The organism is Streptomyces sp. NPDC050625 (genome assembly GCF_040654755.1).
GTDB lineage: Bacteria > Actinomycetota > Actinomycetes > Streptomycetales > Streptomycetaceae > Streptomyces.
Genome location: NZ_JBFAIQ010000013.1, coordinates 1 through 115,343, shown reverse-complemented (window position 1 = coordinate 115,343; position 115,343 = coordinate 1). Strand labels below are relative to the sequence as shown.

The 115,343-nt window shown below is 70.3% G+C and carries 92 protein-coding genes, 1 rRNA gene, 1 pseudogene and 1 riboswitch (1 of these 95 running past the window's edge); of the genes and pseudogenes, 64 read left to right on the top strand and 30 right to left on the bottom strand.

Annotated elements, in window-relative coordinates; translation table 11 throughout:
• A protein-coding gene (locus AB0I54_RS26800; RefSeq protein ID WP_363298710.1) for an ATP-binding protein crosses the window boundary here: on the top strand, positions 1 to 29 show its final stretch. It extends 1,279 nt beyond the left edge of the window; the window shows 29 of its 1,308 coding nt (coding positions 1,280-1,308); its start codon lies beyond the left edge, outside the window; its stop codon occupies positions 27 to 29.
• Between the two features lie 841 nt (positions 30 to 870).
• Here the strand turns inward: AB0I54_RS26800 and AB0I54_RS26795 are convergent.
• The 3 genes from AB0I54_RS26795 to AB0I54_RS26785 are packed head-to-tail and all read right to left on the bottom strand — an operon-like array spanning position 871 to position 3,266.
• Complete coding sequence (locus AB0I54_RS26795) at positions 871 to 1,662, bottom strand: hypothetical protein (protein ID WP_363298709.1); 792 nt, start codon at positions 1,660 to 1,662, stop codon at positions 871 to 873.
• A gap of 28 nt (positions 1,663 to 1,690) precedes the next feature.
• Positions 1,691 to 2,563, bottom strand: a complete 873-nt coding sequence (locus tag AB0I54_RS26790) for a PfkB family carbohydrate kinase (protein ID WP_363298708.1) — start codon at positions 2,561 to 2,563, stop codon at positions 1,691 to 1,693.
• On the bottom strand, positions 2,556 to 3,266 hold the full coding sequence (locus AB0I54_RS26785; protein WP_363298707.1) for a methyltransferase domain-containing protein: 711 nt from the start codon (positions 3,264 to 3,266) through the stop codon (positions 2,556 to 2,558). Before AB0I54_RS26785 ends, AB0I54_RS26790 begins: the two co-directional genes overlap by 8 nt.
• Before the next feature lie 1,394 nt (positions 3,267 to 4,660).
• Between AB0I54_RS26785 and AB0I54_RS26780 the strand changes: the two genes are divergently transcribed.
• From AB0I54_RS26780 to AB0I54_RS26765, 4 genes and pseudogenes are all read left to right on the top strand, one after another.
• Positions 4,661 to 4,819 carry a hypothetical protein gene (locus AB0I54_RS26780; protein ID WP_363298706.1) on the top strand — a complete coding sequence of 53 codons (159 nt, stop codon included), beginning with the start codon at positions 4,661 to 4,663 and terminating at the stop codon, positions 4,817 to 4,819.
• A gap of 593 nt (positions 4,820 to 5,412) precedes the next feature.
• Positions 5,413 to 6,300 (top strand): annotated as a pseudogene (dprA, locus tag AB0I54_RS26775) (DNA-processing protein DprA); the annotation flags it as partial.
• 301 nt (positions 6,301 to 6,601) lie between these two features.
• A complete protein-coding gene (gene whiG, locus AB0I54_RS26770; protein ID WP_263213204.1) occupies positions 6,602 to 7,444 on the top strand; it encodes an RNA polymerase sigma factor WhiG in 843 nt (280 codons plus the stop codon).
• Positions 7,445 to 7,537: 93 nt separating this feature from the next.
• Entirely contained in the window at positions 7,538 to 8,095 is a 558-nt protein-coding gene (locus AB0I54_RS26765) for a helix-turn-helix domain-containing protein (protein WP_363298788.1), read from the top strand.
• On the opposite strand, the gene AB0I54_RS26760 is transcribed toward AB0I54_RS26765, so the two are convergent.
• Entirely contained in the window at positions 8,049 to 8,633 is a 585-nt protein-coding gene (locus AB0I54_RS26760) for a M23 family metallopeptidase (RefSeq protein ID WP_363298705.1), read from the bottom strand. The two genes, AB0I54_RS26765 and AB0I54_RS26760, sit on opposite strands and share 47 nt — an antisense overlap.
• A 321-nt stretch (positions 8,634 to 8,954) precedes the next feature.
• On the opposite strand from AB0I54_RS26760, the gene rpsB reads away from it, so the two are divergent.
• The 5 genes from rpsB to AB0I54_RS26735 all read left to right on the top strand — a co-directional run bounded on the left by rpsB (position 8,955) and on the right by AB0I54_RS26735 (position 13,678).
• The gene (gene rpsB / locus AB0I54_RS26755) at positions 8,955 to 9,851 is read left to right on the top strand and encodes a 30S ribosomal protein S2 (RefSeq protein WP_363298704.1); all 897 of its coding nucleotides are present in this window, start codon (positions 8,955 to 8,957) and stop codon (positions 9,849 to 9,851) included.
• 179 nt (positions 9,852 to 10,030) lie between these two features.
• Complete coding sequence (gene tsf / locus AB0I54_RS26750) at positions 10,031 to 10,867, top strand: translation elongation factor Ts (protein ID WP_363298703.1); 837 nt, start codon at positions 10,031 to 10,033, stop codon at positions 10,865 to 10,867.
• Positions 10,868 to 11,067: 200 nt separating this feature from the next.
• The gene (gene pyrH, locus AB0I54_RS26745) at positions 11,068 to 11,826 is read left to right on the top strand and encodes a UMP kinase (RefSeq protein ID WP_363298702.1); all 759 of its coding nucleotides are present in this window, start codon (positions 11,068 to 11,070) and stop codon (positions 11,824 to 11,826) included.
• A gap of 143 nt (positions 11,827 to 11,969) precedes the next feature.
• Positions 11,970 to 12,527, top strand: coding sequence for a ribosome recycling factor (frr, locus tag AB0I54_RS26740; RefSeq protein ID WP_037781101.1), 558 nt, complete (start codon positions 11,970 to 11,972; stop codon positions 12,525 to 12,527).
• Positions 12,527 to 13,678, top strand: a complete 1,152-nt coding sequence (locus tag AB0I54_RS26735) for a phosphatidate cytidylyltransferase (RefSeq protein WP_363298701.1) — start codon at positions 12,527 to 12,529, stop codon at positions 13,676 to 13,678. The genes frr and AB0I54_RS26735 overlap by 1 nt, the downstream gene beginning before the upstream one ends.
• Positions 13,679 to 13,784: 106 nt before the next feature.
• Here the strand turns inward: AB0I54_RS26735 and AB0I54_RS26730 are convergent, their stop codons facing one another.
• Positions 13,785 to 14,285 carry a hypothetical protein gene (locus AB0I54_RS26730; RefSeq protein ID WP_363298700.1) on the bottom strand — a complete coding sequence of 167 codons (501 nt, stop codon included), beginning with the start codon at positions 14,283 to 14,285 and terminating at the stop codon, positions 13,785 to 13,787.
• 220 nt (positions 14,286 to 14,505) lie between these two features.
• Here AB0I54_RS26730 and rlmN point away from each other — a divergent pair, with 220 nt between their 5' ends.
• From rlmN to AB0I54_RS26710, 4 genes are all read left to right on the top strand, one after another.
• Positions 14,506 to 15,612, top strand: a complete 1,107-nt coding sequence (rlmN, locus tag AB0I54_RS26725; RefSeq protein ID WP_363298699.1) for a 23S rRNA (adenine(2503)-C(2))-methyltransferase RlmN — start codon at positions 14,506 to 14,508, stop codon at positions 15,610 to 15,612.
• 35 nt (positions 15,613 to 15,647) lie between these two features.
• A riboswitch (TPP riboswitch) is annotated at positions 15,648 to 15,755 on the top strand.
• A gap of 69 nt (positions 15,756 to 15,824) precedes the next feature.
• Positions 15,825 to 16,904 (top strand): thiamine ABC transporter substrate-binding protein, encoded by a 1,080-nt coding sequence (locus AB0I54_RS26720; protein ID WP_363298698.1) that lies wholly within the window; start codon positions 15,825 to 15,827, stop codon positions 16,902 to 16,904.
• 38 nt (positions 16,905 to 16,942) lie between these two features.
• Positions 16,943 to 18,544, top strand: a complete 1,602-nt coding sequence (locus AB0I54_RS26715; protein ID WP_363298787.1) for an iron ABC transporter permease — start codon at positions 16,943 to 16,945, stop codon at positions 18,542 to 18,544.
• Positions 18,544 to 19,566 carry an ABC transporter ATP-binding protein gene (locus tag AB0I54_RS26710; RefSeq protein ID WP_363298697.1) on the top strand — a complete coding sequence of 341 codons (1,023 nt, stop codon included), beginning with the start codon at positions 18,544 to 18,546 and terminating at the stop codon, positions 19,564 to 19,566. The genes AB0I54_RS26715 and AB0I54_RS26710 overlap by 1 nt, the downstream gene beginning before the upstream one ends.
• 126 nt (positions 19,567 to 19,692) lie before the next feature.
• On the opposite strand, the gene AB0I54_RS26705 is transcribed toward AB0I54_RS26710, so the two are convergent.
• From AB0I54_RS26705 to AB0I54_RS26675, 7 genes are all read right to left on the bottom strand, one after another.
• On the bottom strand, positions 19,693 to 20,379 hold the full coding sequence (locus AB0I54_RS26705) for an LAETG motif-containing sortase-dependent surface protein (RefSeq protein WP_363298696.1): 687 nt from the start codon (positions 20,377 to 20,379) through the stop codon (positions 19,693 to 19,695).
• A 159-nt stretch (positions 20,380 to 20,538) separates the two neighbouring features.
• Positions 20,539 to 21,663: a Rossmann fold nucleotide-binding protein gene (locus tag AB0I54_RS26700; RefSeq protein WP_363298695.1), complete on the bottom strand. Its 1,125-nt coding sequence runs from the start codon at positions 21,661 to 21,663 to the stop codon at positions 20,539 to 20,541.
• Between the two features lie 46 nt (positions 21,664 to 21,709).
• Entirely contained in the window at positions 21,710 to 22,117 is a 408-nt protein-coding gene (locus tag AB0I54_RS26695; RefSeq protein WP_363298694.1) for a VOC family protein, read from the bottom strand.
• A gap of 96 nt (positions 22,118 to 22,213) precedes the next feature.
• The gene (locus AB0I54_RS26690) at positions 22,214 to 23,647 is read right to left on the bottom strand and encodes a hypothetical protein (RefSeq protein WP_363298693.1); all 1,434 of its coding nucleotides are present in this window, start codon (positions 23,645 to 23,647) and stop codon (positions 22,214 to 22,216) included.
• A complete protein-coding gene (locus tag AB0I54_RS26685) occupies positions 23,629 to 24,369 on the bottom strand; it encodes an ATP-binding cassette domain-containing protein (RefSeq protein ID WP_363298692.1) in 741 nt (246 codons plus the stop codon). The genes AB0I54_RS26690 and AB0I54_RS26685 overlap by 19 nt, the downstream gene beginning before the upstream one ends.
• Positions 24,370 to 24,624: 255 nt before the next feature.
• Positions 24,625 to 26,007, bottom strand: coding sequence for an aspartate aminotransferase family protein (locus tag AB0I54_RS26680; RefSeq protein ID WP_363298691.1), 1,383 nt, complete (start codon positions 26,005 to 26,007; stop codon positions 24,625 to 24,627).
• On the bottom strand, positions 25,992 to 26,513 hold the full coding sequence (locus tag AB0I54_RS26675) for an Lrp/AsnC family transcriptional regulator (RefSeq protein ID WP_363298690.1): 522 nt from the start codon (positions 26,511 to 26,513) through the stop codon (positions 25,992 to 25,994). Before AB0I54_RS26675 ends, AB0I54_RS26680 begins: the two co-directional genes overlap by 16 nt.
• A gap of 170 nt (positions 26,514 to 26,683) precedes the next feature.
• Here AB0I54_RS26675 and AB0I54_RS26670 point away from each other — a divergent pair, with 170 nt between their 5' ends.
• The gene (locus AB0I54_RS26670; protein WP_363298689.1) at positions 26,684 to 28,132 is read left to right on the top strand and encodes a gamma-aminobutyraldehyde dehydrogenase; all 1,449 of its coding nucleotides are present in this window, start codon (positions 26,684 to 26,686) and stop codon (positions 28,130 to 28,132) included.
• Positions 28,133 to 28,659: 527 nt separating this feature from the next.
• A complete protein-coding gene (locus tag AB0I54_RS26665) occupies positions 28,660 to 29,853 on the top strand; it encodes an extracellular solute-binding protein (protein ID WP_363298688.1) in 1,194 nt (397 codons plus the stop codon).
• Positions 29,854 to 29,878: 25 nt separating this feature from the next.
• Here the strand turns inward: AB0I54_RS26665 and AB0I54_RS26660 are convergent, their stop codons facing one another.
• Complete coding sequence (locus tag AB0I54_RS26660; protein ID WP_363298687.1) at positions 29,879 to 30,577, bottom strand: response regulator transcription factor; 699 nt, start codon at positions 30,575 to 30,577, stop codon at positions 29,879 to 29,881.
• A 94-nt stretch (positions 30,578 to 30,671) separates the two neighbouring features.
• Here AB0I54_RS26660 and AB0I54_RS26655 point away from each other — a divergent pair, with 94 nt between their 5' ends.
• Positions 30,672 to 31,193, top strand: a complete 522-nt coding sequence (locus AB0I54_RS26655; protein WP_363298686.1) for a hypothetical protein — start codon at positions 30,672 to 30,674, stop codon at positions 31,191 to 31,193.
• On the opposite strand, the gene AB0I54_RS26650 is transcribed toward AB0I54_RS26655, so the two are convergent.
• The gene (locus tag AB0I54_RS26650; RefSeq protein ID WP_363298685.1) at positions 31,186 to 32,484 is read right to left on the bottom strand and encodes a serine hydrolase domain-containing protein; all 1,299 of its coding nucleotides are present in this window, start codon (positions 32,482 to 32,484) and stop codon (positions 31,186 to 31,188) included. The genes AB0I54_RS26655 and AB0I54_RS26650 overlap by 8 nt on opposite strands.
• Positions 32,485 to 32,664: 180 nt before the next feature.
• Here AB0I54_RS26650 and AB0I54_RS26645 point away from each other — a divergent pair, with 180 nt between their 5' ends.
• Positions 32,665 to 34,335 (top strand): sigma-70 family RNA polymerase sigma factor, encoded by a 1,671-nt coding sequence (locus tag AB0I54_RS26645; protein ID WP_363298684.1) that lies wholly within the window; start codon positions 32,665 to 32,667, stop codon positions 34,333 to 34,335.
• On the opposite strand, the gene AB0I54_RS26640 is transcribed toward AB0I54_RS26645, so the two are convergent.
• The gene (locus AB0I54_RS26640) at positions 34,317 to 35,024 is read right to left on the bottom strand and encodes a glycerophosphodiester phosphodiesterase (protein ID WP_363298683.1); all 708 of its coding nucleotides are present in this window, start codon (positions 35,022 to 35,024) and stop codon (positions 34,317 to 34,319) included. The two genes, AB0I54_RS26645 and AB0I54_RS26640, sit on opposite strands and share 19 nt — an antisense overlap.
• A 19-nt stretch (positions 35,025 to 35,043) precedes the next feature.
• A complete protein-coding gene (locus AB0I54_RS26635) occupies positions 35,044 to 36,225 on the bottom strand; it encodes an adenosine deaminase (RefSeq protein ID WP_363298786.1) in 1,182 nt (393 codons plus the stop codon).
• A gap of 15 nt (positions 36,226 to 36,240) precedes the next feature.
• Here AB0I54_RS26635 and AB0I54_RS26630 point away from each other — a divergent pair, with 15 nt between their 5' ends.
• Entirely contained in the window at positions 36,241 to 37,257 is a 1,017-nt protein-coding gene (locus tag AB0I54_RS26630; RefSeq protein WP_363298682.1) for a hypothetical protein, read from the top strand.
• 47 nt (positions 37,258 to 37,304) lie between these two features.
• Here AB0I54_RS26630 and AB0I54_RS26625 read toward each other — a convergent pair whose 3' ends face one another.
• Positions 37,305 to 37,865 (bottom strand): NADAR family protein, encoded by a 561-nt coding sequence (locus AB0I54_RS26625; RefSeq protein ID WP_363298681.1) that lies wholly within the window; start codon positions 37,863 to 37,865, stop codon positions 37,305 to 37,307.
• Between the two features lie 208 nt (positions 37,866 to 38,073).
• Here AB0I54_RS26625 and AB0I54_RS26620 point away from each other — a divergent pair, with 208 nt between their 5' ends.
• The 9 genes from AB0I54_RS26620 to AB0I54_RS26580 all read left to right on the top strand — a co-directional run bounded on the left by AB0I54_RS26620 (position 38,074) and on the right by AB0I54_RS26580 (position 48,120).
• Positions 38,074 to 39,609 (top strand): gamma-aminobutyraldehyde dehydrogenase, encoded by a 1,536-nt coding sequence (locus AB0I54_RS26620; protein WP_363298680.1) that lies wholly within the window; start codon positions 38,074 to 38,076, stop codon positions 39,607 to 39,609.
• 55 nt (positions 39,610 to 39,664) lie between these two features.
• A complete protein-coding gene (locus tag AB0I54_RS26615) occupies positions 39,665 to 40,912 on the top strand; it encodes a spermidine/putrescine ABC transporter substrate-binding protein (RefSeq protein ID WP_363298679.1) in 1,248 nt (415 codons plus the stop codon).
• Between the two features lie 5 nt (positions 40,913 to 40,917).
• Positions 40,918 to 42,069: an ABC transporter ATP-binding protein gene (locus AB0I54_RS26610; RefSeq protein WP_363298678.1), complete on the top strand. Its 1,152-nt coding sequence runs from the start codon at positions 40,918 to 40,920 to the stop codon at positions 42,067 to 42,069.
• A gap of 1 nt (position 42,070) precedes the next feature.
• Positions 42,071 to 42,994, top strand: a complete 924-nt coding sequence (locus AB0I54_RS26605) for an ABC transporter permease (RefSeq protein ID WP_363298677.1) — start codon at positions 42,071 to 42,073, stop codon at positions 42,992 to 42,994.
• Positions 42,994 to 43,794: an ABC transporter permease gene (locus AB0I54_RS26600; protein ID WP_363298676.1), complete on the top strand. Its 801-nt coding sequence runs from the start codon at positions 42,994 to 42,996 to the stop codon at positions 43,792 to 43,794. Before AB0I54_RS26605 ends, AB0I54_RS26600 begins: the two co-directional genes overlap by 1 nt.
• 39 nt (positions 43,795 to 43,833) lie before the next feature.
• The gene (locus AB0I54_RS26595) at positions 43,834 to 45,252 is read left to right on the top strand and encodes an FAD-dependent oxidoreductase (protein ID WP_363298675.1); all 1,419 of its coding nucleotides are present in this window, start codon (positions 43,834 to 43,836) and stop codon (positions 45,250 to 45,252) included.
• A 122-nt stretch (positions 45,253 to 45,374) separates the two neighbouring features.
• Positions 45,375 to 45,827: a hypothetical protein gene (locus tag AB0I54_RS26590; protein WP_363298674.1), complete on the top strand. Its 453-nt coding sequence runs from the start codon at positions 45,375 to 45,377 to the stop codon at positions 45,825 to 45,827.
• A complete protein-coding gene (locus AB0I54_RS26585; RefSeq protein WP_363298673.1) occupies positions 45,820 to 46,233 on the top strand; it encodes a hypothetical protein in 414 nt (137 codons plus the stop codon). The genes AB0I54_RS26590 and AB0I54_RS26585 overlap by 8 nt, the downstream gene beginning before the upstream one ends.
• 75 nt (positions 46,234 to 46,308) lie before the next feature.
• Positions 46,309 to 48,120: a glycoside hydrolase family 18 protein gene (locus AB0I54_RS26580; RefSeq protein ID WP_363298672.1), complete on the top strand. Its 1,812-nt coding sequence runs from the start codon at positions 46,309 to 46,311 to the stop codon at positions 48,118 to 48,120.
• On the opposite strand, the gene AB0I54_RS26575 is transcribed toward AB0I54_RS26580, so the two are convergent.
• Together AB0I54_RS26575 and gabT are read right to left on the bottom strand one after the other, a co-directional pair.
• Complete coding sequence (locus tag AB0I54_RS26575; protein ID WP_363298671.1) at positions 48,059 to 48,718, bottom strand: phosphatase PAP2 family protein; 660 nt, start codon at positions 48,716 to 48,718, stop codon at positions 48,059 to 48,061. The two genes, AB0I54_RS26580 and AB0I54_RS26575, sit on opposite strands and share 62 nt — an antisense overlap.
• Positions 48,719 to 49,197: 479 nt before the next feature.
• Complete coding sequence (gene gabT, locus AB0I54_RS26570; RefSeq protein ID WP_363298670.1) at positions 49,198 to 50,532, bottom strand: 4-aminobutyrate--2-oxoglutarate transaminase; 1,335 nt, start codon at positions 50,530 to 50,532, stop codon at positions 49,198 to 49,200.
• 254 nt (positions 50,533 to 50,786) lie between these two features.
• Here gabT and AB0I54_RS26565 point away from each other — a divergent pair, with 254 nt between their 5' ends.
• From AB0I54_RS26565 to AB0I54_RS26555, 3 genes are all read left to right on the top strand, one after another.
• Positions 50,787 to 52,910 carry an ATP-binding protein gene (locus tag AB0I54_RS26565; RefSeq protein ID WP_363298669.1) on the top strand — a complete coding sequence of 708 codons (2,124 nt, stop codon included), beginning with the start codon at positions 50,787 to 50,789 and terminating at the stop codon, positions 52,908 to 52,910.
• Between the two features lie 122 nt (positions 52,911 to 53,032).
• Positions 53,033 to 54,646, top strand: a complete 1,614-nt coding sequence (locus tag AB0I54_RS26560) for a PucR family transcriptional regulator (RefSeq protein WP_363298668.1) — start codon at positions 53,033 to 53,035, stop codon at positions 54,644 to 54,646.
• A 320-nt stretch (positions 54,647 to 54,966) separates the two neighbouring features.
• Complete coding sequence (locus AB0I54_RS26555) at positions 54,967 to 56,412, top strand: aldehyde dehydrogenase family protein (RefSeq protein WP_363298667.1); 1,446 nt, start codon at positions 54,967 to 54,969, stop codon at positions 56,410 to 56,412.
• A 106-nt stretch (positions 56,413 to 56,518) separates the two neighbouring features.
• Here the strand turns inward: AB0I54_RS26555 and AB0I54_RS26550 are convergent, their stop codons facing one another.
• Entirely contained in the window at positions 56,519 to 59,350 is a 2,832-nt protein-coding gene (locus tag AB0I54_RS26550) for a glycoside hydrolase family 3 C-terminal domain-containing protein (protein ID WP_363298666.1), read from the bottom strand.
• 342 nt (positions 59,351 to 59,692) lie between these two features.
• Here AB0I54_RS26550 and AB0I54_RS26545 point away from each other — a divergent pair, with 342 nt between their 5' ends.
• The 6 genes from AB0I54_RS26545 (at position 59,693) to AB0I54_RS26520 (ending at position 68,490) form a co-directional block, all read left to right on the top strand.
• A complete protein-coding gene (locus AB0I54_RS26545) occupies positions 59,693 to 61,396 on the top strand; it encodes an extracellular solute-binding protein (RefSeq protein WP_363298665.1) in 1,704 nt (567 codons plus the stop codon).
• A gap of 27 nt (positions 61,397 to 61,423) precedes the next feature.
• Positions 61,424 to 62,458, top strand: a complete 1,035-nt coding sequence (locus AB0I54_RS26540) for an ABC transporter permease subunit (protein ID WP_363298664.1) — start codon at positions 61,424 to 61,426, stop codon at positions 62,456 to 62,458.
• A complete protein-coding gene (locus AB0I54_RS26535) occupies positions 62,455 to 63,408 on the top strand; it encodes a carbohydrate ABC transporter permease (protein WP_363298663.1) in 954 nt (317 codons plus the stop codon). Before AB0I54_RS26540 ends, AB0I54_RS26535 begins: the two co-directional genes overlap by 4 nt.
• Positions 63,409 to 63,572: 164 nt before the next feature.
• On the top strand, positions 63,573 to 65,540 hold the full coding sequence (locus AB0I54_RS26530; protein WP_363298662.1) for a beta-galactosidase: 1,968 nt from the start codon (positions 63,573 to 63,575) through the stop codon (positions 65,538 to 65,540).
• Positions 65,537 to 67,741, top strand: a complete 2,205-nt coding sequence (locus AB0I54_RS26525) for a glycoside hydrolase N-terminal domain-containing protein (RefSeq protein ID WP_363298661.1) — start codon at positions 65,537 to 65,539, stop codon at positions 67,739 to 67,741. The genes AB0I54_RS26530 and AB0I54_RS26525 overlap by 4 nt, the downstream gene beginning before the upstream one ends.
• 35 nt (positions 67,742 to 67,776) lie before the next feature.
• Positions 67,777 to 68,490, top strand: coding sequence for a hypothetical protein (locus AB0I54_RS26520; protein WP_363298660.1), 714 nt, complete (start codon positions 67,777 to 67,779; stop codon positions 68,488 to 68,490).
• 52 nt (positions 68,491 to 68,542) lie between these two features.
• Here the strand turns inward: AB0I54_RS26520 and AB0I54_RS26515 are convergent, their stop codons facing one another.
• Together AB0I54_RS26515 and AB0I54_RS26510 are read right to left on the bottom strand one after the other, a co-directional pair.
• The gene (locus AB0I54_RS26515; protein WP_363298659.1) at positions 68,543 to 70,585 is read right to left on the bottom strand and encodes a glycoside hydrolase family 31 protein; all 2,043 of its coding nucleotides are present in this window, start codon (positions 70,583 to 70,585) and stop codon (positions 68,543 to 68,545) included.
• Between the two features lie 52 nt (positions 70,586 to 70,637).
• Positions 70,638 to 71,660: a LacI family DNA-binding transcriptional regulator gene (locus AB0I54_RS26510; protein ID WP_363298658.1), complete on the bottom strand. Its 1,023-nt coding sequence runs from the start codon at positions 71,658 to 71,660 to the stop codon at positions 70,638 to 70,640.
• A 245-nt stretch (positions 71,661 to 71,905) separates the two neighbouring features.
• On the opposite strand from AB0I54_RS26510, the gene AB0I54_RS26505 reads away from it, so the two are divergent.
• Together AB0I54_RS26505 and AB0I54_RS26500 are read left to right on the top strand one after the other, a co-directional pair.
• On the top strand, positions 71,906 to 72,715 hold the full coding sequence (locus AB0I54_RS26505) for an endo-1,4-beta-glucanase (RefSeq protein ID WP_363298657.1): 810 nt from the start codon (positions 71,906 to 71,908) through the stop codon (positions 72,713 to 72,715).
• Positions 72,716 to 72,838: 123 nt separating this feature from the next.
• Positions 72,839 to 74,770, top strand: coding sequence for an acyl-CoA dehydrogenase family protein (locus AB0I54_RS26500; protein ID WP_363298656.1), 1,932 nt, complete (start codon positions 72,839 to 72,841; stop codon positions 74,768 to 74,770).
• 1 nt (position 74,771) lies between these two features.
• Here AB0I54_RS26500 and AB0I54_RS26495 read toward each other — a convergent pair whose 3' ends face one another.
• Positions 74,772 to 75,230 carry a lamin tail domain-containing protein gene (locus tag AB0I54_RS26495; protein ID WP_363298655.1) on the bottom strand — a complete coding sequence of 153 codons (459 nt, stop codon included), beginning with the start codon at positions 75,228 to 75,230 and terminating at the stop codon, positions 74,772 to 74,774.
• 189 nt (positions 75,231 to 75,419) lie between these two features.
• On the opposite strand from AB0I54_RS26495, the gene dxr reads away from it, so the two are divergent.
• From dxr to AB0I54_RS26465, 6 genes are all read left to right on the top strand, one after another.
• The gene (dxr, locus tag AB0I54_RS26490; RefSeq protein ID WP_363298654.1) at positions 75,420 to 76,682 is read left to right on the top strand and encodes a 1-deoxy-D-xylulose-5-phosphate reductoisomerase; all 1,263 of its coding nucleotides are present in this window, start codon (positions 75,420 to 75,422) and stop codon (positions 76,680 to 76,682) included.
• Positions 76,683 to 76,690: 8 nt separating this feature from the next.
• Positions 76,691 to 77,980, top strand: coding sequence for a site-2 protease family protein (locus AB0I54_RS26485; protein WP_363298785.1), 1,290 nt, complete (start codon positions 76,691 to 76,693; stop codon positions 77,978 to 77,980).
• Between the two features lie 170 nt (positions 77,981 to 78,150).
• Positions 78,151 to 79,308 carry a flavodoxin-dependent (E)-4-hydroxy-3-methylbut-2-enyl-diphosphate synthase gene (gene ispG / locus AB0I54_RS26480; RefSeq protein WP_363298653.1) on the top strand — a complete coding sequence of 386 codons (1,158 nt, stop codon included), beginning with the start codon at positions 78,151 to 78,153 and terminating at the stop codon, positions 79,306 to 79,308.
• Between the two features lie 172 nt (positions 79,309 to 79,480).
• Positions 79,481 to 80,329, top strand: a complete 849-nt coding sequence (locus AB0I54_RS26475) for a GNAT family N-acetyltransferase (protein ID WP_363298652.1) — start codon at positions 79,481 to 79,483, stop codon at positions 80,327 to 80,329.
• A gap of 87 nt (positions 80,330 to 80,416) precedes the next feature.
• Positions 80,417 to 80,986 carry a GNAT family N-acetyltransferase gene (locus AB0I54_RS26470; protein WP_363298651.1) on the top strand — a complete coding sequence of 190 codons (570 nt, stop codon included), beginning with the start codon at positions 80,417 to 80,419 and terminating at the stop codon, positions 80,984 to 80,986.
• Positions 80,987 to 81,059: 73 nt separating this feature from the next.
• On the top strand, positions 81,060 to 82,763 hold the full coding sequence (locus AB0I54_RS26465) for a proline--tRNA ligase (protein ID WP_363298650.1): 1,704 nt from the start codon (positions 81,060 to 81,062) through the stop codon (positions 82,761 to 82,763).
• 76 nt (positions 82,764 to 82,839) lie between these two features.
• Here AB0I54_RS26465 and AB0I54_RS26460 read toward each other — a convergent pair whose 3' ends face one another.
• Genes AB0I54_RS26460 through AB0I54_RS26450 form a run of 3 tightly spaced genes read right to left on the bottom strand, consistent with a single transcriptional unit; the run spans position 82,840 to position 84,825 of the window.
• Entirely contained in the window at positions 82,840 to 83,748 is a 909-nt protein-coding gene (locus AB0I54_RS26460; RefSeq protein WP_363298649.1) for an aminoglycoside phosphotransferase family protein, read from the bottom strand.
• A gap of 43 nt (positions 83,749 to 83,791) precedes the next feature.
• Positions 83,792 to 84,289, bottom strand: a complete 498-nt coding sequence (locus AB0I54_RS26455; protein ID WP_363298648.1) for a ferritin-like domain-containing protein — start codon at positions 84,287 to 84,289, stop codon at positions 83,792 to 83,794.
• Positions 84,286 to 84,825 (bottom strand): hypothetical protein, encoded by a 540-nt coding sequence (locus AB0I54_RS26450; RefSeq protein ID WP_363298647.1) that lies wholly within the window; start codon positions 84,823 to 84,825, stop codon positions 84,286 to 84,288. Before AB0I54_RS26450 ends, AB0I54_RS26455 begins: the two co-directional genes overlap by 4 nt.
• A gap of 221 nt (positions 84,826 to 85,046) precedes the next feature.
• Here AB0I54_RS26450 and rimP point away from each other — a divergent pair, with 221 nt between their 5' ends.
• The 9 genes from rimP to AB0I54_RS26405 all read left to right on the top strand — a co-directional run bounded on the left by rimP (position 85,047) and on the right by AB0I54_RS26405 (position 97,547).
• Positions 85,047 to 85,550 (top strand): ribosome maturation factor RimP, encoded by a 504-nt coding sequence (gene rimP, locus AB0I54_RS26445; RefSeq protein ID WP_363298646.1) that lies wholly within the window; start codon positions 85,047 to 85,049, stop codon positions 85,548 to 85,550.
• Between the two features lie 2 nt (positions 85,551 to 85,552).
• Positions 85,553 to 86,539 carry a transcription termination factor NusA gene (gene nusA, locus AB0I54_RS26440; RefSeq protein ID WP_363298645.1) on the top strand — a complete coding sequence of 329 codons (987 nt, stop codon included), beginning with the start codon at positions 85,553 to 85,555 and terminating at the stop codon, positions 86,537 to 86,539.
• Positions 86,540 to 86,641: 102 nt separating this feature from the next.
• Positions 86,642 to 86,938, top strand: a complete 297-nt coding sequence (locus AB0I54_RS26435; RefSeq protein WP_363298644.1) for a YlxR family protein — start codon at positions 86,642 to 86,644, stop codon at positions 86,936 to 86,938.
• Positions 86,939 to 87,084: 146 nt separating this feature from the next.
• On the top strand, positions 87,085 to 90,168 hold the full coding sequence (gene infB, locus AB0I54_RS26430) for a translation initiation factor IF-2 (protein ID WP_363298643.1): 3,084 nt from the start codon (positions 87,085 to 87,087) through the stop codon (positions 90,166 to 90,168).
• A 669-nt stretch (positions 90,169 to 90,837) separates the two neighbouring features.
• On the top strand, positions 90,838 to 91,131 hold the full coding sequence (locus AB0I54_RS26425; protein ID WP_363298642.1) for a DUF503 domain-containing protein: 294 nt from the start codon (positions 90,838 to 90,840) through the stop codon (positions 91,129 to 91,131).
• A 59-nt stretch (positions 91,132 to 91,190) separates the two neighbouring features.
• Positions 91,191 to 91,652 (top strand): 30S ribosome-binding factor RbfA, encoded by a 462-nt coding sequence (gene rbfA, locus AB0I54_RS26420; RefSeq protein WP_363298641.1) that lies wholly within the window; start codon positions 91,191 to 91,193, stop codon positions 91,650 to 91,652.
• On the top strand, positions 91,649 to 92,554 hold the full coding sequence (gene truB / locus AB0I54_RS26415) for a tRNA pseudouridine(55) synthase TruB (protein ID WP_363298640.1): 906 nt from the start codon (positions 91,649 to 91,651) through the stop codon (positions 92,552 to 92,554). Before rbfA ends, truB begins: the two co-directional genes overlap by 4 nt.
• Positions 92,555 to 92,944: 390 nt before the next feature.
• Positions 92,945 to 96,472 (top strand): serine protease, encoded by a 3,528-nt coding sequence (locus AB0I54_RS26410; protein WP_363298639.1) that lies wholly within the window; start codon positions 92,945 to 92,947, stop codon positions 96,470 to 96,472.
• 127 nt (positions 96,473 to 96,599) lie between these two features.
• Positions 96,600 to 97,547, top strand: a complete 948-nt coding sequence (locus AB0I54_RS26405) for a bifunctional riboflavin kinase/FAD synthetase (RefSeq protein WP_363298638.1) — start codon at positions 96,600 to 96,602, stop codon at positions 97,545 to 97,547.
• An 83-nt stretch (positions 97,548 to 97,630) separates the two neighbouring features.
• Here the strand turns inward: AB0I54_RS26405 and AB0I54_RS26400 are convergent, their stop codons facing one another.
• On the bottom strand, positions 97,631 to 101,062 hold the full coding sequence (locus tag AB0I54_RS26400; RefSeq protein WP_363298637.1) for an SCO5717 family growth-regulating ATPase: 3,432 nt from the start codon (positions 101,060 to 101,062) through the stop codon (positions 97,631 to 97,633).
• A gap of 776 nt (positions 101,063 to 101,838) precedes the next feature.
• On the opposite strand from AB0I54_RS26400, the gene AB0I54_RS26395 reads away from it, so the two are divergent.
• Positions 101,839 to 103,326 carry a PQQ-binding-like beta-propeller repeat protein gene (locus AB0I54_RS26395; protein WP_363298636.1) on the top strand — a complete coding sequence of 496 codons (1,488 nt, stop codon included), beginning with the start codon at positions 101,839 to 101,841 and terminating at the stop codon, positions 103,324 to 103,326.
• Between the two features lie 51 nt (positions 103,327 to 103,377).
• Here the strand turns inward: AB0I54_RS26395 and AB0I54_RS26390 are convergent, their stop codons facing one another.
• Positions 103,378 to 103,674, bottom strand: a complete 297-nt coding sequence (locus tag AB0I54_RS26390) for a DUF397 domain-containing protein (protein WP_363298635.1) — start codon at positions 103,672 to 103,674, stop codon at positions 103,378 to 103,380.
• A gap of 482 nt (positions 103,675 to 104,156) precedes the next feature.
• On the opposite strand from AB0I54_RS26390, the gene rpsO reads away from it, so the two are divergent.
• From rpsO to AB0I54_RS26365, 5 genes are all read left to right on the top strand, one after another.
• On the top strand, positions 104,157 to 104,444 hold the full coding sequence (gene rpsO, locus AB0I54_RS26385; RefSeq protein WP_020138875.1) for a 30S ribosomal protein S15: 288 nt from the start codon (positions 104,157 to 104,159) through the stop codon (positions 104,442 to 104,444).
• A gap of 310 nt (positions 104,445 to 104,754) precedes the next feature.
• Positions 104,755 to 107,001 carry a polyribonucleotide nucleotidyltransferase gene (locus AB0I54_RS26380; protein ID WP_363298634.1) on the top strand — a complete coding sequence of 749 codons (2,247 nt, stop codon included), beginning with the start codon at positions 104,755 to 104,757 and terminating at the stop codon, positions 106,999 to 107,001.
• The gene (locus AB0I54_RS26375) at positions 106,998 to 108,377 is read left to right on the top strand and encodes a pitrilysin family protein (protein WP_363298633.1); all 1,380 of its coding nucleotides are present in this window, start codon (positions 106,998 to 107,000) and stop codon (positions 108,375 to 108,377) included. Before AB0I54_RS26380 ends, AB0I54_RS26375 begins: the two co-directional genes overlap by 4 nt.
• Positions 108,378 to 108,430: 53 nt before the next feature.
• Positions 108,431 to 109,183 (top strand): 4-hydroxy-tetrahydrodipicolinate reductase, encoded by a 753-nt coding sequence (dapB, locus tag AB0I54_RS26370; protein WP_363298632.1) that lies wholly within the window; start codon positions 108,431 to 108,433, stop codon positions 109,181 to 109,183.
• A gap of 17 nt (positions 109,184 to 109,200) precedes the next feature.
• Positions 109,201 to 109,653, top strand: coding sequence for a hypothetical protein (locus tag AB0I54_RS26365; protein ID WP_363298631.1), 453 nt, complete (start codon positions 109,201 to 109,203; stop codon positions 109,651 to 109,653).
• A 377-nt stretch (positions 109,654 to 110,030) separates the two neighbouring features.
• On the opposite strand, the gene AB0I54_RS26360 is transcribed toward AB0I54_RS26365, so the two are convergent.
• Both AB0I54_RS26360 and AB0I54_RS26355 read right to left on the bottom strand, forming a co-directional pair.
• Entirely contained in the window at positions 110,031 to 110,585 is a 555-nt protein-coding gene (locus AB0I54_RS26360) for a hypothetical protein (protein WP_363298630.1), read from the bottom strand.
• 90 nt (positions 110,586 to 110,675) lie between these two features.
• Complete coding sequence (locus AB0I54_RS26355; protein WP_363298629.1) at positions 110,676 to 110,912, bottom strand: hypothetical protein; 237 nt, start codon at positions 110,910 to 110,912, stop codon at positions 110,676 to 110,678.
• 210 nt (positions 110,913 to 111,122) lie between these two features.
• Here AB0I54_RS26355 and thyX point away from each other — a divergent pair, with 210 nt between their 5' ends.
• The 4 genes from thyX to AB0I54_RS26335 all read left to right on the top strand — a co-directional run.
• On the top strand, positions 111,123 to 111,863 hold the full coding sequence (gene thyX, locus AB0I54_RS26350) for an FAD-dependent thymidylate synthase (protein WP_363298628.1): 741 nt from the start codon (positions 111,123 to 111,125) through the stop codon (positions 111,861 to 111,863).
• 192 nt (positions 111,864 to 112,055) lie between these two features.
• Positions 112,056 to 112,955, top strand: coding sequence for a 4-hydroxy-tetrahydrodipicolinate synthase (gene dapA / locus AB0I54_RS26345; protein ID WP_363298627.1), 900 nt, complete (start codon positions 112,056 to 112,058; stop codon positions 112,953 to 112,955).
• Between the two features lie 128 nt (positions 112,956 to 113,083).
• Positions 113,084 to 114,769, top strand: a complete 1,686-nt coding sequence (locus AB0I54_RS26340; RefSeq protein WP_363298626.1) for a ribonuclease J — start codon at positions 113,084 to 113,086, stop codon at positions 114,767 to 114,769.
• Between the two features lie 505 nt (positions 114,770 to 115,274).
• A 16S ribosomal RNA gene (locus tag AB0I54_RS26335) occupies positions 115,275 to 115,343 on the top strand; the annotation flags it as partial.

Here is a 115,343-nt window from a genome sequence, read left to right as displayed (position 1 = left end):
AGTTCGGCATGAACATTCTCGGGGACTAGCCTCGGAGGATGCGTACGTCCCCCGCGGCCTTCGATCGCGTGCCCCGAGTGCGATGTGCAGTCGTGGCACCCCAAGGACGTCGAGGCGGGCTACAGCGGACGGGCGACCCGCGGCTGTACGCCGCGTGGAAGGCCGAGCAGGAGTCGGACGGTCCGGCGGAGTGGTGATTGTGGGGCATTCGCCACTCGCTGTGATGTCAGACAAGTCCATAGGACCGCGACTTTGCCGAGGATGACGACGTCGTCGCCTGGAGTGGGGTCGAAGGCCGGGTTAGAGGCTTCGGAGACCGCCATAGAGCCGCCAGCAGCTTTTCGACCTTCGTGAGCGGGCGCTGCGTCGAGCCGCCCGGGCAGACGCACGAACCAACCGAACCTGAACGAAGAGAGCCCGTGAGCCACGGCGTCCTGCAAGTGGTCGGCGGATGCGGTCCGGTCGCCTCCTCGACCATCCTCGCTTCGACCGGCGACCCGGTCCCAGTCGATAAGGAGGTCGCCGACGGCATCGCCCCCGAGACCTTCCTGTGGATCACCTTCCACCGGCCGGACGGCGGTGCTCGCCTCGGTACGCGTGGACCGCCGGCGGGGTCCACTCGGCGATCGCGTCGACCGGCTGGCCACGGCCGTCGGGTGCGACGCGGTCGACTGGCTGCAGATCTCTGATCGCCACGAACTCGCCAGCACCCGGGGGTCCGCGTGACGATCTGGGCGTACCCGCTGCGATCGGTACTCGCCGACGCCCAGGGCGGCGTCCGGGCGCCCGAAGACTGGTGCGAGGGCATCGGGATACGCCTGTCCTGGCCCAGCCAACCAGTCACTTCTTACTTGATCGTGTTACAGGCTCTTACGGTGCGAAAGAGCCCGGATCATACGAGTCGGGCGGAGACTCGAGAAGAGTCCACTTCTGCTCATTCAAATGCTTGAGCACGTCACCATTTCTCTCACGCGTGGTCGGGTGCGCCCTCAGTTCTGCAACAGTGAGCCATGAGTAATCAAACCCTCCATGACTGAACGAGCTTCCCGCGAGAGTTGATGAGATTGAGCCCGACACAGCCACGTGATAGAACTCGAACTTGTAACTCGTCTCGCGGCGATAGGTCGGCGAGTACTTAGATGAACGCAATACCGATTGCTCCGGGTAAGGCGAGAGCGTCAAGCGCTCCTCAGGGATTCCGATCATACTTGACAAGCCTCGCACCATCGCCATAGAGGAGAAAATACCCTCGTTGAGATTAATGTTAGGCAGAAGGAAGCAGTCCCAGGCGGGCTGCCAATAGGCCAGAACCCGGTAGGCGCCATCACTGTCACGCCTTTTGACTATAAAGATTGCCCTGCGCTCAAGCACAGCTCCCGCTTCACCAGCAACCTCGTCCATCAGGTCGTCTATCGAGGGAGCACGGCGATTAGCATAAGCGACGCGCGCCGTCTGAAACAGTGCGAGCAGCGTGAGCGCGCCCGTAATTGCCTGCCACTGAGAGCCTTCGAGGAACAGCTTTTTTCCGTCATAGGAATAGCTGGCAGTGGTTAGAGGCAGGCCTAAGGCAAGGGCGACTCCAGCCCATGCCTTCCAATCGCCTGTCTGCCTCAAACTGGAGACATGCCTGCGGAATATTAGTTCAAGGCCTTCAAACGTCACAGTGAGAGAAGTAGGTCGTTCTGCGCGCCTACGCAAAGCCATTTCTCCCCCTCATTGCATCGACAGTTGAGAGCAGCTCATCGGCATGCTCCTGTTCGAGCTGACACGCCACTTGTTGCACGACCTTCCGAGCAGCCATGTGGCCCAAGTCGATTGCATTCTCCATGGACAGCCCCTCGTATCTGGCGAACACAAACGCGGCCGCCAGAGCGTCACCTCCCCCCAGAGCAACGACTGGAGCAACCGGGTCTACCTGATATCGGATAGAAATTCCAGACTGCCAGCAGATAGTATCCTTGGACTCATCGGTCACAATCCACGTGGTTTTCGTCTGCTTCGAGAGCTCACCTACAGTACTACCCATCAGATTTTCGAGTTCGCCTCGCTCACGCGAATTGACGAAAACCGCACGCCAAGGCAGCAGTGCCGCCCTAGGCTCCCGCAGTGGAGACCGTAGCCACAACTGCGGGACCCAGTAAGAGGCCTCCGGCAACACAACATCTTTACCAGGAGCGCAATCCGAAAAGATCGCAACTTCAGCTCCGGCTAGTGCCCCCGTAAGATCACTAGCGGTCACACTCGGAAAAGCAATGACATCGTCGAGCCATTCGTAGGAGACCCCCGGAATTATGCGACAGACGGCAGTTCGATGATAGCCCGTCTGGAGATAATCGACGTTGACCCCCAGCTCAATCAGCCTATCCCGATAATGAACGCCTACATCGTCGCACCCAATTTTCGCCACCAAGCCGACGTCCATACCTAGCCTTGCCAGCAAGGTCGCCATGTTCGCACCTGACCCACCGTATGTATCGGTCGGCGTGCGAGCGCTTTGCTGCTCCCTTTCGCTTAGCACCCACTCATCGATGGCAATCCGCCCGACGATGACCACATCAGTCATGCGTATCCTCCTTAGCAGCAACCAAGAAGTACCCACTCCACTGACGCTGGACCGGACCATCACCGAACAAGCGCACTAGCTCATTGCGCCGCACCTCGTGGAACTCCTTCCGCTCAGCCTCGCTAAGCTGAAGCCAATATGTGGGGCCCCCGCCACTCGACACCAGAGCAGCGGAGCGCTCAAGTGCGGAGTCGACGTTGGTATAGGGATCACGCGTTTGAGTGGTCTCGGCGAATGTAATGATTCGGAAACCAGCTTGGCGCAGCAGGGCGGTAAGGCTTTCAATGGAAGGGTACATTGACGCTATGATGCGCTTCAGTTTCGGATAGATCTGTACATCATGGTGCCTGCCCGCCAAATCTGGCGTCGTGGACTCTATGAGCAAGTGCCCATCATGACGCAAAGATCTGTGGATCTTCTCAATCACGTCGTAGAGTTGCCCCTTCGCAATATGATGAAGAATATATCTAGCATAGATCAGATCAAACGAGGAAGAGGCAACAGGCATATCTGTTACGTTCGAGTGAATCACGCCACGATAGCGTCTTGATGCTGCCGCGGTCACAAATTCCGGCTGGTGGTCAAGTCCATAGACCTCCGCACCTGCGCAAGCCAGCAAATCTCCGTAGTACCCCATACCGCAGCCGACGTCCAGGACTCGACGATCGGTGATTATCAGGCCCAGTCTTTGGAACTCAGACATCCAATTGCTACTCGGGACTCTTGCTTTCCAGTCTTCTATTTGTAGGGGATGAGGCCGCCGCTGGGTCATGTTGCCCTCTCAGTGGGACTCTTTAGCGAAGCCGCGAGCATCCGCGCTTAGAAGCACTGCCGTCACATTGACAACACCGGCTCGCCGAACTGCGCGGGCGGCGGCGGAGATGGTTGTGCCACTCGCCGCGACGTCATCTATCAGGATGGCCGAGCGCGCGCATATATCGCGCTCAAGGCGACATATCCGCCAGGAGTTAAGTCGGCGCACACTCCAAGGCAGCTGCTTCATCTCGTGAGCAAAAGTTTTACTCAATGCGCTTACGTAGTGCGCATTGCGATCGACAAGTTCATCGGTGATGATTTTGGCTAGGGTTGCGGATAACCCGTTGCGCCCCGGAACTGGAACTATCGCCGTTTCCTCGGCGAACGGTCCAGATTCCCGTAGTGCATGCAAGGCTGGAGCCAAGAGATTACACAAGATCTCTCGTGCACGCCCGGGGAGATCGCCAACTTCTCTTCTTTTCAGTTCGCGAAATAAGCGGGCCATCCCTTCGCCGCTTACATACTCTCGAACTATATCCACTTGGTCGAGTAGGTCCGATCTGATGTATTTCAGATATCGGTGCCCTGTAGCGGATTTACCATCGAAACGCAGTGCAAGGTCCGAGTACACGCGGCAGGCGCTGTCGGATGAGATTGAGTAGTTCCGCACCATAGACTCCAGGACGCGCGCTTTGGCGGATTCGGCCACGTAACATGCAGCGCTCGTAGAACCTGAGCGATATGTTGCGTGCTGGGGAAAATGAAGAGAGCGTGCCATGTCGACGATGCAGTGACTGTGATCAACAGCCAGCGGATGGCACGCGGTAGGGTCTAGGTGGCGACTCCAACGGCAGTGAAGCAGCGTGTCCTGGGTCGTCGTGGCCTCAAGGGTCCGCACCATCCACCTGCCCCACCCCAATGGCTAACCGTGTGCAATTCCCGATCGGCACCCACCCCTGGTGCGGCTGTACGAACCGTCCTACACCGCAGTGCCCGCGACCACCATCGGCCGTCAGCTTAGGTCTTATCTGACGCTCCCAACAGACCACATCCGTACAGAAACACTGGACACCACTCGCATGAGTGATTCCACAAACCTGTTGCGGTGGCTCCAGTTCGGTAGGATATCGCTGACCTGCACTGATTGAAATCTGCACGCCTTCGAAGCTGACGGGTGTAGCGGCGGCTAGCCGTGCACGATGTGCGGGGCGAGGGGGCTGGAGCGACGCTGCAGGCGTTGCGGCCCTGCGCGAGCGCTTCACCTCCTCACCGGATCTGCTGATCTGGGGAGCCCACGACGAGCAACTGCTGTACGAGACACGTCTCGGCAGGTCCCGAGTTGTGGCGTACGCGGTGCACAAGGACGCGATGGCCTGCCTGGGCGCGAATCTGTGCGGCGAGAAACTGCCCGAAGTCGCGGAGACCTGGAACACCGCGGAAGGCGATTTGCAGTGGCTGTTCGAGAAGGCGCGGCGGGACGAGGAAGGAAAGGAGAAGTGACGCGCCGGCGGTGACGACTCACTCGGGCTGGGCGTCGACGGACTCCTGCGTTGTCGCACCCTCGTGCCCCTCGCACCGTGTGGCTGCGGGGACGGCATCTGCCCATGACCTCGTCCAGGGCGTCGAGGGCGACTCCAGCTTCCTCCATCGGCGCCGGTCCTCGTCATTCAGCGCACCGGTGCCGGCCACGGGCCGTTCGGGGCTGCACTGGGCTGACGCGAGCGCAGAATCACCAACCGAGGCGCGGGCCCGCGCCCGCTCGACCAGCAGTACTTGCCACTGGGTGCCGTGCTCGGTCTCCTCGTCACCCGAAGCGGCACCTGCACGTCCTTGACCGCCGCTTCCCGGCGTCGGTGCGCCGCCGACCGAGCCGTCGACGCCCGGCTGACGTCCGCCTCCAGGGACCGCAGTGTCCTGACCAGCTCGGCCGGCCACGGGTCGGCGGCGTCCTCGTCAGCATCTCTCTTCCGGAACCGCGTGTGCTGGTGCCTGGCCCCGTCGACATCATCAATGGAGCCACGGCATCACCAGTTGGTCTCTGTTAGGGTCCAGGCTCAAGCTGAGGCAACACGCTCCAACTGTCCCTAGAAGGCGAGTGGCCCGCGCAGCTCGACGACCTGGGGGATGCCAGGCCCACGGGGCTGTGGGTGCGTGGCAGCCCCAGCCTGCGGATGTGGGCGCTCCGATCGGTCGCCGTCGTCGGGGCCAGGGCCTGCACGGAGTACGGCGCCCACATGGCGTCAACGCTGGCCGCGGGGCTCGCCGAGCACGGGTGGGTGGTGGTGTCCGGCGGCGCCTACGGGGTCGACGGCGCCGCTCACCGGGGCGCCCTCGGCGCGAGCGGCGCCACGGTCGCCGTGCTGGCCTGCGGGGTCGACCGGCCCTATCCGCGCGGGCACACCGAGCTGATCGCGAGGATCGCGGAACAGGGCCTGGTGGTCGGGGAGTTGCCGCCCGGTGACCATCCGACGCCGAGCCGGTTCGTGCTGCGGAACAGAGTGATCGCGGCGCTCACCAGGGGCACGGTGGTCGTGGAGGCCGCCTACCGCAGCGGCTCGCTGGTCACGGCGCGGGCGGCACAGCGCCTGGGGCGGTTCACCATGGGGGTGCCCGGACCCGTCACCAGCGGACTCTCCGCGGGCGTGCACGAGCTGCTGCGCGGGGAGGCGGCCCTGGTCACCGATGCCGCGGAAGTCGTCGAGCTGATCGGTGACATGGGTGAGCTGGCCCCGGCCCGGCGCGGCCCGGTGCTGCCCCGCGACCTGCTGGAACCGGCCGCGGGGCAGGTCCTGGCCGCCGTGCCCGGGGGCCGCGCCGCACGGCCCGGGGAGATCGCGCGCGGCGCGCAGACGACGGAGGACGAGGCGATCGCGAGGCTGTACGAACTCCGATCACTTGGCTATGTCGAACGACACGGCGTTGGCTGGAAGTTGACACGCCAGGCCCTGATCTCGGTCCGGGGTGGTCACAGTCGGTGCTGACCGAATGGGTTCGGCCGTCCGGGGGAATCCCCGACGCCCTTGGGATTTCCCCCAGTTGACACCTCCGCTCCGTCACGCAGAGCGACGTGCGGAGCTCGGTGGGGCGCCCCTCGGAGGGGGTTCGCGCAGGGGTGGTGCCTCGTTGTTCGCACACCGCGACTCCCCAGTCACGCTACGCTCACAAAGACCCCGACGCAGACCGCGCCAACTCGACACCAGACCGACAGCTCACGCAGGCACTCTCCCTCGCTCCTTTTCACTCTTTCCCGGCACTTCACTGCAGAACGGCACAAGGCGACGAATGCCCCAGCACACCTCCGGGTCCGACCGGGCGGCGATCCCCCCAGCCGCCCGCGACGGTGGCAGCGTGCGGCCGCCCGCTCCGTCGACGCTCGACGAGCTGTGGCGGTCCTACAAGGCGACGGGGGACGACCGGCTGCGGGAACAGCTGATCCTGCACTACTCACCGCTGGTGAAGTACGTGGCGGGACGGGTGAGCGTCGGTCTGCCGCCGAACGTGGAGCAGGCCGACTTCGTGTCCTCGGGGGTGTTCGGGCTGATCGACGCGATCGAGAAGTTCGACATCGAGCGGGAGATCAAGTTCGAGACGTACGCGATCACCCGGATCCGTGGCGCCATGATCGACGAGCTGCGGGCGCTGGACTGGATCCCCCGGTCGGTGCGGCAGAAGGCGCGGAACGTGGAGCGGGCGTACGCCACGCTGGAGGCACGGCTCAGACGCACCCCTTCGGAGTACGAGGTGGCGTCGGAGCTGGGCATCGAGGTCGACGAACTCCACGCGGTGTTCAGCCAGTTGTCGCTGGCGAACGTGGTGGCCCTGGAGGAGCTGCTGCACGTCGGGGGCGAGGGCGGCGACCGGCTGAGCCTGATGGACACGCTGGAGGACACCGCCGCCGACGATCCCGTGGAGGTCGCCGAGGACCGGGAACTGCGTCGGTTCCTGGCGCGGGCGATCAACACGCTGCCGGAGCGGGAGAAGACCGTCGTCACCCTCTACTACTACGAGGGGCTCACACTCGCCGAGATCGGGAACGTGCTGGGGGTCACCGAGAGCCGGGTGAGCCAGATCCACACCAAGTCGGTGCTGCAGCTGCGGGCGAAGCTGGCGAGCTTCGGCCGGTGAGCCGGCGGAAACGCCGTGTGAGGCCGGAGTGCCTCCCGTCCGGGGTGATACATCCGTAAAGTGGTTGACGTGCCAAGGATTCGAGCGGCCTCCGTGGCCGAGCACCGGTCGATGCAGCGAGCCGCCCTGCTGGACGCGGCACGCTCCCTGTTGTCCGAGGGCGGGACGGAGGCGCTGACCTTCCCGGCCCTCGCCGAGCGGACCGGTCTCGCGCGGTCGTCCGTGTACGAGTACTTCCGGTCGCGGGCCGCCGTGGTCGAGGAGCTGTGCGAGGTCGACTTCCCGGTGTGGGCGGCCGAGGTCGCGGCGGCGATGGAGCGGACGGGGTCGGCCGAGGGCAAGGTCGAGGCGTATGTGCGCACGCAGCTGGCGCTGGTGGGGGACCGCCGGCACCGGGCCGTCGTGGCGATCTCGGCGAGCGAGCTGGACGCCGGGGCACGCGAGAAGATCCGGGCCGCGCACGGCGGGCTGGTCGCGATGATCGTCGAGGCGCTGGGGGAGATGGGACACGCGCAGCCCCGGCTGGCGGCGATGCTGCTGCAGGGGGTCGTGGACGCGGCGGTGCGCCGCATCGAACTGGGTGCGGCCGAGGACCCCGCCGACATCACGGACACGGCCGTGACGATGGCGCTGCGGGGTGTGCGGGGCTGAGCCCCGCACAGGCGGGCAGCGGCACGCCCAGCACCGGCAGCAGTCTCGACGGCCCGCGGTTCAGCAGCCACGGCGGCAGCAGGGACAGCGGGTCCACGTAGGTCTCGCCCCTGATGAGGCCCCAGTGCAGGCAGGCGCTCCCGCAGTGCGACCGGGTCGGCTCCAGCACCCCCACCACCTCCCCGGCCGCCACCTCGTCGCCCTTGTTCACCGACGGGCGCACCGGCTCGTACGTCGTCCGCAGGTCCGTTCCCGCCAGCCGCACGGCGACGACGCCCCTCCCCGCCACCCGGCCCGCGAAGGACACCCGGCCCGCCGCCACCGAGCGGACCGGTGTCCCGGGTGCCGCCGCCAGGTCCACCCCGCGATGGCCGGGACCGTACGGTGTCGCCGGGGGCTCCCAGCCCCGTATCACCGCGGGGCGCGTACCCACCGGCCAGGCGCGGCCGATCGCGGGTACCGGCGGTCGCGGAGCCGGTGGCGGTACGTCCGCACGGGCGAACGGTGCGAGCAGCACCGCCGCCAGTCCCAGCGGCAACGCCGCCCACGTCCACCCGCGAGGCCTCGCTCGTCGCATCACTCGTCGCATGTCAGAACGGTCCCGCAGCCCCGTCGATCATGGCCGGGAACTGTGGGCAACTCACCGGTTGTGGACAGCGGCGTCACCCGGTGCCTCGCGGGTCCCGTACACTTCTTTTGGCGATCCGGGCCACCGGGTCGACTTCGCACGCCCCGACACCTGATGATCACAAACAGGTGTCAGCGCCTCTCGGTCCCTCGCGGCAAGGCGCACTCGGGCGTCAGGCGCGGGTGCCGGCCGGTACCCGCGGCACAACCGAGAAACTCAAGGAGAGCGGCCATGGCCGTCGTCACGATGCGGGAGCTGCTGGAGAGCGGCGTCCACTTCGGTCACCAGACCCGTCGCTGGAACCCGAAGATGAAGCGCTTCATCTTCACCGAGCGCAACGGCATCTACATCATCGACCTGCTCCAGTCGCTGTCGTACATCGACCGCGCCTACGAGTTCGTCAAGGAGACCGTCGCCCACGGCGGCACGGTCATGTTCGTCGGTACGAAGAAGCAGGCGCAGGAGGCCATCGCCGAGCAGGCCACCCGCGTCGGCATGCCCTACGTCAACCAGCGCTGGCTGGGCGGCATGCTCACCAACTTCTCCACCGTCTACAAGCGTCTGCAGCGCCTCAAGGAGCTCGAGCAGATCGACTTCGAGGACGTCGCCGCGTCCGGTCTGACCAAGAAGGAGCTTCTCGTGCTCTCGCGCGAGAAGGCCAAGCTGGAGAAGACCCTCGGTGGTATCCGCGAGATGCAGAAGGTGCCCAGCGCCGTCTGGATCGTGGACACCAAGAAGGAGCACATCGCGGTCGGTGAGGCCCGGAAGCTCAACATCCCGGTCGTCGCCATCCTCGACACCAACTGCGACCCCGACGAGGTCGACTACAAGATCCCGGGCAACGACGACGCGATCCGCTCCGTCACCCTGCTCACCCGTGTGATCGCCGACGCCGTCGCCGAGGGCCTCATCGCCCGTTCCGGCGTCGCCACCGGCGAGAAGGGCGAGAAGGCCGCGGGCGAGCCGCTCGCCGAGTGGGAGCGCGACCTGCTCGAGGGCGAGAAGAAGGACGAGGCTCCGGCCGCCGAGGCTGCCGAGGCCCCCGCCGCCGAGGCTCCTGCTGCCGAGGCCCCCGCCGCCGAGGCTCCCGCCGCCGAGGCCCCGGCCGCCGAGGGCGAGCAGGCCTGACCCCGTCAGCGTCAGTGTTGACGGCGGGGGCGGCGCATTCATCAGCGCCTCCGGCGCGGTGAAGTCCGCCCCCGCCGTTCACCCGCGGATCAGCGGCGCGTCAGCAGCCCCCGGCTACATGGGAACTGCAGATCCCCTGATCTTCGATCCTCCAGACTTCGAGAAAGATTCACAGACTCATGGCGAACTACACCGCCGCCGACGTCAAGAAGCTTCGTGAGCTCACTGGCGCCGGCATGATGGACTGCAAGAAGGCGCTGGACGAGGCCGAGGGCAACGTCGAGAAGGCCGTCGAGGCGCTGCGCATCAAGGGCCAGAAGGGCGTCGCCAAGCGCGAGGGCCGCTCCGCCGAGAACGGCGCCGTGGTCTCCATCATCGCCGACGACAACTCCTCCGGCGTTCTCGTCGAGCTGAAGTGCGAGACGGACTTCGTCGCCAAGGGTGACAAGTTCCAGGCCGTGGCCAACACCATCGCCGAGCACGTCGCCAAGACCTCCCCGGCCGACCTGGAGGCCCTGCTCGCCTCCGAGATCGAGCCCGGCAAGACCGTCCAGGCGTTCGTGGACGAGGCCAACGCCAACCTCGGCGAGAAGATCGTCCTGGACCGCTTCGCGCAGTTCTCCAACGGCTTCGTCACCGCCTACATGCACCGCACGATGCCCGACCTGCCCCCGCAGATCGGTGTGCTCGTCGAGCTCGACAAGCCCAACGCCGAGGTCGCCAAGGGCGTCGCCCAGCACATCGCCGCCTTCGCGCCGAAGTACCTCTCCAAGGAGGACGTCCCGGCCGAGGTCGTCGAGTCCGAGCGCCGCATCGCCGAGGAGACCACCCGCGCCGAGGGCAAGCCCGAGGCCGCGATCGCCAAGATCGTCGAGGGTCGTGTCAACGGCTTCTTCAAGGACGCCACGCTGTTCGGCCAGCCGTACGCGCTGGACAACAAGAAGTCGGTCCAGAAGGTGCTGGACGAGGCCGGTGTCACCCTGAAGCGCTTCACGCGCATCAAGGTCGGCATCTGAGTCCGTACCGCGATCGACGCGCGACCCCGATAGGGTCGACAGCAGTCGGCCGTTCCGTTCGCGTATGCCGCCCCGCACACGCGCGTGACGGACGACAGCAGATCTGACGAGGAGGCCATTGCCGCGCATGGGAGCGAAAAACGACCCCATCGGCAATGGCCTTCTTTGTATGTGCAACACGTGAAAGAGGCGGGATCTCCATGACCACCAAGCCCCAGAAGAGCGACGACGGCAAAGTACGCGGCCGGTTTCTGCTGAAGCTGTCCGGTGAGGCATTCTCCGGCGGCGGGGGCCTGGGCGTGGACCCCGACGTGGTGCACAAGATCGCCCGCGAGATCGCGGCCGTCGTGCGGGACGGCGCGGAGATCGCCGTCGTCATCGGCGGCGGCAACTTCTTCCGCGGCGCCGAACTCCAGCAGCGCGGCATGGACCGGGCCCGCTCGGACTACATGGGCATGCTCGGCACCGTGATGAACTGCCTCGCCCTCCAGGACTTCCTGGAGAAGGAGGGCATCGACAGCCGGGTGCAGACCGCCATCACCATGGGCCAGGTCGCCGAGCCGTACATCCCCCTGCGCGCCGTGCGCCACCTGGAGAAGGGCCGTGTGGTCATCTTCGGCGCCGGTATGGGCATGCCGTACTTCTCCACCGACACCACCGCCGCCCAGCGCGCCCTGGAGATCGACGCCGAGGCGCTGCTGATGGGCAAGAACGGGGTGGACGGGGTCTACGACTCCGACCCCAAGACCAACCCGGACGCCGTCAAGTTCGACTCCCTCGGCTACGGCGAGGTCATCACGCGCGACCTCAAGGTCGCCGACGCCACCGCCATCACGCTGTGCCGCGACAACAAGCTCCCGATCCTCGTGTTCGAGCTCCTCGCGGAGGGCAATATCGCGCGGGCCGTCAAGGGTGAGAAGATCGGCACGCTGGTGGGTGACCAGGGCACCCGGGACTGACCGTAGATGCACCCGGTCCCTGACCGGGGGATGGACAATGTCCTGCCGGTCGGGAACCGTGCAGGAAGAAGACGCGACGCAGCCGGCCGCCGCCACCGCCAAGGAACGCAGCCGGGCCTACTCAAGACACGCAGGAGCAAGTGGTGATCGAAGAGACCCTCCTCGAAGCCGAGGAGAAGATGGAGAAGGCCGTCGTGGTCGCCAAGGAGGACTTCGCCGCGATCCGCACCGGCCGTGCGCACCCGGCGATGTTCAACAAGATCGTGGCCGACTACTACGGCGCGCCGACGCCGATCAACCAGCTGGCTTCGTTCTCCGTGCCGGAGCCGCGCATGGCGGTCGTGACCCCGTTCGACAAGAGCGCCCTGCGCAACATCGAGCAGGCGATCCGCGACTCCGACCTGGGCGTCAACCCGAGCAACGACGGCAACATCATCCGCGTGGTGTTCCCCGAGCTTACCGAGGAGCGCCGGCGCGACTACATCAAGGTCGCCAAGGGCAAGGCCGAGGACGCGCGCGTGTCCATCCGCTCCGTCCGCCGCAAGGCCAAGGACGCGATCGACAAGCTGATCAAGGACGGCGAGACCGGCGAGGACGAGGGTCGCCGCGCCGAGAAGGAACTCGACGACACCACGCACAAGTACGTGGCCCAGGTGGACGAGCTCCTGAAGCACAAGGAAGCGGAGCTGCTCGAGGTCTGATGAACGACTCTTCCTGGGGGGCGCCGCCACAGACCGGGTACTGGGGGCCCACCGACCAGGGGCATGGCCACGGCTACGGCCAGGGCCATGCCCAGGGAGCCGCCCCGGCGGGTCCCGCGTACGATGCGCTTGACGCGCAGCACACTCGCCCCATGCCCATCGTGCCCGACGACGTACCCGCGTACGGCGGAGACCAGGATGAGGACCGGGGGGCCGCCCGGCTGAGCGGCCCCTTGTTCCGAGACGAGACCCCGACGGCGCAGCCCTACCCGGTGGCGCCGCAGAATCCGGAGCCCATGCCCGACGCACCGCAGCCGGCGCCCGCACCGCAGAAAAAGAGTGCGGGCCGCGATCTGAGTGCTGCCATAGGCGTCGGCATCGGGCTCGGTGTGGTGATCGTCGCCTCTCTGTTCATCGTCAAGGCCGTGTTCGTCGGCGTCATAGCGGTCGCCGTCGTGGTGGGTCTGTGGGAGCTGACCAGCCGTCTCCAGGAGCGCAAGGGCATCAAGGCGCCCCTGGTGCCGCTGGCGCTCGGCGGCGCCGCGATGGTCGTCGCCGGGTACGTCCGGGGTGTCGAGGGCGCCTGGGTGGCGATGGCGCTGACCGCGCTCGCGGTGCTGGTCTGGCGCATGACGGAGCCGCCCGAGGGCTATCTCAAGGACGTCACGGCCGGTGTCTTCGCTGCGTTCTACGTGCCGTTCCTGGCCACGTTCGTCTCGCTGATGCTGACGGCCGACGACGGCCCGTTCCGCGTCCTGACCTTCCTCCTGCTGACGGTCGTCAGCGACACCGGCGCGTACGCCGTCGGCTGGCGCTTCGGCAGGACGAAGCTCGCCCCGCGCATCAGCCCCGGCAAGACCCGCGAGGGCCTGCTCGGCGCGGTCGCCTTCGCGATGGTGGCCGGCGCCCTGTGCATGCAGTTCCTGATCGACGGCGGCAGCTGGTGGCAGGGCCTCCTGCTGGGCCTCGCGGTCGCGGCCAGCGCCACGCTCGGCGACCTCGGCGAATCCATGATCAAGCGGGACCTGGGCATCAAGGACATGGGCACCTTGCTCCCCGGCCACGGCGGCATCATGGACCGCCTGGACTCACTCCTGCCGACGGCACCGGTGGTATGGCTGCTGCTGGTCCTGTTCGTCGGCTCGGCATAGCCACGGCTTCGTGGGCTCGGCCACGGCCCACCATCGCGAGCGAGCCCCCGCCCTCACCGAGGACGGGGGCTCGCCTGTGTGTGCGTGCGTCGTGGAGCGGTCGGTGTCAGTAGTGCGTGCCGTACCAGGTCCAGCGTGAGGTCTCGATGCCGTCCTGGCCCCAGGGGGTGGAGTAGACGGCGTCACCGTTGGCCGAGGTGCGCAGAAGGTTTCCGTCGAGGTTGCGCAGGTCGTCGTAGTCGGCGTTCCAGAACTGATCGGGACCGTTCCCGCAGGCGGACATCCACAGGGCGTTGGTGGCGGACTTGGTGTCCGTGGTGAGGCACTGGCCGGTGGCCGCGCTCACCAGCCGGCGGTACGTCCGCCCGGAGGGGTAGTCCTGCCACGTTTCGCCGCCCCAGTTCCAGTAGGTGCCCGGCGACTGGTTGCAGGAGCCCGACCATACCTTGTCGGTCACGGTCGACGCGGTGAGGCAGTTGCCCTCGTAGGCGTTCTTGTACGTCCAGTCGGTCGCCGCGGACGCGGTGGACAGCGAGCCCGCCACGGTGAGCATGAGGGCGGCGAGTCCCATGGGCACGGTCAGGCGCAGGGTCTTCAGCGGTTTCATGATCGCGAGAATTGAGGGCAGGGGAGGTGTCCATGCAAATCAAACGTGAACACGTCATGTCTCTTCGGTCATGTTCGCGCCAAGCTCGGCGACGGTGATCCATCCACGGCGACACGGTGGGCCCCGGGCCATCCACGGCGACACGGTGGGCCCCGGGCCACCCATGGCGAAACGGCGGGGCCCCGGGCCACCCAAGTGGATCTGCGACACTGGTACCGCCATGCCTAAGCCCGGAGAACTCACTTTCGTCGCCCCCCGCGGAGCCAAGCTGCCGCCGCGGCATCTTGCCGACCTCTCGCCCGCCGAGCGGAAGGAAGCCGTTGCCGCCGTCGGGGAGAAGCCGTTTCGTGCCAAGCAGCTGTCTCAGCACTACTTTGCGCGCTACGCGCACGACCCGGCCGAGTGGACCGACATCCCGGCCGCGTCTCGCGGCAAGCTGCAGGAAGCGCTGCTTCCCGAGCTGATGACCGTCGTGCGGCATCTGTCGACCGATCAGGGGACCACGCGCAAGACGCTGTGGCGGCTGTTCGACGGGACGCTCGTCGAGTCGGTGCTGATGCGGTACCCGGACCGGGTGACGATGTGCATCAGCTCGCAGGCGGGGTGCGGGATGAACTGCCCGTTCTGCGCGACCGGGCAGGCGGGGCTCGACCGGAATCTGTCCACCGCCGAGATCGTGCACCAGATCGTGGACGGGATGCGGGCGCTCAGGGACGGCGAGGTGCCCGGCGGCCCGGCCCGGCTGTCCAACATCGTGTTCATGGGCATGGGCGAGCCGCTCGCCAACTACAAGCGGGTCGTGGCGGCGATCCGTGCGCTCACCGATCCCGAGCCGGACGGGCTCGGGCTGTCGCAGCGCGGGATCACCGTGTCGACCGTCGGGCTCGTCCCGGCCATCCACCGCTTCGCCGACGAGGGCTTCAAGTGCCGGCTGGCGATCTCCCTGCACGCTCCCGACGACGAACTGCGCGACACCCTCGTCCCCGTGAACACGCGGTGGAAGGTGCGCGAGGTGCTCGACGCCGGATTCGAGTACGTCGCCAGGTCCGGCCGCCGGCTGTCCATCGAGTACGCGCTGATCCGGGACATCAACGACCAGGCCTGGCGCGGCGACCGGCTCGGCCGGCTGCTCAAGGGCAAGCCCGTGCACGTCAACCTCATCCCGCTGAACCCGACGCCGGGTTCCAAGTGGACCGCGTCGCGGCCGGAGGACGAGAAGGCGTTCGTCGAGGCCATCGCGGCTCATGGGGTGCCGGTCACCATCCGGGACACCCGTGGCCAGGAGATCGACGGAGCGTGTGGTCAGCTCGCGGCCACCGAGAGGTAATCTGGCTGAGTTCCATTGCGTCTCACCACATCTTCATATTCCGACAGGGGAGCGCCACAGCGCTGAGAGTGCGGCAATCGGGCCGCAGACCCTCTGAACCTCGCCCAGGTCATTCTGGGTAGGAAGTTCGGTCACTACTCAAGCTGTTGCGCCCTGCCCGGACAATCCGGGTAGGGCCGCGTCTCTTCCTGGTCAACCCCAGGAGGAATCCAGTGCACAACAAGACCTTCGTCGCCGTCGCCGTCGCCGTCGGGCTCGGTCTCGTCACGCTGTCCGCGTGCGGGTCGTCCGACGGCAAGGGGTCGGCCGACTCCAAGACCGTCACCCTCGTCAGCCACGACTCGTGGGCCGTCTCGAAGAACGTGCTCAAGGACTTCGAGAAGCAGTCCGGGTACAAGGTCAAGGTCCTCAACGACGGCGACGCGGGCCAGGCCGTCAACAAGGCGATCCTCACCAAGGACAACCCCCAGGGCGACGTCTTCTTCGGCGTCGACAACACCCTGCTCTCCCGCGCCCTCGACAACGGGCTGTTCCAGTCGTACGAGGCCAAGGGCTCCGACCTGATCCTGCCCCAGTACCGGGTCGACCAGGACAAGCACCGGGTCACGCCCATCGACACCGGCGACATCTGTGTCAACTACGACAAGGCCTACTTCGACAAGCACAAGCTGACCCCGCCGTCGTCCTTCGACGACCTGGTCAAGCCGGAGTACAAGAACCTCCTCGTCACGGAGAACGCGGCGACCTCCTCGCCCGGCCTCGGCTTCCTGCTCGGCAGCGCCGCGAAGTTCGGCGACGGCAACTGGCCGGACTACTGGAAGAAGCTGAAGGCCAACGGCGTCAAGGTGGTCGACGGCTGGGAGCAGGCCTACAACGAGGAGTTCTCCGGTTCGGCCGGCGGCAAGAAGGCGGGCGGCGACCGTCCGCTCGTCGTCTCGTACGCCTCCTCGCCGCCCGCCGAGGTCATCTTCGCCAAGCCGAAGCCCAGCACCGCCCCCACCGGCGTGGCCACCGGCACCTGCTTCCGGCAGACCGAGTACGCGGGCCTGCTGAGCAACGCCCGCAACACCAAGGGCGCCAAGGCGTTCCTCGACTTCCTGGTCGGCAAGGAGTTCCAGGAGGACATGCCGCTCAACATGTTCGTCTACCCGGTGCGCGAGGGCGCCCAGGTGCCCGCCGAGTTCGTGAAGTACGGCCCGCAGGCCAAGGACCCGGAGACCATGGCCCCCGAAAAGATCGCCGCCAACCGTGACCAGTGGGTCAAGTCGTGGACGTCGCTCGTACTGAAGTAGCCAAGGGCCGTACGGGGAACGCGGCGCGGCTCGGACTGATGGCCGGGCCGGTCGCGTTCTTCGCGCTGTTCTTCGCCTACCCCGTCGCCGCGATCGTCGCCCGCGGTCTGAAGGCCGACGGCGTCTGGCGGTTCGGGCGGATCACGGACGTACTCGCGCAGTCCGACATCCGGCACGTGCTGTGGTTCACCACCTGGCAGGCGCTCGCCTCCACCGCGCTCACCCTGCTGGTCGCGCTGCCCGCCGCGTATGTCTTCGCGCGCCTCGACTTTCCGGGCAAGCAGGTCCTGCGGGCCGTCGTCACCGTCCCGTTCGTGCTGCCCACCGTCGTCGTCGGTACGGCGTTCCTCGCGCTGGTCGGCCGGGGCGGGCTGCTCGACGACCTGTGGGGCGTACGGCTGGACACGACCGTGTGGGCGATCCTGCTGGCGCACGTCTTCTTCAACTACGCGGTCGTCGTCCGCACGGTGGGCGGTCTGTGGTCGCAGCTCGACCCGCGCCAGGAGGAGGCCGCCCGGATGCTGGGCACCTCGCCCCTGGCGGCCTGGCGCAAGGTGACCCTCCTGGCGCTGGCGCCCGCCGTGGCCGCCGCCGCGCTGATGGTGTTCCTGTTCACCTTCACCTCCTTCGGTGTGGTGCAGATCCTCGGCGGTCCGACCTTCTCGACCCTCGAAGTCGAGATCTACCGGCAGACCTCCGAGATCTTCGACCTCTCCACGGCCGCCGTCCTCACGATCGTCCAGTTCGTCGCGGTGGGCGCCATCCTCGCCGTGCACGCGTGGACCGTACGGCGCCGGGAGACGGCGCTGCGGCTGGTGGACGCGTCGGTGACGGCGCGCCGGCCGCGCGGGGCGGGGCAGTGGGCGCTGCTGGCCGGTGTCCTCGCCACGGTCGCCGTGCTCCTCGTCCTGCCGCTCGCGGTCCTGGTGCAGCGTTCCTTCGACACCCCCGGCTTCAGCTACTACCGGGCGCTGACCCGCGACGACGGCGGTACGTTCCTGGTGGCGCCGATCAGCGCGATCGGGAACTCGCTCCAGTACGCCGTCGCCGCCACCGCCATCGCCGTGGTCATCGGCGCCCTCGCCGCCGCCGCGCTCGCCCGCCGTGACGCCGGCCGGATCGTCCGCGGCTTCGACGCGCTGCTGATGCTGCCGCTGGGCGTGTCCGCGGTGACCGTCGGCTTCGGATTCCTCATCGCCCTCGACAAGCCGCCGCTGGATCTGCGTCAGTCCTGGATCCTCGTGCCGCTCGCGCAGGCGCTGGTCGGTGTGCCCTTCGTCGTACGGACCATGCTGCCCGTGCTGCGAGCGGTGGACGGGCGGCTTCGGGAGGCGGCGGCCGTGCTCGGGGCGTCGCCGTGGCGGGTGTGGCGGGAGGTCGATCTGCCGATGGTGCGGCGGGCGCTGCTGATCGCTGCCGGGTTCGCCTTCGCCGTGTCGCTGGGGGAGTTCGGCGCGACCGTGTTCATCGCGCGGCCCGACAACCCGACGCTGCCCGTCGCGGTGGCGCGGCTCCTCGGCCGGCCCGGTGATCTCAACTACGGGCAGGCGATGGCCCTGTCGACGATTCTGATGGTGGTGTGCGCGGTGGCGCTGCTGGTGCTCGAACGGCTGCGGACCGACCGGACGGGGGAGTTCTGATGCTGCTGAGCCTTGAGTCCGCGACCGTGCGCTTCGGCGGGCGGGCCGTGCTCGACGCCGTCGATCTCGATGTCTGCGAGCACGAGATCGTGTGTGTGCTCGGGCCCAGCGGCAGCGGCAAGTCGACGCTGCTGCGGGCGGTGGCCGGGCTCCAGCCGCTGGACCTCGGACGGGTGTCGCTCGACGGGCGCGACCAGGGCCGGGTCCCCGCGCACAAGCGGGGGGTCGGGCTGATGTTCCAGGACCATCAGCTGTTCCCGCAGCGTGACGTGGGCGGCAACGTGGCGTTCGGGCTGCGGATGCGCGGGGAGGCCAAGGGGGAACAGGACGCCCAGGTACGGGAGTTGCTGGAGCTCGTGGGGCTTCCGGGCGCCGCCCGCCGGGCCGTCGCCGGGCTGTCCGGCGGTGAGCAGCAGCGGGTGGCGCTGGCCCGGGCCCTCGCGCCCCGGCCCCGGCTGCTGATGCTGGACGAGCCGCTCGGCCAGCTGGACCGTTCGCTGCGGGAACGGCTGGTCGTCGAACTCCGGGAGCTGTTCGGCCGGTTGGGCACCACCGTGCTGGCCGTGACGCACGACCAGGGCGAGGCGTTCGCGCTCGCCGACCGGGTGGTGGTGATGCGGGACGGGCGCATCGCCCAGTCCGGAACGCCCCTCGATGTGTGGCAGCGCCCGGCGGACGAGTTCGTGGCCCGCTTCCTCGGCTTCGACAACGTGGTGCCGGCGACGGTCGCGGGGACGGCCGCGGTCACGCCGTGGGGCAAGCTCCCGGTACCGGAGGACGCGCCGCAGGGTGCGTGCTCGCTGCTCGTACGACCCGCCGGGGTGCGGCTCGTCGCGGCCGACGAGGGCCTGCGCTGCACGGTGACCGCCCGCACCTTCAAGGGCACCCATGTCGCACTCCACCTCCGCCCCGAGGACGGCACCCCACGCCTGGAGGCGGCGTGCGCACTGCGGGAGGCCCCGGAGGTCGGAGCAGCGGTCGGCGTGGAGTTCGACCCGACCGAAATCGTCGTACTCGACTGATCGCGGGAAGGCCACCGTCGCCCTGCCCGGCCTGCTGACCAGGCCACATCACGGCTGAACGGTCGTGGCCCGTCCCCCGGGGATGCGGGGACGGGCCACGACGGTGTACGGGAGTGAAGTGAGGCCTCAGCGGCCGTTGTTCGTTCCGCGGCGGCGCATGCCGAAGAACACGGCTCCGCCGCCGATGACGACCAGGGCGGCCGCGATGCCGGCGATCAGGCCGGTGTTGGAGTTCGCACCGGTCTCGGCGAGGTTCGAGTCACCGGCCGCCGGGGACGGCGCGTTGCTCGGGGTCGCCGCCGGGGCGGTGCTGGTGCTCTCCGAGGCCGACGGGGTCGGGGAGTCGGACTCGGCCGGGGTGGACTTCGACGGCGACGGGGTGGCCGACGGGGTCGGGGTCGGGCTGTCCTCGGCCTTGCAGGCCGTGGACGGGGTGGTCAGGTTCGGCGTGATGTCCGCGTTGACCTGGTTGCCGGCCTTGACGTGGATGCGGTACGTCGCGTTCGGCTTCCAGTCCTCGGCGAAGGTGACCGTGGTGCCGTCCTTGGAGCCCTTGATGTTTTCCGGCTTGCCGACCTTCTTCGCGTCGGCGCCGTTGTTCTCCAGGAACACGGTGATGACGGCCGGGGTGCCGAAGGGGTCCTTGTCGGTGACGACGATGACGCCCTTGGAGCCGTCACAGGTGGCTTCGGCGGAGAACTCCTTGATGTCGCACGCGAGCGCGGTGTTGGCGACGCCCAGCACCAGCGCGGCGGAAGCGGAGGCAACACCCAGGATGCGCACGGAACGTGCACTGCGGCGGGTCATGGACACGTTTGTCCTTTTCGGATTGCACAACTGCGGGGGGCTGAGGGGCAGATGAAGCAATGACCAGGCGAGGCTCCACCGCCCCAGGTGACTCACAGGTTTATAAGCGCTTCATCGGCAGTGTCAATGCATATGCCGCCTACAGGTGTTGACTTTGCCCGCTCATTAACCGCCGAGACGTTTCAACGCCTCCGGAGCCTCCTCGATCCGGTCAACCAGGGCGATTCTGGCCTCCATCCGCCGTTCCCTGGCGAGCGCCCGCAACAACGGCCAGGCCGGCAGCCGCTCCGTCCAGTGCGCCCGGTCCACCAGCACCATCGGCGTGGGCTCACCGCGCGACTCGTAGTAGTTGGGAGTCGCGTTGTCGAATATCTCCTGCACGGTCCCGGCGGCGCCCGGCAGGAACACCACGCCCCCGGTGGAGCGGGCCAGCAGGCCGTCCTCGCGCACGGAGTTGGCGAAGTACTTGGCGATGTGCGCGGCGAAGGCGTTGGGCGGTTCGTGGCCGTAGAACCAGGTGGGGATGCCCACGGAGGCGCCGCCGCCCGGCCAGCGGTCGCGCACCTCGAAGGCGGCGCGGGCCCAGTCGGTGACGGACGGCCGGAACGAGGGTGCCCCGGCGAGGAGGTGCAGCGCCTCCGCCAGCATCCCGTCGTCGAACGGAGCGGCGTACGCGCCGAGGTTCGCCGCCTCCATGGCGCCCGGTCCGCCGCCGGTGGCCACCGTGAGACCGGCGCGCGCCAGCTCGCGGCCGAGGCGGGCGGCGTCGCCGTAGGCCTGCGTGCCGCGGGCCATGGCATGTCCGCCCATGACGCCCACCACCCGGGTGTCCACGAGGAGTTCGTCGAGCGCGTCGGAGACGGCGTCGTCGTGGACCGCGCGCAGCATGGAGGCGTACACGTCCCCGTCGGCCTTCGTCCGCTGGAACCAGCCGTAGGCCCGTGCGTCCGGAGTCGCCTCGTACCCCTCGTCGAGCGATTCGAACAGCTCGTCGGGGGAATAGACGAATCCCCGGTACGGGTCGAAGGGGAGGTCCGGCACGGGCGGGAACACCAGCGCGCCCGCCGCCCGTACCCGGGCGGCGGCCTCGGGGTCCATCGGGCAGCCGAGGAAGACCGCCCCGGCGGAGTCGACGGAGAGCAGGGCCTTTGTACGGTCCGTCAGATCGACGGCCTGGACACGGAACCCGGCGAGCGAGCCGGGTCCGGCGACGACCTCGTCGAACTCGGCGAGCGACTCGACCTCATGGTCGTTGGCGGCGCGGTGGGGCTGAGCGGGTGTCGGATGCACCCGCCCATGCTGGCACAGGCGTTCGGGGCGGCGGACCGGTGTCCCGTCAGCCCTGCACCGCGGCCGGGTCCATCCACATGACCTCCCACGTGTGGCCGTCGAGGTCGTCGAAGGCGCGGCCGTACATGAAGCCCTGGTCCTGGGTCTCACCGGTCGCCGAGCCGCCGGCCGCGATCGCCTTGTCCACCAGCTCGTCGACCTTCTCGCGGCTCTCGGCGCTCAGACAGATCAGCGTCTCGCTGGTCTTCGTCGAGTCGGCGATCTCCTTCTTCGTGAAGTCGGCGTAGCGCTGCTTGCTCAGCAGCATCGCGATGATCGTGTCGCTGATCACGACGCAGGCGCAGTCGTCGGTGCTGAACTGCGGGTTGATCGAGTAGCCGAGCTCCGTGAAGAACTTCTTCGCCGCATCGACGTCGTTGGTGGCCAGGTTCACGAAGATCATCTGCTGGTACATGACGTTCTCTCCCTCGGGGTTCGTGCCGTTCGCAGGGGTAGACACCGGGCCGCCGGAGAAGTCATCGGCGGTGCGCGAACTTTCTTCCGCGGATTCTCAGCGGGCCAGCGGGAGCGCCGTCAGCTGCGCGGTCACCAGCGCCAGCGGGGCGAAGAGGACCAGCAGGGCGCCCGCGCGCAGGGCGGCGGCACTGCGCAGCATGCGCGTGGGCGCACCGAGCCGAAGCAGGGCGGCGGTGGTGTCGGCGCGGGACTGCCGGGCCTCCACGGCCGCCGTGAACAGGGTGGCCACGGTGCAGCCGGTGACCAGGAGGGTGCCGAGGACGGTCAGCGGGCCGAAGAAGGAGGGTGCGGCGCCGCCGTACAGCGCGGTCATCGTGTATGTGCCCGACGCGACCGCGCAGACCACGCCCACCGGGCGGCCGATGCGGCCGGCCTCCGCCATGAGGACACGGCCGGCGAGGAGGCGGAGCGCTCCCGGGCGCGCCGCCTGCAGCAGGCGGCCGCACAGATGGGTGAGGCCCGGGGCGGCCAGGATCAGGCCCAGGGCCGTCAGGGCCCAGCCGGCCAGGACTCCGGCGGTGCCGCCGACGGCGTCGCCGGGGAGGGCCACGGGGCCGGAGCGGCTCGTGTACGCCTCGACGGCGAGGCCCGCGGCGAGAACGGCGAAGCCCCAGGGGAGGCCGGCCGGGGAGCCGTGCGGGGCGGGAGCGAGCGTTCCGGTCCAGCGCGGGGCGTGCGGCTCCGCTGCGCGGGCGTCGGTCTCATGGTCCGGGTCGTGCGAGGTGCCGTCCGCCGGTGCGGGGACGCCCGCTGCGGGGACACCTGGTGCCGGGACGCCCGTGGCCGGGCGGGCGTCCGTCCCGGTGTCCCGGCCGCCGCCCGGTGCCGGGCGGCTGCCGCCGATCCTCAGACGTGTGCCGAAGCGGCCGTACGCCCCGAACGTCTCCCGCGATGCCGCGTGGCCGTGCGACCCGAAGCGGCCGCCCGTGCGAGCCCCGCGCCCGGCCGCGGGGCGGGCGTCGCGCGGGCGCAGCGTGAGGGCCACCGCCGCGGACGCGATCCCCGGTACCAGCGCGAGGAGGGTGAGCGTGGCCGGCAGCGGGAGGGGCTCGCCCGCCGCCAGGAACTCCTTTGCGGCGCCGTCGAAGGGCATGCCGGTGAGGTCGCCGCGCAGATGGAGGAAGAACAGCAGCGCCAGCATCGAGCCCAGCGCGCAGGACAGGGCCGTCGTGAGCACCGAGATCGCCATCAGCCGGGCCGGGCCGAGACCGAGGGCCGACAGGCCGGGGCGGGGCTTCGTGGCGGGATCGGTGCGGGCGACGCCGACCGCGAGGTACACCGTGGCCGCCAGGGGCAGCGCGCACCAGGCCAGCCGCAGGGAGCCGGCTGCCGGGTCCTCGGGGTGGCTCAGCGCGTAGCCGAGGGCGGCCAGGAGCAGGAAGCCCGTGCCCGCGGCGGCCGTGGCCACGAGGAGGCGGCGCAGCTGGACCGCGAGGTGGGCGACCCGGGTCAGGCGGAGAGCGAGCACGCGGCCCGGCCTTCCGTATCGGGCGCCGGAGGCAGATGCACGGTGTTCACGCGCCGCCCGTCCAGCAGGGACACCGTGCGGTCGGCCAGGGCCGCGGTCTCGGAGTCGTGCGTGGCCAGCAGCACCGTGATGCCGTGCGAGCGGGCCGCCGTCATCAGCGTGCGCAGCACATGGGAGCGGTCGGCGCGGTGCAGCGGCGCCGTCGGCTCGTCGGCGAACAGGACCGCCGGGGCGGGCGCCAGGGCCCGGGCGATCGAGGCGCGCTGCCGTTCGGCCTGGAGCAGTTCGTGCGGGCGCCTGCGCGCCTTGTCGCCGATGTCGAGGCGCTCCAGCCACTCCAGGGCGGCGGTCTTGGCCCGGCGGCGGCTGGTGCCGCGCAGCATCAGGGGGAGGGCCGCGTTCTCCCAGACGTTCAGCTCGGGGACGAGCAGCGGTGCCGGATCGATCCAGCCGAAGCGGTCCCGGCGCAGCCGCTCGCGCCCGACCGGACCCATGGTGTGGACGGGCACGCTGTTGAACCAGACCTCGCCGTGCCGCACCGGCACCAGGCCGGACAGACAGCGCAGCAGGGTGGTCTTGCCACTGCCGCGCGGGCCGCTGACGGCAAGGATCTCGCCCTCCCGCGCACCGAGCGAGACGCCGGCGAGCGCGGGCGAGCCGTCGGGGTACCGGTAGTGCAGGGAGCGTGCCCAGAGCACGTCGTTGTCCGGCGGGGCCTCCATGGCGTACACCTCGGTTCTGATCCGTTTTCCCGTGCCCGATCCCCCGTGAGGCCCCGTCGTCGCACGCCCGCCTGCCCTCCGGACGGGCGACGGGAATATGACGAAAGGGCCTTCCGGGGGAACGAAAGCCGGGCCGATCGGTCACTGGCACGCTAGGCAGGTCCCGGCTGGAGGCCGGACAGCACACGGCCCCGGGCGTCCGTTCTCACTCGAACGGACGGCACCGGGGCCGGCGTTGATCATCCAGGCGGAAGATCAGAGCTTCGTCCACGCCTCCGTGAGCGTCGCGCGCAGGATCTGCTCGATCTCGTCGAACGTGTCCTGGTTGGAGATCAGCGGCGGGGCGAGCTGGACGACCGGGTCACCGCGGTCGTCGGCACGGCAGTACAGGCCGTTCTCGTAGAGCGCCTTGGACAGGAAGCCGTACAGGACGCGCTCGGTCTCCTCGTCGTTGAAGGACTCCTTGGTCACCTTGTCCTTGACGAGCTCGATGCCGTAGAAGAAGCCGTTGCCGCGGACGTCGCCGACGATCGGCAGGTCGTGCAGCTTCTGCAGGGTGGACAGGAACGCCGACTCGTTGTCGAGGACGTGCTGGTTGAGGCCCTCGCGCTCGAACAGGTCCAGGTTGGCCAGGCCCACGGCCGCGGAGACCGGGTGGCCGCCGAAGGTGTAGCCGTGCAGGAACGTGTTGTCGCCCTTGTAGAACGGCTCGGCGAGGCGGTCGGAGATCACGCAGGCGCCGATCGGGGAGTAGCCCGAGGTCATGCCCTTGGCGCAGGTGATCATGTCCGGGACGTAGCCGAACTTGTCACAGGCGAACATCGTGCCCAGGCGGCCGAAGGCGCAGATGACCTCGTCCGACACGAGCAGCACGTCGTACTGGTCGCAGATCTCGCGGACCCGCTGGAAGTAGCCGGGCGGGGGCGGGAAGCAGCCGCCGGCGTTCTGCACGGGCTCCAGGAAGACCGCGGCGACGGTGTCGGGGCCCTCGAAGAGGATCTGCTGCTCGATCTGGTCGGCGGCCCAGCGGCCGAAGGCCTCCGGGTAGTCGCCGAAGATCGGGGCGCGGTAGATGTTGGTGTTCGGGACCTTGTGCGCGCCCGGCACCAGCGGCTCGAAGGGGGCCTTCAGGCCCGGCAGGCCGGTGATGGACAGGGCGCCCTGCGGGGTGCCGTGGTAGGCGACCGCGCGGGAGATGACCTTGTACTTGGTCGGCTTGCCGGTGAGCTTGAAGTACTGCTTGGCCAGCTTCCAGGCGGTCTCGACCGCCTCGCCGCCGCCGGTGGTGAAGAAGACCTTGTTCAGGTCGCCCGGGGCGTAGTCGGCGATGCGCTCGGCCAGCTCCACGGCCTTCGGGTGGGCGTAGGACCACACCGGGAAGAACGCCAGCTCCTGCGCCTGCTTGAAGGCGGTCTCGGCGAGCTCCGTGCGGCCGTGACCGGCCTGGACCACGAACAGACCGGCGAGACCGTCGAGGTAGCGCTTGCCCTTGTCGTCGTAGATGTAGGTGCCCTCGCCCCGGACGATGGTCGGGACGGGGGAGTTCTCGTACGAGGACATGCGGGTGAAGTGCATCCACAGGTGGTCGTACGCGGTGCGGCTGAGGTCCTTCTGGGTCACGGTTATCGGGTTCCCCACATGTAGGTCTGCTTCTTCAGCTTCAGATAGACGAAGCTTTCGGTGGAGCGCACCCCGGGCAGGGCCCGGATGCGTTTGTTGATGACGTCCAGCAGGTGGTCGTCGTCCTCGCAGACGATCTCGGCGAGGATGTCGAACGAGCCCGCGGTCATCACCACGTACTCGACTTCCGACATGGCGGTCAGCGCGTCCGCGATCGACTCGACATCGCCCTCGACGTTGATCCCGACCATCGCCTGCCTGCGGAAGCCCACGGTGAGCGGGTCCGTGACGGCGACGATCTGCATCACGCCCTGGTCCAGCAGCTTCTGGACGCGCTGGCGCACGGCCGCTTCGGAGAGGCCGACGGCCTTGCCGATGGCGGCGTACGGCCTGCGGCCGTCCTCCTGGAGCTGCTGAATGATGGCGAGGGAGACGGCGTCCAGCTGGGGACTGTTGCCGTTCCTGGACTCGCGGGACGAGTCCCTCTGGTCTGCGCTTCGACTGGCCACGAGCTCACTGTGCACGACGTCTCGACACTTCCGCAAGGCCGTATCGATGAAATTCGTTGTTTGCGCGACCTGCTCCTGCGGATTTCGCAGAAGTTGCGCCGACGGGGGTGTTGAAAACGTGGGACTGCCGATTAGGGTGGGTGTCTCAGCGATTGGACAGCTTGAACCTGATCAGGAGGCCGGCAGTGAGCACCGAGCTGCGTGGGCTGCGCACACTACGGAACTACATTGACGGCGAGTTCCGGGACGCCGCCGACGGACGGACCACCGAGGTGGTCAACCCCGCGACGGGCGAGGCGTACGCGACCGCGCCGCTGTCCGGGCAGACTGACGTCGACGCCGCCATGGCGGCCGCCGCCGCGGCCTTCCCCGGCTGGCGCGACACGACGCCCGCGGAGCGGCAGAAGGCCCTGCTGAAGATCGCGGACGCGTTCGAGGAGCGCGCCGAGGAACTGATCGCGGCCGAGGTGGAGAACACGGGCAAGCCGACCGGGCTGACCCGCTCCGAGGAGATCCCGCCGATGGTCGACCAGATCCGCTTCTTCGCGGGCGCCGCCCGCATGCTGGAGGGGCGGAGCGCCGGTGAGTACATGGAGGGCATGACCTCCATCGTCCGCCGCGAGCCGGTCGGCGTCTGCGCCCAGGTCGCGCCGTGGAACTACCCGATGATGATGGCCGTGTGGAAGTTCGCCCCGGCGATCGCCGCGGGCAACACCGTCGTCCTGAAGCCCTCGGACACCACCCCGGCCTCCACGGTCCTGATCGCCGAGATCCTCGGCTCGATCCTGCCCAAGGGCGTCTTCAACGTCATCTGCGGCGACCGGGAGACCGGCCGCCGGATGGTCGAGCACCCGACCCCGGCGATGGCCTCCATCACCGGCTCCGTCCGCGCCGGCATGTCGGTCGCGGAGTCCGCGGCCAAGGACGTCAAGCGCGTCCACCTGGAGCTGGGCGGCAAGGCGCCGGTCGTCGTGTTCGAGGACACCGACATCGCCAAGGCCGTCGAGGACATCTCCGTGGCGGGCTTCTTCAACGCCGGCCAGGACTGCACGGCCGCCACCCGCGTCCTCGTCCAGGAGTCCATCCACGACGAGTTCGTCGCCGCGCTCGCCAAGGCCGCCGCCGAGACCAAGACCGGGCAGCCGGACGACGAGGACGTGCTGTTCGGCCCGCTCAACAACCCGAACCAGCTCAAGCAGGTCACCGGCTTCATCGAGCGCCTCCCCGCCCACGCCAAGGTCGAGGCGGGCGGCCAGAGGGTCGGCGACAAGGGCTACTTCTACGCCCCGACCGTCGTCTCCGGTCTGAAGCAGGACGACGAGATCGTCCAGAACGAGGTCTTCGGCCCGGTCATCACCGTCCAGTCCTTCACCGACGAGGACCAGGCCGTCGAGTGGGCCAACGGCGTCGAGTACGCCCTCGCCTCCTCCGTCTGGACCAAGGACCACGGCCGCGCCATGCGGATGTCCAAGAGGCTCGACTTCGGCTGTGTGTGGATCAACACCCACATCCCGCTGGTCGCCGAGATGCCGCACGGCGGCTTCAAGAAGTCCGGCTACGGCAAGGACCTGTCGGCGTACGGCTTCGACGACTACACCCGCATCAAGCACGTCATGACGTCCCTGGACGGCTGACACCACAAGCCGACGGCCCCGGACGGAGGACAGCCCGTCCGGGGCCGCGGTGTTTCTTCTGCGCGGTGGTCGGACGGTCGCGGGAGCGCGACGGAGGGAGGGGCTGTCGTCCCTGAGGGCGGGTCGGCTGCGGAGGGCTGGAGCGGCGTGAGCACGTCAACTTGGCGGAGCCGGTCACTTGGCGGAGCCGGTCAAGGGGCGGCCGCCGACCGGAGGTCCGCAGGCGGAGGCGTGGGTCGACTCCGCGACGACGCTGGGCGATCCACAGCTGCCGGAGCGCATGGTCGTCAGCCTTGCCGACCATTCCGTACGGCTCAACCTCCCGGTGGTGGAGGGTAGTTGGATCGCTGTCCGGACCGGGGCGGATGCATCCGCACGGCGGGCCGGCCGTGGAGGTCGGTGTGGTTCCGGTCGGTGCTTCGGCCCGCGCGGGGACATGATCGGATCGACAAGGTGTCGGGTCCGTCCGGGCCCGCTCGACGCACCGTCGATTGTTCGTCCGCGGGGCGGGGAGGCATGCTGCCAGGGTGGCCCAGACTTCTTCTCACACGCCCGCGCTCTCCCGCCGCTCCCTGCTGCGCGCGCTGGGCGGCACCGCCGCGCTCGGCGCTCTCGCCGGCTGCGGGGTGCCCGCCGCGTACGTGAAGCCCGGCGACCGTGCCGTGGCCGATCTGTCCGCCATGGACAAGAAGCTGACCTGGGCGAACTGGCCCCTCTATATCGATACGGACGACGACAACCCGAACAAGCGGCCCACGCTGGAGGCATTCCAGAAGCGCACCGGGATATCCGTCGACTACATCGAGGAGATCAACGACAACGACGAGTTCTTCGGCAAGATCAGCCCGTCGTTGATGAACCACCAGTCGACGGGCCGCGACCTGATCGTCATCAGCGACTGGATGTGCGCGCGGTTCGTGCGGCTGGGGTGGGTCCAGAAGATGGACCGGGCCCGGCAGCCCAACGTGGCGAAGTACCTCGACCCGCTGCTGCGCTCGCCGGCCTTCGACCCCGGTCGCAGGTTCACGGTGCCGTGGCAGTCCGGCATCACCGGCATCGCGTACAACCGCCGCAAGCTGGGCCGCGAGATCCGTCATGTCTCCGACCTGTGGGCGAGCGACCTCAAGGGCCGGGTGACCCTCCTGTCCGGGCTGGACGAGGCGTTCGCGCTGCTCATGCAGGGCAACGGCGTGGACATCACCAAGTGGACGGCCGACGAATTCCACCGGGTCTGCGACCAGGTGGAGAAGGAGGTCCACCGGGGCCAGATCCGCCGCTTCACCGGCAACGACTACACCAAGGACCTGGTCAGCGGGGACGTACTGGCCTGTCAGGCCTACTCCGGCGACGTCATCCAGCTCCAGGCCGACAACCCCGACATCCGCTTCGTCGTCCCCGAGGAGGGCGCGGAGCTCTGGTCGGACTCCCTGATGATCCCCAACCGTGCCCGCCACAAGGCCAACGCCGAGCGGCTGGTGGACTACTACTACGAGCCCGAGGTCGCCGCGGAGCTCGCCGCCTGGGTCAACTACGTCTGCCCCGTCCCGGCGGCCAGGGAGGTCCTGGCGGCTTCCAAGGACAAGGACACCGCCGCCCTCGCCGACAACCCGCTGATCTTCCCGGACACCGCGATGCGCAACCGCCTGGCGATCGCCCGGGACATCAAGGCGACGGAGCGGGTGGAGTTCGCGAAGCGCTGGAACAAGATCGTGGGGCTGTAGCGACAGCCGGCGCCGTCTCTCCCCTTCACGCCGCGGGCCGGATGAGCCCCGACTCGTAGGCGAAGGTCACCGCCTGGACGCGGGCGCGGGCGCCGATCTTGGCCAGGACATGGCTGACGTGGGTCTTGACGGTGGTCGGGGCGATCGAAAGCCAGTGGGCGATCTCGGCGTTGGACCAGCCGGCGGCGACGGCGACGAGGATGTCGCGTTCGCGTGCGGTGAGGGTGCCGAGCGTGGATGCCCGCCGCAGGGGGTGCGGGGTGCCCTCGTGCCGGACGGTGTCGATCAGGGCGCGGGTCAGGCCGGGAGTGATGACGGCGTCACCGGCGGCCACCACGCGGACGGCAGCGGTCAGTTCGGCCGGGTCGGCGTCGTCGAGGAGGAACCCGTCCGCTCCGGCGCGCAGGGCGGCGTAGGCGTAGTCCTCGTGGTCGGCGGGGGTGAGTACCAGGACGCGGGGAGCGTGCGCTCCTGCCTCCGTCGGTTCGGGAGGCCGGGGGAGGCGCGGCGGCTGTGCGAGGCGCCGGACCGTCTCGATGCCGTCCGCCCGGGAGCGCGGGCTGTCCACCAGGACGACATCGGGACGGAGCGCGACGCTCATACGGACCGCCTCGGCACCGCTCGCCGCCTCCCCGACGACGCTCAGACCGGGCTCCGCGGCCAGGAGCGTGCGCAGGGCGAGGCGCTGCAGGGACTGGTCGGTGACCACGAGTACGGAGACCATGCCACCATCCTGAACGAAACGGTTTCGTTCATCAAGAGCCAGGCGCGCTCCAGGCAGTTTTGAACATGTTCAATTCTCGGCGTACGCTCTGGTCATGAGCGACAGAGCCGCCCTGCTCAAGGGCATTCGCGTCTGGCTGGTCTCCTTCGTCGTGTGTCTGGTGCTCAGCGGTGCCACCGCCTTCCCGCTGGTGCACGAACTGCGGTGGACGGAGGACGCCCTGCGGTCCCTGTCCGTGCCGGAGCATCTGCCGGGGCTGATGGACTGGATCTCGCGGGTGAGGCAGGGGCTGGACACCGCCGACGCCGAGTACCCCTTCGTCCTGTACGGCACGGACTGGCTGGCGTTCGCGCACCTCGTCATCGCCGTCGCCTTCTACGGGCCCTACCGTGATCCGGTCCGCAACATCTGGGTGGTCGAGTTCGGGATGATCGCCTGTGCCGGGATCGTCCCGCTCGCGCTGATCTGCGGACCGATCCGCCAGATCCCCTTCTGGTGGAGCCTGATCGACATGTCGTTCGGGGTGTTCGGGATCGTCCCGCTGTACGTCGTACGGAAGAAGATCAAGCGGCTGGAGGCACTGACCCTAACTCCCGCGACCGCGCTCGCTACTTGAGCGCCGCCAGGGCGATCCGCTGCGCCACCGGGTTCATGTCCTCGCCCTTGGCGTCCGTCGAGCCGACCGAGTAGACGAGGGTCCGGCTCAGGTCGCGAGTCCCGCCGAGCACCGCGCTGTAGCCGTACCGGGCACCGGACTTGAGCCAGTAGACCCGGCCCTGGTACGCGAACCGCTGGAGCCCGGCACTGTAGGTGGCACCCTTGATGCCCGCCGGGACCGTGAACATCTCCTCCAGTTGCGGTCCGGGCACGATCCGGCCCAGGAAGAGCGAGGTGAGCAGGCGTTCCAGGTCCGCCGTCGTTGAGATCATGTCCCCGGCCGCCCACCGGGCCGCCTGGTTCCACTCCGTCACGTCGACGAACTCCGTAGTAGTCCCGCCCGGCCGCTTCACCGCCTGGTAGCCGTGGTTGTGCGGGCCGTGGATACGGGGGTCGGCGCCCGGGAAGTACGTGTCCCGCATCCCGGCGGGGCGCAGCACGAGCCGGGTGGCCTCCGAGGCGTACGAGCGTCCCGTCACCTTCTCGATCAGCATGCCGAGGATCGTGTAGTTGATGTTGAGGTAGTCCTGCTTCCGGCCCGGGCGGAACTCCGGCCCCTTGGCCACCGCCGACCTCATGACCTGCTCCGGGGTGATCGTGTCGAAGCGGTGCGCGTACTGCTCCTCGAAGGAGTCGCCCCAGCCGTCGCCCGCCCGGATGCCGCTGGTGTGGTTCATTAACTGCCGTACCGAGATCGGCTCGAAGTCCCGGGTGAGCAGCCCCGGAAGGTAGTGCTGGATCGGCGTGTCCAGGTCGATCCGGCCCTGCGCGGCGAGTTTGAGAACGGCCGCGGCCGTCACCACCTTTGTCGTCGAACCGGCCCGGAAGCGGGCGTCGGGGTCCGCCGCACGGCTGCTCGCCAGGTCGTGCACGCCCGCGCTGCCGCGCCAGCTGCCGTCGGTGCCGCCGACCCGGACCAGTGCGGCGGTGGCGTCCGCGTCGGGCAGGCCCGCGATGGCGGCGCGCAGGGCCTCGGCGTCCGGGCCGGCCGTGGCGTGTGCCGAGACCGGGGCCGTGGTGGTGAAGGCGGGGGTGGCGAAGGCCGGGGCCGCCGCGAGGGAGAGGGTGAGGACGAGGGAGGCGGCGGCGAGACGGTGGTGCGGCGACTGACGCGCATCGGTGCTCCTGAGGAGATCGGGGCCGGACTGCGGAAGTTCGTGATCATCCTCCGGTCGCGTTGCGGCGTCCGGATCGTCGGCGGGGAGGGCATGCGGCCCTGGTGCGTCCCCAGCAAGTCGCCGGTTCCGCAAGGGTGTTGTCCGGGGCGACCCCCTAGGGGCCGCGGATTCCGGAGAAGGCGTCGGACAGCTTCGGACGGCGTTGGAGATCTCGGGCGGCGAAAAAGTGTTATTCCGGAGGCACTCACTCCGTCTCCGCACTGTGATCCCGGACATTGCCAACATGACGTCCCCGGTTGAGAGGGTGCGGGCATGAGGACGGACGTGCACGGGCGGCAGTGGCGCGCCACCATCGAGGCCGCGCAGGCGGGCGACCGGCGGGCGCTGGACGAACTGGTCGAGGGCTGGCTGCCGCTGGTGTACAACGTCGTCGGCCGCGCCCTGAACGGCCACGCCGATGTCGACGACGTCGTCCAGGAGACCATGATCCGCGCCGTCGGCAACCTCGGCGCGCTCCGCGACCCGGACAGCTTCCGGTCCTGGCTGATGGCCATCGCCATGCGGCAGATACGGGACCGGGCCCGCCGCAGACCGACCCAGCCGCTGGACGAGAGCGTGCCGCAGGACACCGCCGACTTCGCCGAACTCACCGTGCTGCGGCTGCAGTTGGAGGGACAGCGGCGCGAGGTCGCGGAGGCGGTGCGCTGGCTGGACGCCGAGGACCGGCAACTGCTGTCGCTGTGGTGGCTGGAGGTCGCGGGCGAGCTGACCCGGCGCGAGCTGGCGGCGGCCGTCGGCATCAGCCGGCAGCACGCTGCCGTACGGGTCCAGCGGATGAAGGAGCGGCTGGAGACCTCGCGCGGCATCGTGCGCGCCCTCGACGGGGCGTGCCCCGAACTGCGGGAGCTGACCGTCCGCTGGGACGGGCGGCCCGACTCGGTCTGGCGCAAGCGGCTGGCCCGGCACATCAGGGGCTGCGGCTACTGCGGCGACACACGCGAGTCCGTCGTACCGGCGGAGCGCCTCCTGGCCGGCATCGCCCTCGTGCCGGTCCCGGTGGGGTTCACACTGTCGCTGGCCCTCGGCGGCAAGACGGCGGTCGCCGCCACCTCTGCGGGCTGGTCCGCCAAGGTCCTGGGCGCCCTGACCAAGCCCGCCGTGGCGGTGACGGCGGGCGCGACGATCGTCGCGGGGGGCGCCTACGTCGTCGTACAGACCCCGGACGACCCGCCGCCACGCGTGGCCGTAACCCCCACGGCCGCCGTCACCGGCGCACCACCCGCCGGCACACGCCCGCCCTCGCCCACCCCGTCCGCCTCGCCCTCTCCCTCGCGCCGGACCGGGAAGACGGAGCTCTACGGCTCGGTCGTCGACGCCGTCGACACGGCCCCCGACCCGAACGCGCGGCCCGCCGCCCTGCCGCACCGCCCCGAGACCGGGATCACCAGCACCGGCGGGGCCAAGGCCGTCATGCAGCACCGCGGGGAGCACGTGACGCTCAGCGGCAAGGGATACGTCCTGGTCCGCTGGCAGATATCACCGAAGTACCGGCCCGGAGCACTGGTCATGCCGGCCTGGACCGGACTGGAGGGCAGGCTGTTCCATGTCGCGTCGGGCGGCGGGCGCCGGATGGACGACGCGCTCGCGGGCAGCCCCGACGGCTACGCGACCGGCATGGGCGGCCCGGCCATCGGCTATGCCGTGCTGCCCGCCGGCGCCCAGCAGATGTGGCAGAACGAGTACTTCTACCTCGACGGCACGGTCACCCTCACCCAGAACGAACGGGGCTGCGACTACGGCATCATCGTCTTCCCGTCGACCTGGGACGCGGTGAACCAGGACATCGGCACCGGGCCCGCCCAGGGCGCGATCCGCTACGGCCTGGTGCGCGACGACGGCAAGGACTCGGCACCCGTACCGCAGTACGTCACCCGGACGACCCCGGCCGACGCGGCGACGGTCGCTCAGCGCTCGCGCGTGTAGCCCTCGTCGGCGTCGCGCAGCGCGCACAGGGTCTCGATGCGGTTCGTGGTGATCGAGTCGACGCCCAGGTCGACCAGGCGGCGCATGGAACGGCGGGTGTCGGGGGTCCAGACGGACAGGAGGTGGCCGCCGCGGTGGACGCGCGCGGCGAGGTCGTGGTCCACCAGCGCGAAGCGGTAGTTGAGCCAGCGCGGGCGCACCGCCGCCAGCAGCGCCGGACGCGGCGGCGCGAGGCTCGTCCAGGTCAGGGCGATCTCGGCGGACGGGTCGGCGGCGCGCACCGCGAGCATCGCCTTTGCGTCCGCGCAGTAGTAGGCGCGGTCCTGCGCCCCGCACTGGCGGACGACGTCCAGGACGGCGCGCGCGGTCCTGCGGTCGACCCGCCCCGGCAGGTCGACCAGCACCCGGCTGCCGTCCGTCGCGGCGAGCGCGTCCGCCAGCGTCGGCACCCCGCCCGCCGTGAGCCCGCGCACCTCGTCCGCGGACAGCGACCGCAGCGGCCGGTCGTGCTCCCACAGCCGCTTGAGCGTCTCGTCGTGCAGCAGCACGGGTACGCCGTCGCGGGTGAGCCGTACGTCGAACTCGACCGCGTCCGCGCCCTGCTGGAGCGCGGAACGCAGCGAGTCGAGCGTGTTCTCGCGGAAGCGGTAGGGGTCGCCGCGGTGGGCCACGGCGGTCAGGGTCTGCATGGGCCCATTGTGCTGCGCGTCAGGGCGCGAGCCACGCAGAGGTGTACGTGTCGATCTCCTCCGCGATCCGGGCCTTGCCCGCCGCGTCCAGGAAGGAGGCCTCGACCGCGTTCTTCGCCAGGTCGGCAAGGCCCCGCTCGTCGAGCTTGAGCAGCCGGGCGGCCACCGCGTACTCGTTGTTCAGGTCGGTGCCGAACATCGGCGGGTCGTCCGAGTTGATCGTGACCAGGACCCCGGCCCGGCTGAACTCCTTGATCGGGTGCTCGTCGAGCGTGCGGACCGCGCGGGTGGCGATGTTGGAGGTCGGGCAGACCTCCAGGGCGATGCGGTGCTCGGCGAGGTGGGCGAGCAGCTTCGGGTCCTGTGCCGAGCTGGTGCCGTGCCCGATGCGCTCGGCGCCCAGCTCCCGCAGGGCGTCCCAGACCGTCTCCGGCCCGGTCGTCTCGCCGGCGTGCGGCACGGACCGCAGTCCGGCGGCGACGGCGCGGTCGAAGTACGGCTTGAACTGCGGCCTCGGTACGCCGATCTCCGGCCCGCCGAGCCCGAAGGACACCAGTCCCTCGGGGCGGATCCGGTCGTCGGTGGCGAGCCGTGCCGTCTCCTCGGCGGCCTCCAGACCCGCCTCGCCGGGGATGTCGAAGCACCACCGCAGCACGGTCCCGAACTCGGCCTCGGCCGCCTTCCGGGCGTCCTCGATCGCTTCCATGAAGGCGCGCTCGTCGATGCCGCGCCGGGTCGAGGAGAACGGCGTGATGGTCAGCTCGGCGTAGCGCACCTGCTGCCGGGCCAGGTCACGTGCCACCTCGTAGGTCAGCAGACGTACGTCCTCCGGAGTGCGGACGAGGTCGACGACGGACAGATACACGTCGATGAAGTGGGCGAAGTCCGTGAAGGTGAAGTAGTCGGCCAGGGCCTCGGGGTCGGTGGGGACCTTGGAGTCGGGGTGGCGGGCGGCCAGCTCCGAGACGATGCGCGGGGAGGCGGAGCCGACGTGGTGGACGTGCAGTTCGGCCTTGGGCAGTCCGGCGATGAAGGCGTGCGGATCGCGGGCGGCGGTGTCGGTCAAGGGTCCCTCCCCGGGAACGGCGCCGGCGGACCGTGGTCCGGGCGCGGGTGATCGGCTGATCGGTGATCCGGGGTCATCGTAGGCCGGGCCCGGGAGCGGCGGGTGTGCCCCGTAGCATGACGGGACGCAGAGCAGAGGGGATCCCAGGCAATGGCCGACGAGGTGCCGCAGTCACCGGAGAACACCGCCGAGAACCGGTCGACTCCTCGGGAAGGCACCTCGCACGACTCAGGCTCCCCGGGTTCGTACGACGGTGACCTCCCGGGTTCGTACGACGGTGACTCCCCGGGTTCCTGGGCGCCGCCCACCGACCGGGGCCCTGCCGACGCGGTCCCCTCGTCCGGGACGCCCGGTTCGCCCGCGTGGGGTGCGGCCCCCGGGGTGCCCCTGGACAAGCCCGCGAACGGGACCGGGGCCGAACACCCCGTGCCTCCGGCGGCGCACCGGCCCGAGCCCAACCCCTGGGCGCCCCCGGCCGACGACACCCCGGCGGCCCGCCCCGGCCCCGGTGACACGGTGTTCTCCGGCGGGGCCGCGGCCGGGACCACGCCTCCGCCCTCCGTCCACGACCAGCAGACGATGGCGTCCTTCCCGAACGAGGCCGCACCCCCGGCCTGGGCCAACCCCTTCGCGTCCCCGACGCCCCCGGCACCGAGCCCGTTCGCCCCGCCGGCCCCCGCGTCCCCGGCCGGGAACCCCTTCGCCCCGCCGCCCCCCGCCTCGGCCGCGGGAAACCCCTTCGCCCCGCCCGCCGCGGCAGGACCTCACCCCCAAGGCGCCCCCGTTCCGCCGCCGCCCATAGCCCCCGACGGCCCGGGTCAGGTGCCGTACGGCTACCCGGGCGGGCCCGCCGGGTACGGCTATCCGGCACCGCACGGCGCCCCGGCCGGCTACTACGGGTGGCCGGGCATGCACCCCATGCCGAGCAACGGAATGGGTACGGCCGGGCTGGTGCTGGGCATCCTGGCGGCCGTCACCTTCTGCCTGTGGCCGCTGGCCCTCGTGCTGGGCGTGCTGGCCGCGATCTTCGGCGGGATAGGCCGTGGCAAGGCCCGCCGCGGTGAGGCCACGAACCCGGGTCAGTCCTTGGCCGGCATCATCTGCGGCTCCGCCGGCATCGTCCTCGCCCTGGTGATGGTCGCGTTCGAGATCGCGAACGCCACCTGACGCTCGCAGAGAGCCGACGAGCGCCGACGACGCCCGTGGGGGAGACCTCAGGCGCCCTCGGCGATCCTCTCCCGCGCCTCCATCAACGCGAACCCCAGCAGGTTCGGACCCCGCCACCGCTCCGGGTGCATCGCTGCCTCGTCGTCCGCCGCGAGCCCGATGCCCCACACACGGTCCACGGGGCTGGCCTCCACCAGCACGCGGTTGCCCGTGCCCAGCAGGAACCCGCGCAGGTCGGCGTGCGCGGTGAACTTGTGGACGCTGCCCTCCACGACGATCCGGAAGCGCTCCCGCTCCCATATCGCCTCGTCGAAGCCGCGCACCAGCCGCCCGGCCTTCTTCGCCTCGGAGGGGTGGCCTGCCGCCAGAATCCGTCGCTCCGCCTCCGCGTCCCCGAAGAGCCGCGACTTGCCCGCCATCATCCAGTGCTCGGCCGTCGCGTAGGCGACACCGTCGACCACGAACGGTGACGGCCACCACTGGCTGAGACAGCTGGCTCCGATCCGCCCGTCCGGGCGCGGCCGGTGCCCCCAGAAGTGCAGGTATTTGATGTGCGTGCCTGCGAGAACTTCCCTGGTCAGGGATTCCTTACTGTCGATCTTCCCCATGCATGCGAGTGTGGCACGCACCACTGACACTCCGTCCTGCCTTTTCCGTGCCGACTCGACACCTGGTCGACAGATTCCGTCGCGTAACCAAAAGGCAACAACGGAATCACTTGTTGGACTCCCCTTGCTCTGTCAGGATCGGCACTCAAATCGAGCTGGAGCTACGCCACCCGCCCCCTGGGACGGGACGACGGCGGAGGAGAGCGACATGGACAACCCGGGCACCGCGACCCCGGAACGATTCCCGGCGCAGGAGCGCCTCGCGGACGGTGCACAGTTCATTGCCGGACGCCTGACCAAGGGGACGTCCGGCCGCCGCCACGCCGTGGTCGACCCCGCCACCGGCGAGGAGGTGTACACCTATGAACTGGCCGGGACCGACGACGTGGACGCCGCGGTCGCCGCGGCCCGTGCCGCCTTCCCGGGCTGGGCCGGTCTCACCCCCGGCGAGCGCTCCGACGCGCTGCACCGCTTCGCCGCCGTGCTCGCCGACCGCGCCGAGGAATTCGCCCGTGCCGAGTCCCTTCAGTGCGGCAAGCCGCTCAAGCTGACCCGGGAGTTCGACGTCCCGGGCACCATCGACAACATCGCGTTCTTCGCGGGTGCGGCCCGGCATCTGCAGGGGCAGTCCGCCGGTGAGTACTCGGGCGACCACACGTCGTACATCCGCCGTGAGCCCATCGGGGTCGTCGGGTCCATCGCGCCCTGGAACTACCCGCTCCAGATGGCCGCCTGGAAGATCCTCCCGGCGATCGCCGCGGGCAACACCATCGTGCTCAAGCCCGCCGAGCTCACACCGCTGACCTCGCTGCTGTTCGCCCAGGCGGCCACGGACGCCGGGATCCCCGACGGTGTCGTCAACATCGTGACCGGCACGGGCAAGGAGGCCGGTGAGCACCTCGTCGGCCACCCCGACGTGGCCATGACCTCCTTCACCGGCTCCACCGGCGTCGGCAAGCGCGTCGCCGAGATCGCCACCGCCACCGTCAAGCGCATCCACCTGGAGCTGGGCGGCAAGGCCCCGTTCGTCGTCTTCGACGACGCGGACCTGGAGGCGGCCGTCAACGGCGCGGTCGCCGGTGCGCTCATCAACACCGGGCAGGACTGCACGGCCGCCACGCGCGCGTACGTGCAGCGGCCGCTCTACGACGCGTTCGTCGAGAAGACCGCGGAACTGATGGAGAGTGTCCGGCTCGGCGACCCGTTCGCCGCCGGCACCGATCTCGGCCCGCTCATCTCGCACGTCCAGCGCGACCGCGTGGCCGCCTTCGTCGACCGGGCCCGTGCCTACGCGCGCGTGGTGGCCGGCGGCGAGGCACCCCAGGCGGAGCTCAAGAACGGCGCGTACTATCGGCCCACCCTCGTCGCGGACGCGCCCCAGGACAGCGAGATCGTCCAGTCCGAGATCTTCGGTCCGGTCCTGGTCGTTCTGCCGTTCGACAGTGATGAGGAGGGCATCCGGCTGGCCAACGACACCCCCTACGGCCTCGCCGCCTCGGCCTGGAGCCGGGACGTCTTCCGGGCGAACCGCGCCACCCGCGAGATCAAGGCGGGGTGCGTCTGGGTCAACGACCACATTCCGATCATCAGTGAGATGCCGCACGGCGGCTATAAGCAGTCCGGCTTCGGCAAGGACATGTCAACGTACTCGTTCGAAGAGTACACGCAGGTAAAGCACGTTATGTTCGATAACACGGCGGTAGTCCGCAAGGACTGGCACCGCACGATCTTCGGGGACCGCTAGCGAAATCAGGCCGCACGACCCGCGGCCGCCCACCTCCCGAAAGGGCACCAAGCGCATGGAGCAGTACGAGCCCGACCGCCTGACCCCGCCCCAAGCGGCCGCCCTGCGGCGCAGCCTCCACAACGGCAGGGCGGCCACGACCCGCCGTTCGCTGTTGCGTGCCTCCGCAGGGGGCGCGCTCGCGGTCGGCGGACTCGGGGCGCTGAGCGCCTGCGGCATCCCCGCGGCCGGCAAGAGCCAGGGCGGCACGTCCGCCGAGGACCACTCGAAGCAGGAGAAGGTCGTCAACTTCTCCAACTGGCCCGAGTACATCGACGTGGACGACAGCGGCAAGCGGCACCCGACCCTGGACGCGTTCCTCAAGCGGACCGGTATCCAGGTCAAGTACACCGAGGACGTCAACGACAACGACGAGTTCTTCGGCAAGGTCCAGCCCCAGCTCGCCGCGGGCCAGCCCACCGGCCGTGACCTCATCGTCGTGACGGACTGGCTGGCCGCCCGGCTCGTCCGCCTCGGGTACGTCCAGAAACTGGACCCGTCCAATCTGCCGCACGCCTTCGCCAACCTGTCGGAACAGTTCCGCTCCCCCGACTGGGATCCCGGCCGGGCGTACTCCTACCCCTGGCAGGGCGTGTCGACCGTCGTCGCGTTCAACAAGAAGGCGCTCGACGGCATCGAGGTGAGGTCGGTCTCCGACCTTCTGGACAACCCGAAGCTCAAGGGCCGGATCAGTCTGCTGACCGAGATGCGCGACACCGTCGGCATGACCATGCTCGACATGGGCAAGAACCCCGGGAAGTTCACCGACGACGACTACGACGCGGTGATCGCCCGCCTTCAGAAGGCCGTCGACAACGGTCAGGTCCGCCGCTTCACCGGCAACGACTACACGTCCGACCTCAGCAAGGGCGACATCGCGGCCTGCGTGGGCTGGGGCGGCGACATCATCCAGCTCCAGGCGGACAACCCCGACGTCGGCTATGTCCTCCCGGACAGCGGCTACATGACGGCGACCGACAACATGATGGTTCCCAACAAGGCCCGTCACAAGGAGAACGCCGAGCGGCTGATCGACTTCTACTACGAGCCGGAGATAGCCGCCCAGCTCGCCGCCTACGTCAACTACGTGAGCCCGGTCGCGGACGTGAAGCCGTACCTCACCAAGATCGACGAGTCGGTGGCCAGCAACCCGCTGATCCTGCCCGACAAGGCCATGCAGGCCAGGTCGCATGCCTTCCGCTCGCTGAGCTCGAAGGAAGAGACGGCCTACCAGCAGAAGTTCGCGAAGCTCACAGGGGCGTGACGAAGATGACCACAGACAGCAGCGGCGACGTCCGCCTCGCCGGCATCAGCAAGACCTACGGCTCCTTCACCGCCGTACACCCGCTCGACCTGACCGTGCCGCAGGGCTCCTTCTTCGCCCTGCTCGGCGCCTCGGGCTGCGGCAAGACCACCACCCTGCGCATGATCGCCGGTCTGGAGGAGCCGTCCTCCGGCACCGTGCACCTCGGCGAGCAGGAGGTGACGTACCTGCCGCCGTACAAGCGGCCGGTGAACACCGTCTTCCAGTCGTACGCGCTCTTCCCGCACCTGGACATCTTCGAGAACGTCGCCTTCGGCCTGCGCCGGCGCGGGATCAAGAGCGTCAAGAAGCAGGTCGAGGAGATGCTCGACCTGGTCCAGCTCGGCGAGCAGGCCCGCAAGAAACCGCACCAGCTCTCCGGCGGTCAGCAGCAGCGCGTCGCCGTCGCCCGCGCGCTGATCAACCACCCCAAGGTGCTGCTCCTGGACGAGCCCCTCGGCGCCCTCGACCTCAAGCTGCGCCGCCAGATGCAGCTGGAGCTCAAGCGCATCCAGACCGAGGTCGGCATCACCTTCATCCATGTCACGCACGACCAGGAGGAGGCCATGACCATGGCCGACACGGTCGCCGTGATGAACGCGGGCCGGGTCGAGCAACTCGGCGCGCCCACCGACCTGTACGAGAACCCGCAGACCACGTTCGTCGCCAACTTCCTCGGTACCTCCAACCTCATCGAGGCCGAGGTCGACGGCAAGAACAACGGGGACATCGTCCTCAAGGCGGGCGGCGGCAAGCTGGTGCTGCCCGAGGCGCGCTGTTCCGCCCCGACGCACACCGGCGGCAAGGTGCTCGTCGGCGTCCGCCCGGAGAAGATCTCCCTCACGCACGCCGACGACGCGGGCTCGATCCCCGAGGGCCGCAACCGCATCAGCGGCAAGATCGCCGACTCCAGCTTCATCGGCGTCTCCACGCAGTACGTCATCGACAGCGCCGTCTGCCCCGAGTTCGAGGTCTACGCCCAGAACATCGAGCGCGACGCCCGTCTGGTGCCGGGAGCCGACGTGGTCCTGCACTGGAGCCCCGCCCACACCTTCGGTCTGGACGCGGACCAGGACATCGACGCGGGCGTGGAGACGGTCGACGAGGAGGCCGCCTGAGATGGCCGCTGTCACCGAGGCGCCGCCCCTGACGCCGACCCCCGAGAAGAAGCCCCCGCGCAAGCGCGGCAAGTGGACCCCCTACTTGCTGCTGCTGCCCGGCATCCTCTGGCTGATCGTCTTCTTCGCGCTGCCGATGCTCTACCAGGCCTCCACGTCCGTGCAGACGGGCTCCCTGGAGGAGGGCTACAAGGTCACCTGGCACTTCGTGACCTACTGGGACGCGCTGGCCGAGTACTGGCCGCAGTTCCTGCGCTCGGTCTTCTACGCCGCCGCCGCGACCGTCCTGTGCCTGCTGCTGGGTTACCCGCTGGCGTACTTGATCGCCTTCCGCGCGGGCCGCTGGCGGAACCTGATCATGATCCTGGTGATCGCCCCGTTCTTCACCAGCTTCCTGATCCGCACCCTGGCCTGGAAGACGATCCTCGCGGACAGCGGCCCGGTCGTCGGCGCCCTCAACACGCTGCACGTCCTGGACATCACCAACTGGCTCGGCTGGACCGCGGGCGACCGCGTCCTGGCGACCCCACTCGCCGTGGTGTGCGGTCTGACGTACAACTTCCTGCCGTTCATGATCCTGCCGCTCTACACCTCCCTGGAGCGCATCGACGGCCGGCTGCACGAGGCCGCGGGCGATCTGTACGCCAAGCCCTGGACGACCTTCCGCAAGGTCACCTTCCCGCTGTCGATGCCCGGTGTGGTCTCCGGAACGCTACTGACGTTCATCCCGGCGGCCGGCGACTACGTCAACGCCGAACTCCTCGGCTCCACCGACACCCGAATGATCGGCAACGTCATCCAGACGCAGTTCCTGCGCATCCTGGACTATCCGACGGCCGCCGCCCTCTCCTTCATCCTCATGGCCGCGATTCTGCTCATGGTCACGATCTACATTCGCCGGTCCGGGACGGAGGATCTGGTCTGATGCCCTTCGTCAACTGGCTCAAGCGCCATCTCGTCGTCATCGCGGGACTTCTGACGCTCGCCTATCTGCTGCTGCCCAATGTCGTCGTCACGGTGTTCTCCTTCAACAAACCGAAGGGGCGCTTCAACTACGAATGGCAGCAGTTCTCCACGGACGCCTGGAAGGACCCGTGCGGCGTCGCCGACATGTGCGGCTCGCTGTCCCTCAGCCTCACCATCGCCCTGTGGGCGACGATCGGCGCCACGCTCCTCGGCACGATGATCGCCTTCGCCCTGGTCCGCTACCGCTTCCGCGCACGCGGCGCCGTGAACTCGCTGATCTTCCTGCCCATGGCCATGCCCGAGGTCGTCATGGCCGCCTCGCTGCTCACCCTGTTCCTCAACATGGGCGCCCAGCTGGGCTTCTGGACGATCCTGATCGCGCACATCATGTTCTGCCTCAGCTTCGTCGTCACCGCGGTCAAGGCGCGCGTGATGTCGATGGACCCGCGCCTGGAGCAGGCGGCACAGGACCTGTACGCCGGTCCCGCGCAGACCTTCCTGAGGGTCACCCTGCCCATCGCGGCCCCCGGAATCGCCGCGGGCGCGCTGCTCTCCTTCGCGCTCTCCTTCGACGATTTCATCATCACCAATTTCAACGCGGGCTCGACCGTCACCTTCCCCATGTTCGTGTGGGGCTCGGCGCAGCGCGGCACGCCCGTTCAGATCAATGTCATCGGTACGGCCATGTTCCTGGTCGCCGTACTGCTCGTGCTGACCTCGATGGTCGTCACGAACCGCCGCAACAAGCAAAAGGCATGACCGGAAGAACCCGGAAGAACTCTGTAGGGAGTTGAAATCATGGCCCCAAGCGCCATGACCCGTTGGACCAAGTCTCTTTCCGAAGCACAGCCGGTCCCGTACTGGCTCGAAGACCCCGGCAAGCCCCACCCCGAGGCCGCCCTCACCGGCGCCGAGACCTGCGACCTGCTGGTCGTCGGCGGCGGCTACAGCGGACTGTGGACCGCGCTCAACGCCAAGGAGCGCGACCCGCAGCGGGATGTGGTGCTGCTGGAAGGCCGTGAGGTGGGCTGGGCCGCCTCGGGCCGCAACGGGGGCTTCTGCGACGCCTCCCTCACCCATGGACTGCCCAACGGTCTCGCCCGCTGGCCGGACGAGATCCGCACGCTCCAGGAGCTGGGCGAGCGCAACCTCGACGAGATCGAGAAGGCGGTCGCCCGGCACTCCCTCGACTGTGAATTCGAGCGCACCGGCGAGATCGACGTCGCCACCGAGACGTACCAGGCGCGGGAACTGCGCGCCTGGTACCGGGAGCTGGAGGACAAGGGTCTGGCCGACGGCATCGAGTTCCTGGACGCGGACGCCGTGCGCGAGCAGGTGAACTCGCCGACCTTCGAGGCGGGGCTGTGGGACCGCCGGGGCGTGGCCATGCTCCACCCGGCCAAGCTCGTCTGGGGCCTGAAGCGCGCCTGCCTCCGGCTGGGCGTGCGCGTCTACGAGCACACGCCCGCCCTGGACCTGAAGCCGTACGGCGCGGGCATGGCCGTACGCACCCCGTACGGCTCGGTGCGCGCCCGCCGGGTCGCGCTGGGCACCAACGTCTTCCCGAGCCTGCTCAAGCGGGTCCGGGCCTACACCGTGCCGGTCTACGACTACGCCCTGATGACCGAGCCGCTCACCGAGCGGCAGCTCGCCGAGATCGGCTGGCGGGGCCGCCAGGGCCTCGGGGACAGCGCCAACCAGTTCCACTACTTCCGGCTGTCGGCCGACAACCGGATCCTGTGGGGCGGGTACGACGCGATCTACCCCTACGGCGGCCGCGTCCGCGCCGAGTACGACGACCGCCCCGAGACCTACGCCAAGCTCGCCGGGCACTTCTTCACCTGCTTCCCGCAGCTGGAGGGCGTCCGCTTCACGCACGCGTGGGGCGGCGCGATCGACACCTGCTCACGCTTCTCGGCGTTCTTCGGCACCGCCCACCAGGGCAAGGTGGCGTACGCGGCGGGCTACACGGGCCTCGGCGTGGGCGCCACCCGGTTCGGCGCCGATGTGATGCTGGACCTGCTGGCGGGTGAGGACACCGAGCGCACGCGCCTGGAGATGGTCCGCAAGAAGCCGCTGCCCTTCCCGCCCGAGCCCTTCGCCTGGACCGGCATCGCCCTCACCAAGTGGTCGCTGGCCCGCGCGGACGAGCACGGCGGCCGGCGCAACCTGTGGCTGCGGACGATGGACCGGCTGGGGCTGGGCTTCGACAGCTGAGCCCTGCCGGGCGAGGAGCCGATTCACTCCAAGTAGGGACCGCAACCCGCGTAATGCCTGCTGAGGACCTCCCTCTCTCCTGCTGACGCGACCGCGTCGACGGGAGGCAGGGAGGTCTTCTCATGGCTGGAGCGAAGCCGGCGGTCGAGTGGCTGGCATCGGTCGCACCGGATCCCGAGGCCTGCCGCCGGGAGTGGGAACGCAACCCTCGTGGGGTCACGCTCCTTCCCGCAGGCAAGGCGTGGGACGTGCTCGTCGTGCCGGGCACGCTCGGCCGCCCGGCGCTCGCCGTGCTCACCCGCATGCGCGACCGCCCCGGCCCGGTGCTGGTCGACCTCGCCGACGAGCGGATGGGCTTCTTCGTACCGCCGGGCACGGCCGAATGCTGGCTGGGCACGGGCATCCGCACGGTCGGCGCGGGCACCTGGATCACCGTCCCGTACCCGACCCGTCCGACCACCGCGCTCCGCTGGCTGCTCCCCCCGGACGGCTCCGGCAGGCTCACCGATCCGGTGCTGCTGGAACTGGCGTTGCACGAGGCGGCGGCGTGTCTGGCGGTGGATGAGGGTGGGTAGTGGGTCGGTCGGCCGTGGGTGCTCGACGTGGCCGGTGCGCTCGGCCGGTATCCGTACGGTCGGTGCGGGCGCCTGGATGGTCGTGCCGTACGCGGCCCGGCCGACCGGTGTGGTCCGCCGGACGGCTCGGGCGGTCCTGCTGCGCGTCTTTGGCGCTCTGTCCGTCGTGGCCGTCGGCGCGCGGCACGGCGGGGCCGGGCGTGAGCCGTGGGTGCACATGGGTGCGGCCGCACCGGCGGCGTACAGGCACGGGCCGTCACCGGGGGCGGCGCGCGGTTCGGCCGTGCTCGCCGCTCCGATCCGTACGGGCGGTTCCCCGGCGTACAGCGAGGGGCACGCGCCAGTGCCGGCGCGCACCCGTCCGGGCGTGGCCCAGGGCGCCGTGGCCCGCAGCCGTTCGCCGTAGGTCTTGACAACGGGATTGGTCTGGACCAAGTTGAGCGCGCTCCACCCTCCAATTCCCCCATGCCCGGAGGCACTTGTGGATCGCGTCAGACCTCGCACCAGATCCCTCCTCGCCGCGCTCACGGCGGCGCTTCTGGCCGTACCCGGCATCACCGTGCTCTCGTCGGCCGCCCGTGCGGCCGACGCCGACCTCGCCAGGAACGGTGGCTTCGAGTCCGGTCTCGACGGCTGGAGCTGCACGGCGAACAGCGGTGCCACCGTCAACTCTCCAGTGCACGGCGGCACTTCGGCTCTCCAGGCGACCCCGGCCGGCAGTGACAACGCCCAGTGCGCGCAGACCGTGACGGTGAAACCCGACTCCCAGTACACGCTGTCCGGCTACGTCCGCGGCTCCTACGTCTACCTCGGCGCCAACGGCACCGGCACCACCGACGTCTCCACCTGGACCCAGTCGGCCCCCGCCTGGCAGCAGCTCAGCACGACCTTCCGCACCGGCGCCGCCACCACCAAGGTCACCATCTACACCCACGGCTGGTACGGCACCGGCGCCTACTACGCCGACGACATCTCCCTGACCGGCCCCGGCGTCGACCCGGGACAGCCGCCGACGGTTCCCAGCGGACTCAAGGCGGGCACCGTCACCTCCTCCAGCGTCGCCCTGTCCTGGACGGCGGTCACCGGCGCCACCGGCTACGCGGTCTACCGCGACGGGGTCAAGGACCGGACCGTGACCGGCACCTCGGCGACCGTGACCGGACTGACGCCCTCGACGGCGTACGGCTTCCAGGTCACCGCCCTCAACGACGCGGGCGAGTCCGCGAAGTCCGCGACGGTGACCGCCACGACGACCGCCGGATCCGGCGGCTCGACCGACCTGCCCACCCACGCCCTGGTCGGCTACCTCCACACCACCTTCGCCAACGGCTCCGGCTACACCCGTCTCGCCGACGTACCCGACAGCTGGGACGTCATCGACCTGGCCTTCGGCGAGCCGACCTCGGTCACTTCCGGCGACATCCGTTTCAACCGCTGCCCGGTCACCGAATGCCCGAACGTCGAGAGCGACGCCGACTTCAAGGCGGCGGTCAGGGCCAAGCAGGCGGCCGGCAAGAAGGTGCTGATCTCCATCGGAGGCCAGAACGGCCAGGTGCAGCTGACCACCACGGCGGCCCGTGACACCTTCGTCTCCTCCGTCTCCCGGATCATCGACGACTACGGCCTCGACGGCCTGGACATCGACTTCGAGGGCCACTCGCTGTCGCTCAACGCCAACGACACGGACTTCAAGAACCCGACGACACCCGTCGTGGTCAACCTCATCTCGGCCCTGAAGACCCTCAAGGCCCGCTACGGCGCGAAGTTCGTCCTCTCCATGGCCCCCGAGACCTTCTTCGTGCAGCTGGGCTACCAGTACTACGGCACCGGCAAGTGGGGCGGCCAGGACCCGCGCTGCGGGGCCTACCTCCCGGTCATCTACGCCCTGCGCGACGACCTGACGCTCCTGCACGTCCAGGACTACAACTCGGGCCCGATCATGGGCCTCGACAACCAGTACCACTCGATGGGCGGCGCCGACTTCCACATCGCCATGACCGACATGCTCCTGACCGGCTTCCCGGTCGCGGGCGACGCGAACAACGTCTTCCCACCGCTGCGCCCCGACCAGGTGGCGATCGGCATGCCGGCGTCCACCAACGCGGGCAACGGCTATGTCACCCCGTCGGAGGTCACCAAGACCCTCGACTGTCTGACGAAGAGGTCGAACTGCGGCTCGTACACCACCCACGGCAGCTGGCCCGCCCTGCGTGGCCTGATGACGTGGTCGGTCAACTGGGACCGGTTCGCCAACTGGGAGTTCCAGCGGAACTTCGACGCGTACTTCGGCTGAGGAACGCCCACAGCGCGAACAGCAGCACGGAGCACAGACACCAACTGGCCAGGACATCCAGGGGCCAGTGGTAGCCGCGCCGGATCAGCCCGAAGCCGACACCGAGGTTGACCACGGCACACACGGTCACCAGCAGCCGCCGGGCGAGCGCCGTGACGAGCCAGGGGAGGAGGATCAGCGTCGCCGCGCCGTACGCGACGGCCGCGGTGGCCGTATGGCCGGACGGGTAGAAGCCGCCGGCCCAGGGCATGACCGGGGTTCCCGGACGGTCGGTCCACGCCTTCAACGGCACGACGATCGCCGGGACCAGGGCCATCAGGACGGCGGCGGCGACCGGTGGTAGCCACCAGCGGTCGGCGCCGCCGCGGCGGCCCAGCCAGAGGACGAGGCCTATGGCGACCGCGAGCACCGGAACCGCCACCTGGACGTTGCCCAGGTCGGAGAGGGCCGCCGAGATCCGGTCGGGATGGACGAGGGCGCGGCTCACCCGCTCGTCCACGCGCAGCAGCGGGCCGTCGGCCATGACCTGCCAGGTGATCAGTACGAACAGGAGGATGGGTACAGCGGTCACGGGCCACAGCTTCTCAGGAGTCCGCATCAGCGCTGCCGCGACTCCTTGAGAACCTCGATTCCCACCCGATCGGTGTCGTCCGGATCGCCGTTGAGCCGGTGGACCACGAGCAGGCGCACGAGCAGATCGGTGCGACGCATGGTCACCAGTGTGGAAGACAGTGCGGGAGAAGGAGGTCGGCCGCCCCGGAACAGGGGGGGGTAGTTCCGAGGCGGCCGTCCGGATCGGAACGCCGCGCGCCCCGGGGGGTTTGGGGCGGGCGACTGTCCGATCGGTGAGGAGATTCCGAAGCCGAAGGCCCCGGTTGTGTGCGCGAGGGCACGACCAGGTCGAAGCTGGGGAGGCGACGGCCTGATGTCGCCCACAGTCCCCTGTGGGCGGGGTGTATCTCTCATCTGAGGAAGAACCTACGGCAGGGGATGGCTCCAAGACAGACGGAATCGCGTCCCGCCATCCACCTCGCACACCTTCTTCACACGGCCTGACGCTGGGCGCCGGAGTGTGAATCAGATACGAGCGAACGCCTGCTCGATGATGTCGAGGCCCTCGTTCAGCAGGTCCTCGCCGATGACCAGCGGGGGCAGGAAACGCAGCACGTTGCCGTAGGTGCCACAGGTCAGGACCAGCAGGCCCTCCTGGTGGCAGGCCTTGGCGAGGGCGGCGGTGGCCTCCGGGTTCGGCTCCTTCGTCGTACGGTCCTTGACCAGCTCGATGGCGATCATCGCGCCACGGCCGCGGACGTCGCCGATGATGTCGAACTTCTCGGCCATCGCGCCCAGGCGCGCCTTCATGACCGCCTCGATGTTCTTCGCCTTGGAGTTGAGGTCGAGCTCCTTCATCGTCTCGATGGAGCCGAGCGCACCGGCGCAGGCGACCGGGTTGCCGCCGTAGGTGCCGCCGAGGCCGCCGGCGTGCGCGGCGTCCATGATCTCGGCGCGGCCGGTGACGGCGGCGAGCGGCAGACCGCCCGCGATGCCCTTGGCCGTCGTGATCAGGTCGGGGACGATGCCCTCGTCCTCGCAGGCGAACCACTGACCGGTGCGGCAGAAGCCCGACTGGATCTCGTCGGCGACGAAGACGATGCCGTTGTCGTTGGCGAACTTCACGATCTCCGGCAGGAAGCCCTTGGCCGGCTCGATGAAGCCGCCCTCGCCGAGCACCGGCTCGATGATGATCGCGGCGATGTTGTCCGCGCCGACCTGCTTGGACATCTGGTCGATGGCCATCTTGGCGGCCTCGGGGCCCGCGTTCTCCGGGCCGGTCGGCCAGCGGTAGGCGTAGGCGACCGGGACGCGGTAGACCTCGGGGGCGAAGGGACCGAAGCCGTGCTTGTACGGCATGTTCTTGGCGGTGAGCGCCATCGTCAGGTTGGTCCGGCCGTGGTAGCCGTGGTCGAACACGACGACGGCCTGGCGCTTGGTGTACGCACGCGCGATCTTGACGGCGTTCTCGACGGCCTCGGCGCCCGAGTTGAACAGCGCGGACTTCTTGGCGTGGTCACCCGGGGTGAGCTCGGCGAGGGCCTCGGCGACCGCCACATAGCCCTCGTAGGGGGTGACCATGAAACAGGTGTGGGTGAAGTCGGCCAGCTGGGCGCTCGCACGGCGTACGACGGCCTCGGCCGAGGCGCCGACCGAGGTCACGGCGATGCCGGAGCCGAAGTCGATGAGGCGGTTGCCGTCGACGTCCTCGATGATGCCGCCGCCCGCACGCGCGGTGAACACGGGCAGCACGGAGCCGACGCCCTGCGCGACCACGGCGGTACGGCGGGCCTGCAGCTCCTGCGACTTCGGGCCGGGGATGGCGGTGACGACGCGGCGCTCCTGCGGAAGTGCGCTCATGACGGGCTCCTGGGGGTATTACGGACTCTTGTCTACTTTTCTTTTCTCGCAGGCTAGGACCGGGAATGGGGGGTGGGCATGCTCCATGTGGGCGTTGTCAGGACCTGCGCTTGTCCGCGGTGGACATAGCGGGGTGACGGTGCGGTCGGGCCCGGGCCGGACCGCTCGGCCGCGTAAGCGGTGAACTCCCCTTGCGGGGGCGTTAGATTGACTCGCTGATGGTGCACGACACGGCTGGTCAGGGGGAAAGGGCGATGGACAGCGACGGGACGCAGGACACGCGGGGTACGCACGCGAATCCCGTACCGCGTCCGGCGGGGCCACAGGACGCTCCCGCGATGCCGCCGCGACCTGCGGTGCCTCCAGGGGTGCCCCCCTTGCCCGACGGTTCGACGTTCCTGGCCTGGCTGCGGGCGCCCCGGCCGGAGGCGGCACCGGGGGTGTGGCGGTTCGAGTACAGGCCGCGGGCCGACCAGGAGCCCGACGAGATGTCGGCGCGGCAGCTGCTCAGTGGCGCGCTGATCGCCTTCCTGGTGGGCTGGCTCGTCTGGTCACTGCTGCAGAACGACTATCTCGGAGGCTGGTGGTGGGTGCCCTTCGACCTGATCGTCCCCGACGCGTGGCGCGGCAGCGACAGTGAGATCGGCAATCTCGTCCTGTACCAGGGATACGAGCTGCTCGTCGCCGTGATCATCATGGCCGTGGTGGGCAAGCTCGGCCGCTGGGGAGAGGTGTGGCGGCGGTTCGTCGTGCCCCGTCTGAAGCGCCCGGAGCCCCTCCACGCGCCGGCAACGCCGCAGGAGGACCCCGCCCAGTGGCCCCACCTGCGCGCCGCCGGGGCCGCCGACGCCGCCGACCGGCTCGCCGCCGAGGCCCGCTCCGGGCTGATGCGGGACGTCGACCTCGCCCGTATCGCCCGCGCCTGGCAGGGCGTGCGCAGCGGCCGGCACAGCCTCGCCGCCTTCACCACCGCCGTCGTCAAGGACGGCGCCGCCGCCTGTCTGCACCCCTCCGGGGAGCGGGACCTGCCGGGCCGCCTCGCCCGGCACGACCTGGTCACCGGGCAGGTGCGGCTCGGGACCACCGCGGACGACCCGCGCAACCCCTACCACTACCGCGGCTCCGGACTCGCCCTCGGCACCGACCTGCTCGGCACCTCCCTGCTCGCCGTGGGCCCGGCCGGCTCAGGCAAGACCGGCAGCGTCGTACGGCCGCTCGCGGAGTCGCTGTGCCTGCACGCGCTCGCCGGACGGGCCTCCGTCGTGGTGGTCGGCGCGGCGGGCGCCGGGCTCGGCACGTCCGACGCGTACGACGTCGTCGTACGGATCGCCCATCCCGAATCGGTGTACGACCTCGATCTGTACGGCGGCACCACCGACCCGGACGAGGCCGCCGCGATACTCGCCGAGGCCCTCGTCGGCGACCTCGCCGATCCGCACCCGGGAGGCGACAGCCGCCGCTCCACCACCGTCCTCGCCCAGCTGCTCGGCCCGTTCCGGGCGGTCCACGCCCGCTTCCCCTCCGTACCGGAGCTGCGTCAGCTGCTCGACGGGACCCCCGGTCCGCTGGCCGCGCTGCGCAAGGCGCTGCAGGACACCGGGCAGGAGTCGCTGCTGCGCGAACTCGACGCGCGCGAGCGGCAGTTGGGCCACCCCGGGGACGTGGGCGCGGTGCTCGCCGACCGGATCGCACTGCTCGACCGGCCCGCCTTCGCCGGGTTCTTCGACACCTCCGGGCAGTCCCGGCCCTTCTCGCTCAAGGCGCTCGACCACCCGGTGCGGGTCCGTATCGACCTGCCCGAGCGCGGGCACGCGGACGCCTCGCGGATCCTGGCCCGGCTGGTGCTCGCCCAGTTCACGGCGAGCGTGGCGGTACGGGAGGACCGGTCGCTGTTCGCCTGTCTGCTGCTCGACGACGCGACCGGAGCGGTGACCCCGGAGGCCGTGCGCGGGATCCAGCGGCTGCGCTCCGCCAATGCCGGTGCCGTGCTCACCCTGCGCACCCTGGACGACGTACCGCGGCCACTGCGCGGGCCGCTGCTGGGCGCCGCCGGGTGCCGGATGGCCCTGTCCGGGCTCACCCCGTGGGACGGCCAGGACTTCGCCGAGGTGTGGGGCAAGGAGTGGACCGAGGCGCGGGACGTGACCGACCGGCAGATCATCGCCGAGACCCCGGCCGGCAAGGCCGTGCACATGCTGCGCCGGGTGATCACCGGCAAGGCACCGACCGCGCGGGCGGTGACCGTCCGGCAGGTCGAGCGGGAGCGCTGGTCGGCGTCCGAGCTGGCGCACGGGGTGCCGCCGGGTCATGCGGTGCTGTCGCTCACGAACGTCAAGGGGGAGCACGCCCCGCCCCTGCTGGTGGACCTCCGCGGCTGAGGTCCGTCCCTCCATAAGGTCACCGGGTCTCCATACGGTGCGGCAGAATCGGCATAGGCTGTTCATACGAAGCGGCCAAATGATCGCAATGATCACCCGATCTCCCCAGACCTGAAGGCCTCATGCCCCCGACGCTCGCCTCGCTCGTCCACCACTCCGCGCTCAAGCTGACCGTGCGGGCGGGCGAGGACCGCCTGGACGTGCCCGTCCGCTGGGCGCATGTGAGCGAGCTGGCCGACCCCGTGCCCTACATGGAGGGCGGGGAACTGCTGCTGATCACCGCCCTGAAGCTGGACGCCGATGACCCCGAGGCGATGCGCCGGTATGTGAAGCGGCTGGTCGGCGCCGGAGTCGTCGGGCTCGGGTTCGCCGTCGGCGTCAACTACGACGAGATCCCCAAGGCCCTGGTCGACGCGGCCGAACAGGAGGGCCTGCCCCTGCTGGAGGTGCCGCGCCGCACCCCCTTCCTCGCGATCAGCAAGGCGGTGTCCGCCGCGATCGCCGCCGACCAGTACCGCGCGGTCACGGCGGGGTTCGCCGCCCAGCGGGAGCTGACCAGGCAGGCGCTGAGCGCGGGCCCGGAGGGGCTGCTCACCGCGCTCGCCGCACAGGTCGACGGCTGGGCGGCCCTGTACGACGCCTCGGGCGCCGTCGTCGCGACCGCGCCGGAGTGGGCCGGGCGGCGCGCGGCACGGATCACCGCGGACGTGGAGCGACTGCGGGAGCGGCCCGCGCCCGCCTCGTCGGTGGTCGGCAGCCCGGAGACCGAGGACCGCGTCGAACTGCACTCCCTGGGCACGGGCAGGCGGCCGCGGGCCGCGCTCGCCGTCGGCACCGCCGCGCCCCTCGGCACCGCCGAACGGTACGCCGTCCACTCCGCGATCGCCCTGCTCACCCTCACCACCGAGCGCTCCCGCTCGCTGCAGGCCGCCGAGCAGCGGATCGGCGCGGCCGTGCTGCGGATGCTGCTGGCCGGGCAGCCGGACCACGCCCGGGCCGTCGCCGGTGACCTGTACGGCGGGCTCCTCGACGCGCCCTTCCGGATGATCGTCGCCGAGCCGGTGTCCGCGTCGGCCGCCCGGGCGCACGCGGACACCCACGCCCACGCGGGCGGTGATCCGCTGGGCGGGCTCGCGGAGACCGTGGAGGCCGCGGCAGCGCGCTCCGGGGAGGCCGTGCTGGTGGTCCCCGAGGGGGAGCGGCTGGTCGTACTGGCCGGGGACGGGGGAGCGGCGGTCGCCGCCTGCGCGGAGTACGCGGCGGCGCTGGAGGCGGCACGGGCCGTACCCGAGCATGCTGCCGTGGACGAGGACGAGCTGGTCGTGGGCCTGTCGGCGCCGGCCGGACCGATCGCCGCGGCCGCCGCGTACAAGCAGGCCGAACAGGCGCTGTCGGTGGCCCGGCGGCGGGGGCGGGTGCTCGTGGAGCACGAGCAGCTGGCGGCGGGCTCCGTGCTGCCGCTGCTGGCCGACGACGCGGTGAAGGCGTTCGCGGACGGTCTGCTGCGCCCGCTGTACGAGCACGACGCGACCGGGCGCGGCGACCTGGTGGCCTCCTTGCGCGCCTGGCTCTCCCGCCACGGCCAGTGGGACGCGGCAGCGGCGGACCTGGGGGTGCACCGGCACACGTTGCGGTACCGGATGCGCAGGGTCGAGGAGATCCTGGGGCGCAGCCTCGACGACCCCGACGTCCGGATGGAGCTGTGGCTGGCGTTGAAGGCGACCACCCCGGAGTAGCGGTACAAAGACAGCCCGTCTGGGGGTACCCCCTGCTCGCAGAGCTTGGGGGAGATTGAGGACGAGGCCGTCCAGGCCGATCGGGGGTCCAGGGGGCGGAGCCCCCTGGCGGGGTCGAAGGGGCGGAGCCCCTGGAGGTGGGACGGGTAGGGGCGGCGGGGGGCGAAAAACTCGCGGCCCCAGCCCCCCACCACGCCAATCCGGCGCATCCCCACCCCCCACCACTACGACTCGGACAAGCACCCCCCGCGCACCCCCGCCCTACCGTGGGACACGAAAGCACACGCGCATCCCCAACGCGGAAAGGCCGGATCCCGCTCATGACTTCCACCCACGCCTTCTGGCTCGCCGGCCGCCAGGTCACCGGCGAGGACACCCTCGACGTCACCTCCCCGTGGGACGGCCGACTGGTCGGCAAGGTCAGCGTGCCGACGGACGCCCAGGTCGAAGAGGCCGTGGCCGCCGCGTACGCCGTGCGCAACGAGTTCGCCGCCACCCCGGCCCATGTGCGCGCCGCCGCCCTGGACCACGTCAGCAAGCGCCTGGCCGAGCGCACCGAGGAGATCGCCCAGCTGATCTCCGCCGAGAACGGCAAGCCGATCAAGTGGGCCCGCGGCGAGGTCGGCCGCGCCGTGTCCGTGTTCCGGTTCGCGGCCGAGGAGGCCCGCCGGTTCAACGGCGGCGAGGCCCAGCGCCTCGACACCGACCTCGGCGGCCAGGGCCGCCTCGCGCTCACCCGCCGCTTCCCCAAGGGCGTCGTCCTCGGCATCGCGCCGTTCAACTTCCCGCTGAACCTGTGCGCCCACAAGGTCGCCCCGGCGATCGCCGTCGGCGCCCCGATCATCCTCAAGCCGGCACCCGCCACCCCGCTCTCCGGCCTGATCATCGGCGACCTGCTCGCCGAGACCGACCTGCCCGCCGGCTCCTGGTCGGTCCTCCCGGTCGCCAACGACAAGATGCCCGCCCTCGTGCAGGACGAGCGCCTGCCGGTCATCTCCTTCACCGGCTCCGACAAGGTCGGCTACGCGATCATGGACTCGGTGCCGCGCAAGCACCTCACCCTGGAACTGGGCGGCAACGGCGCGGCCGTGGTCCTCGGTGACTTCGCGAGCGACGCGGACCTGGACTGGGCCGCGACCCGCATCGCGACCTTCTCCAACTACCAGGGCGGCCAGTCCTGCATCTCGGTGCAGCGCGTGATCGTCGACGCCTCCGTCCACGACCGTCTGCTGCCGCGCATCGTCGCCGCCGTCGAGGCCCAGGCCACCGGCGACCCGTCCGACGACAAGACGGACGTCGGCCCGCTGGTCAGCGAGGCCGCCGCCGAGCGCGTCGAGTCCTGGGTGAAGGAGGCCGTCGAGGCCGGCGCCACCCTGCTCACCGGAGGTGACCGCGACGGCGCCTCCTACGCGCCGACCGTCCTCACCGACGTGCCGGCCGACACCACCCTCGCCTGCGAGGAGGTCTTCGGACCGGTCCTCACCGTGCAGAAGGTGGACGGCGAGGCCGAGGCCTTCGCGGCGGTCAACTCCTCCAAGTACGGCCTCCAGGCGGGCGTGTTCACCCATGACCTCCAGGTCGCCTTCCGTGCCCACCGCGCGCTGGAGGTCGGCGGCGTGGTCATCGGCGACGTGCCGTCCTACCGCGCGGACCAGATGCCGTACGGCGGTGCCAAGCAGTCCGGCGTCGGCCGCGAGGGTGTGAAGTTCGCGATGGACGACTACACCTACGAGCGCGTGCTGGTCCTAACCGGGCTCGCCCTCTAGCTCACCTGGTTCACGGGGACCGTTTGCGCACGGGTCCCCCGAAGGGGCCCGGCACCGATGCCTTCCGGTGCCGGGCCCCTTCTCTGTGCCGGCCTCCTCCGGACCCTCAACCGGAGAAGCCGACGTGCGCGAGCCGCACCGGCCCGCGCAGCCTGACGCGGACGTCGTGCACGCCCTCGGCGACGATCCCGGCGCCGAGCGTCCGGTAGTCGTACGGGCCCGGCGTGCCCGGCATCAGCGTGACCAGCGCCGGGCCGCCCTCCAGGAACAGTTCGACCATGCCCTCGCCCGCCACCCGCGCCGTCACCTCCGTCACACCGTCACCGAAGTCGCAGTCCCGGTAGACGAGTTCGCCGCTGCCGCCGTCCACCGGGGTGACCGCGTCCCCCGACACCTTCGTCCGGTCGACTATGGCGATGCCGGACTGCTCGTCGAAGTCGGCCGCGTGCAGGCCGGATTCGCACACCGGACGCGGCGCCGCGGGCTCGCCGTCGAGGAGGACGGTCGTCCGCAGCCGGACGTCCTCACTGGACGCGCCGACCAGCAGGTCGTACGGGCCCTGCTCCAGCCGCCACCGGCCCAGGGCCACGTCCCAGAACTCGAAGGCGGACAACGGGACTTGGCAGGTCAGCTCCGTACGCGCGCCCGGGGCCAGGGTCATGCGGCGGTGCGCGACCAGTTCGCGGCGCGGGCGGACGGCCGAGGGCTCCACGGCGCGGGTGTAGATCTGGACGACCTCGTCGGCCGTGACATCACCGGTGTTGGTGACCGTGAAGGACACCTGGACGCAGCCGTCCTCGACGCGCGCCGACAGGTCGGCGTACGAGAACGACGCGTACGACAGGCCGTGGCCGAAGGGGAACAGCGGGGTGCCCTCGAAGTACAGATAGGTCTGGCGGGCGCCGATGACGTCGTAGTCGAGCAGGTCGGGCAGGTCGGAGTCGGCCGCGTACCAGGTCTGCGGGAGGCGGCCCGCGGGGGAGACGTCACCCGCCAGCACCCGGGCCAGCGCGGTGCCCGCCGCCTGCCCGCCGTGCGCGGTCCACAGCACGGCGGGCAGCCGCGCGACATCCACCGCGTAGGGGTACGCGGAGACCAGGACCAGCGCCGTACGGGGGTTCGCGGCGCGGGCGGCGCGCAGCAGCCGCTCCTGCTGGGCGGGCAGGCTCAGGGTCGTACGGTCCTCGGTCTCGCGGCCGTTGATGTGCGGGTCGTTGCCCGCGACCACCAGGACCACGTCGGCCCGTGCCGCGACGGCGGCCACGGCCTGCTCGCCGCGCTCGGTCACGACCAGCTCGAAGATTTCCGGCTCCCCCTCGGCAACCTTCACTCCGTCGGCGGCGACACGGACGGGGCGACCCGTGCCGACATGCCGCAGGAGGTGACCGCTGCCGTGGGGTTCGAGGCGGAACGTCTCCTGGACGACCCAGCCGCCGGGCTGGTCCGCGGACGCGCGCACATATCCGTCCTCGGCGACCGAGAGGTAGCGGCCGTCGGGGGCACGGAGCGTGAGGACGCCCTCGCCCCAGTCGACGAGGGCGAGTTCGGTGCCGGTGGCATCGGTGGTGAGCGGGGGCAGATCGGTGCGGCCGGAGAGCAGGGCGGGATCGAGGGCGCCCTCGGCCCCGCGCGTCTCCTCGGGCGCCTCGGGAGCCGGCGGCACCTGGAGGAACGTACCGGCGGACGTCCGCAGCCGGATCCGGTCCACGCCCTCCGCGAACTCCACGCGCTCGGCGCCGAACCGCTCGTACAGCCCCTCCAGCGGTGTGGACCGGTGCAGGAGCGTGCCGCTGTACCAGTCGAGCTTGCACTCGTCGGCGAGCAGGCCCACGACGGCGACGCGGGTGTCGTGGGCGAGGGGCAGCAGACCGTCGTTCTTCAGCAGGACCACCGCCTGTTCGGCGGCCTCCTGGGCGAGCGCGCGATGCGCCGGTGTGTCGAACTCGCCGGTGCCCACGTGGGGGTCGTGGCGCGGGTCGAACTCGCCGAGCCGGAAGCGGACCGAGAGCTGGCGGCGCACCGCGGTGTCGATGTCCGACTCGGTCAGCAGGCCCTGTTCGAGGGCGCCCCGGAGCCGGGCGGTGATCTTCGAGCTGTCCGTGCCGTGGTCGGTGAAGCTGTCGACGCCGGCCAGGACGGCCGCCGCCGTCGCCTCCTCATGGGTGTCGAAGTAGTGCTCGGAGTCGACCAGGTTGGAGGGCGCGCCCGCGTCCGAGCAGACCAGCAGGTCCTCGTCGGTCCAGGTGCGCAGCTGCTCGCGCAGATACGGGGAGAGGTGATTGGGGCGGCCGTTGACCAGGTTGTAGGCGGGCATCACACCGGCCACCGCGCCCGACCGCACCGTCTCCCTGAAGGCGCGCAGGTCGTACTCGTGCAGCACGCGCGGGCGCACCGAGGAGGACGTGACGTCCCGGCCCGTCTCGTTGTTGTGTGCCAGCCAGTGCTTGAGGACCGGCGCGGTGCGCCAGTACACCGGGTGGTCGCCGCGCAGGCCGTGTGTGTACGCGGTGGCGATCGCCGAGGTCAGCCTCGGGTCCTCGGAGTAGCCCTCCTCGTTGCGGCCCCACAGCGGGTGGCGCAGCAGATTGACCGTCGGGGACCAGACGTTGAGGCCCACGCGGTCGTCGTGGGCGCGCAGCGCGCGGAGCTCCCGGGACACCGCCTCACCCACGCGCCGCACGAGGTCGGTGTTCCAGGTCGCGCCGAGGCCGACCGCCTGCGGGAAGACGGTGGCCGGGCCCATCCAGGCCACACCGTGCAGCGCCTCCTGGCCGGTGCGGAACGCGGCGATGCCGAGCCGCTCGACGGCGGGCGCGAACTGGTGCAGGAAGGAGACCTTCTCGGCCGGGGTGAGCCGCGCCAGCAGGTCGTCGACGCGCTTCGCGAACGGCAGGTGCGGATCGCGAAAGGGCGGCGTGGGCGGCGTGTGTGCGGTCACGTGCGGTTCCCCTTGCTACGGAGCGACGAGCGGCTTTCGAAGCGCTTCGATGCTCATTCGACACAGGGGTGGTGTCAAGACGCCCTCACCGATATTTCAAGCAGCACATAAGGAGAGGTCGCCTCGTACGCCTCGGAGGAATCTTGGAAGCGACCCTTGTGCGCCCCTGGGTGTTCACTTAACCTCGCAGCACATCGAAGCGCTTCGACGAAGAGGTCTGCGGCCGGGAGGTGCGCATACCGGGGCATGCGTCGGAGGACCGCTTCGGCTCAGCCAGTTCCACTCGAGACACCGCGGCCGCCACCGCCGGGTGTCCCTGGTGCGCCACGAAGGGTTGACGCAATGACGCCGAACGCCTCCTCCGCCTCCTCCGCCTCCTCCGCGCCCAGCCGGAGAAGCTTCCTCGCCTCCACCGCGGTCGCCGCCGCAGCGGTGGCGGGAGGGATGCCGCTGCTCGCCGCCTGCGGTGGTTCGGACAGCGGCTCGGGCGGGGGATCCTCGTCGGGCAAGGGCGCGAAGAAGCTGCTTCCGGCCTACGTCGCGGGCAACGTGGTGACCCCGGACATCGCCTCGAAGAACGGCTCGGCGGTCGGCTTCACCGGCAAGCTCGACCTCGCCGGCCTCAAGACGTCGGTGCCGAAGAAACTCGGCAAGGGCGGCAAGGTCAGCATCATGTCGCCGTTCTGGGGCACCCCGCCCAAGGCCGACAACGCCTACTACCGGGCGATGAACGACCGCATCGGCGTCGACGTCGGCTGGCAGAACCAGGACGGCAACACCTACGACCAGAAGCTCGGCGCGGTCCTCGCCTCCAGCGACGTACCGGACATGGTGGTCGTCCCCGGCTGGAACATGGGCGGCAAGATACCCAGCGCCATCATCGGCAAGTTCGCCGACCTCGGCCCCTATCTGTCCGGGGACGCGGTCAAGGACTACCCGAACCTCGCGGCCGTACCGACTGACGCCTGGCGGCGCTGCATCTTCGGCGGCAAGCTGCGCGGCCTGCCGATGCCCGCCTCGTACGTCACCAACATCGTGCCCCTCTACCGCAAGGACATCTTCGACAAGGAGGGGTACGAGATCCCGCGCTCGGCCGACGAGTTCATGGCGCTGGCCAAGGAGATCACCAACGCCAGGGCCAAGCGCTGGGCCTGCACGGACATGAAGTGGACCGCCTTCAACAGCTTCGGGGTGCTCTCCGGCAGCGAGAAGCCGCTCGGCTGGAACCTCGTCGACGGCAAGCTGGTCTACCGCATCGAGACCCAGGAGTACCTGGAGGCGCTGGAGTGGACCCGCAAGCTCTTCGCGGCCGGCGTCGTCCACCCCGACGCCAAGCTCGGCAAGAGCAGCGCCACCGACCCCGGCCCCAAGTTCGCCGCCGCCGAGTTCCTGATCTACAACCAGGACATCTCGCAGTGGTGGAGCCGCACCGCCGAACAGGCCACCCAGAACCCGGACTACAAGATCTGGGGCATGGACATCTGGGGCCACGACGGCGGCGACCCGGCCCTGTTCGCCACCCAGCCCGCCAACATCTTCGCCTTCATCAACAAGAAGGCATCGGAGTCCGTGATCCGGGACGCGCTGGCCGTCGCCAACGTCACCGCCGCGCCGTACGGCACCGAGGAGTACATGCTCACCAACTACGGCGTCGAGGGCACCCACTACACCGTCAAGAACGGCGTGCCCACCAAGACCACCCAGGGCAACAACGAGGTCCTGAACGCCTACGTGATGGTCGCGAGCCCCGCCGCGACCATCGCCCACCCCGACTTCCCGGACGTCGCCAGGGGCCAGGTCGAGTGGCAGCAGCGGATGGGCGCCTTCACCAAGAAGTCGGCCTTCTACGGCCAGCAGATCACCGAGCCCACCCGCTACACCAACCTCTCCAACGACTTCGAGCAGCTGGAGGACGACATCGTCCGCGGCCGCAAGAAGATCAGTGACATGCAGCAGGCCGTCGCCGACTGGAAGAGCAAGGGCGGGGACAAGCTCCGCGACTGGTACCGCAAGCTGCTCGACGAGAACGGCTCCGCGGCGAGCTGACCGGGAACCGAGGCAAGGAGAACGACCGTGTCCCACAGCACGGTGCCTCGGAGCAGGGCCGAGGCCGACACGACGGGAAGCACCCCGGTGGCGTCGGGCGCCGCCACCGGCTCCCGGGAGAAACGACGATCCGGGAAGCTGAGCGTGCGGCTCAGATTCAGACGCGACCGCACGCTGCTCCTGATGACGCTGCCGGCCGTCCTGCTGGTCCTGCTCTTCAACTATGTGCCGATCCTCGGCAACATCGTCGCCTTCCAGGACTACGACCCCTACGTCAGCGACAACGGCATCGTCTCCATGCTGCACAGCCCCTGGGTCGGCGTGGAGAACTTCCAGCGGATCTTCGAGGACTCGGCCTTCTGGGGCGCCGTCCGCAACACGCTGGTGCTGTTCTTCCTCCAGCTGGTGCTGTACTTCCCGATCCCGATCGCGCTCGCGCTGCTCATCAACAGCGTGGTCAGGCCCCGGGTCCGGGCGCTGTCGCAGGCGATCCTCTACCTGCCGCACTTCTTCTCCTGGGTGCTGGTCATCGCGGTCTTCCAGCAGCTCTTCGGCGGCGCGGGAATCTTCTCGCAGCTGCTGCGGCAGCACGGGTACGACGGCCTCGACATCATGACCGACCCGGACACGTTCAAGTTCCTGATCACCGCACAGAGCGTGTGGAAGGACGCCGGCTGGGGGATCATCGTCTTCCTCGCCGCGCTGGCCTCGGTCAGCCCGGACCTGTACGAGGCCGCCGCGATGGACGGCGCCGGCCGGTGGCGCCGCATGTGGCACGTGACCCTGCCCGCGCTGCGCCCGGTGATCGCCCTGCTCCTGGTGCTCCGCGTCGGCGACGCCCTCACCGTCGGCTTCGAACAGATCCTGCTGCAGCGCGATGCCGTCGGGCCGGGCGCGGCGGAGGTGCTCGACACCTTCGTGTGGTGGAACGGCGTGCGCAACCAGGACTTCGGCTACGCGGCGGCCGCCGGACTGATCAAGGGCGTCGTCAGCCTCGGCCTGGTCCTGGCCGCGAACAAAGTGGCCCATCTCATGGGCGAGCAGGGGGTGTACAAGAAGTGACCGCAGTGATCGACAGGCCGCCGAACTCCGAGCCGCCGAACGCCGGGCCCCGCCGGTGGCAGGCGCCGCCTCGCCCGGTGTGGGAGGAGCGACCCAGCAGGGCCGGCCTCGCGGGCAAGGGCCTGGTCCTCGCGCTCGCCTGCCTGGGCATCCTCTTCCCGCTGTGGATCGTCCTCGTGACCAGCCTCTCCTCACGCAGGACCATCGACGAGGCCGGCGGTCTGGTGATGATCCCCAAGGGCATCACCTTCGTCGCCTACCAGGAACTCCTCAGCGGCGGACAGGTCACCCGCGCGGCGGTGATCAGCGTCCTGATCACCCTCGTCGGCACGCTGTTCTCGATGACGGTGTCCGTCCTGTGCGCGTACGGCCTCTCGCGCACCGGGTCGCTCGGTCACCGCTGGCTGCTGATGATCCTGCTGGCCACGATGTTCTTCAGCGCGGGCCTGATCCCGACGTATCTGCTGGTGCAGTCCCTCGGTCTGACCGACACCTACCTCGCCCTGATCCTGCCGAGCGCGATCAGCGTCTTCAACATCCTGGTGCTGCGCGGGTTCTTCATGGGCATCTCGCAGGAACTCATCGACAGCGCGCGGATCGACGGCGCGGGTGACGTCCGGATCCTGTGGCAGATCGTCATGCCGCTCTCCAGGGCGGTGCTCGCCGTGATCACCCTGTTCTACGCGGTGGGCTACTGGAGCGCCTGGTTCAACGCCTCGCTGTACCTCAACGACCAGGACATGATGCCGCTGCAGAACGTCATGATCCAACTGGTCCAGAAACAGGAGGCCCCGGTGGGCCTGGGCCAGGCGATCAAGACGGGCCAGCTGTCGGGGCTCGCGGTGCAGATGGCGGTCATGGTGATGGCGCTGCTGCCGGTGGCCGTGCTGTCTCCGTTCGTCCAACGCCACTTCAAGAAGGGCATGCTGACGGGCGCGGTTAAGGGGTGAGCGGCGCCTGCTGAAGTGGGGGCCGTGGTGTGTCGGCGGCTGCGGGTTCGTCGTGGCCGGTCGCGCAGTTCCCCGCGCCCCTGGGGTGCGGCAGCTCCGCGAGCCGACAAGTCGACCCCCGGCACCAGACCATGATCCGACCCACTCTGAGGAGCCCACGCCCGATGCCGAAACTCAGCGACGTCACCCGTGGCCGCATCCTCTTCGGCGGTGACTACAACCCCGAGCAGTGGCCCGAGGAGACCTGGCACGAGGACATCCGGCTCATGCGGGACGCGGGCGTCAACTCGGTGACGATGGGCGTCTTCTCCTGGGCGAAGCTCGAACCCCGGCCGGGGGAGCGGGACTTCGGCTGGCTGGACACGCTCATGGACCTGATGCACACGGCCGGCATCGGCGTCGTCCTCGCCACCCCCACCTCCTCGCCCCCGCCCTGGATGGGCCGGCTCCACCCGGACACCCTGCCCCGCGACGCCGACGGCCGCACCGAGTGGTGGGGCGGCCGCCAGCACTTCTCGCACTCCAGCGCCACCTACCGGCGCTACGCGGCCGCCATCACCGAGGACCTCGCCGCCCGTTACGCCGACCACCCGGCCCTCACCCTGTGGCACATCAACAACGAGTACTGCACCTTCGACCACGGTGACGAGGCGGCCGCCGCCTTCCGCCGCTGGCTGCGCGACCGGTACGGCACCCTGGACGCCCTCAACACGGCCTGGGGCACGGCCTTCTGGGGCCAGGGATACGACTGCTGGGACGGCATCCTCCCCCCGCGCCGCACCCACTACCTGAAGAACCCGGCCCAGGTGCTGGACTTTCGCCGCTTCACCTCCGACATGCTCCTGGAGTGCTTCACCGCCGAGCGCGACATCGTCGCCCGGCACACCCCGCACATCCCGGTCACCACCAACTTCATGCCGCTGTGGACCGGCCAGGACGCCTGGCGCTGGGCCGAGGAGGAGGACATCGTCTCGGTCGACCTCTACCCCGACCCGCGCGACCCCCTCGGCCCGCAGCACGGCGCGCTGGTCCAGGACCTCACCCGGTCCCAGGCCCGCGGTCCCTGGATGCTCATGGAGCAGGCGGCCGGACCGGTCAACTGGCGGGGTGTGAACCACCCCAAGCCCCGCGGCCTGGGCCGCCTCTGGTCCCTCCAGGCCGTGGCCCGCGGCGCCGACGCCGTCTGCTACTTCCAGTGGCGCCAGTCCCGGCAGGGCGCGGAGAAGTTCCACTCCGGGATGGTCGGCCACGCGGGGGAGCGGGGCCGCACGTACCAGGAGATCAGACGGCTCGGCGCCGAACTCGCGCTCATCGGACCCGAGGTGGCGGGCGGCCGCATCCGCTCCGACATCGCGATCCTGCACGACTGGCACGCCTGGTGGGCGGGCGCCCAGGAGGGCCGCCCCTCCACCGAGGTCGATCACCCGGCCCTCCTGCACGCCTGGCACCGCGCCCTGTGGGAGTCCCACCTCACCACCGACTTCGCCCACCCCGAGCACGACCTGTCCGGCTACAAGCTCGTCGTCGTCCCCCAGCTCTACCTCCTCTCCGACACGGCGATCGAGAACCTCCTCGCCCACGTCCGTGGCGGGTCCGCCCTGGTCTGCGGCTTCATGACCGGCGTCGCCGACGAGGACGACCGGGTGCGGCCCGGTGGCATGGACGTCCGGCTGCGCGAGCTGTTCGGCATCCGCACGCTGCACGAGTGGTGGCCCCTGGACGCCGGGGAGACCGTGGCCTGTGACGGCTTCCGCGGGACCCTGTGGTCGGAGGAGATCGAGGCCGCGCCCGACGTCACTGAGACGGTCCGCTACAAGGGCGGGGAGCTCGACGGCCTGCCCGCGGTCCTGCGCAAGGGGCAGGCGTGGTACGTCTCCACGCTCCCGGAGCCCGAGGCGCTGCGCGGACTGCTCGCCCGTGTCGCCGCCGACGCGGGTGTCCGCCCGGTGCTCGACAACGTCCCGCCGGGTGTGGAGGCCGTCCGCCGCGGCGATCTGCTGTTCCTGCTCAACCACGGGCGCGAGTCGGTCACCGTCGAGTGCCCCGGCACCCACCGCGACCTGCTCACCGGCACGACGGTCATGGACGAGATCACCCTCGGCCGCTACGGCGCGGCGGTGCTCGGGCCATGACCACCGGACCCGTCCACGGAACCTGGGAGCCCCTCCCGGCCGCCCGCTGGGAGGACGCCTTCCTCAGCGGCAACGGCCACCACGGCACCCTTGTGTTCGGCGATCCGAACGATGACCGTGTCATCGTCACCCATCACACCCTCGTCCGCCCCAACGGCGGCGAGTCGGCCCGTCCTCCGCGGCTCGCCGCCGAACTCCCCGCCCTCCAGGACCGGTTGCTCGCGGGCGACCGGATGGCCGCCGAGGGCTTCACCGACGGCCGTCCGCTGCAGTGGGTGCAGCCGTTCCACCCCGCCTTCCGGATACGGCTGCGACGGCCTCCCGGCGCCCGGCACGACTACCGCCGGTCCCTCGACTTCGCCACCGGCGAGGCGACGGCCCGCTGCGACGGCTGGACCAGCAGGGTCTTCGTCTCCCGGGCGGACGACGTGATCGTCCAGCAGGTCACCGCCACCGACCTCACGCTCGACATCCGGCTGGATCACCGGCGCCCGGGCGCGCCCACCGGCCTGGGCGTCGGCCACGGCGCCCTGCGCACCCCCGAGGGCGCCGTGCTCAGCCTCCGTGCCAGCTATCCCGGCAGCGACCGCGCCTACACGGGCGTGACCCTGGTCGCGACCGGCGGGGGTACGACGACCCTCGTCCCACCGGGGGTGCGCCTCCAGGGCGGCGAGTCCGTCCTGCTGCTCACCCGGGTACGGCGTCACACCGGGGAACTGGACGTCGTCGAGGAGGCACGGGCCCTGCGCGACCTCCTCACGCAAGCGCCCGGACCACGGTCGTACGAGGACCTCCTCGACCGCCATCTCTCCCTCCACCGCACCGCCTACCGCCGCGTGACCCTCGACCTCGCCGCCGACCCGGCCGAACGCGCCCTGCCCGGCTCCGCCCTGCTGGAGCACCCGCTCGGCCCGGCCCTCCTGGAACGGCTCTTCGCGGCCGGCCGCTACCATCTGCTCTCCGCGAGCGGCCTGTTTCCGCCGAGGCTCACCGGCCTGTGGACCGGCGACTGGAACACCGCATGGTCCGGCGCCTTCACCACCGACGCCAACCTCAACCTCCAGACGGCCTCGGCGGCGGCCGCGGCGCTCCCCGAAGTCACCGCGGCACAGGCTGAGCTGATTCACCGTCAACTGCCAGACTGGCGGGACAACGCCCGCACGATCTTCGGCGCCCGGGGCGTGGTCGCGCCCGCGCACACCGACGGCGTGTCCGGGCTGTCGTACCACTTCAGCCGCGAGTACCCGCTGCACCTGTGGACCGCGGGCGCCGACTGGCTGCTCAAGCCGCTCGTCGACCACGAGGAGACCAGCGGTGAGCGGGACCCGCGCACCACAGCCGCCCTCGCCGAGGTCGCACGGTTCTACGAGGACTTCCTCACCCGCACCGACGAGCACGGGCACCTGGTCGTCGTCCCCTCCTACTCACCCGAGAACCGGCCCGCCGACGCCAGCTGGGGTGCGATCAACGCGGCCATGGACCTCTCCGCCGCCCGGCACGCCCTGCTCACGGCCGCCGACCGCCATCCGGAGCACGCGGACGCCTGGCGTGCCCTCGCCGACCGGCTCCCCCCGCACCGCGTCAACGCCGACGGCGCCCTGGCCGAATGGGCCCGGCCGGAACTGGACGACACCTACGACCACCGCCACCTCAGCCATCTGTACGGGGTCTGGCCCCTCGACGAGATCAACCCGTACGACACCCCGGACCTGGCCAAGGCCGCCCACCGCGCCCTCGAACTGCGCGGCTCGGAGAACCACTCGGCCCACGGCCATCTGCACCACGCCCTGATCGCCGCCCGGCTCAGGGACGCCGACCGGGTCGCCCACGCCCTCGCCCGCGTGCTGGAGGGCGACTTCTTCCACGCCTCCCTGATGAGCGCCCACTACCCCGGCCGGGACGTCTACAACGCGGACGCCGCGCACACCCTGCCCGCCGTGCTGATCGAGATGCTCGTCCAGTCGACCCCCGACCGGCTGGTCCTGCTGCCCGCGCTCCCGGCGGCGTACCCGGAGGGCGAACTCCGCGGTGTGCGCACCAGGTTCGGCGCGGAGATCGACCTGACCTGGAGCCCCGGCGGTGCCACGGCGGTCGTCCGACCGACCCGCACCCACCGCATCGACCTGCGGACTTCCTCCGGCGCACAGCCGCTCGACCTGGCCGCCGGAGAAGACCGCGTCCTCACCCTGGGGACGCGGTGACCCCACCCCATCCCCCCACCCATGGAAGGGACACCATGGCAACCAGCACCCTGAGCCGGGTCACCAAGGCCCTGCTCGCCCCCGCCCTGGCGCTCGGCGCCACCGTCGCGCTCGCCTCCGCCCCCGCCTCCGCCGCCGTGTGGAGCTCCTGCGACCAGTGGGGCAACACGATCCTGCACGGCTACACCCTCTACAACAACATCTGGGGCTCCGGCGCCGGTAGCCAGTGCGTCTGGGCCAACTCCGGTACCAACTGGGGCGTCTGGGCCAATCACCCCAACACCGGTGGCATCAAGTCCTACCCCAACGCCAAGAAGGTGATCAACAAGCCGATCACCTCCCTCGGATCGCTCACCAGCAGCTACAACGTCACGGTGCCGTCGTCCGGCGCGTACAACACCTCGTACGACATCTGGGACACGGCCTACCACTACGAGATCATGCTCTGGGTCAACAAGACCGGAGCCGTCGGCCCGCTCGGCACCTCGCAGGGCAATCTGACGCTGGGCGGGCACACCTGGACCGTCTACAAGGGCAACAACGGCTCCAACGACGTCTTCTCGTTCGTCCGCACCTCGAACTCGACCTCCGGCACGGTCAACGTCCTGCCCATCCTGAAGTGGATCAAGGACACCAAGGGCTGGTTCGGCAACGTGACCATCGGGGACGTGCAGTTCGGCTACGAGATCACCAGCTCGTCCGGCGGCCTGGACTTCACCACCAACAGCCTGACGGTCAGCGGCAGCTGACCCCGCCGTGCCGAGGTGCCGGTTCCGGACAGGGGCCGGCACCTCGGCGCGCTCACTCCGCGATCGGCAGCTCCGCCCCGTCCCGCAGGAACAGGGGGATGCGGTCCAGCGGGGCGTCGACCGTCACCGCCGTGCCGCCCTCGTACGGGTCACCGGTCCACGCGTCCGTCCACCACGCGCCCGCCGGGAGGTAGGCCGTGCGGGCCGTGGCGCCCGCCGTCAGCACCGGGGCGACGAGCAGGTCGCGGCCGAAGAGGTAGGCGTCGTCGACCGACCAGGACGCCTGGTCATCGGGGAACTCCAGGAACAGCGGGCGCATCACGGGCAGGCCCTCCTCGTGGGCCTCCCTCATCACGCTCAGGACGTACGGCTTGAGGCGCTCGCGCAGCCGCAGGTACTTCTCCAGCACGGCGCCCGCCTCCTCGCCGTACGACCAGACCTCGTTGGGGCCGCCCGTCATGTCCGGGCCCAGCGGCATGCCCGGGTCGCGGAAGCCGTGCAGCCGCATCAGCGGGGACAGCGTGCCGAACTGGAACCAGCGGACCATCACCTCGCGGTACGCCGGGTCGTCCGGGTCGCCGCCGTGGAAGCCGCCGATGTCGGTGTTCCACCAGGGGATGCCGGAGAGGGAGGTGTTGAGGCCGGCCGCCACCTGGCGGCGCAGGGTCGCGAAGTCGGTGCCGATGTCACCGGACCACAGGGCGGCGCCATGGCGCTGACTGCCCGCCCACGCCGAGCGGTTGAGGGTGATCACCTCGGTCTCGCCGGCCGCGCGCAGGCCCTCGTCGAATACGCGGGCGTTCTCGCGCGGGTAGAGGTTGCCGACCTCCAGGCCGGGGCCGGCCCAGTAGCGCAGGTTCTCCGGGAAGCCGGGTTTCAGCTCGGGCTCGCAGGCGTCCAGCCAGAAGGCCGTGATGCCGTACGGGTCCAGGTAGTTCTCCTTGATCCGGGACCAGAGGAAGTCACGGGCGTCCGGGTTCGTGGCGTCGTAGAAGGCCACCTGGACGGTCGAGGCGACCTCCTTGTCGGGCCAGTCGGCGTGCGCCATCGGGCCGTACTGGGTGCCGATGAAGTAGCCGCGCTGCTCCATGACCGAGTGGTTCTCGGACAGCGGGGACACCGACGGCCACACGGACACCACCAGCTTGATGCCCAGCTCCGCCAGCTCCCGCACCATCGCCGCCGGGTCCGGCCACTCCTTCGGGTCGAACTTCCAATCGCCCAGATGGGTCCAGTGGAAGAAGTCGCAGACGATGGCGGACACGGGCAGCCCACGGCGCCCGTACTCCCGTGCCACGGCGAGGAGTTCGTCCTGGGTGCGGTAGCGCAGCTTGCACTGCCAGAAGCCCGCCGCCCACTCGGGCAGCATCGGCGTGCGGCCGGTCACCTCGCTGTAGCGGCGCTGGCCGTCGGCCGGGGTGCCCGCCGTGATCCAGTAGTCGATCTGGCGGGCCGAGTCCGCCACCCAGCGGGTGCCGTTGCCGGCCAGCTCCACCCGGCCGATCGCCGGGTTGTTCCACAGCAGGGTGTAGCCGCGGCTGGAGGTGAGGACCGGGATGCCGACCTCGGCGTTGCGCTGGACCAGATCCAGGACCAGGCCCTTCTGGTCGAACCGGCCGTGCTGGTGCTGGCCGAGGCCGTAGAGCCTCTCGTCGTCGTAGGCGGCGAAGCGCTGCTCCAGGCGGTGGTGGCCGTTGCCGACCGCGGTGTACAGGCGCGGGCCGGGCCACCAGAAGTGGGCGCGCTCCTCGGCGAGCAGTTCGCTCCCGTCACACGTGCGGACGAAGCGGATCAGGCCCTCGGCGCTCACCTCGACGGTGAGGGCGCCGACCGTCAACCGCCCCTGTCCGTCCTCGGTCTTGACGGTGTATGGCGTCGCCGGGGCGTCGTCGAGCAGCGCGCCCGGGAGCCCCTGGAGTATCGGGCCGCCGAGGCGTGCCCGGACCCGGACCGCGTCCGGACCCCATGGCTCGATGCGGACGGTCTCCTGACGGCCGCTCCACTCCAGCGCGCCGTCCCGCTCGCGGAAGGTGCCGACGGTGGGTGACGACTGCGCGAGGCTCACCTGGGGCTGGTTTTCGGCAGGCTGATTCACGAAGGTTGCTCCCGAAACGACATGAGGTGCCCCGGAGGGCAGCGAAGGCTGGTCAGGAGGGGGCGGAGGCGGCCGGGGCCGGACCCGAGCTGGCCCGGACCGTCAACTCGGGCGAGATCAGCACGACTTCGTCGGTCCCACGGCCGTCGAGCTTGGCCACCAGGTGCTCCACGGCGTACCGGCCCATCTCCTGCGCGGGGATGGCCACGGACGTCAGCCGCACCGACGCCTGGACGGCGACCTGCTCCGGGCAGATCGCGACCACGGACACGTCCTCGGGCACGGCCCGGCCCTGCTGGCGCAGCAGGGCGAGCAGCGGCTCGACCGCGGACTCGTTCTGCACGACGAACCCGGTGGTGCCCGGGCGCTCGTCGAAGATCCGGGCGAGGGTGACGGCCATCGCGTCGTAGCCGCCCTCGCACGGGCGGTGCAGCACCCGAAGCCCCAGCTCCCGCGCGCGGGAACGGAGTCCGTCGAGGGTGCGCTCGGCGAAGCCGGTGTGCCGTTCGTAGACCGCGGGCGCCTCCCCGACGACGGCGATGTCGCGGTGACCGAGCTGGGCGAGGTGCTCGACGCACAGGGCGCCCGTCGCCGCGAAGTCCAGGTCGACGCAGGTCAGACCGGTGGTGTCGGCGGGCAGCCCGATGAGGACGGACGGCTGGTGGGTGCCGCGCAGCAGCGGCAGCCGCTCGTCATCCAGCTCGACGTCCATCAGGATCATCGCGTCGGCGAGCCCGCTGCCGGTGACCCGGCGCACCGCGTCGGGGCCCTCCTCGCCGGTGAGCAGCAGGACGTCGTACCCGTGCGTGCGCGCCGTGGTGGCCACCGCGATGGCGATCTCCATCATCACCGGCACGTACATGTCCGTCCGCAGCGGAATCATCAGCGCGATGATGTTCGACCGGCTGCTGGCCAGGGCGCGGGCGCCCGCGTTCGGGTGGTAGCCGAGCTCCCGGATGCTCTGCTCGACCCGCTGCCGGGTGATGGCGGAGATGGACCGCTTGCCGCTGAGGACATAGCTCACCGTGCTCGCCGAGACTCCGGCGTGCTGGGCGACCTCGGCGAGGGTGACCATCCAGCTCTCCAAGATGTGTGAAGCGCTTCGACAGTGCGCATTGCTGACAAGGGTGAGTGCAAGGCTGAGTGGGGGTGTCTCGACAGTAGCTTCAGCAGGGATGGGTGTCCATAGGTTGTCGAAGCGCTTCGACAACCTTTCCCGACCGCATTCGCGGCGGGCGCGCGGCGAGCGGGCGGCAACCTTTCGGCCGGGTTGCGACCACAGACGGGCGGCACACGAACCGTCCCCCGGAAGGACCCCCGATGCAACACCGCAGACCGCGCCTGTCCACCAAGGCGAAGACGCTCGTCGCGGCCTCGGTCGCCCTGGCGGCCGCCGCGGGCGTCACCGTGGCGCAGGCCGGCGAGTCGAGCAAGAAGTGCACGGCCTTCGACACCATCGCGCTCGGCAAGTACTACGTGAACAACAATCTGTGGGGCCAGGACAAGGGCACCGGTACCCAGTGCGTCTGGGACAACTCCCGAAGCGGCTCGACGATCTCCTGGGGCACCGGCTACAACTGGGCGAACAGCGCCAAGGGCACCGACTCGGACGTGAAGTCGTACGCCAGTACGGTCCTGGGCTGGCACTGGGGCTGGAAGGCCGACAAGGCGAGCACCCGGCTGCCGATCCGGGTCGGGGACCGCAAGAAGGTCACCGTCAAGTGGAGCTTCTCGGTCGGTTCGAACCCCGGCACCATGAACGTGGCCCACGACCTGTGGCTGCACGCCAAGGGCACCGCGGACTGGCAGGACCAGCCCACCGACGAGGTCATGATCTGGCTGAACCGCCAGGGCGGCGCGGGACCGCTGGGCACCAAGTACGGCAGCGTCAGCCTGGGCGGCTCCATGTGGGACATCTACCGGGGCGACATCGGCTGGAACGTCTACTCCTTCGTCCGGCGCACCAACACCACCGGCGACACACTGAACCTCGACGACTTCACCCAGGCACTCGTTCGGCGCAAGCTGCTGAGCAATGACAAGTACGTCTCCGGCATCGAGTCCGGGACCGAGGTGTTCAAGGGCTCCGGGCGGCTCGATACGAAGTCGTACTCCGTCGACATCGGCTGATACACGCGCCGATCGGACGCGCGAGGACTGGTGGGGGCGGCCCGTTTCGGGTACCAACGATCCAGTAGCACTGGTCAGTAGCGAACGGTCCCCGACAACCCTATTCGCGGCGAGGTGAGCCTCATGTCCGCCCCCACCACCAAACCCACGGTCACCGAGCGGGAGGCCCGGCAGGTCGCGGAGGCCGCCCGGGAACAGGACTGGCGCAAGCCCAGCTTCGCCAAGGAACTGTTCCTCGGCCGCTTCCGGCTCGACCTCATCCACCCCCATCCGCTCCCGGCGGACGAGGACGTGCAGCGCGGCGAGGAGTTCCTCGCCAAGCTGCGCGACTTCTGCGAGACACGGATCGACCCGGCCCGCATCGAGCGCGAGGCGCTGATCCCGGACGAGGTCATCGACGGGCTCAAGGAGCTCGGCGCCCTCGGCATGAAGATCGACACCAAGTACGGCGGGCTCGGCCTCACCCAGGTGTACTACAACAAGGCGCTCGCCCTGGTCGGCTCCGCCTGCCCCGCGGTCGGCGTGCTGCTCTCGGCGCATCAGTCGATCGGCGTACCGCAGCCGCTGAAGCTGTTCGGCACGCAGGAGCAGAAGGACGCCTTCCTGCCGCGCTGCGCCCGCACGGACATCAGCGCCTTCCTGCTCACCGAGCCCGACGTCGGCTCCGACCCCGCCCGCCTCGCCACCACCGCGGTGCCCGACGGGGACGACTACGTCCTCGACGGGGTGAAGCTGTGGACCACCAACGGCGTGGTCGCCGACCTGCTGGTGGTCATGGCCCGGGTGCCGAAGAGCGACGGCCACAAGGGCGGCATCACCGCCTTCATCGTGGAGACGAACTCGCCCGGCATCACCGTGGAGAACCGCAACTCCTTCATGGGGCTGCGCGGCATCGAGAACGGCGTCACCCGCTTCCACCAGGTCCGGGTGCCCGCCGCCAACCGCGTCGGGCCGGAGGGCGCGGGCCTGAAGATCGCGCTGACCACGCTGAACACCGGGCGGCTGTCCCTGCCCGCCTCGTGCGTCGCCGCCGGCAAGTGGTCGCTGAAGATCGCCCGGGAGTGGTCCGCGGCACGCGAGCAGTGGGGCAAGCCGATCGCTCAGCACGAGGCGGTCGGGTCGAAGATCTCCTTCATCGCGGCCACCACCTTCGCCCTGGAGGCCGTGAGCGAACTGTCGTGCCAGATGGCCGACGAGAACCGCAACGACATCCGCATCGAGGGTGCGCTCGCCAAACTGTTCGCCTCCGAGATGGGCTGGCTCATGGCGGACGAGCTGGTGCAGATCCGCGGCGGCCGCGGCTTCGAGACGGCTCAGTCGCTCGCGGCCCGCGGCGAGCGCGCGGTCCCCGCCGAGCAGATCCTGCGCGACCTGCGCATCAACCGCATCTTCGAGGGCTCCACCGAGATCATGCACCTGCTGATCGCGCGCGAGGCCGTCGACGCCCACCTCTCGGTCGCCGGTGACCTCATCGACCCCGAGAAGTCCCTGTCGGACAAGGCGAAGGCCGGTGCGAACGCGGGCGTCTTCTACGCCAAGTGGCTGCCCAAGCTGGTCGCCGGACCCGGCCAACTCCCGTCCTCCTACGGCCGGTTCAAGCACGGAGTGGACCTCGCCCCGCATCTGCGCTACGTCGAGCGGCACGCCCGCAAGCTGGCCCGCTCCACCTTCTACGCCATGTCCCGCTGGCAGGGCCGGATGGAGACCAAGCAGGTCTTCCTGGGCCGGATCGTGGACATCGGCGCCGAGCTGTTCGCGATGAGCGCGGCCTGTGTCCGGGCCGAGCTGCTGCGCAGCCAGGGCGACCACGGCCGCGAGGCCTACCGGCTCGCCGACGCCTTCTGCCGGCAGTCCCGCATCCGGGTCGACGAGCTCTTCGGCCGCCTGTGGAGCAACACCGACGACAACGACCGGAAGATCGTCAAGGGTGTCCTCGGCGGCGACTACGAGTGGCTGGAGCGGGGGATCGTCGACCCCTCGGGCGAGGGCCCGTGGATCGCCGACGCGACCCCGGGCCCGAGCACGCGGGAGAACGTGCACCGCCCCATCCGTTAGGTCAGCAGTACTTGTCGCTCGGATCCCGCGTCGTCCAGGAGCAGGAGTCGACCTTGGTGCCGCTCGCCTTGGTCAGCGTCGCCGTGTCGCTGGTGTTGTTCCACACGTAGGCGCGTCGGCCCTGGTACTTGTTCGACGCGGTGTCCGTGCCCTTGCCGGTGTGGATCTTCATGTACTTCCCGGCGCCGATCTTGACGTTCGGGAAGACGTACTTGTGGTTGGAGGCGTCCTTCAGGATCCAGCCCCTGAGGGAGATCGCCGAGCCGCTGGTGTTCTTGATCTGCACCCACTCGCCGTTCAGGCTCGTGTTGGACCCGGTGTCCGAGCCGGGGCTGTCGAACCAGACGTGATGGATGATCACGCCACCGGCCGCCTCGGCCGGGCTGCTGAGCAGGGTGCCGGTGAGCAGCGCCGCGCCCGCGAGAGCGGGCAGGGCAGCGCGTATGCGCAGGGTACGCATGGAGAGATCCCCCCAGGATGTCGTCCGCGGGCCGGCTGTCCGACCGGCCCGAACAGAAGTGTTATCACAAGGTCTTCACACCGGCTTCACAAAGGTGATTTCGCCCCATTCGGCAACGAGAGCTGATAAGGCACCCGCCCGAGGGACGCACTTGTCCTGCCGGACACCGGTTGCGGCAACAATGGGGGGATGAGCGACAGTCCAGCGCCCCTCGCCGACCCGCACCTCGTCCACGATCCCCACACCGGGGACGGCCCCAAGGACGTGGTGATCCTCGGCTCCACCGGGTCCATCGGCACCCAGGCCATCGACCTCGTGCTGCGCAACCCCGACCGTTTCCGGGTCACCGCCCTGTCCGCCAACGGCGGACGGGTGGCCCTCCTCGCCGAGCAGGCGTACCGGCTGCGGGTGCGGACCGTCGCCGTCGCCCGCGAGGACGTCGTACCGGCCCTGCGCGAGGCGCTCTCCGCGCAGTACGGCGCCGGGGAGACGCTCCCTGAAATCCTCGCCGGACCGGACGCCGCCACCCAGCTGGCCACTTCTGACTGTCACACCGTCCTCAACGGCATCACCGGCTCCATCGGCCTCGCCCCGACGCTCGCCGCCCTGGAGGCGGGCCGCACCCTCGCGCTCGCCAACAAGGAGTCGCTCATCGTGGGCGGCCCGCTGGTCAAGGCGCTCGCCAAGCCCGGCCAGATCATCCCGGTCGACTCCGAGCACGCCGCGCTCTTCCAGGCGCTGGCCGCCGGTACCCGCGCGGATGTGCGCAAGCTCGTCGTCACCGCCTCCGGCGGCCCGTTCCGCGGCCGTACCAAGGCGGAGCTGGCGCGGGTCACCGTCGAGGACGCCCTCGCGCACCCCACCTGGGCCATGGGCCCGGTCATCACGATCAACTCCGCGACCCTCGTCAACAAGGGCCTGGAGGTCATCGAGGCACACCTGCTGTACGACATTCCCTTCGACCGCATTGAGGTTGTCGTGCACCCGCAGTCGTATGTCCACTCGATGGTTGAGTTCACCGACGGATCCACACTCGCCCAGGCGACGCCCCCCGACATGCGTGGGCCGATCGCCATCGGTCTCGGCTGGCCCGAACGGGTACCGGACGCGGCACCCGCCTTCGACTGGACCAAGGCCTCGACCTGGGAGTTCTTCCCCCTGGACAACCAGGCCTTTCCGTCGGTCGACCTCGCCCGGCACGTCGGACGGCTCGCGGGCACCGCACCGGCGGTGTTCAATGCGGCCAACGAGGAGTGCGTCGAGGCGTTCCGTGCCGGTGCCCTGCCCTTCAACGGGATCATGGAGACCGTCACACGGGTGGTCGAGGAGCACGGAACGCCCCGTACGGGAACTCCACTCACGGTGTCGGACGTCCTCGAAGCGGAGACCTGGGCACGGGCCCGGGCCCGGGAACTGACAGCGCACAAGGCGACCGCGGAGGCGCGTGCATGACAGCCCTGATGATGATCCTCGGCATAGTCGTCTTCGTGGTCGGCCTGCTGGTCTCGATCGCCTGGCACGAGCTGGGGCATCTGTCCACGGCCAAGCTCTTCGGCATCCGCGTACCGCAGTACATGGTCGGCTTCGGCCCCACCATCTGGTCGCGGAAGAAGGGCGAGACCGAGTACGGGATCAAGGCGATCCCGGCCGGCGGCTACATCCGGATGATCGGCATGTTCCCGCCGGGCGAGGACGGGCGGATCACCGCGCGCTCCACCTCGCCCTGGCGCAGCATGATCGAGGACGCCCGCTCTGCCGCCTTCGAGGAGCTCAAGCCGGGCGACGAGACCCGCCTCTTCTACACGCGCGCGCCCTGGAAGCGCGTCATCGTGATGTTCGCGGGCCCCTTCATGAACCTGGTCCTCGCGGTCGCCCTGTTCCTCACGGTCCTGATGGGCTTCGGCATCTCCCAGCAGACGACGAGCGTCAGCTCCGTCTCCCAGTGCGTGATCGCGCAGACCGAGAAGCGCGACACGTGCAAGAAGTCCGACCCCGTCTCCCCGGCGGCGGCAGCGGGACTGAAGGCCGGCGACAAGATCGTCTCCTTCAACGGGGTCAGGACCGAAAGCTGGAACCAGCTCTCCGACCTGATCCGGGCCAACCCCGACAAGAACGTGTCCATCGTCGTCGAACGCAAGGGCCACGAGGTGACCCTGCAGGCCAAGCTCGTCAGGAACAAGGTCGCCAAGAAGGACGGCCACGGGCAGATCGTCGACGGCTACACCTACGCCGGCTTCCTCGGCTTCAGCGCCGCGACCGGCGTCGTCCGCCAGGACTTCGGCCAGTCCCTGACCTGGATGGGCGACCGGCTCGGCGAGGCCGTCGACTCCATCGCGGGCCTGCCCGGCAAGATCCCGGCCCTGTGGGACGCGGCCTTCGACGGCGCCCCCCGTCAGCCCGACTCCCCGATGGGCGTGGTCGGCGCGGCCCGCGTCGGCGGCGAGATCTTCACGCTGGACATCCCGCCGACCCAGCAGCTGGCCATGGCCCTGATGCTGGTCGCCGGTTTCAACCTCTCCCTGTTCCTCTTCAACATGCTCCCGCTGCTCCCGCTGGACGGCGGGCACATCGCGGGCGCCCTGTGGGAGTCCGTCCGCCGTCATCTGGCCAAGGTGCTGCGCCGCCCGGACCCCGGTCCGTTCGACGTGGCGAAGCTGATGCCGGTGGCCTACGTAGTGGCCGGAATCTTCATCTGCTTCACGATCCTCGTGCTGATCGCGGACGTGGTCAACCCGGTGAAAATCTCATAGCCACGTCACGTTCGAGGCGGCCCGCAGCCCTGTGCTCCGGGCCGCCTTCCATCGAGTGGGTTTAACCGGGTGGGATGTGCTCGGCCCTTGGCCAGTGCCGTAATCTCGAAGCCTGGAGCCCGCCGGTCACGGGACCGGACCTTGATCCACGACTTGGGGTTGCACAGCAGATGACTGCGATTTCTCTCGGCATGCCGTCCGTTCCGACCAAGCTCGCCGAGCGGCGCAGGAGCCGGCAGATCATGGTCGGCTCCGTGGCGGTCGGCGGAGACGCGCCGGTGTCGGTGCAGTCCATGACCACGACCCGCACGTCCGACGTCGGCGCCACCCTTCAGCAGATCGCGGAACTGACCGCGTCCGGCTGCCAGATCGTGCGCGTCGCCTGCCCGACCCAGGACGACGCGGACGCCCTCGCGACCATCGCCCGCAAGTCGCAGATCCCGGTGATCGCGGACATCCACTTCCAGCCGAAGTACGTCTTCGCCGCCATCGAGGCGGGCTGCGCGGCCGTCCGGGTCAACCCCGGCAACATCAAGCAGTTCGACGACAAGGTCAAGGAGATCGCCACGGCGGCGAAGGACCACGGCACCCCGATCCGCATCGGCGTGAACGCGGGCTCCCTCGACCGCCGGCTGCTCCAGAAGTACGGCAAGGCCACCCCCGAGGCGCTCGTCGAGTCGGCCCTGTGGGAGGCGTCCCTCTTCGAGGAGCACGACTTCCGGGACATCAAGATCTCCGTCAAGCACAACGACCCGGTCGTGATGATCGAGGCGTACCGGCAGCTCGCCGCCCAGTGCGACTACCCGCTCCACCTCGGCGTGACCGAGGCGGGCCCGGCCTTCCAGGGCACCATCAAGTCGGCGGTCGCCTTCGGCGCGCTGCTCTCCCAGGGCATCGGCGACACGATCCGTGTCTCCCTCTCCGCGCCGCCGGTGGAGGAGGTCAAGGTCGGCAACCAGATCCTGGAGTCCCTCAACCTCCGGCAGCGCGGCCTGGAGATCGTCTCCTGCCCGTCCTGCGGCCGCGCCCAGGTCGACGTCTACAAGCTGGCCGAGGAGGTCACGGCGGGCCTGACCGGCATGGAGGTCCCGCTGCGCGTCGCCGTCATGGGCTGCGTCGTCAACGGCCCCGGCGAGGCTCGCGAGGCCGACCTCGGCGTCGCCTCCGGCAACGGCAAGGGCCAGATCTTCGTCAAGGGCGAGGTCATCAAGACCGTGCCCGAGTCCAAGATCGTGGAGACCCTCATCGAGGAGGCCATGAAGCTGGCCGAGAAGATGGAGGCGGAGGGCACCGCGTCGGGCGAGCCGTCGGTGTCGGTGGCGGGCTGAGGCTTTCCGGGCGGGGCGGGTGCGCCCCCCAGGGGCGCGGGGAACCGCGCGATCAGCCACAGACGGCCGGCACCCGCCCGCAATCCGGAACCTCCCGAGCTCAAAGGCGCACAGCCAAAGCAGCGCAGCTATAGTGCGGAGATCAGCAGAACCCCGTGGTGAGGCCCCGCACGTGTTGACGCAGACCACCTCTCGGGTGCTCGAACCGAGCGACCTGGACGCGGCGCTCGCGGTCCTCGACCGCGAGCCCGTCGCGAATGCCTTCGTGACCTCCCGGGTCCAGATCGCAGGCCTCGACCCGTGGCGACTCGGCGGCGAGATGTGGGGCTGGTACGAGGACGGCATGCTGACGTCCCTGTGCTACGCGGGCGCCAACCTCGTCCCCATCTGCGCCACCCCGAGGGCCGTGCGCGCCTTCGCGGACCGCGCGCGCAGGGCCGGCCGCCGCTGCTCCTCCATCGTCGGCCCCGCCGAGTCCACCTCCGAGCTGTGGCGCCTCCTGGAGCCGCACTGGGGCCCGGCCCGCGAGGTCCGCGCCCGCCAGCCGCTCATGGTCACCGACCGCATGCCCGCCGACATCGCCCCGGATCCCTACGTCCGCCGCATCCGCAAGGACGAGATGGAGACGATCATGCCGGCGTGCGTGGCGATGTTCACCGAGGAGGTCGGCGTCTCCCCGCTGGCCGGCGACGGCGGGCTGCTCTACCAGGCCCGGGTCGCCGAACTCGTCGGCTCCGGGCGCTCCTTCGCCCGCCTCGACCAGAACGGCAAGGTCGTCTTCAAGGCGGAGATCGGCGCGGCGACCACCCAGGCCTGCCAGATCCAGGGCGTGTGGGTGGCCCCCGAGCACCGGGGGAAGGGGCTGGCGGCGCCGGGCATGGCGGCGGTGCTGCGGTACGCGCTGGCGGACGTGGCGCCGATGGTGAGCCTGTACGTCAACGACTTCAACACGGCGGCCAGGCGGACCTACCGAAGAGTGGGGTTCCAGGAGGTCGGCGCGTTCATGAGCATCCTGTTCTAGCTCCTGCGTCCAGCTCCCGCGCAGCGTGATCCGGCCGCGCTCCGCAGTGCAGTTCTGAGCCCGGTGCGAGACCTGTAGTCTCCCCGCATGCTGCGCTTTCCGGGGCACGGTCACCGCCATCCCGAGGACATCGTGATCGGCCCGCTCGACCTGCCGGCCCGCGTCGACGAGGCCCTCGCCGTACAGGCCGTCGCCTTCGGGCTCGGCGCGGACGAGGTAGCCGTACGCCGTCAGATCGTCCTGCGCCACATGACCTTCCCGGGCGCCCGCGCCCTCGGGGCCACCACCCCCGACGGCCGCCTGGCCGGATTCGTGTACGGCATGCCCAACGACCGCGCCCACTGGTGGTCCACCGTCGTGGAGCCCTATCTGCGCGCCCAGGGCCACGACGAATGGCTCGACGACTCCTTCGTGATCACCGAGCTGCACGTCCACCCGCGCCACCAGAACCGCGGCATCGGCCGCGCCCTGATCACCACGATCACCGACGGCGCCGCCGAACCCCGCTCGATCCTCTCGGCGATCGACACCGACAGCCCGGCCCGCGGCCTCTACCACTCCCTGGGCTACCAGGACCTGGCCCGCCAGGTCCTCTTCCCCAGCGCCCCCAAGCCGTACGCGGTCATGGGCGCCCCGCTGCCCCTGCGCCGCCGTTAACCGATTTCCACCGGCACAGCAAGCCCGGCTAACCTCCTTGCCATCACCCTTTCCCGGCAGGAGTACGAGAACCATGGCGAACGCACCGGTCCAGCGCATGTCCCAGTTGATGGCGAAGACGCTGCGCGACGACCCGGCGGACGCCGAGGTCCTCAGCCACAAGCTCCTCGTCCGGGCCGGCTACGTCCGCCGCACCGCGGCCGGCATCTGGAGCTGGCTGCCGCTCGGCAAGAAGGTCCTCTCCAACGTGGAGCGCATCGTCCGCGAGGAGATGGACGCGATCGGCGCCCAGGAGGTGTCGCTCCCCGCCCTGCTGCCGCGGGAACCCTACGAGGCGACGGGCCGCTGGGACGAGTACGGCGCCGAGCTGTTCCGGCTGCAGGACCGCAAGGGCGGCGACTACCTCCTCGGCCCGACCCACGAGGAGATCTTCACCCTGCTGGTGAAGGACCAGGCGTCCTCCTACAAGGACCTGCCCGTCATCCTCTACCAGATCCAGACCAAGTTCCGTGACGAGGCCCGTCCCCGCGCGGGCATCCTGCGCGGCCGCGAGTTCCTGATGAAGGACTCGTACTCCTTCGACACCGAGGACGAGGGCCTCGCCCGGTCCTACGCCCTGCACCGCCAGGCCTACCAGCGGGTCTTCGAGCGCCTCGGCCTCGACTACCGCATCTGCGCCGCGACCGCCGGTGCCATGGGCGGCTCCAAGTCCGAGGAGTTCCTCGCCCCGGCCGAGGCCGGCGAGGACACCTTCGCCGACTGCCCGAACTGCGACTTCGCGGCCAACACCGAGGCGATCACGTACGAGCTGAAGCCGGTGGACGCCACCGACGTGCCCGCCGCCGAGGAGATCCCGACCCCGGACACCCCCACCATCGAGACCCTCGCCGCCCACCTCGGCGTCCCGGCCTCCGCCACCCTCAAGAACCTCCTCGTGAAGGTCGACGGCGAGATCGTCGCCGTAGGCGTCCCGGGCGACCGCGAGGTCGACATGGGCAAGGTCGAGGCGCACTTCGCCCCGGCGGTCGTCGAGATGGTCACCGAGGCCGACTTCGCCAACCGCCCGGACCTGGTCCGCGGTTACGTCGGCCCGCAGGGCCTGGAGAAGGTCAAGTACCTCGCCGACCCGCGCGTCGCCCCCGGCACCTCCTGGATCACCGGTGCCAACAAGGCGGGCATGCACGCGAAGAGCGTCGTCGCGGGCCGTGACTTCGAGGTGGACACGTACGTCGACGTCGTGGTGGTGCAGGAGGGCGACCCGTGCCCGAAGTGCGGCACCGGTCTCAAGCTCGACCGCGCCATCGAGATCGGCCACATCTTCCAGCTGGGCCGCAAGTACACCGACGCCCTCAAGCTCGATGTGCTGGGCCAGAACGGCAAGCCGGTCCGCGTGACCATGGGCTCCTACGGCATCGGTGTCTCCCGTGCGGTGGCCGCCATCGCCGAGCAGAGCGCCGACGAGCACGGCCTGGTGTGGCCCAAGGAGGTCGCCCCGGCCGACGTCCACGTCGTCGCCGCCGGCAAGGCCCTGCAGACCGAGCTCGCCCTGGACGTCTCCGAGAAGCTGCGGGCGGCGGGCCTGCGCGTCCTGGTCGACGACCGGGCCGGCGTCTCCCCGGGCGTGAAGTTCACGGACGCCGAGCTCATCGGCGTACCGCAGATCCTGGTGGCGGGCCGCCGCTCCGCCGAGGGCGTCCTGGAGCTCAAGGACCGCAAGACGGGTGAGCGCGAGGAACTGACGGTGGACGAGGCGATCGCCCGCCTCACGGCGCGGTAGGGGAACTCCGCAGAACCCGACGGCGGCGGCAGTCACCCTGACGGCCGCCGCCGGCACCGACTCCGGCTCGCCAGGCCTAGAGCCACCCGGCGAACTCCAGCAACAGCTCGGCATCCTTCGGCCGTCCCACCCGGAGCGCTCGTACCCCGGACTCCACGGCCCGGAACAGGGTCCAGCCGCGCAGCCGGTCCTGGTCCACGTCCAGGGACTCGGCGAGCCGTTTGACCCGTCGGCGGGTGGTCGCCGCTCCCGACGGTGCGGCGATCAGGTCCTCCACGCGGTCGCGCACCAGCCGGGCCAGGTCGAAGGCGCACTCGCCGACCACCGGGTCCGGGCCCACCGCCAGCCACGGCGAACGTTCACCGGCGAGGACCTTGCTCTGCCGGAAGGTGCCGTGCAGCAGCCGGTGCTCGGGCGGCGCGGCCAGCAGTTCCGCGCGGACCGCGAGCGCCGCGTCGACCAGTGGCGCCGCCTCCGGATCCGTACCGGCGCTCGCCCGCATCGCCTCCGCCTGTCGGCCGGTCCGTTCGGCCACGGTCTCGAAGCGGGGCGCGGCGTCGTCGCCCGGAGGCTCCACCCACAGCCGTCGCAGCGTCCCCGCCGCCTCCAGCAGTGCCTTCGCCTCCGGCAGCGACCGCAGCGACACGTCCGGATGCAGTCGTTCCAGCAGGAGCACGCCCTCGGTCGCGGCGGGTTCCAGCAGTTGTACGGCGCCCAGGCCGTCCCAGTGCCGCAGCGCCGCCCGCTCGCTCTCCGGCCGGGCCCGGGGCGGGGCCAGCTTCAGCACGGCAGGGGTGCCGTCCGGCCGCCGCACCAGCACGACGAGGCTGCTGCGGCCGCCCGGCACCTGGACCCGCTCGACGGTCAACTCGCGTAGCGCGACGGCCTGTTGTGCCGCCTCCGGCAGCTTCTCCAACCAGTCGTCGCCCTCGGGCGCCGTCTCACCGAGTGCCCTTGCCAGGCGCTGCGGCGGTTCGAAAGCCATGCGCGAGTCGTTCCCTTCCTGCTGTACGGGGCGGCGTGTTCGGTCACGCCGACGCGGTCGCCGAGGCCGAGGCCGACGCCGAGGGCGATGCCGTACCGGCCGCCTGGCCCGCCCGCTCGGCGAGACCAGGGAAGGCTACGCTCTCCCCGCGCCAGCGCACTGCCCGCACCGCTGCTTCCCGCAGCGCCGCGGCGGTCGCGCCGCGTCGTTGGCCCATGGCCGCCCGCACCAGGTCGGAGTACACCCCGGCCACCCGGTCCTCCAGTTCGGCGGCGAGCCGGACCGCCGCGGCCGAGTCCGGCACCGGGAAGGGCAGGGCGTACCCGGCGCTCGCGGCGATGGGCTCACCGCCCAGGTCGCGCACCTCGCGCGCCAGCGCGTCCCGCCGGGCCCGGTGCGCGTCGTACGCCGTCTGCGCCTGGGTCCGCCGCTCCTTGCCGATCCGCCCGCCGACGACCCCGTAGCCGTACACCGCCGCGTGCTCGGCGGCCAGCGCCGCCTGCAACGCCTTCAGTTCGCCGTTCTTGGTCTCGTCGCTCACTTGCCAGCCTCCGTCAGCAGATACGCGTGCGCCGCCCCGGCCGCCGCCACCGAGGCCAGCAGCCGGGCCAGCTCGCCCGGGACGTCCAGAAGGGCCTTGGCCCGGCGGTCGGCCAGCGACCGCTCGGCGGCGGCGAGATCGGCGAGGGCGTCCTTCTCGACCGCCGGGACGGTCGGGGAGGCGGACGGGGACGCCGAGCCGGACTCCTTCGGCTTCGACGAGCGCGACGGCGCGGGCGTGGGCGTGCCGTCCGTGAACGCCCGCGCGTGCGCCGCGACCTCGGCCCGCAGTGGCCGCAGCCGCTCCGCGAGCGCCGGATGTACGGCGATCACCGCGTCGTACCGCTCCACCAGCCCCAGGCTGTCCCGGGCCGCACGCGCGCGTGCCCGCTCGGTGGCCGACGGACCGCCGCCCGTGTCGCCGTGCGGATCGGCGCCCGAGGAACAGCCCACGAGCAGGGCCGCCCCCGCGGCCGAGGCGAGCAGGGACCTTCTGCGCGGCCCCGAGGGGGTGCGCGAGAGCGGGGGGAACGGCACGGCAGACGTCCTCGGGAACTCGTACGAAGAAGGGGGGCGGGCTACGCCAGTGATCACGGTACCCGCGCACCCGTCCGGCACCAGTCACCGGCACCGCCCGGCACCCGTCATCGGCACCGCCCGGCCCCCGGGTGGACGGCAACACCGTCCGCGACCGGATACCCTTTGACCAGACACGCGACCCATCCCACAACAGCACACGCGGCCGAGGAGTCACCCGGATGAGCACCACCCAGAGCGAGAGGCTGCGGGAACTGCTGGAACCGCTCGTCGCCTCACAGGGCCTGGATCTCGAAGAGATCGCCGTGGACTCCGTCGGACGCAAGCGAGTGCTGCGCGTGGTCGTCGACTCCGACACCGGTGCGGACCTGGACCGGATCGCCGATGTGAGCCGTGCGCTCTCGGCGAAGCTCGACGAGACGGAAGCGATGGGCGAGGGCGCCTACGACCTGGAGGTCGGAACCCCGGGCGCGGAGCGCCTCCTCACGGAACACCGGCACTATGTGCGCGCCGTGGACCGGCTGGTCAAGTTCCAGCTGGCCGAGGGCGGCGAACTGGTCGCCAGGATCCTGAAGGTCGACGACGAGGGTCTCGACCTGGAAGTCCCCGGAGTGAAGGGCCGCAAGGCCACCGCCCGCAGACTCGCCTTCCCCGACATCGACAGGGCGCGCGTGCAGGTCGAGTTCAGCCGCAAGGACAAGAACGAGAAGGAAGAGGAGGCGTAGCCGTGGACATCGACATGAGTGCCCTGCGGGGCTTGGTACGGGAGAAGGAGATCTCCTTCGACCTGCTGGTCGAGGCGATCGAGTCGGCCCTCCTCATCGCCTATCACCGCACCGAGGGAAGCCGCCGGCACGCGCGCGTGGAGCTCAACCGGGAGACCGGGCATGTGACCGTGTGGGCGAAGGAGGACCCCGAGGACCTCGAAGAGGGCCAGGAGCCCCGCGAGTTCGACGACACCCCGTCCGGCTTCGGCCGCATCGCCGCGACCACCGCCAAGCAGGTGATCCTGCAGCGGCTGCGCGACGCCGAGGACGACGCGACGCTCGGCGAGTACGCCGGCCGCGAGGGCGACATCGTCACCGGTGTGGTCCAGCAGGGGCGCGACCCCAAGAACGTGCTCGTCGACATCGGCAAGCTGGAGGCCATCCTGCCGGTGCAGGAGCAGGTGCCGGGGGAGTCGTACCAGCACGGCATGCGTCTGCGCTCGTACGTCGTCCGGGTGGCGAAGGGTGTGCGCGGTCCGTCCGTCACCCTTTCGCGTACACATCCCAATCTGGTGAAGAAGCTCTTCGCCCTGGAGGTGCCGGAGATCGCCGACGGGTCCGTCGAGATCGCCGCGATCGCCCGTGAGGCAGGTCATCGCACGAAGATCGCCGTCCGGTCCACCCGTTCGGGTCTGAACGCCAAGGGCGCGTGCATCGGTCCCATGGGCGGCCGGGTGCGCAACGTGATGGCCGAGCTGAACGGCGAGAAGATCGACATCGTCGACTGGTCGGACGACCCGGCCGAGATGGTGGCGAACGCGCTGTCACCCGCGCGGGTGTCCAAGGTGGAGGTCGTCGACCTGGCATCCCGGTCCGCCCGGGTCACCGTGCCGGACTACCAGCTGTCGCTGGCGATCGGCAAGGAGGGCCAGAACGCCCGCCTCGCGGCCCGGCTCACCGGCTGGCGGATCGACATCCGTCCGGACACGGAGCAGCCCGGGGAATAGATCTCGGCCTGCGGTGGCTCAGATTACGTCAGGTTACAACGCGGCAACTGTTCGAGACCTTACCCAAAAGGGTGAGGTCGCCGCGGGGAGGTAGACTTAGCTGTGTCTGGCCGGATGCACGCCCGAGCATGCCCTGAACGCACCTGTGTGGGGTGTCGGGAGCGATCGGCCAAGACGCAACTGCTGCGCATCGTGGCGATCAAGGACACCTGTGTCCCCGATCCTCGCGGTACGCTGCCCGGCCGGGGTGCCTATGTGCACCCTGCCCTGGTCTGTCTCGACCAGGCGGTACGCCGCCGGGCGTTCACGAGGGCGCTTCGCGCCCCGGGAGCGCTCGACACAAAGGCGTTGCGCCGGTACGTCGAGCAGACGACAGTTGCCGAGCAGGCAACACCGTAAGAAGCGTCGCACGGAACGTCCGCGCGGCTCTGGTACCCCGCGAGTTGGAAGTAGGTCGAGATTGCGATGAGCACTCGATGAGCACGCGATGAGTACGCCCATGAAGTAGCGACGGTCCGGACGCACCCGGACCTAAAAGGAGCGAAGTGGCTAAGGTCCGGGTATACGAACTCGCCAAGGAGTTCGGGGTTGAGAGCAAGGTCGTCATGGCCAAGCTCCAGGAACTCGGTGAATTCGTCCGTTCGGCGTCCTCGACGATCGAGGCGCCCGTTGTACGCAAGCTGACTGACGCCTTCCAGGGTGGCAACGGCAAGTCCGCCGGCAAGCCCGCCCCGCGCAAGGCTGCCCCCAGGCCCGCCGCGCCCTCTCCGGTGCAGGCGGCCCGTCCGGCTGCTCCCAAGCCGGCCGCCCCCAAGCCTCCCGCGGCCCCGCAGCCCGCGGCCCCCGCGGCTCCGGCCCCGGTGACCCCCGCGCCGGCCGCTTCCGGTCCGCGTCCGGTCCCGGGTCCCAAGCCCGCGCCGCGTCCGGCTCCGGCCGCGCCCGAGTTCACGGCCCCGCCGTCGGCCCCGGCTCCGTCCCCGGCCGCCGCGCAGCAGGGTCCGCGCCCCGGTGCCCGTCCCGGCCCCGGCGGCCCGAAGCCCGGCGCCCGTCCGTCCGGCCCCGGCCAGGGCCAGGCCCGTCCGGGTCAGGGCGGTCAGCGTCCCGGTGCCCAGGCCCCGCGTCCGGGTGCCCGTCCGGCCGGTCCGCGTCCGGGCAACAACCCCTTCACGTCCGGTGGCTCCACCGGCATGGCGCGCCCGCAGGCGCCCCGTCCGCAGGGCGGACCCCGTCCCGGCGGCCATGGCGGCCCCGGCGGCCCCGGCGCCGGCCCCCGTCCGCAGGCGCCCGGCGCCCAGGGCGGCGGTCCGCGTCCGCAGGCTCCGGGCGGTTCCCGTCCGAGCCCGTCCGGCATGCCCCGTCCGCAGGGCGGTCCGCGTCCCGGCGGCGGTCCCGGTGGTCCGCGTCCGAACCCCGGCATGATGCCGCAGCGTCCCGCTGCCGGCCCGCGTCCCGGCGGCGGCCCCGGTGGTGGGCGTGGTCCGGCCGGTGCCGGTCGTCCCGGTGGCGGCGGTGGCCGTCCGGGCGGCGGCGGCGGCTTCGCCGGTCGTCCCGGTGGCGGCGGTGCCCGTCCGGGTGGTGGCGGCTTCGCAGGCCGTCCCGGTGGCGGTGGCCCCGGTGCCGGTGGTGGCGGCGGCTTCGGCGGTGGCGGCGGTGGCCGTCCCGGCTTCGGCGGTCGTCCGGGTGGTCCCGGTGGCCGTGGTGGCACGCAGGGTGCCTTCGGTCGTCCCGGTGGTCCCGCGCGTCGCGGTCGCAAGTCGAAGCGGCAGAGGCGCCAGGAGTACGAGGCCATGCAGGCCCCGTCGGTCGGCGGCGTGATGCTGCCTCGCGGCAACGGCGAGACCATTCGCCTGTCGCGCGGTGCCTCCCTCACCGACTTCGCGGAGAAGATCAACGCCAACCCGGCGTCGCTCGTCGCGGTCATGATGAACCTGGGCGAGATGGTCACGGCCACGCAGTCCGTCTCCGACGAGACGCTGCAGCTCCTCGCGGGCGAGATGAACTACGGAGTTCAGATCGTCAGCCCCGAGGAGGAGGACCGCGAGCTGCTCGAGTCCTTCGACATCGAGTTCGGCGAGGACGAGGGCGACGAGGAGGACCTGGTGGTCCGTCCGCCGGTCGTCACCGTCATGGGTCACGTCGACCACGGCAAGACCCGACTGCTCGACGCCATCCGCAAGACGAACGTCATCGCGGGCGAGGCCGGCGGCATCACCCAGCACATCGGTGCCTACCAGGTCGCGACCGAGGTCAACGACGAAGAGCGCAAGATCACCTTCATCGACACCCCGGGTCACGAGGCGTTCACCGCCATGCGTGCCCGTGGTGCGAAGTCGACCGACATCGCGATCCTGGTCGTCGCGGCCAACGACGGCGTCATGCCGCAGACGGTCGAGGCGCTCAACCACGCCAAGGCGGCCGACGTCCCGATCGTCGTCGCGGTCAACAAGATCGACGTCGAAGGCGCCGACCCGACCAAGGTGCGCGGTCAGCTGACCGAGTACGGCCTGGTGGCCGAGGAGTACGGCGGCGACACGATGTTCGTCGACATCTCCGCCAAGCAGGGTCTGCACATCGACAGCCTCCTGGAGGCCGTCGTCCTCACGGCCGACGCCTCGCTCGACCTGCGGGCCAACCCGGCCCAGGACGCGCAGGGCATCTCGATCGAGTCCCGGCTCGACCGCGGCCGTGGTGCCGTGGCGACGGTCCTCGTCCAGCGAGGAACGCTGCGGGTCGGCGACACGATGGTCGTGGGCGACGCCTACGGCCGAGTCCGCGCCATGCTCGACGACAACGGCAACAACGTCGCCGAGGCGGGCCCGTCGACGCCGGTGCAGGTCCTGGGTCTGACCAACGTCCCGGGTGCGGGCGACAACTTCCTGGTGGTCGACGAGGACCGTACGGCCCGTCAGATCGCCGAGAAGCGCGCCGCCCGTGAGCGCAACGCCGCGTTCGCCAAGCGCACGCGCCGCGTGTCCCTGGAGGACCTGGACAAGGTGCTGAAGGCCGGCGAGGTCCAGCAGCTGAACCTGATCATCAAGGGTGACGCTTCTGGTTCCGTCGAGGCCCTGGAGTCCTCCCTGCTCCAGCTGGACGTCGGCGAAGAGGTCGACATCCGCGTCCTGCACCGCGGCGTCGGTGCGGTCACGGAGTCCGACATCGACCTGGCGATGGGCTCGGACGCCATCGTGATCGGCTTCAACGTCCGTGCGGCAGGCCGCGCGGCGCAGATGGCCGAGCGCGAGGGCGTGGACGTCCGCTACTACTCGGTCATCTACCAGGCGATCGAGGAGATCGAGGCGGCCCTCAAGGGCATGCTCAAGCCGGAGTTCGAGGAGGTCGAGCTCGGTACGGCGGAGATCCGCGAGGTCTTCAAGTCGTCCAAGCTCGGCAACATCGCGGGTGTTCTCATCCGCTCGGGCGAGGTCAAGCGCAACACCAAGGCGCGCCTCATCCGCGACGGCAAGGTCGTCGCGGAGAACCTCACCATCTCCGGTCTGCGTCGCTTCAAGGACGACGTCACCGAGATCCGCGAAGGCTTCGAGGGCGGTATCAACCTCGGAAACTTCAACGACATCAAGGTCGACGACGTCATCGCGACGTACGAGATGCGCGAGAAGCCGCGGGCGTAATCGCGGCCGACGGCTGACGCTGGCCGACGGGGATCACTCCCTGTCGGCCAGCAGTCTGCCCACTCGCACATCCGACTGGGGTCGGCTGGAAAGGTGCCCGCCCGGTCCTGGGGCTCCGCTCCAGAACCCAGGTGGGACCCCGTCCCAGAACCCGGGTGGGACTCCGTCCCCTGCACCCTTTGGTTTGCCCATTCGCCCACCCTTCTCGGTTGGCCGGAAGGGCCGACCGGCCCGGTCCCGGGGCCTGCCTCGGAGCCTGGCTGGGGATCTCGTCCCTGGCACCCTCGTGGGGTCCGTCCGCCGGGCTTGGTTGGTCGGCGGGGCGCCCTCGCGCCTCCTCGACCGCAAGGTCGGCCCTGTTCGGGGGTGCAGGGGGCGGAGCCCCCGCCCGGGGGCTGGGGCGGGAGCCCCAGGGTGGGTGACCATCCCGCCGACCGAGTCGAGTGGGCGGGTGGGCGAGCCGTAGGGGGGGGCGCAGCCCCCGTCGGGTGGGGTCTGGGGCGGAGCCCCAGGGCTGGGCCGGCCTTCCAGCCGACCGAGTCGGGTGGGTGGGCGGGCAAAGACAAACCCCGTCGAGCCACCGGCAGGTTCGTTGTACGGTTCTGATGTCCCTGCTCACACCTACGCAGGGCCATCGATCCCGTACCGGCGGGTGAACCGGCTACACACATGTACGTGGGGACTCTGTCCTTCGACCTCCTCCTCGGCGACGTACGGTCGCTGAAGGAGAAGCGCTCCGTCGTCCGCCCGATCGTCGCCGAACTCCAGCGGAAGTACGCCGTGAGCGCGGCCGAGGTGGACCACATGGACCTCCACCGGCGAGCCATCATCGGCCTCGCCGTGGTCTCCGGAGACGCGACACACCTCACCGACGTGCTGGACCGGTGCGAGCGACTGGTCGCCGCGCGCCCCGAGGTGGAACTGCTGTCCGTGCGACGGCGTTTCCACGGTGACGACGACTAGACCGCACAACTCCACAGAACTCCACACAACGCAGAGAAGAAAGAACGGGAGACGGACCAGTGGCCGACAACGCGCGGGCGAAAAGGCTGGCGGACCTCATCCGAGAGGTGGTGGCCCAGAAGCTGCAGCGCGGGATCAAGGACCCGCGGCTCGGCTCGCACGTCACCATCACGGACACCCGGGTCACCGGGGACCTGCGGGAGGCGACCGTCTTCTACACCGTCTACGGCGACGAAGAGGAGCGGAAGGCCGCGGCCGCGGGCCTGGAGAGCGCCAAGGGCATCCTGCGCTCCGAGGTCGGCCGTGCGGCCGGCGTGAAGTTCACGCCGACCCTGGCCTTCGTCGCGGACGCCCTCCCGGACACCGCCCGGAACATCGAGGACCTCCTGGACAAGGCGCGCGCCTCCGACGCGAAGGTGCGCGAGGCCTCCGCCGGCGCCGCCTACGCCGGTGAGGCGGACCCGTACAAGAAGCCGGGTGCCGAGGACGAGGCCGACGAGACGGACGACGCCGCCGAATGACCAGCAAGCCCACCCCGCCCGACGGCCTCGTCATCGTCGACAAGCCGTCGGGCTTCACTTCGCACGACGTCGTCGCCAAGATGCGGGGCATCGCAAGGACCCGCCGCGTCGGCCACGCCGGCACCCTCGACCCCATGGCAACGGGCGTCCTCGTCCTCGGCATCGAGAAGGCGACGAAGCTCCTCGGGCACCTAGCTCTCACCGAGAAGGAGTACCTCGGCACCGTCCGTCTCGGCCAGAACACGGTCACCGACGACGCCGAGGGCGACATCACCTCGTCCACCGACGCCTCCAAGGTCACCCGCGAAGCCGTCGACGCCGGCATCGCCAAGCTGACCGGCGACATCATGCAGGTGCCGTCCAGGGTCAGCGCCATCAAGATCGACGGTGTGCGGTCGTACAAGCGGGCGCGGGAGGGCGAGGACTTCGAGATCCCCGCGCGACCCGTGACCGTCTCGTCCTTCGCCGTGTACGACGTCCGGGACGCCGTCGCCGAGGACGGCACCCCGGTGCTCGACCTGGTGGTCTCGGTGGTCTGCTCCTCCGGCACCTACATCCGGGCCCTCGCCCGTGATCTGGGCGCCGACCTGGGCGTGGGCGGACACCTCACCGCCCTGCGCCGCACGCGCGTCGGGCCGTACAAGCTGGACTCGGCACGCACCCTCGACCAGCTCCAGCAGGAGCTGACCGTGATGCCGATCGCGGAGGCCGCCGCGGCCGCGTTCCCGCGCTGGAACGTGGACGCCAAGCGGGCCCGGCTGCTCACCAACGGCGTGCGGCTGGAGATGCCCGACGAGTACGCGGGCACCGGTCCCGTGGCCGTCTTCGACCCCGAGGGCCGCTTCCTCGCGCTCGTCGAGGAGCAGAAGGGCAAGGCGAAGAGCCTGGCCGTCTTCGGCTGACCCGGCCCGGCCCGTTCAGGCCGGGGACCCGCGGGTGTCTGCCCGTGGAGCGGCGACCACGGGGTACATCCACTGCCGCCGCTCCACGGTCCCCCCTCGGTTCCCCCACCCCTAGGGTGTATCCACCCGCCCCCGCCTATTCACCCGACCGAGCAGGCGCTCGGAGTGAACCGGGGGAGCGGAAGGGGGCGCTTTCCCCGCGTGATCTGTCCCGCTGATCATTCCGCGCCTACCTTCGAAGACAGGGCACGGATGTACGGGCGGGGAGGTTCGATCATGGCGGTACAGGGCCTCGGGACCGGGTGCGGCCGCCGATCGGCGGCCGGTGCGCCGGAGGCGACGGATCAGCCGGCTCTTCCGGATCGGCCGAGTCCTTCGCATGCCTCCCTGGTGCGGATCAGCGACCTGGCCGGCCGGCCGCGCGGCACCGGCTTCCTGGCCGACCACCACGGCACGGTCGTCACCAGTCACGAGACGGTCGACGGCCTGTCCCGGCTCGTGCTGCACGCCGCCGGCGAGCGGACCTGCGTCGTCACCGCCGACGCCGTCACCGCGCTGCCCGGCCTCGGCCTGGCCCTCGTACGCACCGCGGGCCTGGGCGGGGACCCGCTTCCGATCACCGTGCGGGAGCGGATCGGGACCGGTACGTATGTGCGGATCGCCGCGGACCGCTGGCGCGAGGCCCGGGTGCTGGGCGCGACCCGGGTGACGTACACGGCCACGGACGGTGTCCATCTCCTCGGCGACGCACTGGAGTTGGCGATCGGCACGGCCGGGCGGGACGCGCTGCGGCTGGGTGGCGGGGCGGCCGGCGGGCCCGTGCTCGACGCCGGGACCGGCGCCGTGCTCGGTGTGCTCGGTACGGCGCTCCGGTCGGGTGAGCGCGACGCCGGCTTCGCGGTGCGGCTGCGCCCCGCCTCGGGCCCGCTCGCCGAGCTGCTCGCCCGCAACGCGGCGACCGTGCCCGCCTACGGCGCCGACCTCAACCTGGCGGGAGTACTGGAGCTCACGGCCACCTCGATCGGGCAGGACGGCCCGCCCGGAGCGCTCGACGGCCATGTCGGCCGGGTCGGCGCCGGGGGACCGGTCCCGGTGGAGCCGGTCGAACGGGCGGAGGCGACACGGGAGTTGACCGCCTTCGCGGCCGGCGGAGCCACCGCGCCCGGCCCTGCCGGAGCCGTCGCGCCCGGCTTTGCGGGAGCCACCGTGCTAGGCCTCGTCGGCGCCCCGGGCAGCGGTCGTACGACGGAACTGGCGGCCCTCGCCGCCCGCCGCAACCGCGGCACGGAACCGGCCCCCACGCTGTGGCTGCGCGGCGCCGATCTCAAGGACGGCGACGACTCGGTGGCCGACGCGGTGCGCCGGACGCTGGAGCGGGCGGCCCGTATCGTCACCGCGTCCCGGTCCCTGCTCCCCGGTGACCTGGGCGACATCACCCCGGAGCGCCTCGCCCGCCTCGCCCGGCGGACCGGCCGCCCCCTGCTGCTCCTCCTCGACGGCCCCGAGGAGATGCCGCCCGTCCTCGCCCACCGTCTGCGCGAGTGGACCGAGGGGACGGCGGCGTGGCTGCGCGAGACCGGGGCACGGCTGGTGGTCGCGTGCCGGGAGGAGTACTGGGAGGGCGCCGGGGCGCGGTTCCCGCGCGAGCTGCTGCACCCGTACGTCCCGGCCGACGCCCCGCACACCCTGCCGCCCTGCGTGCACCTGACCGACCTCACCCCCGACGAGGCCCACCGGGCCCGTTCCCGCTATGCCGTCCCGGTCGGCGCCCTCGCCGAGCGCGACGCCCGCCACCCCCTCACCCTCCGGCTCCTCTCGGAGGTCCGCGCCGCGCTCCCGGACGCCCCGGCCACCACCGGCCTCGACCGTCACGACGTCCTCTCCGCCCACCTCGACCTGATGTGCCTGCGCATCGCGGTCCGGCTCGCCGCCGAGAACGGTCTGCGGGGCACGGCCGTACGCCGTCTCGCGGCCCGGGTCTCCGGACAGATTCACGAGGCCGCCCGGCGCAGTCTGGGTCCCGGGCACGGCGAACTGGACCGGGAGTCCTTCGAGGCGGTGTTCCCCTGGGGCCCCGCCCCGGCCCGGCTCGGCGGCGGCACCGGCTGGGCGAACGCCGTGGTCGCCGAGGGCCTCCTGGTCCCCGCCGGCGCCGGCTACCGCTTCGCCCACGAGGAGCTCGCCGACTGGCTCCAGGGCATGCACCTCGACCTGGACGAGGCCCTGCGGGCCCTGGTCCACCGCCGCCGCACCCCGCCGTCGGCCGACCCCCTGTCCCTGCCCCTCCCGCACCACCGCGTCGGCCCCGTCGTCCAGGCCCTGCTCCTCCTCGCCCGCCAGCACGGCGCCCGCCGATCGTCCCGCCGTATGGAAGAGCTGATCCACGCCCTGGACGCCGACCCCGCTTCCTGGTGGGCCGCCCGGCTGCTCGCTCAGACGCTGCTGCGCGTGCCCGACGCGACGCCGTACACCGACGTGCTGCGCATGCTGGCCGACCGGATCGTCACCTGGCGCCGCCGACAGCGCCCGGTACCGGCCGAGTTCGGCCCCTCCTTCTGGACCGCCCTGCCCGTCCCGGACGACGAGCGCTTCGAGCTGCTGCGCCGGCTGGTCCTGGCGGACGAGGCCCCGCCGGAGCCCGGGGGAGCGGACGGGGGCCGGTCCGAGGCGCTGGGCGGAAACGCCCTCGACGTCCTCGGGACCCGTCCCGGCGGCACCCGGCACCTCCGCTACCTCGACGCCGTGGCCCGACTGCTCGCCGCCGACCCCACCGCCGTACAACCCCACCTGACCCGCTGGTTCGACGACGAGCGCCCACTGCCCGCGACCCCCCATGCCACCGTGGCCACGGCCGCGCAGGCGCTGCTGCACACCCATCGGCACGGCGCCCTGGACGACCTCACCGAGCTGTTGGTGAACAGCGCGCACCAGCGGTCCGACGAGCTGCTCTCGGTGCTGGCCGAGGACGAGCCGTCGGCCGTGTGCCGGGCGGTCGACCGGTGGGCGCACGACGCGCGGCCGGACCGGCGGGCGGCCGCGGTGGCGTACGGGCTGGGCGCCGCACCCCACGTCCGGACCGATGCCGACCGCGAGTTGCTGCGCTACGCGGCGCTCGCCCTGCTCGCCCGCCCCGCGGACCGCAGCCTGCACGGCGGCGCGCTCGCCCTCCTCGTACGGGACCCGCGCACCCGGGCCCGCCACCTCCCCCGGGCCCTGCGGCACTTCGCGTCCGGCGACCCCCGGATCCCGCCGAGCGCCCTGGTCCCCGCCCTGGCCACCCACCCGGACCCGGTCCTCGACGCCTTCCGCGACCGGGTGCGCGTCGGTCCGGACGCGGGCGAGGCGCTGCGCGCCCTCGCCGATGTCACCACACCCGCGCTGGCCCGCCGGGTCGCCGTGCTCGTCCGCGAGGCCGTCGAGCTGCGGCCGGACATCGCGGGGCACGTGGCGGCGTACGTCGACCGCTGCCTCGACCACGGCCCGGCCGCCCGTGCCGTGCTCCTGCCGCTGGTCACCGGCCTCCTCGACGCGGGGCCGGAGCGGGTGCGGGCGGCCGTCGCGGCCGTGCTCGCCGCGCCCGGCACCCCGGCCTCCCGCCCGCTGCGCCGCGAGCTCCTGGAGTTCCTGCTGACCCACGAGCGCGAGCCGGACGTCCTGGACGCCCTGCTGCACTCCGTCGCATACGGCGGCGAGGACGTCCGCGACCTCGTCCACCGCACCGGCCTCCTCCTGGTCCGCACCCCGGACGGAGCGACCCGCTTCGACCGCGGCCTGGTCGACCTGGGCCGCCACGTGCCCGGCTTCGCCGTGCTGATGGCCCGCTGGCTCACCGACACTCCGGACGAGTGGGCCGCGGTCGTGGGGCCCAGCACCCGGCGCATGATCGGGGACCTGGCGGGCGTCGGGGTCCCGGCCTGACCCCGGTTCCGCACGTGCGCCCCGTCACAGCCCCCATGCCGATGCGGGCCCGGGGCGCACGGCATGGCACCCTTAGACCTGCGTAACAGGTCGGAAGATACGGACACGGGTTCGAGGAGCGGTCACAGTGCAGCGCTGGCGTGGCTTGGAGGACATCCCCCAGGACTGGGGGCGCAGCGTCGTCACCATCGGTTCCTATGACGGAGTCCACCGCGGTCACCAGCTGATCATCAAGCACGCCGTGGACCGCGCCCGTGAGCTGGGCGTTCCCTCCGTCGTCGTCACCTTCGACCCGCATCCCAGCGAGGTCGTCCGCCCGGGCAGCCACCCGCCGCTGCTCGCCCCGCACCACCGCCGCGCGGAGCTGATGGCGGACCTCGGCGTGGACGCGGTGCTGATCCTCCCCTTCACGACCGAGTTCTCGAAGCTCTCGCCCGCCGAGTTCGTCGTCAAGGTCCTGGTCGACAAGCTGCACGCCAGGGCGGTCGTCGAGGGCCCGAACTTCCGCTTCGGGCACCGGGCCGCGGGGAACGTCGAGTTCCTCGTCGAGCAGGGCAAGGTCTACGACTTCGAGGTCGAGGTCGTCGACCTGTACGTCACCGGCGCGGCGGGCGGCGGCGAGCCCTTCTCCTCGACCCTGACCCGGCGCCTGGTCGCCGAGGGCGACGTCGAGGGCGCCCGCGAGATCCTGGGTCGCCCGCACCGCGTCGAGGGCGTGGTCGTACGCGGCGCCCAGCGCGGCCGTGAGCTGGGTTTCCCGACGGCCAACGTCGAGACGCTGCCGCACACCGCGATCCCCGCCGACGGCGTCTATGCGGGCTACCTCCACGCCCAGGGCGAGATCATGCCCGCCGCGATCTCCGTCGGTACGAACCCGCAGTTCGACGGCACCGAGCGCACGGTGGAGGCGTACGCCATCGACCGCGTGGGGCTCGACCTGTACGGACTGCACGTCGGCGTCGACTTCCTGTCCTATGTGCGCGGTCAGGCGAAGTTCGACTCCCTCGATGCCCTGCTGGAGCAGATGGCCGAGGACGTGAAGCGCTGCCGCGAGCTGATCGCGGCGGACGAGTAGGCGCACGACGACAAGCGGCGTCGCACAAGGGCGGCCGGTGCGTTCGAGGCACCGGCCGCCCTTCGTGTTCTGTCGCAGTCGCCCTACTCCTGGGACGGAGCCTGCGGCGGGTACGGCTGGCCCGGCTGCGGGTAAGGCTGCCCCTGCTGCGGCGGGTACGGCTGGCCGGGCGCCGGAGCCTGGGGGTAGGGCTGGGCCGGCGGCTGCGGCTGTTGGTGCTGTTGGGGCTGCTGCGGCGGGTAGGGCTGCGCCGGAGCCTGCTGCGGGTACGGCTGGCCCGGATACGGCTGCCCCTGCTGACCCGGCTGGCCAGGAAGGGGCTGACCCGGCATCGGCGGAGCGGCCACTGGCGGCGGGTTGCCGTCGTTGGTCCACAGCCCGTGCGCCTGCTGGTGCCGTACGAAGTCCTCGGCGACCATGGCCGCGAGGTTGAAGTACGCCTCCCGCACCTTCGGCCGCATCATGTCGAGGTCGACCTCGGCACCGGCCGCGAGGTGCTCGTCGAAGGGCACGACCACGACACCGCGGCACCGCGTCTCGAAGTGGCTGACGATGTCGTCCACCTTGATCATCTTGCCGGTCTCACGCACACCGGAGATGACGGTGATCGAACGGGACACGAGGTCGGCGTATCCATGCGCGGACAGCCAGTCCAGCGTCGTACTGGCGCTGCTCGCACCGTCCACCGACGGCGTCGAGATGATGATCAGCTGGTCCGCGAGGTCCAGCACACCGCGCATGGCGCTGTACAGCAGTCCGGTGCCCGAGTCGGTGAGGATGACCGGGTACTGCCTGCCGAGCACGTCGATGGCGCGCCGGTAGTCCTCGTCGTTGAAGGTCGTGGACACGGCCGGGTCGACGTCGTTGGCGATGATCTCCAGGCCGGAGGGGGCCTGCGAGGTGAACCGCCGGATGTCCATGTACGAGTTGAGGTACGGGATCGCCTGGACGAGGTCGCGGATGGTGGCCCCGGTCTCGCGGCGCACCCGGCGGCCGAGCGTACCGGCGTCCGGGTTTGCGTCGATGGCGAGGATCTTGTCCTGGCGCTCGGTGGCGAGCGTCGAGCCGAGGGCGGTGGTCGTGGTGGTCTTGCCGACACCGCCCTTGAGGCTGATGACCGCTATCCGGTAGCAGGACAGCACGGGCGTCCGGATCAGGTCGAGCTTGCGCTGCCGCTCGGCCTCCTCCTTCTTTCCGCCGATCTTGAACCGGCTCGGCGCCGCCGCAGGCCGTCCGCTCTTCGCCTTCTGCCGCTTGTTGTTGAGCAGCCGGTCCGACGACAGCTCCACGGCCGCGGTGTAACCGAGCGGCGCGGCACCCGGGTTGGTCGGCTGCCGCTGATCGTGCCGGATGGGCTGCGGCCAGGCGGCTCCGGCCCGGGGGTCGACGGGTTGCTGCGGCATCTGGGGCGCCTGGGGCGCTTGGGGAGCCTGCGGTGCTTGTCCGGGCTGCTGACCCTGCGGGGCGGGTGGCTGCGGGAAGCCGTAGCCGGCCTGGGGGTTGGGTGCGTCCGGTGTGCCGGGGGCGGCGGTGCCTGCGGGCTGCGGGAAGCCGTAGCCGACGGGCGCGTTGGGAGCCGGGGCCGGCGGCTGGGCCTGGGGCTGGGCAACGGCGTTGGGCTGCTGCGGTGCCGGAGGCTGAGGGGCTGCCGGGGCGGGGGCCGGTGCGCCGGGGTTCGGGAAGCCGTAGCCGCTCTGGGGGGTGGGCGGCTGAGGTGCCGGCGCAGCGGGGGCGGGCGGCTGCGGGAAGCCGTAGCCGGCGGGCGCGTTGGGAGCCGGGGCCGGCGGCTGGGCCTGGGGCTGGGCAACGGCGTTGGGCTGCTGCGGTGCCGGAGGCTGAGGGGCTGCCGGTGCGCCGGGGTTCGGGAAGCCGTAGCCGCTCTGGGGGTTGGGCGGCTGAGGTGCCGGCGCAGCGGGGGCGGGCGGCTGCGGGAAGCCGTAGCCGGCCTGGGGCGCCGGAGGCTGCTGTGCCGCAGGGACACCGGGGGCGTAGGGCTGCGGGGGCGGCGGGGGCGCGGGCTGGTTCCAGGCCGCCGGTGCGGGCTGCGGAGCCTGGGGCTGGAACGGCTGCTGCGGGGCCGGCGGCACGGCGGACGGGCCCTGCGCGGCCGCGGGCTGCGGCGGACCGGGCACTGGGTCCGGCTGCTGCGGCGCGGGCTGTACGGGCCACTGGGCCGCCGGAGCGGGAGCGGCGGACTGGTACGACGGCGGCAGCGGCGGCAGCCCGCCCTGCGGGGCCGGCGGCGGGGCCCAGGCGGGCGGGGCGTCCTGCGGCTCGGGGGGCGCGGCCGGTACGGCGTCCTGGGGGACCTCGTCCTCGGGCGCGCTGTCCTGCGGTACGGCGTCGGCAGGGGCGGAGTCCTGGGGCGACGCGTCTTCGTCGAACTCGGGCTCCGCGGGCGCCTCGTCGGCGACTTCGGCCTCGGTGGTGATCGCGTCGTCCGTCACGACCTGAGCCACGTCATCGGCGTCATCCGACACGGCGTCACCCTGAGGGGAGTATTCCGTGAGCTCGGCTTCGGCGGTCTCGGTCTCGGCCTCGGCCTCGATTTCCACGGAGTCGGACTCGACATCCTCGTCCGCCTCCACGTCCTCCGCAGCGGCAGCCTGCGGCGCGACCTCCTCAGCCTCGGCCTCGGCCTCCGCCTCTGCCTCTGCCTCCGCGGACACGGACCCGGTGTCCTCCTCGTCGGCCCCGTTCGCGACCACGTCGCCGTCCTCGGGCTTCTCTGGCTCGACGGCGGCCTCGGCCGCGGCCTTCCGCTCCGCGACCTCGGCGATCTCGCGCTTCAGCGCAACGGCGGAGAACCGCATGGTCGCGCCGCTCTCCAGGTCACCACTGCCGGACTCCTGCTCGTCCGTGACAGGAGCGGCCGCAGGCGGAGCCGGAGGTGCCGCGGGCGTGGAAGGAGCCCACTGGGCCTGATACCCACCCGCCGGAATGTTCGGAACGGCCGTCGGCGACGTGGGCTCCGCGGGCCGCTGCGCCGGTGGCTCCGCCTGCGGTTGCTGCGGCTGCTGTGGCTCGAACCCGCTCCCCACCGGCAGCCTCGGCACGGCGACGGGGCTCCCGCCCTGCGGCGCGGTCGGCGGCGCGGCCGGCGTGAAAGGCGCCCCCGGCGCAGGAGCCGCCGGAACGGGCGGAGTGAACGGCGCACCGGGCGCGGGTGCGGGCGGAGGCGGAGGCGGAGTGAACGGCGCACCGGGTGCCGGAGCCCCGGCCGCCTGAGTCGCGTGCGGGGGAGGGGTCAGCCCCGGAAGCGGAGCGCCCGCCGGGAACGGCGAACTCCCCGGCCCGGCCGCCCCGTCGGCACCCGCACCCGCGTCTGAACTCCCCGAACTCCCCGAACTCCCCGAATCCCCCGACGCCCCGGGCGACGCGTTCTGCGTGTACCAGGCGGGCGGTGCGTAGTCGATGGTGAACTCGCCCGTCGTCTCGATGGCGGACTCGGCGTCGGGCTGGTCATCGCCGGGTGTGGCCCAGCCCCCGCGGATCCCGTCCCGATCGCTGCTCACAGTTCCTCCTGGTGTGGTCGAGCACCCTCATGCCGTGCCGGGCCGACCATGTTCGTGTCGTTCTCAGTCGTCCGAAGTCGTTCGAGGTAGTCCGATCCACCGGCTCTCCCCCTGGGCCGCCGACGCCCGGTCCACGGGTTCTGGCATCGCGCCCGGTCCCAGCCTAATCACCGCACGCCCCACCTCGGCAGGCCCGTCCACCTGTCAGCACCCGCCCATCACCGCACACCTTGCCCGGAAGAGCCGTACGCAGCCTTCCTATTGGCGAACAATTGGCGAACATAACGGGCAAGACTGGCCAGTTCAGGCCATCCGGTCAGTTCATCCGCCGTGGCGTACCCAACAGTCCGATCTCACCGAGCCACCCATGCCGAGGGTTGGCAGCACCGTGACTCACAGCTCCCCAACTCCCTTGTCGGGTCCCACGAATGAGGTCCGTCCCCCCGTCTACAGGCGGACGCAGGCCGCCGCGTGATCCTGCTGACTCCACGAATGACGGGGTGGCGGTAGGGTGCCCGGTGTTCGCTTGAGCACACGCGCGGCGCAGGATTCTCACATCACGGGCGCTGAACCGTGGCTGAGGGGGAGCACAAGGTGAGCACGACGGCCACGGGGACAGCTGTGCCCGGCGCCAAGAGCCCTGCCGAAGGCGCTCCGGTCGGCTACCACCTCGTACGCCGGTACGGTGACCCGGCATCGCACCCTGTGGAGCCGCGAACTGACGCGTGTCGCACGCGGCGATGCAACCTCGACAGTCGAGAAAGGGATCTTTCAGCGTGAGCTTCGGCCCGCCTCCTTCCGTCTTCACGCAGTCCACACTGACGGCGCACGACAAGCGGAAGAGGTATCGAAGGCGTCTGTTCGGCATCGCGGCGGCCGTACTCGCTGTCGCCCTGGGTGTGGGCGGCTGGCTCCTGACGCGCGCCGGCGACGGCGAACCGTCCGACCCCCGGCAGGAGGCGGCCGCTCCCGCCGCGGACGAGGTCAGGGAGACCGTCGAGAAGATCCCGGCCACGCCCGAGGGGCAGGTGGTGGTCGACCACAACGAGGAGGGACTGGCGGGGGTCACCGAGTCGCACCCGCGCTACGCTCCCGGCACCTGGGCAACGGGCAAGATCCTCGCCAAGGGTGTGGCCGACAGGATCGTCGGCATCAAGGTCGAGCCGCACTACGACGAGACAGCCTGGACCCTCAAGCTGGACGGGCACATCTGCGCCACCAGCAGCCACGTCACGGTCGACGGCCGTACGGCCGTCGTGGTGCAGCCCGCCAAGCGCAAGGGCACCGACGGCGCGGGCATCTGCGACGAGGTGGTGTTCGTCGACCTGAACAACGGCAAGAAGCTGTGGCAGTCCTCGATGCCCTCGGCGACCTCGGCCTTTGTCACCAACACCAATCTGACCCTGACCAAGGGCGTGGTCGCCGTCGCCTGGGGCGAGGGCTCCGTGGCGTACGACATGAAGAACGGCAAGGAACTCTGGAACAGCGCGACCCGCTCCAAGTGCGAGGACCGGGGCTTCGCCGGAGGGAGGGCGCTGCTTGCTCTGGAACGCTGTGGAGAGGCGCCCGACACCACCTACCGGGTCGAGAAGCTCGACCCACGCACGGGCAAGGCGAAGTGGACATACAAGCCGGCTGCCGGAGTCGAGGCCGTCTACCTGCCGTCGTCCGACCCACCGGTGCTGGCCGTCGCGGCCGGGGACACCTCGGTCACCGACCTGATCACGCTCGACGACAAGGGCAGGCACCTCGCCACGATCTCCATGGGGAGCGGCGCATACGACCCCAAGTGCGGTGACGGGATGGGCTTCTTCGGCGTCGTCGAGAAGTGCCCCGGCATGGTCGTCGGCCGGAGCCAGGTCTTCGTCACGAGCAAGGACCAGACCGAGATCGACCAACCGGAGAACTGGATCGTCGCGTTCGACATCAAGACCGGCAAGACCGAACGGAAGATCGACGGGCGTCCGCAGTCACCGGTCTTCCCCCTGCGGATGGGCGGTGAAGACCTGCTGGTGTACCGGCGTTCGTTCAGCGACATCGAACCCGACGCCGTCGTGAGCTGGAACCCGCGCACCGGCAAGGAGACGCCCCTGCTCGTCTTCAACCTCTCGGGCGGCGACGACCACATGCTGGGCGATCCCGAGCAGTCGGACATCGTCGTGGAGCAGGGCCGGGTCTTCTTCGCGAAGCAGGAGCTGTCCGCAGACCCCAAGCGCCCGAAGGACCCCGTACTGTCGGCCCTCGGTATCGGGAGCGCCGGCTGAGCCGGAGGGATGCGTGGAGGGGCGGCACACGCGCGTGCCGCCCGTTTCCGGTCACTGCGTGGTGAGCCCTCCGTTGTGCTCCGTCGGCTCCAAGTCGAACTCCCCGTCCCGCGCTCCCAGCACGAACGCCCGCCACTCGGCCTCCGTGTAGCGCAGCACGGTGCCCGGGTCGAGGGACGACCGCATGGCCACGGCACCTTCGGGCAGGTACGCGATCTCGACCCGCTCTTCGTGCTCCTCCGTGCCCGGTGCGCAGTGCCATTCGACGTCCGAGATGTCGAGCGCGTACAGCTCGTCCCGTTCCCGCTCCTTGCGCGCCTTGAGTTCCCTGTCCTCGGCATCGGTCATGGCGACCAGGTCCTTCCTGCTGTCTCAACGAGCTGCGCAGTCACCCTACTTGCCAATGTTGTCCCAGGTCAGACGTTCACCGATGTGCGCCCCTTACGAAGGGTGACAGCAGCGTCACGGCGGCCGGCGAGCGTCCGGAGGGCGTATTCATGCACGTTCCTGTGCGGACGCCGGCTTCGCCGGGGACGGCACCTGCTCGCGTTCCTCACCTGCGGTGACTCGGCCGCACCCGCCTACCAGGGGTGGGATCGACACCGTGGCGGTCGGCATAAAGAGCGTGGGCCGAGCCGGGGCAGGGCCATCCGTCCGGGCTGGTACCCTGAGTGACGGCCGTTCGTGTACGCACCCCCGGAGCCCCGCAGGCACCCCCTGCAAGCCCTGGAGGCCGCGCGCAGCGGATCCCCGCCTTCCGAGTAACGGAAGCTCCCCCGAGACAAAGACCGGGGGCACTCGGTGGCCACTCAAGACTACGAGGAGTACGCATGTCGCTCGACGCCGCTACGAAGAAGCAGATCATCACCGAGTTCGGTACCAAGGAGGGCGACACCGGCTCCCCCGAGGTCCAGGTCGCCATGCTGTCGCGTCGGATCTCCGACCTGACGGAGCACCTCAAGACCCACAAGCACGACCACCACTCCCGCCGTGGTCTGCTCATCCTGGTCGGTCAGCGCCGCCGGCTGCTGCAGTACCTGGCCAAGAAGGACATCCAGCGCTTCCGTACGCTGGTCGACCGCCTCGGCATCCGCCGCGGTGCTGCGGGCGCCAAGTAAGACGCCGTGAAGGGGGCGGTTCCCGATAGGACTCGGGGGCCGCTCCCTTTGCCGTACGTACGGAAACGTGCGGAGTGTCACTCACGCTTTGTAGTGTGGTAGCACAACGCATTACGCATTACGGACGACACAGCACAACAAGAAGAGGAGAAAGCGCACCAAGCCGCCGCCGGTCCTCGGTAGTGGCCCCCGGGGGAAGCGAACCCCGGGTGCTTCGATCGAAGACCGGCCCGCACCGCACGGAGCGCTTCTCCGCAACCGTCCCCCTGCCATACGGGCAGCCAGGGACGAAGACGAGGAGAAAACGCTAGTGGAGAACGAGACCCACTACGCCGAGGCCGTCATCGACAACGGCGCCTTCGGCACCCGTACCATCCGCTTCGAGACGGGCCGCCTGGCCAAGCAGGCCGCCGGCTCCGCCGTTGCGTACCTGGACGACGACACCATGGTGCTGTCGGCCACCACCGCATCCAAGAACCCCAAGGACCAGCTCGACTTCTTCCCCCTGACGGTGGACGTCGAGGAGCGGATGTACGCCGCCGGCAAGATCCCCGGCAGCTTCTTCCGCCGTGAGGGCCGTCCCTCCGAGGACGCGATCCTCACCTGCCGTCTGATCGACCGCCCGCTGCGCCCGTCCTTCAAGAAGGGCCTGCGCAACGAGATCCAGGTCGTCGCGACGATCATGGCCCTCAACCCCGACCACCTGTACGACGTCGTGGCGATCAACGCCGCGTCCGCGTCCACGCAGCTGGCCGGTCTGCCCTTCTCCGGCCCGATCGGCGGCGTCCGCGTCGCGCTGATCCGTGGCCAGTGGGTCGCCTTCCCGACGCACACCGAGCTCGAGGACGCCGTCTTCGACATGGTGGTCGCCGGTCGCGTCCTGGAGGACGGCGACGTCGCGATCATGATGGTCGAGGCCGAGGCCACCGACCACACGATCAAGCTGATCGAGGGCGGCTCCGAGGCGCCGACCGAGGACGTCGTCGCCGCCGGTCTGGAGGCCGCGAAGCCCTTCATCAAGGTCCTGTGCAAGGCCCAGGCCGACCTCGCCGCGAAGGCCGCCAAGCCGACCGCCGAGTTCCCGATCTTCCTCGACTACCAGGACGACATCCTGGAGGCGCTCTCCGCCGCCGTCCGCCCGGAGCTCGCCTCCGCGCTGACCATCGCGGGCAAGCAGGAGCGCGAGTCCGAGCTGGACCGCGTCAAGGCGCTCGCCGCCGAGAAGCTCCTGCCGGAGTTCGAGGGCCGCGAGAAGGAGATCTCCGCCGCGTACCGCTCGCTGACCAAGCAGCTGGTCCGTGAGCGCGTGATCAAGGAGAAGAAGCGCATCGACGGCCGTGGCGTGACGGACATCCGTACGCTCGCCGCCGAGGTCGAGGCCATCCCGCGGGTGCACGGTTCGGCCCTGTTCGAGCGTGGCGAGACCCAGATCCTGGGCGTCACCACCCTGAACATGCTCCGCATGGAGCAGCAGCTGGACACCCTTTCGCCGGTGACCCGCAAGCGCTACATGCACAACTACAACTTCCCGCCGTACTCCACCGGTGAGACCGGCCGCGTCGGCTCCCCGAAGCGCCGCGAGATCGGCCACGGCGCCCTCGCCGAGCGCGCGCTCGTGCCGGTGCTGCCCACGCGCGAGGAGTTCCCCTACGCGATCCGTCAGGTGTCCGAGGCCCTCGGCTCCAACGGCTCGACGTCCATGGGCTCGGTCTGCGCCTCCACCATGTCGCTGCTGAACGCCGGTGTGCCGCTGAAGGCCCCGGTCGCCGGTATCGCCATGGGTCTGATCTCCCAGGAGATCGAGGGCGAGACGCACTACGTCACCCTCACCGACATCCTCGGTGCGGAGGACGCCTTCGGTGACATGGACTTCAAGGTCGCCGGCACCAAGGAGTTCGTGACCGCCCTCCAGCTCGACACCAAGCTGGACGGCATCCCGGCCTCCGTCCTGGCCGCGGCCCTCAAGCAGGCCCGCGACGCCCGTCTCCACATCCTCGACGTGATGATGGAGGCCATCGACAGGCCCGACGAGATGTCCCCGCACGCCCCGCGGATCATCACCGTCAAGATCCCGGTCGACAAGATCGGTGAGGTCATCGGCCCCAAGGGCAAGATGATCAACCAGATCCAGGAGGACACCGGCGCCGAGATCACCATCGAGGACGACGGCACGATCTACATCGGTGCCGCCGACGGCCCGTCCGCCGAGGCCGCCCGCGCCACGATCAACGGCATCGCCAACCCGACGATGCCCGAGGTCGGCGAGCGCTACCTCGGTACGGTCGTGAAGACGACCACCTTCGGTGCGTTCGTCTCCCTGCTGCCCGGCAAGGACGGTCTGCTGCACATCTCGCAGATCCGCAAGCTGGCCGGCGGCAAGCGCGTGGAGAACGTCGAGGACGTCGTCGGCGTGGGCCAGAAGGTCCAGGTCGAGATCGCCGAGATCGACTCCCGCGGCAAGCTCTCCCTGATCCCCGTGATCGAGGGCGAGGAATCCGCATCCGACAGCGGCTCCGCCGCGGGCGCCGAGGACAAGAAGGACGACACCGACAAGTGACGTCGAGTAGCTCCAAGGCGACGGCCCGCACCTCTTCGGAGGCGCGGGCCGTCGCCCGTACCCAAACCCTGATCAAGGGCACCGGAGGGATCGGTACGGTCCGTAAGACCACCCTCCCCGGCGGCCTGCGCATCGTCACGGAGACCCTGCCCTCCGTGCGCTCGGCGACCTTCGGCATCTGGGCGCACGTCGGCTCCCGCGACGAGACGCCCGCGCTGAACGGCGCCACGCACTATCTGGAGCACCTGCTCTTCAAGGGCACCGGCCGAAGGTCGGCGCTGGACATCTCCTCCGCCATCGACGCGGTCGGCGGCGAGATGAACGCGTTCACCGCGAAGGAGTACACGTGCTACTACGCGCGCGTGCTCGACACCGACCTGCCGCTCGCCATCGACGTCGTCTGCGACATGCTCACCGGCTCGCTGATCCTCGAAGAGGACGTCAACGTCGAGCGCGGCGCGATCCTCGAGGAGATCGCGATGACCGAGGACGACCCGGGCGACTGTGTGCACGACCTGTTCGCGCACACGATGTTCGGCGACAACGCCCTCGGCCGCCCGGTCCTCGGCACGGTCGACACGGTCAACGCCCTGACCGCCGACCGCATCCGCCGCTTCTACAGGAAGCACTACGACCCCACCCACCTGGTGGTCGCGGCCGCGGGCAACATCGACCACAACAAGGTCGTACGACAGGTCCGTGCCGCCTTCGACAGGGCGGGCGCCCTCAAGAGCACCGCGGCCGAGCCCGTCGCGCCCCGCAACGGCCGGCGCAGCATCCGCACCGCGGGCCGCGTCGAGCTCCTCGGCCGCAAGACCGAGCAGGCGCACGTCGTCCTCGGCATGCCCGGCCTGGCCCGCACGGACGACCGCCGCTGGGCGCTCGGCGTGCTGAACACGGCCCTCGGCGGCGGTATGTCCTCCCGTCTCTTCCAGGAGGTCCGGGAGAAGCGCGGCCTGGCCTACAGCGTGTACTCGTACACCTCGGGCTTCGCCGACTGCGGCCTCTTCGGCGTGTACGCCGGCTGTCGTCCCTCGCAGGTCCACGACGTGCTGAAGATCTGCCGTGACGAGCTCGACCACGTCGCCGGGAACGGTCTGTCGGACGACGAGATCGGCCGTGCCATAGGGCAGTTGCAGGGCTCGACCGTCCTGGGGCTTGAGGACACCGGCGCGCTGATGAACCGTATCGGCAAGAGCGAGCTGTGCTGGGGCGAGCAGATGTCCGTCGACGACATGCTGACCCGGATAGCGGCCGTGACCCCGGACGAGGTCCGCGAGGTCGCCCGCGACATCCTGGGACAGCGCCCGTCGCTGTCGGTCATCGGCCCGCTCAAGGACAAGCAGGCCTCCCGGCTGCACGACGCCGTCGCCTGAAACCCTCCGGCTGAACACCCCCGGCCGAACTTCTCCGGTTAGGAAGCAAGAAGATGAGCAAGCTGCGCGTGGCGGTCCTCGGTGCCAAGGGCCGGATCGGTTCCGAGGCGGTACGGGCCGTCGAGGCCGCCGAGGACATGGAGCTGGTCGCCGCCCTCGGCCGGGGCGACAAGCTGGAGACCCTGGCGGAGACCGGTGCCCAGGTCGCGGTCGAACTGACCACCCCCGCCTCGGTGATGGGCAACCTCGACTTCTGCGTGCGCCACGGCATCCACGCGGTCGTCGGCACGACCGGCTGGACCGACGAGCGCCTGGCGCAGCTCAGGGGCTGGCTCGCCCAGTCCCCGGAGGTCGGCGTGCTGATCGCGCCGAACTTCTCCATCGGGGCCGTCCTGACCATGAAGTTCGCGCAGATCGCGGCACCGTACTTCGAGTCGGTGGAGGTCATCGAACTCCACCACCCGAACAAGGTCGACGCCCCGTCCGGCACCGCCACGCGCACCGCCCAGCTCATCGCCGAGGCCCGCCGCGCCGCCGGCACGGCACCGGCACCGGACGCGACCGTGACGGCCCTGGAGGGTGCCCGGGGCGCCGACGTCGACGGCATCCCGGTGCACGCGGTCCGTCTGCGCGGCCTGCTGGCCCACCAGGAGGTCCTGCTGGGCGGCGAGGGCGAGACCCTCACCGTCCGCCACGACTCCCTGCACCACAGCAGCTTCATGCCGGGCATCCTGCTCGGCGCCCGCCGAGTGGTGTCGACTCCAGGCCTGACGTTCGGCCTGGAGCACTTCCTGGACCTGGGCTGACCGAGGAACCCCAGCACATGCGCGCGAAGATCTCCTATGCCGTGACAGCCGCCGTCCTGGTCTTCTACTTCGTCCTGGTCGGCAGCCGCGGTGTCATGCTCATCCAGTCCGGCACGCTCATCACCGTCACCTTCGGGGTCGCGGTGCTGATCCTGCCGGTGATCGGTCTGTGGTTCCTGTGGAAGAACACCCAGTTCGTCCGCAACGCCAACCGGCTCGCCGCCGAGCTCGACGCGGAGGGCGGCCTGCCCGTCGACGAACTCAAACGCACCCCCGGCGGCCGTATCGACCGTGACTCGGCCGACGAGGTCTTCGCCAAGCGCAAGGCCGAGACGGAGGCGTCCCCCGACGACTGGCGCAGCTGGTTCCGCCTGGCCGTCGCCTACCACGACGCCCGCGACACCCCCCGAGCCCGCAAGGCAATGCAACGAGCCATCACCCTCCACACAGCCAAGCCGACCCAGCCCTGACGGGGAGGCGTACGCGTAGGCATCAGGGGGCCGGCCCGCACTACGACGGACCGGCCCCTACGCCTTGCTTCCGCCGCTGGCCCGGCGGGCACTGGGCCGCGGATGCTTTCATGCGGGGCCCTTTCGCTTTGCTTCCGGCATCTCTGCTGGTCCTCAGCCGCCCATGTCTTCGACCGGCCTTGGCCGTGGGCGTACCGGAGCGGACCTTTATCCGCACGTGTGTACGAGAAAGGGGCTGGCCCGAACTATCGCGGACCGGTCTTGCGCTTTGCCTGGGGCCTTAGTCCCGCCACATTCCGCCGTCCGCGCCTGCACGAGAGGTCTGCCCGCATCACCGCGGACCGGTCCCTTCGCGTCACCCCGGGCGGCAGCCCCCGTCAGCCCCGGCGGTACTCCGCCGCCCAGGCCTCCACCGCGTCCGCTGCCCTGTCGAAGGCCGAGGAGCGGCTCAGGAAGTCGAGGCCGTGTGTGGTCAGCAGCGGGGCCGTGTCCTCGGCCGGGCGGTCCTTCCGTACGAAGGTCAGCGCCTGGCCCTGCACCGTGCGAGGAAGGCCCAGCCAGCGCACCGGCTGCTGCGCCGTGCGCACCGAGACCACCCGCTTCCAGGGCACCGTACGCGTCACGAGGAAGGCCACCTGGCGCACCCCGTGCGCGCTCACCCACACGCCCATGCGCAGCAGCCGCAGCGCGCTGGCGATGATGGCCAGCGCGATGCAGAGGATCACCGCGGCGGAGGAGGACGAGCCGGTCAGGGCGATGAGGACCGCCGCGAACAGCACGTACGAGGCGAGGAGAAGGCACAGCGCCGCGACGGCCACCCGCCACGGCCCGGGCCGGTAGGGGCGCCGCCAGCGCGTGCGGTCGTCGTACGGCAGGGCGGCGTCGTCGGCTGCCTCGAAGGTGCGGTCGGCCGTCAGGAAGGGCAGGGGCACGGCTGGTCCTCACTCATTCCATGCATGGGCTGTGCCCGGTGAGGCTATCCGCCCGGGTACACGCTCACCACCCTTGGGGGGCCGGAAGGGTCAGTGCCCCTGGGACGCCTGGGAGTGCTCGGTCTGCGTGGTGGAGGGGGTGGACAGCGCCGGCCCACCGAGGACCACGGCGCCCACGAGCCCGGCGACGATCGTGAGCCCCAGCAGCCAGCGCCCGGCCATCTGACCGACGGAAGACCGCTGACGGGGCGGTGGAGCGACATTGCTGCGGAACGTGTCGGCTTCGGCGAGGAAGGCGAACGGGACGGGCTCGCGCCGACGGAACATCGGACTGCGTCTCCCTTCGGGGATCGAACGAGTGGGTCTCACCAACACAGACGAGCGAGAGACGCAAAAGGTGCCCTCTTGCCCCGAATTCACAGAAGTTCTCCGAAGTTCGCCGAAGATGTCGCGCCCCGGTACCGAACGCCCCGATGTCAGTGCCGGGCCGTAGAGTGGGCGCCGCCCGAGAGAAGTGATGGAAGGACCCTCCGAGCCGTGACCGACACCCCCGCCGACGCCCTCAAGCCCAGCTTCCGGAGCGACGTCACCGTAGAGCTGGTCAAGCACAGCGCGGCCGACTCCGACGTGCTGTGGGCCGCCCGCGTCTCCACCGCCGGCGAGCAGTCGCTGGACGAGCTGAAGAAGGACCCGGAGCGCTCCAAGGGCCTGATCAACTACCTGATGCGGGACCGGCACGGCAGCCCCTTCGAGCACAACTCGATGACGTTCTTCATCAGCGCCCCGATCTTCGTGTTCCGCGAGTTCATGCGGCACCGAGTGGGCTGGTCGTACAACGAGGAGAGCGGCCGCTACCGCGAGCTCCAGCCGGTCTTCTACGTGCCCGACGAGTCCCGCAAGCTGGTCCAGGAGGGCCGCCCGGGCAAGTACGTCTTCGTGGAGGGCTCCCAGGCCCAGCAGGAACTGGTCGGCCGCGTGATGGAGGACTCGTACGTCCACGCGTACGAGGCGTACCAGGAGATGCTCGCTGCCGGAGTCGCCCGCGAGGTGGCCCGCGCGGTCCTCCCGGTCGGCCTGTTCTCCTCGATGTACGCCACCTGCAACGCCCGCTCGCTGATGCACTTCCTCGGCCTGCGCACCCAGCACGAGCTGGCCAGGGTGCCGTCCTTCCCGCAGCGGGAGATCGAGATGGTCGGCGAGAGGATGGAGGCCGCATGGGCCGAGCTCATGCCGCTGACGTACGCCGCATTCAACGCCAACGGCCGCGTCGCGCCGTAGCGCGGTACACCTGTGCGGTCAGCCTGGTGAAGTGTCCGTATTGCGGCATTTGTGGAAGTTCATCTAGCCTGATCAAACGGACCCGGCACTGCTTGAACCCCCGAGCAGGCAGTGCCGGGCTCCACATTTGTCATGACTTTCCCCGCACCCCAAGGGCAGACCACGTATTGGGCAGCGAGTAGCGTGTTACCCATGGCTCCGACCTCCACTCCGCAGACCCCCTTCGGGCGGGTCCTCACCGCCATGGTCACGCCCTTCACGGCGGACGGCGCACTTGACCTCGACGGCGCGCAGCGGCTCGCCACCCACCTGGTGGACGCAGGCAACGACGGCCTGATCATCAACGGCACCACCGGTGAGTCCCCCACCACCAGCGACGCGGAGAAAGCGGACCTCGTACGAGCCGTACTGGAGGCCGTCGGCGACCGGGCCCACGTCGTGGCCGGCGTCGGCACCAACGACACCCACCACAGCATCGAGCTGGCGCGCGCTGCCGAGCGGGTGGGCGCACACGGCCTCCTGGTCGTCACCCCGTACTACAACAAGCCCCCGCAGGAGGGCCTGTACCGGCACTTCACGGCCGTCGCCGACGCCGCCGAGCTGCCGGTCATGCTGTACGACATCCCCGGCCGCAGCGGCGTCCCGATCAACACGGAGACACTCGTCCGCCTCGCCGAGCACCCGAGAATCCTCGCCAACAAGGACGCCAAGGGCGACCTCGGCCGCGCCAGCTGGGCCATCGCCCAGTCCGGCCTGGCCTGGTACTCCGGTGACGACATGCTCAACCTGCCGCTGCTCTCCGTGGGCGCGGTCGGCTTCGTCTCGGTCGTCGGCCATGTGGTCACTCCGGATCTGCGGGCCCTCGTCGAGGCCTTCACCTCCGGCGACGTACAGAAGGCCACCGAGATCCACCAGAAGCTGCTCCCGGTCTACACCGGCATGTTCCGCACCCAGGGCGTCATGACGACGAAGGCCGCGCTCGCCCTCCAGGGCCTGCCCGCCGGGCCGCTGCGCGCGCCCATGGTCGAGTGCTCGACCGAGGAGATTGCCCAGCTCAAGATCGATCTTGCCGCGGGCGGGGTACAGCTCTGACACCAGACTTCACAACTGAATAGGCAGGACACCGGTGCCTGCACCCCACAACGACAACTGCTTCTGCACGAACGTCACGCGCGCCACGTGCCCTACCGGTACGTGGCGTGCGTGGTGAGGAGAGTCTTTTGAGTCATCCGCATCCTGAACTGGGCCCGCCCCCGCCGCTCGCCGAAGGTGGTCTGAGGGTCACCCCACTCGGTGGCCTCGGCGAGATCGGCCGCAACATGACGGTCTTCGAGTTCGGCGGCCGCCTGCTGATCGTCGACTGCGGTGTGCTTTTCCCCGAGGAGGAGCAGCCCGGAATCGACCTGATCCTGCCGGACTTCTCGTCCATCAGGGACCGCCTCGACGACATCGAGGGCATCGTCCTCACCCATGGCCACGAGGACCACATCGGCGGTGTTCCGTTCCTTCTCCGCGAGAAGCCGGACATCCCGCTGATCGGCTCCAAGCTGACCCTCGCGCTCATCGAGGCGAAGCTCCAGGAGCACCGCATCCGCCCGTACACCCTGGAGGTGGCCGAGGGGAACCGCGAGCGCGTCGGCCCCTTCGACTGCGAGTTCGTCGCGGTCAACCACTCCATCCCGGACGCCCTGGCCGTGGCCATCCGCACTCCCGCCGGCATGGTGGTGCACACGGGCGACTTCAAGATGGACCAGCTGCCGCTGGACAACCGTCTGACGGACCTGCACGCGTTCGCGCGCCTGAGCGAGGAAGGCATCGACCTCCTCCTCAGCGACTCCACGAACGCCGAGGTCCCCGGCTTCACCCCGCACGAGCGGGACATCTCCAACGTCCTGCGCCAGGTCTTCGCGGGCGCCCGCAAGCGGATCATCGTGGCGAGTTTCGCCAGCCACGTCCACCGCATCCAGCAGATCCTGGACGCGGCACACGAGTACGGCCGCCGGGTCGCCTTCGTCGGCCGCTCGATGGTCCGCAACATGGGCATCGCCCGCGACCTCGGCTATCTGAAGGTCCCACCGGGCCTGGTGGTCGACGTCAAGACGCTGGACGACCTGCCGGACAGCGAGGTGGTCCTGGTCTGCACGGGCTCCCAGGGCGAGCCGATGGCGGCCCTGTCCCGGATGGCCAACCGTGACCACCAGATCCGCATCGTTGACGGCGACACGGTCATCCTGGCCTCGTCCCTCATCCCCGGCAACGAGAACGCGGTCTACCGCGTCATCAACGGTCTGACCCGCTGGGGCGCGAACGTCGTCCACAAGGGCAATGCCAAGGTGCACGTTTCCGGCCATGCCTCCGCGGGCGAGCTGCTGTACTTCTACAACATCTGCCGCCCGAAGAACCTCATGCCGGTCCATGGCGAATGGCGCCACCTGCGGGCCAACGCCGAGCTGGGCGCCCTGACGGGTGTACCGCACGACCGGATCGTCATCGCCGAGGACGGCGTGGTCGTCGACCTCGTCGAGGGCAAGGCGAAGATCTCCGGCAAGATCCAGGCCGGTTATGTGTACGTCGACGGCCTCTCGGTCGGCGACGTCGGCGAGCCGGCGCTCAAGGACCGCAAGATCCTCGGCGACGAGGGCATCATCTCGGTCTTCGTGGTGGTCGACTCGTCCACCGGCAAGATCACGGGCGGCCCGCACGTCCACGCCCGCGGCTCCGGGATCGACGACTCTGCCTTCGGAGAGGTCGTCCCGAAGATCACCGAAGTCTTGGAGCGGTCGGCGCAGGACGGCGTCGTAGAGCCCCACCAGCTGCAGCAACTCATCCGCCGCACGCTGGGCAAGTGGGTCTCGGACACCTATCGGCGCAGGCCGATGATCCTGCCGGTCGTCGTGGAGGTCTGACACACGTACGACCCCTCGTACGCGTGAACCCGGAGCGGGGCGCCTCGATTTGCATCGGGGCGCCCCGCTCCAGTACGTTTACGGCTCCGCCTGAACGGGAACCCACTGCCGCCGTGTGCGCGTAGGGGGTCGTCCCGGAGCGGGTGGAAATTCCGACTCAGAATCTCTGATAAAGTCGGAGCCGCCGGAAAGGGAAACGCGAGAGCGGGAACCTGGAAAGCACCGAGGAAATCGGGTCGAGAAAAGATCTGATAGAGTCGGGAACGCAAGACCGAAGGGAAGCGCCCGGAGGAAAGCCCGACAGGGTGAGTACAAAGGAAGCGTCCGTTCCTTGAGAACTCAACAGCGTGCCAAAAGTCAACGCCAGATATGTTGATACCCCGTCCACCAGATTGTTCTGGTGGCGAGGTTCCTTTGAAATAACACAGCGAGGACGCTGTGTGCGAGGGGACTATTCCTCCTCTCGCACCGCTCTCGTGGTGTTCATCCCGATCACGGGAAAACATTCACGGAGAGTTTGATCCTGGCTCAGGACGAACGCTGGCGGCGTGCTTAACACATGCAAGTCGAACGA

Bases quoted from the DNA above. Each gene is read 5' to 3' on its own strand.
- AB0I54_RS26790 (WP_363298708.1), bottom strand. From the start codon at position 2,563: ATGACTGATGTGGTCATCGTCGGGCGGATTGCCATCGATGAGTGGGTG.
- AB0I54_RS26785 (WP_363298707.1), bottom strand. From the start codon at position 3,266: ATGTCTGAGTTCCAAAGACTGGGCCTGATAATCACCGATCGTCGAGTC.
- whiG (WP_263213204.1), top strand. From the start codon at position 6,602: ATGCCCCAGCACACCTCCGGGTCCGACCGGGCGGCGATCCCCCCAGCC.
- rpsB (WP_363298704.1), top strand. From the start codon at position 8,955: ATGGCCGTCGTCACGATGCGGGAGCTGCTGGAGAGCGGCGTCCACTTC.
- tsf (WP_363298703.1), top strand. From the start codon at position 10,031: ATGGCGAACTACACCGCCGCCGACGTCAAGAAGCTTCGTGAGCTCACT.
- pyrH (WP_363298702.1), top strand. From the start codon at position 11,068: ATGACCACCAAGCCCCAGAAGAGCGACGACGGCAAAGTACGCGGCCGG.
- AB0I54_RS26735 (WP_363298701.1), top strand. From the start codon at position 12,527: ATGAACGACTCTTCCTGGGGGGCGCCGCCACAGACCGGGTACTGGGGG.
- AB0I54_RS26730 (WP_363298700.1), bottom strand. From the start codon at position 14,285: ATGAAACCGCTGAAGACCCTGCGCCTGACCGTGCCCATGGGACTCGCC.
- rlmN (WP_363298699.1), top strand. From the start codon at position 14,506: ATGCCTAAGCCCGGAGAACTCACTTTCGTCGCCCCCCGCGGAGCCAAG.
- AB0I54_RS26715 (WP_363298787.1), top strand. From the start codon at position 16,943: ATGGCCGGGCCGGTCGCGTTCTTCGCGCTGTTCTTCGCCTACCCCGTC.
- AB0I54_RS26710 (WP_363298697.1), top strand. From the start codon at position 18,544: ATGCTGCTGAGCCTTGAGTCCGCGACCGTGCGCTTCGGCGGGCGGGCC.
- AB0I54_RS26695 (WP_363298694.1), bottom strand. From the start codon at position 22,117: ATGTACCAGCAGATGATCTTCGTGAACCTGGCCACCAACGACGTCGAT.
- AB0I54_RS26685 (WP_363298692.1), bottom strand. From the start codon at position 24,369: ATGGAGGCCCCGCCGGACAACGACGTGCTCTGGGCACGCTCCCTGCAC.
- AB0I54_RS26660 (WP_363298687.1), bottom strand. From the start codon at position 30,577: ATGGTCTCCGTACTCGTGGTCACCGACCAGTCCCTGCAGCGCCTCGCC.
- AB0I54_RS26655 (WP_363298686.1), top strand. From the start codon at position 30,672: ATGAGCGACAGAGCCGCCCTGCTCAAGGGCATTCGCGTCTGGCTGGTC.
- AB0I54_RS26645 (WP_363298684.1), top strand. From the start codon at position 32,665: ATGAGGACGGACGTGCACGGGCGGCAGTGGCGCGCCACCATCGAGGCC.
- AB0I54_RS26640 (WP_363298683.1), bottom strand. From the start codon at position 35,024: ATGCAGACCCTGACCGCCGTGGCCCACCGCGGCGACCCCTACCGCTTC.
- AB0I54_RS26630 (WP_363298682.1), top strand. From the start codon at position 36,241: ATGGCCGACGAGGTGCCGCAGTCACCGGAGAACACCGCCGAGAACCGG.
- AB0I54_RS26625 (WP_363298681.1), bottom strand. From the start codon at position 37,865: ATGGGGAAGATCGACAGTAAGGAATCCCTGACCAGGGAAGTTCTCGCA.
- AB0I54_RS26620 (WP_363298680.1), top strand. From the start codon at position 38,074: ATGGACAACCCGGGCACCGCGACCCCGGAACGATTCCCGGCGCAGGAG.
- AB0I54_RS26615 (WP_363298679.1), top strand. From the start codon at position 39,665: ATGGAGCAGTACGAGCCCGACCGCCTGACCCCGCCCCAAGCGGCCGCC.
- AB0I54_RS26610 (WP_363298678.1), top strand. From the start codon at position 40,918: ATGACCACAGACAGCAGCGGCGACGTCCGCCTCGCCGGCATCAGCAAG.
- AB0I54_RS26605 (WP_363298677.1), top strand. From the start codon at position 42,071: ATGGCCGCTGTCACCGAGGCGCCGCCCCTGACGCCGACCCCCGAGAAG.
- AB0I54_RS26600 (WP_363298676.1), top strand. From the start codon at position 42,994: ATGCCCTTCGTCAACTGGCTCAAGCGCCATCTCGTCGTCATCGCGGGA.
- AB0I54_RS26595 (WP_363298675.1), top strand. From the start codon at position 43,834: ATGGCCCCAAGCGCCATGACCCGTTGGACCAAGTCTCTTTCCGAAGCA.
- AB0I54_RS26590 (WP_363298674.1), top strand. From the start codon at position 45,375: ATGGCTGGAGCGAAGCCGGCGGTCGAGTGGCTGGCATCGGTCGCACCG.
- AB0I54_RS26575 (WP_363298671.1), bottom strand. From the start codon at position 48,718: ATGCGGACTCCTGAGAAGCTGTGGCCCGTGACCGCTGTACCCATCCTC.
- gabT (WP_363298670.1), bottom strand. From the start codon at position 50,532: ATGAGCGCACTTCCGCAGGAGCGCCGCGTCGTCACCGCCATCCCCGGC.
- AB0I54_RS26565 (WP_363298669.1), top strand. From the start codon at position 50,787: ATGGACAGCGACGGGACGCAGGACACGCGGGGTACGCACGCGAATCCC.
- AB0I54_RS26560 (WP_363298668.1), top strand. From the start codon at position 53,033: ATGCCCCCGACGCTCGCCTCGCTCGTCCACCACTCCGCGCTCAAGCTG.
- AB0I54_RS26555 (WP_363298667.1), top strand. From the start codon at position 54,967: ATGACTTCCACCCACGCCTTCTGGCTCGCCGGCCGCCAGGTCACCGGC.
- AB0I54_RS26545 (WP_363298665.1), top strand. From the start codon at position 59,693: ATGACGCCGAACGCCTCCTCCGCCTCCTCCGCCTCCTCCGCGCCCAGC.
- AB0I54_RS26530 (WP_363298662.1), top strand. From the start codon at position 63,573: ATGCCGAAACTCAGCGACGTCACCCGTGGCCGCATCCTCTTCGGCGGT.
- AB0I54_RS26525 (WP_363298661.1), top strand. From the start codon at position 65,537: ATGACCACCGGACCCGTCCACGGAACCTGGGAGCCCCTCCCGGCCGCC.
- AB0I54_RS26520 (WP_363298660.1), top strand. From the start codon at position 67,777: ATGGCAACCAGCACCCTGAGCCGGGTCACCAAGGCCCTGCTCGCCCCC.
- AB0I54_RS26510 (WP_363298658.1), bottom strand. From the start codon at position 71,660: ATGGTCACCCTCGCCGAGGTCGCCCAGCACGCCGGAGTCTCGGCGAGC.
- AB0I54_RS26505 (WP_363298657.1), top strand. From the start codon at position 71,906: ATGCAACACCGCAGACCGCGCCTGTCCACCAAGGCGAAGACGCTCGTC.
- AB0I54_RS26500 (WP_363298656.1), top strand. From the start codon at position 72,839: ATGTCCGCCCCCACCACCAAACCCACGGTCACCGAGCGGGAGGCCCGG.
- AB0I54_RS26495 (WP_363298655.1), bottom strand. From the start codon at position 75,230: ATGCGTACCCTGCGCATACGCGCTGCCCTGCCCGCTCTCGCGGGCGCG.
- dxr (WP_363298654.1), top strand. From the start codon at position 75,420: ATGAGCGACAGTCCAGCGCCCCTCGCCGACCCGCACCTCGTCCACGAT.
- AB0I54_RS26485 (WP_363298785.1), top strand. From the start codon at position 76,691: ATGATGATCCTCGGCATAGTCGTCTTCGTGGTCGGCCTGCTGGTCTCG.
- ispG (WP_363298653.1), top strand. From the start codon at position 78,151: ATGACTGCGATTTCTCTCGGCATGCCGTCCGTTCCGACCAAGCTCGCC.
- AB0I54_RS26470 (WP_363298651.1), top strand. From the start codon at position 80,417: ATGCTGCGCTTTCCGGGGCACGGTCACCGCCATCCCGAGGACATCGTG.
- AB0I54_RS26465 (WP_363298650.1), top strand. From the start codon at position 81,060: ATGGCGAACGCACCGGTCCAGCGCATGTCCCAGTTGATGGCGAAGACG.
- AB0I54_RS26460 (WP_363298649.1), bottom strand. From the start codon at position 83,748: ATGGCTTTCGAACCGCCGCAGCGCCTGGCAAGGGCACTCGGTGAGACG.
- rimP (WP_363298646.1), top strand. From the start codon at position 85,047: ATGAGCACCACCCAGAGCGAGAGGCTGCGGGAACTGCTGGAACCGCTC.
- AB0I54_RS26425 (WP_363298642.1), top strand. From the start codon at position 90,838: ATGTACGTGGGGACTCTGTCCTTCGACCTCCTCCTCGGCGACGTACGG.
- truB (WP_363298640.1), top strand. From the start codon at position 91,649: ATGACCAGCAAGCCCACCCCGCCCGACGGCCTCGTCATCGTCGACAAG.
- AB0I54_RS26390 (WP_363298635.1), bottom strand. From the start codon at position 103,674: ATGACCGATGCCGAGGACAGGGAACTCAAGGCGCGCAAGGAGCGGGAA.
- rpsO (WP_020138875.1), top strand. From the start codon at position 104,157: ATGTCGCTCGACGCCGCTACGAAGAAGCAGATCATCACCGAGTTCGGT.
- dapB (WP_363298632.1), top strand. From the start codon at position 108,431: ATGAGCAAGCTGCGCGTGGCGGTCCTCGGTGCCAAGGGCCGGATCGGT.
- AB0I54_RS26365 (WP_363298631.1), top strand. From the start codon at position 109,201: ATGCGCGCGAAGATCTCCTATGCCGTGACAGCCGCCGTCCTGGTCTTC.
- AB0I54_RS26355 (WP_363298629.1), bottom strand. From the start codon at position 110,912: ATGTTCCGTCGGCGCGAGCCCGTCCCGTTCGCCTTCCTCGCCGAAGCC.
- dapA (WP_363298627.1), top strand. From the start codon at position 112,056: ATGGCTCCGACCTCCACTCCGCAGACCCCCTTCGGGCGGGTCCTCACC.